This is a genomic window from Collimonas rhizosphaerae (assembly GCF_038896935.1).
Taxonomy (GTDB): domain Bacteria; phylum Pseudomonadota; class Gammaproteobacteria; order Burkholderiales; family Burkholderiaceae_D; genus Collimonas; species Collimonas rhizosphaerae.
Window position 1 is genome coordinate 56,693 of record NZ_JBANDC010000014.1, and the last position, 89,976, is coordinate 146,668.

Here is an 89,976-nt window from a genome sequence, read left to right on the forward strand (position 1 = left end):
GTGACGGCGGTGTCCGGCAGCGGCCCGGCGTATGTGTTTTATTTTATCGAAGCAATGCAGCAGGCGGCACAGGAACTCGGCCTGACTGCGCAACAGGGCATCGAACTGGCCAAGGCCACCTTCACCGGCGCAGCGCAGCTGGCGGCACAATCGTCGGAGCCGGTGTCCCTGCTGCGCGAGCGCGTGACCTCCAAGGGCGGCACCACGTATGCTGCGTTGAGCAGCATGGAGGCTGCGGATGTGAAGGGCGCGATCATCGCTGCCGTCAAATCAGCCGCGCTGCGCGGCCAGGAGCTGGGCGACGAATTCGGACGCGACTAGCGCCGGGACGGTATTGCATATAAAAAAAACAGCGGCATCGCATGGCGATTGCCGCTGTTTTTTTTAGAGCCGCAGTAGTATCGAGGCTCCGGCCGCACTTTATTTGTTGCGGCCAATCGCCAGCCCAGCCAGCAAACCGATGACGGCCGCCACGCTGACAGCTTTCCATGGATTGTCGCCGACATATTCATCGGTGACATGGGCCGCGTGCTTGGTGTGCGCCACGGCTTTCTTGGTGGCTTTCGGCAGTTCCGTCTTGGCCGTTTCCAGCGCTGCCTTCAGTTTCTCACGGGCCGAGTTGTATTTTTTTTCCGCATGGTCATGGGTATCGTCGAGCAGGGTTTCCGCTTCCTTGATCACGGATTTGAGTTCGCCAGCCAGATTGTCGCGCATCTCTTTTACGTTGTCGGTAGTAGCCATGTTTGCCTCTTCAATGTGGATTGCGGGGAAAGATGTTGCCTAATATATCACGATAATCATGCCGGGTTGCCGCCGGACATCTACCGGAGCGCATAGTCCAGGGCGATCCCGCCGAATACCGCCGCTCCCAGCCAGTTGTTGTGGCGAAAAGCGGCGAAGCAGCCGGCGCGTTCGCGGCTGCGGATCAAGCGGTAGTGGTAGACTGCACATCCGGCCGCCACCAGCATGCCGGCGCTGAACCAGGCGCGCAGGCCGAATTGCCAGCCTACTGTAAATACTAATCCTAAACTGAGCGCGTAACAAAGCATGATTGCCGTTACGTCGTAGCGGCCGAAGGTAATCGCCGAAGTCCGGATGCCGATTTTCAGGTCGTCGTCACGGTCGACCATGGCGTATTCGGTGTCGTAGGCGACGGCCCAGAATACATTCGCCAGCAACAGCAGCCAGGCGGCGGCCGGCACCGTTCCCTGGACCGCGGCGAAACCCATGGGAATGCCGAAGCCGAAGGCGATGCCGAGGTAGGCTTGCGGAATCGCGAAGAAGCGCTTGAAGTAGGGATAGCTGCCGGCCACGATCACGGCGATGACCGACAGCTCCTTGGTCAGCGTGTTCAGCGGCAGGATCAGCAGCAGCGACAGCAGTGTCAGCACGACGGCCACCATCACCGCTTCCCAGGCGGCGATCTTGCCGCTGGTCAGCGGCCGCTCGGCGGTGCGTTTGACATGTTTGTCGAAATCGCGGTCGGCGAAATCGTTGATCGCGCAGCCGGCCGAGCGCATCAGGGCGGTGCCGAGGCAGAAAATCGCGACCAGGGCCCAGGCCGGCTTGCCCTCGGCCGCCAGCCACAGGGCGGCCAGGGTTGGCCACAGCAGCAGCAGGATGCCGATGGGTTTGTCCATGCGGATCAGCCGGAAGTAGAGTTTGAGACGATTCATTGCGGTTTGGATGTTAGCGTAGCCGCCAGGCGGCAGCGGGAAAAGAACAGGGGATGGAAACATGCCGGCGGACGTAAACCAGGTCCTGTCCCGGCCAGCATGAATCGGCTTTTGGCTTAGCCTTCGACGGCAAGCGCGTCATGCAGCAAGGTAACGCCTTTCAGGCCGCAATCCAGCACCGCTTTTTGCACGGCTTCGATGGCGGCATGGCGCGTGAAGCTCTTGCGCCAGACAATCACCACCCGGCGCGACGGCTCCGGATCGGTGAACGGCACATAACGCAGCATGCCGTCCTTGGCGTCGATATCGGGCACCGAGGCCAGCGGCAGCACTGTGATGCCGATGCCGGAAGCCACCATGTGGCGTATGGTTTCCAGCGACGAACCTTCGAAAGTGCGGGCAATGCCGTCGCCGGCAGTCGAAAAGCGCGACATTTCGGGGCACACTTCCAGCACCTGGTCACGGAAACAATGGCCGTTGCCGAGCAACAGCATGGTTTCCGATTTGAGATCCTGGGCGCTGATGCTGGTGCGGTTGGCCCAGGCATGGTGCTTGGGCAGCGCCACCACGAACGGCTCGTCGTACAGCGGCTGCACCATCAGGCCGTGCTCGGGGAACGGCAGGGCGATGATGGCGGCGTCCAGTTCGCCTTGGCGCAGCAGCTCCAGCAGGCGCACGGTGAAATTTTCCTGCAGCACCAGCGGCATCTGCGGCACTTGCTCGATCATGGTTTTCACCAGCGGCGGCAACAGGTAGGGGCCGACCGTATAGATGATGCCCAAGCGCAGCGGGCCGGCCAGCGGATCCTTGTTCTGGTTGGCGATCTCGCGGATGGTGGCGGTCTGCTCCAGCACCCGTTCAGCCTGGGCCACGATCTGCGCACCCAGCGGCGTCACGGAAATTTCGGTGCCGCCGCGTTCGAAGATCACCACGCCCAGTTCGTCTTCCAGCTTCTTGATCGCCACGGAGAGCGTCGGCTGCGCCACGAAACAAGCTTCAGCGGCATGGCCAAAATGCTTTACGCGCGCTACCGCGACGATATATTTGAGTTCGGTCAGAGTCATGTTGTTATCTTCGCATATTTTTCGATGGAGATTGTGTCTCTCCATGTTTCAGCGCCGCTTTTGCAAAATAAGCATCATTCTTGCCCATGCCGCTCAAACCTTCAGGAAATCTTCGCGGCCGCCCAGCCAGCGCGTCAGATGGGCGCTGACGGTGGCCTGGCTGGCTGGCGCCGGATCCTGCAGCAGCGTTTGCGCCAGGTCGCGGGCGCGGTCGACCAGCCATTGGTCGGTAGCCAGGTCGGCAAAGCGCAGCATGGCCTGGCCTGACTGGCGCGCACCGAGGAATTCGCCGGGGCCGCGGATTTCCAGGTCGCGCCGTGCGATTTCGAAGCCGTCGGTGGTTTCGCGCATGGTCATCAGGCGTTGCTTGGCGACATAGCCGAGCGGGCTTTGGTATAACAACAAGCATACGCTGGCGGCAGAACCGCGTCCAACCCGCCCGCGCAGCTGGTGCAGCTGCGACAGCCCGAAGCGTTCCGCATGTTCGATCACCATCAGCGAGGCGTTGGGGACATCGACCCCGACTTCAATCACGGTAGTGGCGACCAGCACATGGCAGGCGCCGGCGCTGAAGGCGTCCATGACTTCCTGTTTTTCGGCTTGCTTGAGACGGCCGTGCACCAGGCCGATCCGCAGGTCCGGCAACGCTTCCGCCAGCATCGCGTAGGTTTCGGTGGCAGTCTGCAGCTGCAGGGCTTCCGATTCCTCGATCAGCGGACAGACCCAGTACGCCTGGCGCCCGTCCTGCACCGCTGCATGCACCCGTGCGATCACCTCGTCGCGCCGTGCCTGGTCGACTGCGCGGGTGACGATGGGGGTGCGGCCGGGAGGCAGTTCGTCGATCACCGAGATTTCCAGGTCGGCGTAATAAGTCATCGCCAGGGTGCGCGGAATCGGCGTGGCGCTCATCATCAATTGGTGCGGCACCACCGGCGCCGTGTTTTGGACGGCATCGCCGCCGCCGTTTTCAGACACGGTCTTGTTGCGCAGCGCCAGCCGCTGGCCGACGCCGAAACGATGCTGTTCGTCGACGATCACCAGGCCCAGCTTGGCGAACTGCACGCTGTCCTGGATCAGGGCATGGGTGCCGATCACCAGCTGCGCCTCGCCCGATTCGATCATGGCCTGGGCCGCCAGCTTTTCTTTCTTTTTCAGGCTGCCGGTGAGCCAGGCGACGCGCACGCCAAGCGGCTCCATCCAGGCTGCGATCTTGCGGAAATGCTGGTCCGCCAGGATTTCGGTGGGCGCCATCAGCACTGCCTGGTAGCCGCTGTCGATGGCCTGTGCCGCGGCCAGGGCGGCAACCACGGTCTTGCCGCTGCCGACATCGCCTTGCAGCAGGCGCTGCATGGGAAACGAGGCCTGCAGGTCGGCGCTGATTTCGGCCACCACCCGTTGCTGCGCCTTGGTCAGGGTGAACGGCAGCGTGGCGAGGAAGGCTGCGGACAACTGCCCGACCACCGGCAGCGCACGGGCATTCTTGGCGCGCCGTGCGACCTGGGCGCGCTTCAACGACAATTGCTGGGCCAGCAGCTCATCGAACTTCATGCGCACCCAGGCCGGATGGGAGCGGTCTTCCAGCGCATGCTCGTCGACGTCGGGTGGCGGGTTGTGCAGCAGGCGCACCGCGCTTTCGAACGGCATCAGCTGCTGCGCCGCCAGTTGCGCTGGCGACAAGGTGTCGTGCCAGGCAATGCTGTGCATGGCGTCGGCAATCGCCTTGCGCAGGAAAATCTGCGACAGGCCTTCGCCGGCCGGGTAAACCGGAGTCAGGACATCGGGCAAGGGCGCGCCTTCCAGCACCACCTTGTAACTGGGGTGGACCACCTCGGCGCCGAAAAAGCCATGGCGGATTTCGCCGCGTGCGCGCACCCGGGTGCCGACCGCCAGCTGCTTGGTCTGGCTGCCGTAGAAATTCAGGAAGCGCATCACCAGCTGGCCGCTATCGTCGGCGATGGTGACGATCAGCTGGCGCCGCGGCCGGTACTGGATATCGCAGGCAGTGACGACGCCTTCGACTTGCGCTACGCTGGTGCCCATCATGCCGGCTTGCTGGATGGCGACAATCTCGGTTTCATCTTCGTAACGCAGCGGCAGGTGCAAAACCAGGTCCATGTCCGTGCGCAGGCCCAGCTTTTCCAGTTTGCTGGCGCGGGTGTTCGCAGTCGGGGCAGGGGGGGCAGCAGCGGCAGGTTTTCGCTTCGGAGCAGGCATATCAGGCGGTTTGTAGGCCACAGGGCGTAAAATAGCGGGTTTGCTCATAAAAAAAGCATCGAGTTGCTGCATCCCTGTTGTGTACAGATTTCAGCGTTTGCCATTGTAAAGCCTATAGCTGTATTGGCAAGTTGAGCCTAATTTCATTATTTTTATCCGAGCATGCATTCTCTATCCGATTACGATTTCGAACTGCCTCCCGAGCTGATCGCGCAAACTCCGTTGCCGCAGCGCAGCGCCTCGCGCCTGCTGCATATCGACGGCGAACAGCTGGTGGACCGCCGTTTCGCCGACATTGTCGACCTCTTGAATCCCGGCGACCTGCTGGTGTTCAACGATACCCGCGTGCTTAAGGCGCGCTTCTTCGGCGTCAAGGAAACCGGCGGCAAGGTCGAGGTGCTGGTCGAACGCGTAGTTGACAACCGCACCGTGCACGCCCAGGTGCGCGCCTCGAAATCGCCGCCTGCCGGCGCCCGGATCTGCCTGGCCGAAGCGTTCGACGTTGTGGTGGGCGAGCGCGTCGGCGAGTTTTATACGCTGGTGTTCCCGGCCGATGTATTCGAACTGATCGAGGCCCACGGCCGCCTGCCTTTGCCGCCGTATATCGAGCACGATGCCGATGCTTTCGATGAAACCCGTTATCAAACCGTCTACGCCAAGCATGCGGGCGCGGTGGCGGCGCCTACTGCCGGCCTGCATTTCGACCAGGCCTTGCTGCAAAGCTTGCAGCAAAAGGGCATCGGCTTCGCCTATGTCACGCTGCACGTAGGGGCCGGCACGTTCCAGCCGGTGCGCAGCGAGAACCTGGCGGAACACAAGATGCACAGCGAGTGGTACACCATCGCCGAAGCCACCGTCGATGCCGTGCGTGCTGCCAAGGCCGCCGGCGGCAAGGTGGTGGCAGTCGGCACCACCAGCTTGCGGGCGCTGGAATCAGCCTCGCAGTCCGGCGTTTTACAGGCGGGCAGCGCCGACACCGCCTTGTTCATCACTCCCGGTTACGTCTTCAAGACCGTGGATCGCCTGATCACCAATTTCCATCTGCCGAAATCGACCTTGCTGATGCTGGTCTCGGCTTTTGCCGGCTACGACTGCATCCGCGCCGCTTACACCCATGCCATCGCGCAGCGTTATCGCTTCTTCAGCTATGGCGATGCGATGCTGCTTACCTATAACGTTTGATCCTGATTACTGACTGAAAATCCATGCTTGAATTCACGCTGCTGAAAACCGAAGGAAAGGCCCGCCGCGGCCGCCTGAAACTTAACCACGGTACGGTCGAAACGCCGATCTTCATGCCGGTCGGCACCTATGGTTCGGTGAAGGCGATGTCGCCGCTGGAGCTGGTGGAGATCGAAGCCCAGATCATCCTCGGCAACACCTTCCATCTTTGGCTGCGGCCTGGCACCGAGGTGCTCGATAAATTCGGCGGCCTGCACAAGTTCATGGCCTGGGACAAGCCGATCCTGACCGATTCCGGCGGCTTCCAGGTGTTTTCACTGGGCGCGATGCGCAAGATTACCGAAGAGGGCGTGAAATTTTCGTCGCCGATCAACGGCGACAAATTGTTCCTTTCGCCCGAGGTCTCGATGCAGATCCAGAAATCGCTCAATTCCGACATCGTGATGCAGTTCGACGAATGCACGCCGTATGAAATCGACGGCCGTCCCGCCACCAGCGAGGAAGCGGCGCAATCGATGCGGATGTCGCTGCGCTGGGCCAAGCGCTCCAAGAACGAATTCGACCAACTGGAAAATCCGAACGCGCTGTTCGGCATCGTCCAGGGCGGCATGTTTGAAAACCTGCGAGACGAATCGCTGGCCGGCCTTGAAGACGTCGGTTTCCACGGCATCGCCATCGGCGGCCTGTCGGTGGGAGAACCGAAGGAAGAAATGATGCGCGTGCTGGAGCACATCGGCCCGCGCCTGCCGGCCGGCAAGCCGCATTACCTGATGGGCGTCGGCACGCCGGAAGACCTGGTGGCAGGGGTTGAAAACGGGGTCGACATGTTCGATTGCGTGATGCCGACCCGCAACGCCCGCAATGGCTGGCTGTTTACCCGTTTCGGCGACCTGAAGATCAAGAATGCCCGTTACAAGGATGACGAAAAGCCATTGGACGAGACTTGCGGCTGCTACGCTTGCCGCAATTTCTCGCGCGCATACTTGCATCATTTGCATCGTACCGGTGAAATCCTTGGCGCGCGGCTCAATACGATTCACAATCTGCATTACTACCTGGACCTGATGAAGAATGTCCGGGCAGCGCTGGATGTCGGGCAGTTCAGCGTATTCGTGACCCGGTTCCACCTGGACCGGGCGCGCGGCGTATAGGATTTACCCTGGAAGGAGTATGCATTTTGCAACTATTTCCGGGCAAACCGGTCTATGAACACCGGCCTGGTCAGCCGACTCCCGCTATAAGGGCGGCGCATCGGGCCGATTTTCCCGGCAATAAATAGCGCCGGGGGGCGGCTGGACGGTTGTATGCCGTTACCCAATGCTAGAATGCTGGGCTATTTTCAAACTATTACCTGGAGCAACTCGTGTCAATTATTTCCAGCGCTTACGCGCAAACTGCACCTGCGGCTACTGCTGCTACCGGTCCACTGGGCCTGAGCGGCAACCTGACCAGCTTTTTGCCGATCATCCTGATGTTCGTCGTGTTGTACTTCCTGATGATCCGTCCGCAAATGAAGCGTCAGAAAGAACAGAAATCCATGATGGAAGCGCTCGCCAAGGGCGATGAAGTAGTGACGGCCGGCGGCATGCTGGGCAAGATCACCAAGGTTGCGGACGCCTACATCACCCTGGAAATCGCCAGCGGCACTGAAGTCGTGGTGCAAAAGGGTTCGGTCACCACATTGCTGCCAAAGGGCACGATCAAGACAGCCCTGTAACCAGGCGCCAGACTGATGGAACGAGAGCATCCAGGCGGGTGCTCTCTTCAAATGTAAAGTCCGGAATAAAAAAGAGCCTGGCGGCGCAGTGCTACAAGCGCAGCACGGCAAGACATTGCACGCAGGGCATCGGCTGCACCAACCATGCAAGCAAGAGACTCCCTCTGAGACTCACACAGAACGCTGAATCAATATGAATCGCTATCCTCTCTGGAAATATATTCTGATCGTCATCGCGCTGCTGTTCGGCGTGCTGTACACCATACCGAATTTCTTTGGCGAATCGCCTGCGGTACAGGTAAGCAGCGGCAAATCGACATTGAAGGTCGACAGCGCGCTGGCCGACCGGGTGTCGCAAGTGCTGCAGCAAGGCAACCTGCAGACTGACGGCGTGGCGTTTGAAAACACCGGCGCGCAAGGCACCGTGCGCGCGCGTTTCCACGATACCGACACCCAGTTCAAGGCCAAGGCCCTGCTGGAACAGAACCTGAATACAGATCCTACCGATCCAACCTATGTGGTGGCTTTCAACCTGGTGCCGAATACGCCGCACTGGCTGCAGGCGCTGCATGCCTTCCCGATGTACCTGGGCCTCGACTTGCGCGGCGGCGTGCATTTCCTGATGCAGGTCGATACCAAGGCGGTCATCAACAAGCGTCTGCAAGGCTTGCAAGCCAGCGCCCGCAGCGCTTTGCGCGACAAGGACATCCGTTACAGCGGCATCAACCGCAACGGCGACAGCATCGACATCAGTTTCCGCGACCAGGACACGCTCAACAAGGCGCGCGACCTGCTGGCGCCGCAATTGACGGAAATGCTGATCCAGGTTGCGCCTCCTGTCGCCGGCGGCGACCCGACGCTGACTGCGTCGCTCAAGCCGGAAGCATTGAAGCAGATCGTCGACAACGGCGTCACGCAAAACATCACGACCTTGTCGAAGCGGGTCAATGAGCTGGGCGTGGCCGAACCTATCATCCAGCGCCAGGGCGCTGACCGCATCGTGGTGCAGCTGCCTGGCGTGCAAGACGTCTCGCGCGCCAAGGACATCATCGGCCGCACCGCTACGCTGGAAGTGCGGATGGTGGACGAGTCGGTGACGCGCGGCACGGAAACCACCGCAGCCGTGCCTTTCGGGTCCGAACTGTTCAAGGTCGGCAAGAATGCCCCGGTCGTGCTGTACAAGGAGCCGGTCCTGACCGGCGACTATATTTCCAGCGCAGCCGTGAGCTTTGACCAGAACCAGCAGCCGGCAGTCAGCATCGACCTCAACGGCGATGGCGGCCGCAAGATGCGCGACGCTACCCGCGGCAAGGTCGGCAAGGCGATGGCGATCGTGCTGTTTGAAAAAGGCAAGGGCGAAGTCCTGACCGTGGCTACCATCCAGAGCGAACTGGGTTCGCGCTTCCAGATCACCGGCATGGGCTCTCCTGAAGCGGCCGCCGATCTGGCGCTACTGCTGCGCGCAGGTTCCCTGGCGGCGCCCATGACCATCATCGAAGAACGCACCATCGGCCCGCAGCTGGGCGCCGAGAATATCAAGAAGGGCTTCGATTCGACCATGTACGGTTTTGCCGTGATCGCCGTATTCATGATCATCTACTACATGCTGTTCGGTTTCTTCAGCGTGCTGGCGCTGTCGGTCAACCTGCTGCTGCTGATCGCCGTGCTGTCGACGCTGCAGGCGACGCTGACCCTGCCGGGCATTGCCGCGATCGCCTTGACGCTGGGTATTGCGATCGACGCCAACGTGCTGGTGAACGAGCGTATTCGTGAAGAGCTGCGCAACGGCAATTCGCCGCAAGCAGCGATCTCGATCGGTTTCGACCGCGCCTGGGCCACGATCCTGGACTCCAACGTGACGACGCTGATCGCCGGCCTGGCATTGCTGATTTTCGGTTCCGGCGCGATCCGCGGTTTTGCGGTGGTGCATTGCCTGGGCATCCTGACTTCGATTTTCTCGGCGGTGTTCGTCTCGCGCGGTTTTGCCAACCTGTGGTACGGCCGCAAGAAGAAGCTGACCAGCCTGTCGATCGGCCAGATCTGGAAGCCGAACGCTTGAGCCGCGGCCAAGCGCAAGCGCATATTGAATAACGTTGCGGCCGCCATTGTGCGGCTGCACAGGCAAGAACCAGTGGTGTGAACCAAAAGGAATGTGATGGAACTTTTCCGTATCAAAAAAGATATTCCGTTCATGCGCCATGCATTGATATTCAATGCGATCTCGGCGCTGACGTTTGTATTGGCCGTATTCTTCCTGTTCTCGAAAGGCTTGCATCTGTCGATCGAGTTTACCGGCGGTACGGTGATCGAAGTCGCCTACAGCAAGCCGGCTAACATCGAGAGCATACGCAAGACGGTCGAGGGGCTCGGTTATACCGATAACCAGGTCACCAATTTCGGTACCGCCCAGGATGTGATGATTCGCCTGCCCGCGAAAAAAGGTGAGAATTCCAATGCCCAAAGCGCTACCGTGCTGAAGGCGTTGCAGCAGCAGGATGCTGACGTGCAGCTCAAGCGCACCGAGTTTGTCGGCCCGCAGGTGGGCGACGAGCTGGCGCATGACGGCCTGATGGCGCTGCTGTTCGTGGTGATCGGCATCGTGATCTACTTGGCGATCCGCTTCGAGTGGAAATACGCGGTGGCGGCGATCATCGCCAACTTGCATGACGTGGTGATCATCCTCGGCTTCTTCGCTTTCTTCCAGTGGGAATTCTCGCTGACCGTGCTGGCGGCGATCCTGGCGGTGCTGGGCTATTCGGTGAATGAATCGGTAGTGGTGTTCGACCGTGTGCGCGAAACCTTCCGCGACCGCCGCTTCGGCAAACTGGCGGTGGCCGATGTCATGAACCACGCGATCACCAGCACGATTTCCCGCACCATCATCACCCACGGCAGTACCGAAATCATGGTGTTGTCGATGTTCGTGTTCGGCGGCCCGGCGTTGCACTACTTTGCGCTGGCGCTGACCATCGGTATCCTGTTCGGTATCTATTCTTCGGTGTTCGTGGCGGCGGCAGTGGCGATGTGGCTGGGCGTCAAGCGCGAAGACATGATCAAGCCGATCAAGGAAAAGGACGAGACTGACGGCGCGGTGGTATAAAGCGTCGCGGCAATAAAAAAACCAGCCTCCGGGCTGGTTTTTTTTGGTCTGGCGGAAAGCGGCGTTTCAGATTTTCCTGGCCAGCAATGCTGCATGTCCGATGTAGTTGGACGGTGTCATGGCCAGCAGATGGTCCTTGGCTTCCTGCGGGATTTCCAGCTTGAGGATGAACTCGCGCAATGCATCCTTGGAGATGCCTTTGCCGCGTGTCAGCTCTTTCAGCTGCTCGTAGGGATTTTCAATGCCATAGCGGCGCATCACGGTTTGCACCGGCTCGGCCAGCACTTCCCAGGTGGCGTCCAGGTCTTCCGCCAGGCGGCCGGGATTGACTTCCAGCTTGTTCAGGCCGCGCAGGCAGCTGTCGTAAGCCAGGATCGCGTAACCGAGGCCGACGCCGATGTTGCGCAGCACGGTGGAATCGGTCAGGTCGCGCTGCCAGCGCGACAGCGGCAGTTTTTCCGACATGTGCTTGAGCACTGCGTTGGCCATGCCCAGGTTGCCTTCCGAATTCTCGAAATCGATAGGGTTGACCTTGTGCGGCATGGTCGACGAGCCGATTTCGCCGGCCTTGGTGCGCTGCTTGAAAAAGCCCAGCGAGATGTAGCCCCAGATATCGCGGTTCAGGTCGAGCAGTATGGTGTTGCTGCGGCTGATCGCATCGAACAGTTCCGCCATGTAGTCATGCGGTTCGATCTGGATGGTGTAGGGATTGAACACCAGGCCCAGCCGTTGTTCGATCACGTTCTTCGAGAAGTTTTCCCAGTCGAAGTCAGGATAGGCCGACAGGTGCGCATTGTAGTTGCCGACCGCGCCGTTCATCTTGCCCAGGATTTCCACGGCGGCGATGCGTTTCACTGCGCGCTGCAGGCGCGCCACGACGTTGGCCATTTCCTTGCCGAGCGTGGTCGGGCTGGCCGGCTGGCCATGGGTGCGCGACATCATCGGCAAATCGGCATTGGCGTGCGCCAGCTCGGTCAGCTTGGCGATCACTTCCTGCAGGGCCGGCAGCAGCACGGTATCGCGCGCGGCTTTCAGCATCATGCCGTGCGAAGTGTTGTTGATGTCTTCCGAGGTGCAGGCGAAGTGGATGAATTCCGAGGCGGCGACCAGCTCCGGCACGTCCTTGACCTGTTCCTTGAGCCAGTATTCGACCGCCTTGACGTCGTGGTTGGTGACGGCTTCGATGGCCTTGATGCGTTCCGCGTCGGCTTCGCTGAAGTCGCTGGCCAGCTTGTCGAGCAGCGCGCTGGCGCTGGCGGAGAAGGGTTTGATCTCGGCGAAGTCCGCAGTCGACAGGGCTTGCAGCCAGGCAATTTCAACCTTGACCCGATGGTGCATGAAACCGGCTTCGGACAGGATCGGGCGCAGCTTGCCGGTTTTGGCGGCGTAGCGGCCATCCAGCGGGGACAGGGCGGAAAGCGTGGAAAGAGACATGATAATGGCGACTATAGAGGTGAATGAAGATAGGGCCGGTACGCCGGTTGTTTCAATTTTGCAAGTGCACAGTGCGCTTAAAAACGACGCCGATTTTGGCAACAACGTTTGTCAACAACGCAAGGCAATAACGGGCCAAACCGAATTTTACCATTTGCAACGTGGTAAATATGCCGCTTTGCGTCCGAGCCCGGCCAGTGATGGACAAAGTCGCTGGGGGCGAATGCTATAATCAGCCAACATTTTTTACCATAAGTGACATATGAAGCTGATCGGTTCCCTCGCTAGTCCTTTCGTCCGCAAGGTACGTGTTGTCATGGCGGAAAAGAAACTGGACTACGAATTCGTGCTGGAAGATGTCTGGGCCGCCGACACCAAGATTCATGCTTCGAATCCCTTGGGCAAGGTGCCTTGCCTGGTGATGGAAGACGGCGGCGCCATGTTCGATTCGCACGTGATCGTCGAATATCTCGATACCTTGACGCCGGTTGGTAAATTAATCCCGATTAACAGCCGCGAACGCTCCGAAGTGAAATGCTGGGAAGCGCTGGCTGACGGCGTGGTGGAAGCCGGCGTGCTGATCCGCCTGGAAGGCACGCAGCGCGCGGAAGGCGAACGCAGCCAGGCCTGGATCGACCGCCAGCAGCGCAAGATCGACGGCGGCCTGAAAGCGATGGCGTCCGGCCTGGCGGAAAAGCCATTCTGCTCCGGCATCCACTATTCGCTGGCCGACGTGGCCGTCGGTTGCGCCTTGGGCTGGCTCAGTTTCCGCTTCCCGGGAATTACCTGGCGCGAAGACTATCCGACGCTGGCCAAGCTGTACGAGAAACTGTCCGAACGCCAGTCGTTCAAGGACACCGCCCCGCAATAAGCCGTACTACCGAAGCAGGCTGTTCCGTCCGTGTTGCGTTACACGGACGACGCAACAGCGGCTCTCGGCTGCATCTGTTCCCCCGCAAACCTCTTCTCATGCATGACCTCGGCCCCGCCGCGCGCTAATTGCCTGCCTGGCCGGTTTTCTTTGGTGCGAAGAAGGTCGACGGCGATTGCCCGAAAGTTTTCCTGAACATGGCGGAAAATGCCGACTGGCTGGCGTACCCCAGTTCGGCAGCCACCAGCGACAGCGGCATGCCGCGCGCGATCATCGGCGCCGCGTGCGCCAGCCTGATCTGCTGCCGCCACTGGCCGAAGGTCATGCCCAGGTCGCGCTCGAACAGGCGCGCCAAAGTTCTTTCCGAGGCCCCGACCTGGTCTGCCCAGCCCGCCAGCGTCATGCTGGAATCGGGCGTTTCCATCAGGACCTGGCAGATGGCGTGCAAGCGCTTTTCGGTCGGCAGGGAAATGCGTATGCCCTGGGTTTGCGCCGCCGTCAGTTCCTCCAGTATCAATTGGCTGAGCAGGGTTTCCCTGCGGCTGCCGTCGTCGGTTTGCGACAGAGCCGCGATCAATTCGCGCAGCAAGGTCGAGACCTCCAGCACGATGCATTCCTGGCCGTCGAAAGGTGTCGCATCGGCATGGATGTACAAGGCGCGCAGCTGGGATTTTTCCATGGTGGCGATTTCATGCTCCACCAGCGGAGGAATCCAGATCGCCCTTAGCGGCGGCACGATCCAGGTGCTGTTGCCGACGCTCACGCGCAGCACGCCTTCCGCTGCATAGGTAACCTGGCCCCAGGGATGGGAGTGCGCGCTCAGCAGCTTGGCGGCGTCAAGGTCGCGCGCCCGCAGGCGTACCGGATGCAGTGCGTCCGGCACGACGTCAAGCAGGCCGATCGTGGTGTGGGTGAGTATTTGGGCAGGCATAGGGAGGAAATGGCAGAAATACGACAAATTATGTCTTTCTATCTTAAAACAGTCTCGGTTTTTTTGCTTACACTGATGGCTTGCGAATGAAGAAATCTTTTTCGATGCCTAAGCAGGCCGTTTCTTGTTTCATTTGCGCCTTTCATCGTACCTAATTCGCCACTATTCATTTCACCGCCATGCAAACCGCAGCCAAGCAGATTTCTCCCGCCATGGGATCGCACGATGCCGAGAAAACCGGTTTTCGGGTACTGGGCGCCATCAGTTTTGCCCACTTCCTGAATGACATGATCCAGTCGCTGATCTTGTCTATCTATCCGCTGCTGAAGGGAAATTTCAATCTCAGCTTCGCCCAGATCGGCCTGATTACCCTGACTTACCAGATCACCGCCTCCATCCTGCAGCCGCTGGTGGGGCTCTACACCGACAAGCATCCGAAGCCGTATTCGCTGGCGCTGGGCATGGGCTTCACGCTGGTGGGCCTGCTGATCCTGTCGGTCGCGCCCAGCTACGGCATCTTGCTGTTCGCGGCGGCCCTGGTCGGCACCGGCTCGTCGATTTTCCACCCGGAGTCGTCGCGGGTAGCGCGCATGGCTTCCGGCGGCCGCCATGGCCTGGCGCAGTCGATTTTCCAGGTGGGCGGCAATGCCGGCAGCTCCATGGGACCGCTGCTGGCGGCCTGGATCGTGATCCCGCATGGACAGACCAGCATCGCCTGGTTTTCGGCGGCGGCGCTGCTGGCGATCGTGGTGTTGTGGCAGATCGGCAACTGGTACAAGCGCAAGCGCCAGGAAGCGCAAAACAGGCCGGCCAAGGCAAAGCAGCATTACGTGGCGTTGCCGCGCAAGAAAGTGCTGTTTTCGGTAGGCATCTTGCTGATGCTGGTTTTCTCGAAATACTTTTACATGGCCAGCCTGAGCAGTTACTTCACGTTTTACCTGATCGACAAATTCCAGCTGTCAGTGCAGTCGGCGCAGCTGCATTTGTTCATATTCCTGTTTGCGGTGGCGGCCGGCACCGTGCTGGGCGGTCCGATCGGCGACAAGGTCGGCCGCAAGCTGGTGATCTGGGTCTCTATCCTCGGCGTGGCGCCGTTCACCCTGATGCTGCCGTACGCTAACCTGTTCTGGACCGGCGTGCTGACGGTGGTGATCGGCGTGATCCTGGCCTCCGCGTTCTCAGCCATCCTGGTATTCGCCCAGGAGCTGGTGCCGGGCAAGGTCGGCACCGTATCAGGCCTGTTTTTCGGTTTCGCCTTTGGCATGGGCGGCATCGGCGCTGCTGCCTTGGGCAAGCTGGCCGACATGACCAGCATCAGCTTCGTCTACCAGGTCTGTTCTTTCCTGCCGCTGATCGGCCTGCTGGCAGCGTTCCTGCCGAATCTTGAAGGGCATCGGCGCAAGGCTGCCGGCTGACGGATGAAGCCGTAAATCAAGCCGTAAAAAAAGCGCGCTGTCGTCAGTGAACTGACCCCAGCGCGCTTTTTTTCTATCTTCTGTCTATCGCCGTATCATTTCTTTTGCTTGGCGACCCATTGTTCCAATGCCTGCAGCGTGTTGCCGACATGCTTGTCCGGATCCATGCTGCTGTATTCATAGATGATGCTGCCGTTGGGAGCGATCACATACGATACGCGGTCCGCATAGCTGGTCTTGGAGAGCAGCACCGAATCATAGGATTTCATGATTTTCTGGTCCTGGTCGGAGGCAACCGCGAATTTGCTGCGGCATTCGCTGACCGAGAATTTGTTGAGGGTATCGATGTTGTCGGCGGATACGCCGATCACGGATGCGCCGAGCGCCTTGTACTTGTCGACCGCATCAGCAAACAGATGGGCTTCGATAGTGCAGCCCTTGGTAAACGCGGCCGGATAAAAGTAGAGCACCACCGGCCCTTTTTTCAGTTCATCGGCCAGCGAGTAGCTGAACACCTTGCCGCCGAGAGAAGCCTGGGTAGTAAACGGCGGCGCTTGCTCGCCGGCCTTGAGGGCGGCAAAAGCCGGTGCGGCAACAGCGCTGCAAACCAATAAAGCGGCAATCAGTCGTTTCATGAGGACTCCTGGATGAATGATAAGCAGCATCATGCGTCGAGATCGCAGCCTTGTCCAATCACTTGTGATGGCCAAGGCTGCGACGGGGTGTCCGGACACGGTGTTAATGGCCGCCGTGCCAGCCGCCGCCCCAACCGCGGCCGCCCCAGCCTCGTCCACCCCAGCCGCGCGAATAGCCAAAGCCGATGTCCACGCTAGGCCCCACATATACCGGCGCCGGCGCATAGTAGCCGCCGCCGTAATAACCGCCGTAGCCGCCATAGTACGGATCACCCGCATACGGATAGGCAACGCAGCCGCCCAGCAGCATGGTTGCGCCCAGCAGTGTTGCTCCGATTAATAGTCGCTTTTTCATGAGACCCTCCGTCCCTGGTACTGATGGAAATTGGATATAAGCCTAGCAGATTAGTTCAGGCTGGACAGGGCGATGTGTATCACGCCGGAATCGGCAATTGCGGGAGTATGTCTTGTTAATCGAGGAAGATACTGGGGAGATGAGGGATTTTTATTCCTATACTCCGGCCAGTACCAGTCCGGAGCACAGGATTTGATGTGCTACTTTTACAATCGGTAACCAAATTCACGCTGGAAGCGCTCATCGATTTCTGCGCGGCTCGGCGCGTGGTTCTGCGGCCCCAGATGCGCAATCTTGATGCTGCCCAGCAAACTGGAAAGGCGGCCGGTGGTGGCCCAGTCCATGCCGTTGCTCAAGCCATACAGCATGCCGGCGCGGAAGGCGTCGCCGCAGCCGGTCGGATCCAGCACCTGTTCAGCTTCGACGCAAGGAATGTCGATCTTGCCGCCGGCGGTGAATATCTCCGCGCCGAGTTCGCCGCGGGTGACGATCAGCGCCGATACCCGTTCGGCGATCTGCGCCAGCGACAAGCCGGTGCGCGAAGCCAGCATTTCGGCTTCGTAGTCGTTCATGGCGATATAGGTCGCCAGTTCGATGAACTGCTTCAGTTCGTCGCCGTTGAACATCGGCATGCCCTGGCCCGGATCGAAGATCAGCGGAATGCCCTGCGCCGCGCAGTCGGCGGCATGCTGCAGCATGCCGTCGCGGCCGTCGGGAGCGACAATCGCCAGCTTGACCGGACCGGCATCGGCCACCTTGTTCTCGTGCGAGAAAGTCATCGCACCGGGATGGAAGGCGTTGATCTGGTTATTGTCGGCGTCGGTGGTGACGAAGCATTGCGCGGTATAGATCGACTCGATGGTGCGCACGGTCTTGCGCGAAATGCCTTGGCGGTCGAGGCGCGCCAGGTAGTCGCCGCCGTCGTGGCCGATGGTCGCCATGATTTGCGGATCGCCGCCCAGCAGTTTCAAGTTATAGGCGATATTGCCGGCGCAGCCGCCGAAGTCGCGGCGCAAGGTCGGCACCAGGAAGGAAACGCTGATCTTGTGCAGCTGGTCGGCCAGCAGCGAATCCGAGAAGCGCCCCGGATATTGCATGATGACGTCGAAAGCCAGTGAACCGCAGATAAGAGAGGACATTTTATATTTGCGGGACAGAGTTTAAGAGCCACCGTAGCGTGGCGAATTACTCTGTCCTCAAGTGATTAGATAAAACGGTTAAATTGCAAAGGAAAATAATTGTACTGAGTTTAACACTACGGATAATACAGATACACCCGGTAACCGGACGCCTTCAGCTGCAATAACTCAAAGCCCAGTTTCACGGGCTGTTCCTGGTCGCTGGCGAAACCCTGGGCCGGATCGGCCGATGGGCTCAAATAGTCGCGCGGCGTAAATACCCGGCGCGCTATCGCCTTCTCGCTGCCGTCGTTCAAGGTCAGTTCGATATTGGGCCAGGCTTGCACCGTGTCGCTGCGGTTGCGCAGCAGCAGGTTCAGCGAAAACAGATTGCGGGCGGGATCGACCGCCTGCAGTTCATTGGCCTCGATCGAAATGCTGTCGATTTTCATGGGCAGGCCAACGCTGCAGCCGATTTTCGCGCAGGCGCCGACCAGCGCCGGCTTAAGCTGCGGCAGGCGCGCCGCCAGCTGGTCGCGGAAAAAATACGTCGATTGTCCGGCCAGCCCGACCAGCATCAGCGCAGCGGCGCCCCACATGGCCCAGCGCAGCGTGCCGCCGATACGTTGCTTGCGCCTTGCGCTCAGGACAAAATCGGGTTCGTCGGCAGCGGCCGGTTCGGGCTCGGCGGTTTTTTCGCGGTTCTTCTTTTTGCTGCTGTCGCCGCTGTCAGCCGCGTTCTGGGAATTTGCGACGGCAGGGGCCTTTTCAGCGCGCCACGGCTTGCGCTGCAATTCATCGATGATGCGATCCAGTTCATCGATATCATCGGCAGCAGGGCCCGATCCGGCTCTTGCCGCCAGCGTGTCGTCGTCCTGGCCGGCGACGTGCATCAAGGTCATGCGCGCCATCTGCTTGTCTTCCTCGTCGTCGACGTGGCGATGCCAGACATTGGGGGTTGGCGGATCGCTGGCTGCCTGGCCGGGATCGGTGGGCGCGGATGGCTTGATCAGGCCGAACGGGGTGTGGTGCACGTCGGCCGGCGCCGACTGGCTGGTTTCTTCAGCGATGCGCAAATCTTCTTCGAGGCCGTCAATCGCCGCTTCTACCCGGCCTGATGCCGTGGATCTTCCGGGTTCAGGCGTGACGACAGGCGCGATGATGACAGGCAGCGGGTGGTCTGTGGCAACGGCAACCGCCGGTTCGGGTTCCGGCGTCGGTTCCGGTCCCGGTTCCGGTTCCGGTGCGATGTAAGCTGGCGGCGGCGCGCTATGCTGCGGTTCTGCTACGGGGGTTTTGTCGGTAGCAAAGGCATGGGTCCGGGGCGCTGCGATGTCTGGTTCCGGCGCCGCTACCGGCGCCGCCACTTCGGGCCGCACCAGGTGCTCGATGCCGTTGAAGACTTCGCGGCAGCTGCCGCAGCGAACCAGGCCGCCGCGCAGCTTCAGCTGGTCGTTGGCGACCCGGAAGGTGGTCTGACAATGCGGACATTGGGTCGCGAGCGCCATGGCGTGCCGCTTACTTCAGGGTTCCGGACAGCGCGACCCAGCCGTCCTGCTCTGCCCAGACGCTCAGGGGTATCCACTGCGCATAGGCGGCGATGACGTCTTCCGCCTGCTCCGCCAGCACGCCGGACAATGTCAGGCTGCCGCCGGCAGCGATGCGACTGCACAGCATGGGCGCCATCAGCTTGAGCGGGCCGGACAGGATGTTGGCGACGACGATATCGAATACCTGCACTGCGCTCCGGGCGCTGAAATCTGCCGGCAGGTAGTAGGCCACGTCGCAATGGTTGCGTTCGCTGTTGTAGCGCGCTGCATCGATGGCGTGCGGGTCGATATCGACGCCGACCACGGTACAGTCGCTGCCCAGCTTCTTGGCCACCATGGCCAGGATGCCGGAGCCGCAACCGTAATCGAGCAGCGATTGCGGTTTCTGCTGCGGCACATGGATTTCCAGCCATTCCATGCAAAGGCGGGTAGTCGGATGGCTGCCGGTGCCGAAAGCCAGGCCGGGATCAAGTTCCAGGATCAGGCCGTTGGCGTCGGGCGCATCGTGCCAGCTAGGCACTACCCAGATGTTCTTGCCGATATGGATGGGTTCAAACTGGGATTGGGTCAGCCGCACCCAGTCCTGCGCCGCCACCGGCCGCAGCGAGTAGGGCGGGACCGCGACGCCGCATGCCTTGGCGGCGTTGCTGACGATCGCTGCATGGTCGGCGTCGACTTCGGCCAGGACCATCACCCGGCTGCGCTGCCAGGCGGCTTCCTTGGGCTCCATGCCGGGTTCGCCGAACAGGGGCTGTTCGGCGGCCGTTCCCAGGTCGGCATCTTCTACCGAGACCGACAAGGCGCCAGCGTCCATCAACGCATCAGACAGCGTTTCGGCGTCGCTCAGTGCAACTTCAATAACAATTTCGGTCCAGCTCATCAGATGCCTTACTGTGTAATGGAGATTCCCCGCAGGGAATCCTTATTTCTTCGCCGCTTTATCCGTTTCCTTGGCTACTACCGGCCGTTCGGCCAGTTTGTGTTCCAGGTAGTGGATGTTGGTCCCGCCTTCGATGAAACGGGCGTCGATCATCAGCTCGCGGTGCAGCTGGATGTTGGTCTGGATCCCTTCGACCACCATTTCCGACAGCGCAATCTGCATGCGCCGGATCGCCTGTTCGCGGGTCGAGCCGTAAGAGATCACCTTGCCCACCATCGAATCATAATGCGGCGGCACGAAATAGCCCGCATACGCATGCGAATCGACCCGGATGCCAGGGCCGCCGGGCGCATGCCATGACAGGATCTTGCCTGGCGACGGTGTGAACTTGAACGGGTCTTCGGCGTTGATGCGGCATTCGATAGCGTGGCCGGAGAGCTGGATATCGCGTTGGCGGAAGCGCAGCTTTTCACCGGCGGCAATGCGGATCTGTTCCTGCACGATGTCGATGCCGGTGATCATTTCGGTGATCGGATGTTCGACCTGGACCCGGGTGTTCATTTCGATGAAGTAGAACTCGCCGTTTTCATACAGGAATTCAAAAGTGCCGGCGCCGCGGTAATCCATCTTGCGGCAAGCTTCGGCGCAACGGTCGCCGATTTTTTCGATGATCTTGCGCGGGATGCCAGGCGCCGGCGCTTCTTCGATCACTTTCTGGTGGCGGCGCTGCATGGAGCAATCGCGCTCGCCCAGCCAGACCGCGTTCTTGAACTGGTCGGCCAGGATCTGGATTTCCACGTGGCGCGGATTCTCCAGGTACTTCTCCATATATACTTCCGGATTGCCGAACGCGGCGCCGGCTTCGGTCTTGGTCATGGTGACGGCATTGGCCAGCGCTGCTTCGGTATGCACTACGCGCATGCCGCGTCCGCCGCCGCCGCCGGCCGCCTTGATGATGACCGGATAGCCGATCTTGCGGGCAATCTTGACGATTTCCTTCGGATCGTCGGGCAACGCGCCTTCCGAACCTGGAACGCAAGGCACGCCGGCGCGGATCATGGCTTGTTTGGCCGATACTTTATCGCCCATCAGGCGGATGTTCGCCGGCCGCGGGCCGATGAAAACAAAGCCTGACTGTTCAACCCGCTCAGCGAAATCGGCGTTTTCGGACAAGAAGCCGTAGCCTGGATGGATAGCTTCGGCATCGGTCACTTCAGCAGCGCTGATGATGGCCGGCATGTTGAGATAACTCAGGCTGGACGGCGCCGGGCCGATACAGACCGATTCATCCGCCAGTTTCACATACTTGGCGTCACGGTCTGCCTCGGAATGGACCATCACGGTTTTGATGCCCATTTCACGGCAGGCGCGTTGGATGCGCAAGGCGATTTCGCCGCGGTTGGCGATAAGGATTTTTTCAAACATAGTAATTGGTATATGCGTCGCTAAGAGTTAAGCGTTATCAAGCATTGGGTTGCCAATACGGCCGTCGCTCAAAGGCGGGTGGCGCTGCACTGGAAACCGGAACGGCGGGACCCGGATAAGCGGATGCCGCCGTGCAGGCAACTCGGTAGTTCTCTCGGTACAGGTCTATTAACCAATGATGAACAGCGGTTGGCCGAATTCGACCGGCTGGCCGTTTTCCACCAGGATCTTCTTCACTACGCCAGAAGCGTCGGCTTCGATTTCATTGAGCAGTTTCATCGCTTCGATGATGCACAAGGTGCCGCCTTCCTTGATTTCCGAGCCGACTTCGACAAATGCCGGCGAACTGGGAGCCGAGGAGCGGTAGAAGGTGCCGACCATAGGCGACTTGACGACATGGCCTTCCGGCACGGCAGCCACTTCCACCGGCGCTGCGGCGGCAGCCACCGGCGCCGGCGCGGCAACCTGGTACTGGGCCGGGTGCTGGTGTTGCGGTTGCATCATGACAACCTGGTTTTGCTGGGATGCAGACGACTTGACGATACGGACCTTGCTTTCGCCTTCCGTCACTTCCAGCTCTTCGATGTCTGATTCAGCGACCAAGTCGATCAGCGTTTTGAGTTTTCTCAAATCCATATGCAATCCTTCAGAATATATAAATAATGAAATGCTATTTTTCGTTTTTTTGACAGGCATTCAGCGCCGTTGCAAGAAATCTGCAAAAACGCCGGAGTTACTGCAAATTATCAACTAGATACCAACTAGAGTTTCTTAATGGCAAAATCAACAGCTGCGCGATAGCCATCCACGCCTAAACCGCAAATGACTCCCACAGCGACATCCGATAAATAGGAATGATGTCGAAATGCTTCTCGCTGGTGGATATTCGAGATGTGGACCTCGATAAAACGGATCGCCACTCCAGCCAGTGCGTCGCGCAGGGCGACGCTGGTATGCGTGAGCCCGCCCGGGTTGATCACGATGGCATCGACGCCTTCTGCCTTGGCCGCATGGATGCGGTCTATCAGTGCGCCTTCGTAATTGCTTTGGAAATGCTCAAGCCGGACCCCAGCGGCGGTTGCCTGGGCCCGAGCTGCCTGTTCGACATCGCTCAGCGAGGTCGAACCGTAGACTTCCGGCTCTCTTGTACCCAGCAGATTCAGGTTGGGTCCGTTGAGTAGAAGTATATTTTTTGCCATGGAGATGGTGCTCCGTTTGACGACGATGGCCGCATTTTGCCGTCAAATGACGTTGACTGGCAAGGGGAAATTTGTTTCTGTGAAATTTCGGTCCGGCATTGTTAAATGTTTCTGCAGTAAGTTTTCAGCTTATAGCAATGCCAAGTCTTTTCGCAGTTCATCGAATTTGATGCTGCCCAGGTACATTTTCTTCACCTGGCCGTCGCTGCCGATCAATACCGTGAAAGGCAGGCCGCCACTCTGGTTGCCAAACTGCCGCAGCAATGCGGTGGCGCCGGTGCCCGCTACGTACAAGGGGTAGGAGATTTTGTATTTATCAGCAAATTTCGCGATATTGTCCGCAGAATCGATGCCGATGCCGACAACCTGTATATTTTTTGCGGCTATTTCAGTTTGCAGGGCATTCAGTTCCGGCATCTCTTCCACGCAGGGCGCGCACCAGGTCGCCCAGAAATTGACGACCAGGGGTTTGCCTTTCCACTGCGACAAGCTACTGGCCTTGCCGCTGGCGTCAGGCATCTCCTGGGCCAGCAGGCTGGCTACCGCGGCGCTTTCCGGTGAAGCCGGCGTATGACGCTGCATGCCAAAATAAACGCCGATCGCGCAAAATAAGATCGCGATCGGCACAAATATCAATATATTTCTTTTCATTAATTTTCTTCTTTGTCGATCAGGGCCAGTACGGTATTCAGGTCGGCCCGTTCAGCGCGTTTCCCGGATGCGGCCCTGATACTACCTCGCAAATCGTCAGTTTCATATAGGGTCAGATGCAGCCCCTCTTTTTTATACATAAAACTCACAGTTTCCACCGGGTCGTTATTACCGCCGGTTTTAAGCGGCGTACCGGTCGAGACCTCGAATTGTACATTTTTGTTAAAAAGGAAAATTTCCACGTCTTTGGGACTGTCGACAAATAAATGCAGATGGATATCCGAGTGCTCCCCGGCGGTGCCGTTGAGGACCGCGCCGGTAAGATAGGGCTTGAATTGCACCAGTTCAGCCATGATTTCCGCGGCGATCTGGCGTAAATGCAAGAGCCGTGCCGGTTGCGTGTCAGCAAAGAACAGTTCGTTATATATGCGTACTTCTTCTTCGATCTGGGCGTTATCGGGCAGGAAATCGCCGCGGATCTTGCCGCCGCCGCGCTTGCTGCCGACACACAGTTCCACCGCTTTGCGCTTCGCGGTGCCATAGTCGGCGCCGTCTTCGGCAATCATGCGGGCTGCCGCGGCGGCAATTTCCGCGCGCAGCTGTTCTAGTTCAGGTGAGAGATTGGATGCCATGAGCGGCATGATAAATCGATTTGCCTGCGCGCGTCCCCTTGCTCCCCGAATACCTGGCTTAAGGCAAATCCGAAACTGCGCCGATTTTTCCGTATTTCACTTTTTCCAAGCCCTGCTAACGGGTGCGGCAGCCGCTCAGGTAAAATCACGGTATTCCTCTTTTCAGCATAGTGAAATTCAAGAATGCATATTCATATCCTTGGCATCTGCGGCACCTTTATGGGCGGTTTGGCGGTGTTGGCCAAACAGGCCGGGCATAAAGTCACCGGCTGCGACGCCAATGTGTACCCGCCGATGAGCACCCAGCTGGAAGCGCAGGGCATCAGCCTGATCCAGGGTTTCGGCGTGGAACAGACCGCCTTGCAGCCGGATCTGTACGTGATCGGCAACGTTGTGGTGCGCGGCAACCCCTTGATGGAAGAAATCCTGAACCGCAGCCTGCCTTACGTCTCGGGGCCGCAATGGATAGGCGAGCACATCCTGCGCGACAAATGGGTGCTGGCGGTGGCCGGCACCCACGGCAAGACCACCACCTCCGCCATGCTGGCCTGGATCCTGGAAGACGCCGGCTACGATCCGGGTTTCCTGATCGGCGGCGTGCCGATGAATTTCGGCATTTCGGCGCGTTTGTCGGGCAAGGGCGGCGCGCCATCGTCGTTTTTCGTGATCGAAGCCGATGAGTACGACACGGCATTTTTCGACAAGCGCAGCAAATTCGTCCATTACCACGCCAGGACGGCGATCCTGAACAACCTGGAATACGACCACGCCGACATTTTCCCCGACCTGGCTGCGATCGAAACCCAGTTCCATCACCTGGTGCGCACCATCCCGGGCATCGGCCGGCTGGTCGTCAATGCCCGCGAACCGGCATTGCAGCGGGTGCTGGACCGCGGCTGCTGGAGCGAAAAGGAATTTTTCGGCGGCGACCGCCGCCAAGGCTGGACGCTGCGCACGCAGGACAACGGCCACTTTGAAGTGGCCCTCGATGGCCAGCCGCAGGGCACGGTGCAGTGGGAATTGAGCGGCGAACATAACCGCATGAACGCCTTGGCCGCGATTGCCGCCGCCCGCCATGTCGGCGTGCCGCCGGTCCAGGCCATCAGCGCGTTGTCGCGCTTTGAAAATGTGAAACGCCGCATGGAACTGCGCGGCACCGTGCGCCAGATTGCGGTGTATGACGATTTTGCCCACCATCCGACCGCAATCGCCACCACCGTCGCCGGCTTGCGCAAGAAAGCAGGGGCGGCGCGCATCCTGGCGGTGCTGGAGCCGCGCTCGAACACGATGAAGCTGGGCGCCATGAAAGAAGCGCTGCCGGGCAGCCTGGCCGAGGCCGACCTGGTGTTCGGCTACGGTGCCAAGGGCGCCGGCAAGGATGCGCTGGACTGGGACCTGGCCGCCGCACTGCAGCCGCTGGGCGACAAAGCGAGTACTTACCATGAGCTTGACCAGCTGGTGGCGGCGATCGCCAAGGCCGCCAGGCCGGGCGACCAGGTGCTGGTGATGAGCAACGGCGGTTTCGGCGGCGTGCATCAAAAGATTCTTGCCGCTTTGTCTTCACTCTCGCCTGGCGCGCAATGATCCTGTACCTGCACGGCTTCCGTTCTTCGCCGCAATCGTTCAAGGCGTGCCTGCTGGCTGAACGCATGCAGCAGCTGGGACGGGCGGCCGAATACCAGTGCCCGCAGCTGCCGGCCTCGCCGGCCGCCGCGATCGCCATGGCGCAAGACTGCATCAAGGATTGCGATCCTGCCGCACTGACCCTGGTCGGCTCCTCGCTCGGCGGTTATTACGCCACCTGGCTGGCCGAGCGGGCCGGCTGCCGCGCGGTGCTGCTGAATCCGGCGGTCAAGCCGCCGCGCGATCTGGAAAAATATGTCGGCGTCAGCACCCAATACCATTCCGATCAGCCATTTGAATTCAAGCGCGAGTACATCGCCGAGTTGCAGGCTTTGCAGATAACCCGCATCACCAGGCCGGAGCGTTATTTCTTGATCGCTGCTACCGGCGACGAAGTCCTGGACTGGCGCGAAATGGTTGGCCATTATCCGCAATCCAGGCAGCAGGTGATTCAAGGCAGCGACCACGGCATCAGCGAATTTGCCGACTATGCCGGTGCGGTGCTGGCATTTTGCGGAATCGCCGCCGCTGCTGGACCTGCACCGGCAGCGAGGACCTGATGCCGCGTTCCCGTACCTGCGCCCAATGGCATGACCATGCCAATGGCGTCCATCCCTCCGATAATTTGCGCGACTGGCTGACTGACCGCGTCTCGCTGACCTACAAGCTGATGGCCCATTGCCAGCAGTTCCGGGTCCAGCGCCTGCGCCAGCAGCGAGCGCTTTGCCTGGCCGACGAGTGGCAAAGGATCGCGTTGCCGCGCCGCCTGCAGGTGCAGGAGCGGGATGTCCTGCTGCGTTGCGACGACCGCCCGATGGTGCTGGGGCATACCGTGGTGGCGCTCGATGCAACCACTACCGAATGGCCGTTCTTCAGTACGCTGGGCGAGCGCTCGCTAGGGACCACGCTGTTCGGCGACCCGCTGGTGGCGCGCGGACAGCTGCAGTTCGCCCGGCTCTATCACGATCATCCGCTGGTGCGGCGCATGTGCGCCGCTACCGGCGTCGACGGTTTTACCTATCCGCTGTGGGCCAGGCGTTCCACCTTCCGCCGTAAGACCGGCGTGATGCTGGTGACAGAAGTATTTTTCCCCGAGATCGAACAATTGCGGAGGGTGCGGCCGGATCCGAAGGCGATGCCGTCCCCGGCTGCTCGCGGTCTTTCCTCGCAGATTGTTCCAACCTTTCAACAAACTTCATTTGACGCTGCAACAGAGCTGGCAGCGGTATCATCAGAAATCCACACGTAAAGCATGCAATGAATCTATTTTTTGAAGAGTCCGGCGACTTTAAAGCAGGTGTCGTACTGTCGCAGCAAGGCGAGGCCTACCAGGTCGAACTGCCGTCGGGCAAACGCAGCAAGGTCAAGTCCAAGGATGTGCTGCTGCAATTCACCGCGCCGACGCCGCAACAGCTGCTGGAAGAAGCGCAGCAGCTGGCGCAGGGGATAGAGCTCGATTTCCTGTGGGAAGTCGCGGGCCAGGAAGAATTCGGTTTTGCCGAACTGGGCGCGGAATATTTCGGCCATGCGCCATTGCCGGCCGAAGCTGCGGGTTTGCTGCTGGGCCTGCACACGGCGCCGATTTATTTTTATAAAAAGGGCAAGGGCCGCTACAAGGCGGCGCCGGAAGCCTCGCTGAAAGCGGCCCAGGCCGGCATCGAAAAGAAAAGGCAGCAAGCCTTGATCCAGGCCGAATACGTTGCCCAGCTGAAGGCTGGGCAACTGCCCGAGATGATGAAGCCGCTGGCGCTGCAGCTGCTGTTCAAGCCAGACAAGAACAGTATCGAATACAAGGCGCTGGAAGCCGCCTGCAACGAATTGCAGACATCGCCGCAGCGCTTGATGCTGACGGTGGGCGGCATCGCTTCGCCGAAGCAGCTGCATCTGTCCAGGTTCCTGCTGGAATTTTTCCCGAAAGGTTCCGGCTTTCCCAAGATCGCCATTCCTGCGGTGGCGGAGCTGCCGCTGGCGCCGGTGCAGGCTTTTTCCATTGACGATGTAACCACTACCGAAATCGACGACGCCTTGTCGGTGCAGACGCTGGCGGACGGCAAGGTGCGTGTCGGCATCCATATCGCCGCCCCGGGCCTGGGCATCAAGCGCGGCGATGCGCTGGATGCGATCGCGCGCCAGCGCATGTCGACCGTGTATATGCCCGGCGACAAGATCACCATGCTGCCGGACGAACTGGTGGAAGCCTTCACCTTGGCCGAAGGCAAGAACTGCCCTGCGCTGTCCTTGTACGCCACGCTCGACCCTGCCGACTGGAGCGTGGTCAGCACCGAGACCAAGGCCGAACTGGTGCCGATCTCAGCTAACCTGCGCCACAACACGCTGGACGAGCTGGTGACCGAGGAAAATCTCGCCAACGACGCCGGCGAGTATCCGCACAAGGCCGATATCGCCTTGTTGTGGAAATGGATACAGGTCCTGGAACAGGGCCGCATGGCCAAGCGCGAAAGTTTCGGTTTGCGGCCTGAGCAGAACAACCGTGTCGATTTCAATTTCTATGTGGAAGACGATGTGGTCACCATTGCGCGCCGCAAGCGCGGTGCGCCGCTCGACAAGATCGTGGCGGAACTGATGATCTTCGCCAACAGCAGCTGGGGCAAGCTGATGTCCGACCACGGCGTGCCCGGCATCTACCGCGCGCAGGGCGGCGGCAGCGGCGGCTGGGCCGCCAAGATGCAGGTGCGCATGGTCACCCACGCAGCGCCGCACCAAGGGCTGGGAGTCGACCAGTACGCCTGGAGCACCTCGCCGCTGCGCCGGTATACCGACCTGGTCAACCAGTGGCAGATCCTGGCTTGCGTCGAAGGCGGGGTTGCCGCGCCTCTGGTAGCGCCATTCAAGCCGCGTGATGCCGACCTGTTTGCGATCGTGTCCGGTTTCGACGCTGCTTATTCCGGTTATGGCGACTTCCAGTCGAACATGGAGCGATACTGGTGCTTGCGCTGGCTGGCCCAGGAACAGGCGCAGCATGGAACGCGCCAGGTCGACGCGGCGGTGCTGAAAGACGAAATCCTGCGCTTGGCGGAAATCCCGCTGATCATCAAATTGCCTGGCATGCAACAGCTGGCGCGCGGCACCCAGGTCAAGCTCGACATCATGCGCTGGGACGAGGTCGAGCTGACGGTCGAGGCGCGCTTGCTGGAAGTCTGTGCGGCGCCAAGCGCCGAGGCCCAGCAGCTGGAGCCGGAGGACGAAGAGGAAATTTCCGAAGAACTGGATGCGGCCATGGACATGCCGCATGAGATAGTTGATGTGCCGCCGGAGGATCCGGCCACCGAACCCGGAAGCGCCATCGAGGAGATCAAGCCACTCGCGGAATGAACCCAAGTGTAGTGTTTCGCACATAATGGCAAGCGAAGAAAGCCACCGTAAATTTCCCGTGGGCATCTCTCTTTGTCGTAGAATCCCTCTCTTTTATAGCGACTTTTAGCTCACGCGTGAAATCCTTTTTCCAAAATCGAATCCTGGTCGGCGCCATTGCGGCGTCGGTGTTGGCGCATGCGGGCTTGCTGGCGGTGCGCTTTGCCGCGCCGGAAGCGTTCAGGTTGAAACCTACCGACCCGTTGCTGGAAGTGATCCTGGTCAATGCCAAGCACAATACCAAGCCGGTCAAGGCGGAGGCGCTGGCGCAAGCCAACCTGGACGGCGGCGGCAACGCCGATGCCGGCCGCGCCAAGTCGCCGCTGCCCGATATGCGCAAGTCGGAAGACGGCGACAACGTGCAGGCCACCAAGCGCCGCATCGAGCAGCTGGAACAGCAGCAGCAACAGATGCTGGCCCAGATGCGCAAGGAAACGCCGCTGCGGATGCCGGCCATGGACGTCAACGACAAGGCCAGCGACAGCACGCCGCAGCCTAACGGCAACGACCTGGTCGAAAGCGCCAAGGCGATCGCCCGCAAGGAAGCGGAAATCGCCAAGAATATCGACGATTACAACAAGCGGCCGAAAAAGACGCAGATCACGCCAAGCACGCGCGCCGTCGGCTACGCCGCCTACTACAAGTCGTTCCAGGACAAGGTCGAAAAACTGGGCACGCTGAATTTCCCGAAAAAGAACGGCAGGAACCTGTACGGACGGCTGGTGGTGTACATCCCGATTTACCAGGACGGCTCGCTCTACACCAGGGAGGGCGGTCCCAGGATCGAGCGCAGCTCCGGCAATCCCGAGCTCGACCGCGCCACCCTGAAAATCATTGAACGCTCGGCTCCGTTCGGACGCTTCCCGGAGAACATGCGCAGCAGCGGCAAGGACGATGTGTGGGAAGTGATCTCCACCTTCGAATTCACCCGCGAAGGCTTGCTCGAAGCGCAATTGATGGGAGGGGCTAACCAATGACCGCTGCTTACGTGGTGATCGGCAATCCGGTCGCGCACAGCAAGTCGCCCGACATCCACGCACGCTTTGCCGCCGACACCGCCCAGGACATGCGTTATGGACGCTTGCTGGCGCCGCTCGATGGATTTGCGGCAGCGGTGCAGGAGTTCATCGCGCAAGGCGGCCGCGGCGCCAACGTCACCGTGCCGTTCAAGCTGGAAGCGTATGCGCTGGCCACGGCCCTGACCCCTCGGGCACAGGCTGCCGGCGCCGTGAATACCTTGAAATTCGACGACGGCGCAATACTCGGCGATAACACCGACGGCGTTGGCCTAGTCACCGATATCGTGCGCAATGCCGGCTTTGAACTGGCGCATAAAAAAATCCTGCTGCTGGGAGCCGGCGGCGCGGCGCGCGGCGTCTTGCTGCCGCTGCTGGAGCGCCAGCCGGCGCAGCTGACGATTGCCAACCGCACCGCGGCCAAGGCGCGGCAGCTGGTGCAGCAGTTCCAGCAACAGCGCGGCGGTTGCCTGTTGAACGCCTGCGGGTTTGCCGAAGCAACGCAGCAGTACGATCTCGTGATCAACGCCACCTCCGCCAGCCTGCAGGCAGAGCTGCCGCCGCTGGCCGCCAGTGTATTCGGGCCGGCCGCGCTGGCCTACGACATGATGTACGGCGCCCAGCCGACCATTTTCATGCAGTTCGCTGCCAGCCACGGCGCCCGGGTGCGCGACGGCCTGGGCATGCTGGTGGAGCAGGCGGCCGAATCGTTTTTTGTCTGGCGCGGGGTGCGGCCGCATACCGATGAATTATTTGCCGCCTTGCGCGCGCAGCTTTAAGCATTGTTCAGTTAATTATTTGCAGGGAACCGGGATGAAGTCAGTCGGCAAGCTTGTGTTGCGCTTATGTATGCTGCTGATCGCGGCTGTCCTGCTGCTGCAGCTGTATTTTTTCCTGCAGATCGGGTGGTGGGTCGATCACAATCCCAGTTCTACCAGCTTCATGCGGCATCGCTTGTCGGAGTTGCATGAAACCGTGCCGGACGCCCAGCTGCAATTCAAGTGGGTGCCATACTCGCGCATTTCGAATAACCTGAAGCGCGCCATCATCGCCTCGGAGGATGCCAATTTCTCGGAGCATGACGGCGTCGACTGGGATGCCCTGCAGCAGGCTTACGAAAAAAACACCAAGAAGGGCAAGGTCGTGCGCGGCGGCTCCACCATCACCCAGCAGCTGGCGAAAAACCTGTTCTTGTCCGGCGAGCGCAGTTACCTGCGCAAAGGACAGGAACTGGTCATCACCTACATGCTTGAGTTCTGGATGGACAAGGAACGCATATTCGAAATCTACCTGAATGTGGTGGAGTGGGGCAACGGCGTGTTCGGCGCCGAAGCCGCGGCCCAGCATTATTTCAAGACTTCTGCCAGCAACCTCGGCGCCAGCCAGGCCGCGCGGCTCGCGGTGATGCTGCCGAAGCCGCGCTTTTACGACAAGAATCGCGGCTCGGCATATCTGTCGCAACGCACCGGGCTGATTTTGCGGCGCATGGGCTCGGCTGAATTGCCTTAACTTAATATACGCGCTGCCAGAGGTTGTTTGATTCGCAGCGAACCGCCATTCCCGGGGCGCAGGAAATGGAAAAGCAACTTCCCTGAATACCAGTCGAGGTAAGCATGATCAATGTATTTGTTTTGCAGAACGGCCGCCTCAACCAGGTCAACATCGAGAGTCACAGCGACCTTGAGAAAGTACAGCCGGTATGGGTCGACCTGACCGAACCGAACGACCAGGAACGGGCCTGGGTCAAGAGTATCTACGGCGTGACCTTGCCGGGGGAAGACGAGGTCAAGGATATCGAGGCGTCAGCCCGTTATTACGAAGCCGAAAACGGCGACCTGCACCTGCGCACCGATTTTTTGTTTGAAGAGGACGACGGCCCGTCGTCCACCGTTACGGTCGCCTTTATCCTGGCGCGCAACATATTGTTTTCGCTGCACGGCGAGGATTTGCCGGTGTTCCGCCTGGTGCGCATGCGCGCACGCTCGCGGCCGGGGTCTATCGGCGATTACAAGGACGTATTGCTGGACCTGTACCAGACCGATGCCGAGTACTCCGCCGACGCCCTGGAGGGCGTATACAAGCAGCTGGATGAGGTCAGCCAGCGCGTGCTGCAAAAGAAACTGACGGACCAGGCCGCAGCCGAAGCCTTGAGCGCCATGGCGCATGAGGAAGACTTGAACGGCCGCATCCGGCGCAACATGATGGATACGCGCCGCGCGGTGAGTTTCCTGATGCGCGGCCGCTTGCTGAGCGTGGACCAGTTTGAAGATGCGCGGCAGATCCTGCGCGATATCGAATCGCTGGACGGCCACACCGCTTTCCTGTTCGACAAGATCAACTTCCTGATGGATGCGACGGTCGGTTTCATCAACATCAACCAGAACAAGATCATCAAGATTTTCTCGGTCGCCTCGGTGGCGTTCTTGCCGCCGACCCTGATCGCCAGCATCTATGGCATGAATTTTCATTTCATGCCGGAGTTCGACTGGGCGCTCGGTTATCCGTTTGCGCTGGTGCTGATGGTGTGCTCGGCGATCACGCCGTTCTGGTATTTCCGCCGGCGCGGCTGGCTGAACTGAAGATACATTGAAAAGCAGGGCGGGAAACCGCCCCGCGTGCAGCTTAAACCAGCTGCGCGAATGCGCCGCGCGCCGCGGCGATGGTGGCCTCGATCACCGCGTCGTCGTGCTGCGCCGATACGAAACCCGCCTCGAACGCCGACGGCGCCAGGTATACGCCGGCGTCCAGCATGGCATGGAAGAATTTGTTGAACAGGTCCTTGTTGGACGCCATCACTGTCGCATAACTATCCGGCACCGCCGCCGCGAAATACAAGCCGAACATGCCGCCGATCGCGTCGCCGCTGAAGGTGACGCCGGCTTCTTTCGCCGCCGCGCTCAAGCCGTTGACCAGCTTGCTGGTCTGCGTCCCCAGCCTGGTGTAGAAACCAGGCTCCTGGATCAGCTTGAGGGTGCTCATGCCGGCCGCCACCGCTACCGGATTGCCGGACAGCGTGCCGGCCTGGTACACCGGACCCAGCGGCGCCATCTGGCCCATCAGGTCGGCGCGGCCGCCGAAGGCCGCCACCGGCAGGCCGCCGCCTATCACCTTGCCCAGCGCGGTGATGTCGGGCTTGATGTCGTACAGCGCCTGGGCGCCGCCCAGCGCTACCCGGAAGCCGCACATGACTTCGTCGAAAATCAGCACGGTGCCGTACTGCGTGCACAGGCGGCGCATGGTCTGCAGGAATTCCGGCGTCGCGCGCACCAGGTTCATGTTGCCGGCCACCGGCTCGACGATCACGCAGGCGATCTGGTCGCCCATGTCCTTGAAGGCGTCTTCCAGCTGTTGGGCGTTGTTGTAGTCGAGCACCAGGGTGTGCTTGACGAAATCTTCCGGCACGCCGGCCGAAGTCGGATTACCGAAGGTCAGCAAGCCGCTGCCGGCCTTGACCAGCAGCGAATCGGCGTGGCCGTGGTAACAGCCTTCGAACTTGACGATCTTGTCGCGGCCGGTGGCGCCGCGCGCCAGGCGCAGCGCGCTCATGGTGGCTTCGGTGCCGCTCGATACCAGGCGTACCTGTTCGATCGACGGCACCAGCTTGCAGATCTCTTCGGCGATCTCGATTTCGCCCTGGGTCGGCGCGCCGAAACTCAGGCCGCGCGCAGCGGCCTCCTGCACTGCCTTGATCACGGCCGGATGGGCGTGGCCGACGATCGCCGGACCCCAGGAGCCGATGTAGTCGATATAGCGGCGGTCGTCGGCGTCCCAGAAATACGGGCCTTCGGCGCGTGTGATGAAGCGCGGCGTGCCGCCTACCGAACGGAAGGCGCGCACCGGCGAATTGACGCCGCCGGGAGTGGTCAGCTGGGCGCGGGCAAACAAAGTGTCGTTATTGGAAGTCATAATTTTAATAATTGCGGGACAGAGCTGCCCGGGTAGGGTTTAAGAGCCACCGCAGCGTGGCGAATTACCCTACCCGGGCAGCTCTGTCCTCAACTGATTAGGGAAAACGGTTAAATTGCAAAGAAAAATAATAGGATGCGGAATTCAAAAATAATACTTGAGGTTCTGGAGAGAAGATAATTGGTTATCAGGCGGTTTCGCCGCCATCCTCGTCATGCCGCTCCAGCCCCTCTTCGCGGGCCCAGAAATAACGGTCCGGGATCAGCTTGCCCATGCCCAGCCGTTGCGCGGCGGTGACGGCAGCCAGGGTGAATTCCTGCGCCTCGGACACCGCTTCCGGCACGTCAAGGCCGTTGGCCAGCATCGCTGCGATCGCTGCCGACAGGGTGGTGCCGGCGCCGCTGAAAGAGCCCGAAACGCGCGGCCAGCTGTCTTGCCGCACCACGCCCGACTCATTGAACAGCGTGTTGCCGATTTCGGCCGCCGGCGTAGGCGTGCCGGTCACGAACAGGTATTCGCAGCCGAGTTCGATGATGCGCATGGCATCGAGGCTCATCATGTCTTCGGACGAGGGTTCGCGCCAGGTCTCTGCCAGGCGCGACAGTTCCACCGCCGATACCAGCATCACCGTGGTCTGCGGAACCAGCAGCTCGCGGATGGCGGTCAGCAGGTCTTCGCTGTCTTGACCCTGATCTGGCATGGCCGATAAAAAAGGGTCTAGAATCAGCGGGATTTCAGGATAATCCGAGACGATCTCGGCGATCACCGAAACGCTTTCGATGCTGCCGACGGCGCCTACCTTGAAGGCCGACACCGGCATGTCTTCCAGCAGCACGCGCGCCTGGTCCGCCACCCAGTCAGCGTCGATCTGCTGGGTGTCTTCGATGCGGGCGGTGTCGCCGATCAGGATCGACGTGATGACGGACAGGCCGTGGCAGCCCATGGCCGAAAACGTGGCCAGGTCAGCCTGGATGCCGGCGGCGCCGACGGGGTCGGCAACGCCGAAGGTCAATATAAGTGGAGAAGTTTGGTTTTGCACGGCGGGTAGATTAAGATATCCGACTTTGCATTTTACTTGATTGAAGGATCACCGCTGTGAGCAATGACGAAACTACCAAAACTACCAAATCCACAGAGTTCAAAACCTGGATGTGCCTGATTTGCGGCTGGGTCTATGACGAAGAGGCCGGTTTGCCGGAGGAAGGCATTGCTCCCGGCACACTGTGGGACGATGTGCCGATGAACTGGACTTGCCCGGAATGCGGCGCGCGCAAGGAAGACTTTGAAATGGTTGCCATTTAAGCCAAATACCACATTTTCATTGCAGGAATATCAAGTTATTGTCTCAAGTTACAAAATAAATTGAACTTTATCGGCTGCCCTTCATAAACATTGTTCTAAGGAATGTCTTTCTTTGTTACAGTGACGCCGTAGATTTATTTGGATTGAATGAGACGATTTCATGACAACATCACTTGGCGGCGTCAACCTGAAGGTAATGGTCATTGACGATAGCAGCACTATCCGGCGGTCCGCGGAAATTTTCCTGAGCCAGGCTGGTTATCAGGTCGTACTTGCCGAAGATGGCTTCGATGCCTTGGCGAAAGTGAACGATCACAAGCCTGCGCTGATTTTCTGCGACATCCTGATGCCGCGCCTGGATGGTTACCAGACCTGCGCGCTGATCAAGAAGAGCGCTAAATTCCATGCTACGCCGGTGGTCATGCTGTCGTCGAAGGACGGCTTGTTTGACCGCGCACGCGGCGCCATGGTCGGTTCCGACGAATATCTCACCAAACCGTTTACCAAAGACAGTCTGCTGAAGGCGGTGCGCCAGCACACGCAGACAGCGGACGGTGCTATCCCGGTCATTGCATGAAGCAGGCTGACTGATTTACATAATTTGAAGTACGAAGCAAATAAAGGTTGAACATGGCCATACAGAAGATTCTCATCGTCGACGACTCGCCAACCGAGCGTTATTTCCTGACCGATATCCTGGCGAAGGCCGGCTATTCGGTGTCGACTTCCGAAAACGGCGAAGGCATCCTCGACAAGATCAAGGCCGACAAGCCGCAGCTGATCCTGATGGATGTGGTGATGCCGGGCCAGAACGGCTTCCAGGTGACGCGCTCGATCACGCGCGACGACGACACCAAGGACATCCCCATCATCATCTGCAGCAGCAAGGGCCTGGAAACCGACCGTATCTGGGGCCTGCGCCAAGGTGCGCGCGACTACCTGGTGAAACCTATCGATCCGAAAGAACTGCTGGCGAAAATCGCTGCGCTTGGTTAATCGGACGCCGGTTTCAAGGTTGCTGAATTTAAGCCGACGAATCTAGCCAAGTTTACGCGAAATGAGCGCCCAATCAATATGACCCAATCTAGCTCGCATCTGACGGCGGAAACATCGCCCTCGTCGCTACCCGTCAACAAGGTTGCCCTTGACGCCGACTCGCGCCGCAGCCGGCTGCGTGAATTCCAGTCGCACTTGCTGGAACGGATGCAGGCTGCGCGCAGCGGCACCGAAGCGCAGGAAAGCCAGCTCGGCTTGCTGATCGGGCAGACCCGCTGGCTGCTGAATTTGCAAGAGGCGGGCGAGATCGTCGCGGTCGACCAGATCTCGCGGGTGCCGTTGACCCACGACTGGTACCTGGGACTGAGCAATGTGCGCGGCACGCTGATCAGCGTGATCGATTTTGCGCGTTTCCAGGGCCATGGGGTGACGCAAATTGACAAAGAATGCCGGATTGTCGCTTTTGCACCATCGTTTTCGTTCAACAGCGGCTTGCTGGTTTCTCGCGTCCTGGGCTTGCGCAACGTCGCCCAGATGACCCTGCAAGCCCCGGAGCCGCTGGACCAGGCAGGCGCCAAGCGCTATCTCGACAGCGACTCGCAGCTCTGGACCGAGCTGAGCATGGCCCAGATCTTGCACGACCCTCGTTTTTTACAAGTAGGTTTATGAGTCCCAGGTGCCGTTGCAACTGCAGCGGTATCCGGTGGCAGCGAATTTGCAATTAGGAGATTCTGTAATGGCATTCAAACTACCGTCTTTATCCAAGGCGGCCAAGGAAGAGCAGGGCGAAGCGGGCGATCGTTTCGTGCAGGAAGCATTGATGCATGATCCGGAGCAGACCGTCATGGAAGAGCGTTTCATGCCTGAACCGCCGCCTGTGGCGCTGCTGGCGCCGTTGCCGAAGCCGGCCGCCGCGCCGCAAGCGGCCGCTGCCCCGGCGTTTGCCGCCGCTCCTCAGGAAGCTGCCAAGGAACCCGCCGCTGCACCGTCTTTCACCAGTGCCGCCGCCAGCCTCGCCAGTCCTGACTCCTCGCCATTGCCGCTGATCGGCAAACTGCCGCAGCAAAAGCAGATCCGCTTGCTGGTGACCGTGCTGGTCGGCGCGTTGCTGCTGACTATCCTGTTCCTGTGGCTGAGCGCCAAGAGTTCAGCGATGAGCTCGACCCAGACCCAGATCGCCGGCGATGCGCTGATGCACTCGCAGCGTATCGGTAAGGCGACGCCGAATGCGATTCAGGGTAACCCTGAAGCGTTCAAGCAGCTGGCCGACAGCCGCAAGGAATTCAACCAAGACCTGGGCATCCTGCGCAAGGGCGGCGACTACAAGGGGCACGATATCGGCACCCCTAGCGCCACCATGGGTTCCAAGCTGGCCGAAGTCGACAAGGTCTGGTCGAATACCGACAAGGCTGCGGAGACCATCCTCAAGCTGCAAAAGGAATTGACCAGCTTCGGTGTGACGCTGCAAAAACTGAACGGCATTTCGCCTAACCTGCTCGATTTGTCAGAACAGATCGCGACACTGAAAACCCAGACCGGCGCCACTCCGCGCGAAATCGCGGCTTCCTCGCAGCTGGTCATGCTGACCCAGCGTCTCGGCCGCAGCGCCAATGAATTCCTGACCTCCGAAGGCGTGAACCCGGAAACCGCGTTCTTGCTGGGCAAGGACACCAATACTTTCCGCGACATCGTCAGCGGCTTCCTGAACGGCAGCGATGTATTGCGCCTGCCGGCCAGCAAGAGCGAAGAAGAGCGCAGCAAGCTGACTGAACTGGAAAAGAGCTTTGCCGAGTACCAGGAATCGGTGGCATCGATCCTGGGCAACATGCAGAACTTCGTTTCGGCGAAACAATCGGAACAGCTGATCTTTACCGAGAACGAAAGCCTCAAGCAACGCCTGGGCGCATTGCAAGATACCTATCGCGACGCGCAGGACTCGCAAAGCATCTGGTTCTGGCTGATGCTGCTGGCTGCCTTGGTTACCCTGCTGGCAGCGGCCGGGATTGCCTGGGTCCAGGTGCAGGACGGACGTCACCGTACCCATGAAGCCGATGTGCGCCGGATGGAAGCGGAAGAACAGCGTCTGCAAGCGATCAAGCAGGAAGAAGATGCCAGTAACGCCAACGACCAGAACCAGGCCGCGATTTTGCGCCTGATGAATGAATTGCAGGAAGTGGCGGACGGTGACTTGACGGTGCAGGCGACGGTGTCGGAAGACATTACCGGCGCGATCGCCGACTCGGTGAACTATACGGTGGAAGAGTTGCGCGGGCTGGTAGGACGGGTTACCGCCACCGCCCAGCAGGTGACGATCGCATCGGACCAGGCGCAAAGCATTTCGATCGAACTGCTGGCGGCGTCGCAGCGGCAGTCGCGCGATATTCAGGAAACCACGCAAGCGGTCCTGGACATGGCGACCCAGATTACCGACGTTTCCAAATCGGCCAGCGAGTCGGCTGAAGTGGCGCGGCAATCGGTTAGTGCGGCTGAAGAAGGCTCCAAGGCGGTGGAAAACGCGATCTCAGGCATGAATGAAATCCGCGAGCACATCCAGGAAACTTCCAAGCGCATCAAGCGGCTGGGTGAATCGTCACAGGAAATTGGTGAAATCACCGAACTGATTTCCGACATTACCGAACAGACCAACGTGCTGGCGCTGAATGCGGCGATCCAGGCGGCTTCGGCAGGCGAAGCGGGCCGCGGCTTCTCGGTGGTGGCGGAAGAAGTTCAGCGCCTGGCGGAACGTTCCGGCGCGGCGACCAAGCAGATCGGTGCGCTGGTGCGCACCATTCAGACCGACACCCACGATGCGGTGGTGGCGATGGAGCGTTCGACGCAAGGGGTGGTCGAAGGAGCCAAGCTGTCAGATGCGGCCGGTGCGGCCTTGTCGGATATCCGGCGCGTTTCGAACCGCCTGGCGGAACTGATTCAAAGCATTTCTTCCACAACCGAGCAGCAGGCCAACTCGGCAAACGGCGTGGCTACCAACATTCAAAACATTCTTTCGGTGACTGAAAAAACACGGGAAGGTACACGACAGACGGCCTTGTCGATTCGTGAACTGTCCAAGCTGGCAGAAGATTTGAAGAGCTCGGTATCGCGTTTCCGCGTGACCAATTAATGTGTGGCACCGTGTTTGCTGCCCCGTTTGTTGTCATTGAACCGGGACCAGCAGGCACGGCATCCTTGCCCGGGGCTTGCGCTGTTGTCGCATGCCCGGGCAATGGATATGCATCGTGGTCGATTCCCTGGCCACTCCCTGAATCCATGAGGCAGTCATGACCACCGATTTTTCCAGCACCGCTGACTCTGCGCGGACGCACCTTGATACCGGACCGTTGTCATGGGTGATGAGCGAAATTCGCGAGGCGCTGAACCAGTCCGGCGCCGCCCTGACCCAAGCCGGCGACGTTGCCAGCGACGATTACCTGACAGCCGTCCGCCACGCCAAGACCTACCTGCACCAGGCGCACGGCGCTTTGCAGATGGTCGATATCGACGGCGTCACCATCATCACCGAAACGGTTGAAGACATACTTGAACGCGCCGAATCCGGCCATGCCGAACTGAGCGCGCAGCATGCGCAGGTTATCGGCAATGCCTACCAGGCGCTGATCGAATACCTGGACGAAGTGCTGGCCGGCGGCAGCCACCAGCCGGTCCGCCTGTTTCCGTATTACCAGGCGCTGCTGGAGATCCGCGGCGCTGAACGCATCCATCCGGCCGACCTGTTTTTCCCCGACCTGACGATTCGCCCCCATTTCCCTGCGGCAGAGCAGGCCGCGGCGGTCCAGGCGGACGTTTACCTGCCGTTGCGCAAGCGCTTCGAGCGCGCGCTGCTGCCGTTCCTGAAAAGCGCCGACAAGGCGATTGAACTGGAAAACGCCACCGCGATGCAAACGGTGGTGACCGAAGTCGAACAGATGCAGCGCAACCAGCAATCGCGCGCGTTCTGGTGGGTGATGCATGGCTTCGCCGAAGCGGTCGCCACTGACCAGGTATCGAACGAGCTCTACGTCAAGCAGCTGTTTGCCCGCATCAACCTGCAGCTGCGCCGCCTGAGCCAGGGTTCGTCGAGCATCTCGGAGCGGCTGTTGCGCGACGCCTTGTTCTTTATCGCCGGCATCGAGCAGACTTCCAAGCTGGCGACCCAGATCCGTGTCGCCTATCGCCTCAACGGCCTGGTGCCGGCCGACTACAGCACGCGCCACTACGGCCAGATCAGCCTGGATGCCTTGAGCACTGCCAAGGACCGCCTGGCGCAGGCCAAGAACATGTGGGACCGCCTGGCCAGCGGCGACGCCAGCCCGGCGTCTGCCTTCGAACAGGAAATGCATGGCTTGAGCGAAGCCGGCAGCCGGCTGAACGCGCCGTCGCTGTCGAAGCTGCTGCGCGAACTTAACGGCATTGCCCGCCATGCTGCGCATTCGCGGCCGGGCGATGCGATCTGCATGGAGATCGCCACCAGCCTGCTGTTTATCGAAAACACGCTGAACCACATCAGCCGCCTGCCGGAGAATTTTTCCGAGCGCGCGGATGCGATGACGGCGCGCCTGCTGTCGGTCGTGTCCGGCGAGACGCTGGGCAAGCCGGCGCAATGGATCGACGATATCTATCGCGAGGCGCAGCAGCGCCAGACGGTCAAGATGCTGGCTTCTGAAATGCTGTCCAGCCTGCGCCAGGTCGAAAAGATGCTGGACGAATTCTTCAACGATCCGGAGCGGCGCGAAGTGCTGGCCCAGATCGAACAGGTATTGCACCAGATCCAGGGCGCGCTGGCGATCCAGGAACAGAGCGACGCCATGCGCGTGGTCGAACATACGCGCAGCACCCTGCAGCGCTTTGCCGCCGAGGGCAGCGCGCCGGTGCCGCAAGTGCCGGAGCAGAAAGAATTCGAGCGGATTGCGCAAAACATCGGCGCGCTCAGCTTCTTTATCGAAACGCTGCAGCATCAGTCGGATACCCAGAACAACCATTTCACTTTTGACGAAGAAGCGGGCGTGTTCCGCATCAACCTGCTGGAACGGCGCGCCGTGGTCGCGGCTCCGCAGCCTGATCCGGTAGTGCCGTCGTCTGAATCCGACAATCAAACCCCGGCCGCCGCAGGCGACAGTTTGCCATCCTTGCCTGAGCTGGCGACGGTGGAAGACGAGCTGCTGCAGCACCAGCAGGAATCGGCGGAACTGGCGCTGTCCCTGACCGCGCAGCCGCATGATCCGGAATTGCAGGAACGGCTGAAAGAGTCGCTGGTGCAGATGCGGGTCGATGCCGCCTTGAGCGACAATCCCGAAGCTACCGACCGCGCCCAGGCAGCCATCGATATCCTCGATCATCCGGATTTTTCCGCATCCCAGCAGTCGCTGGCGGAAATCGTCACCACCATCGTGCCGCTGCACACGGCGGAAGCCGCAGCGCCGGTAGCGCCGGCAGCAGTAAGCGACGAGGAGGCTGACGCCGAACTGCGTGAGATTTTTTTGTCCGAGGCGGACGAGGTCCTGACGAACGCCAGGCAGACCCTGCCGCAACTGCAGCTGCACGACGCCCCGCATAAGCAAGAACCCCTGACAGTACTGCGCCGTGCATTCCATACCCTCAAGGGCAGCGGCCGCATGATCGGCTTGAACGCTTTCGGCGAAGCAGCCTGGAGCATTGAACAGGTATTGAACCTATGGCTGTCGGAATCGCGTGCGGTGAGCGCCGACCTGAACGCCTTGCTGGACCATGCCGTGACCCAGCTGGACGGCTGGGTAAAGGAAATCCAGCAGCATGGGCATTCGCAACAGACGCCTGACGCACTGGCCGAGATCGCCGCGCGGGTGCGTGACGGCGGACCATTTGCCGATCCCGCAGCCGTTGCGGTGGCTGAGCCGGAGGAGCTGCTGGAATTCAGCGATCTGCTTGAGTTGCCGGCGCAGGCCGAAGAAATCCAGCTGAGCGACGACGCCCTGGCCTTGTTTACCGCTGCTTCGCAGCCTGCGGCTGTGGAAGAAACCCGGTTGCCGGAAATCCAGTTTGAGGCGCAGGCGGAAGCGGAAGCCGTTGCGGAATCCGCGGCCATCGAAGCAGCGCCGGTGGCAGCGACCACCAGCGCAGAAGTGATCGCCTTTCCTGGCATGCAGGAAATCCGCCATGACGACAGCACCAAGCAGATCGGCGACCTGACCATCAGCCTGCCGCTCTACAATATCTATCTGGCCGAGACTGACCAGCTGGTGCGTCACCTGTCGCACGATTTCGCCGAATGGCGGCATGAGCCGGAACGGCCGGTCATGACGCAGTCGGTCCATGCCGCCCACTCGCTGGCAGGCAGTTCCGCCACGGTTGGTTTCAAGCCTTTGCAGGAAGTGGCGCATGCGCTGGAGATGGCATTGCAGCGGATGGCGCTGCAGCCGAGCAGCCTGCACGGAACCGACTACGACACGCTCCAGTTTGGCGTCGAGCGGATCAAATGGATGCTGCAGCAGTTCTCGCAAGGCGACATGCCGTATTACGAGCCGGCCTTGGTCAGCAGTTTGGATAGTTTGTGGCAGGGCCAGGAATCGCGCGGCGTGGAAACGTTGCCGGAAACCGTCGACGAGACGATAGCCGCTGTCGACGTCGCGCCGCCGCAAGCGGTTGCCGAGATTACGGAGCCGGTGGTCGAGAGCCATCTCCATGTGGTCCCTGCGATCATTGAAGAAACAAGCGCAAGCGTTCCGGCTGAGGCAAGCGATATGCAGCCGATGGCTGAGGCCCCGGCCGCAGCCGTGCAGCAGTTGTTTGAGCCGGCGAAGGAAGAGATCGATCCGTCGCTGGTGGTGCGGGATGAACTGGATCCTGACTTGCTGCCGATATTCCTGGAAGAGGGCAGCGACATGCTGCCGCAAATCGGCAGCGCCCTGCGCAGCTGGCAGCAAAACCCTGCCGACGTCAAGCCGTCGCAAGCGATCCTGCGCCATTTGCATACCATCAAGGGCAGCGCCCGCATGGCCGGCGCGATGGTGCTGGGCCAGCACATGCACGAGATGGAAAGCCATATCGAAGTGATCCTGCAAACGGGCAGCTCTTCGCGGCACACTATCGACGAATTGCTGGCGCATTATGACCGCGGCGTGCAGATGTTCGAGAACCTGCGCAATCCACAGGCGCAGCAGCCGGTCGTAGCCGCCGCGCCTGCGCCGGAAGCGCACGACCCTGTCAACCTGCCGAGCGTGATGCCGTCGCTGGCCGCTGGCGTGGCGCCGGTACCCGCGGTTACCAGCGCCACCGGCCTGGTGTCGCAGGTGCGCGTCAACGCCGAAGTGCTGGACCGGCTGGTTAACCAGGCCGGTGAAGTATCGATCACACGTTCGCGGCTGGAATCAGGCATCGGCACCTTGCAGATTTCCTTGTCGGAACTGACCGAAAACGTCGACCGCCTGCGCGGCCAGTTGCGGGAAATCGAAATCCAGGCGGAAGCGCAGATCAGCTCGCGCATGACGCTGGCCGGCGAACGCGAATTCGACCCGCTTGAATTCGACCGCTTTACCCGGTTGCAGGAACTGACCCGGATGATGGCCGAAAGCGTCAATGACGTCGCCTCGCTGCAAAAGAACCTGACCAATACGGTAGACGGCGCCAACGCCGACTTGCTGACCCAGCGCCGCCTGACGCGTGACCTGCAGCAGGACCTGATGCATGTGCGCATGGTGCAGTTTGCCAGCATCGCCGAGCGTTTGTACCGGCTCACGCGCCAGGTCGCCAAGGAACTGGACAAGCGGGTCAACCTCGATATCCGCGGCAGCAACGTGGAAATCGACCGCAGCGTGCTGGAAAAAATGATCGCCCCGTTCGAGCATTTGCTGCGTAACGCGATCGTGCACGGCATCGAATCGCGTGAAGCGCGGCGCGCTGCCGGCAAGAACGAAACCGGCGAATTGAAGATTGAAATCCGCCAGGACGGCAATGAAATCCTGATCCAGCTGTCGGATGACGGCCAGGGCTTGAACCTGCAGCGCATCCGCGACAAGGCGCGCACGATCGGCTTGCTGGAAAGCGACGAGCAGATATCCGACCTGGAAACCACCGACCTGATTTTCCGTCCCGGCTTTTCCACCGCTGCAGACGTCACCGAACTGGCCGGCCGCGGCGTCGGCATGGACGTGGTGCGCTCGGAAGCAGCATCGCTGGGCGGCCGTGTCTCGGTCAGCAGCGATCCTGGCCAGGGCACGCATTTCACGATCCACCTGCCGCTGACGCTGGCAGTGACCCAGGTGGTGCTGCTGACCACCGGCGGCAGCACGTATGCGGTGCCGTCGGCGCTGGTCGAGCAGGTGCAGCAATTGAAGGCGAAGGCGCTGGCCGCAGCCTACAACGATGGTTCGCTGATCTGGCAAGGCCATAAAGTGCCGCTGCAATATCTGTCGACCTTGCTGGGCGATACCGACATGGTGCCGGTGGCGCAGCAATATTCGCCTATCATCATCCTGCGCAGCGGCAACGACCGGGTAGCGATACACGTCGATGAAATCGTCGGCAACCGAGAAGTCGTGGTCAAGAACATCGGCCCGCAGCTGTCGCGGATGATCGGGATTGCCGGTGCAACCGTGCTGGGTTCGGGCGATATCGTGCTGATCTTGAATCCGGTGCCGCTGGCAATGCGGCAGTTATTCAATACGTCCCACGAATTGCGGGCGCCGAAGCAATCGCACCTGGCTACCCACGAGACGCTGGGCGCGGTAGCGGAGATGAGCGTCGGCGCCGAATCCGGCACACCGCACGCGGCCCAGGCAGTACAGGGCTTGCGCAGCCAGAGCGTGGTGATGGTGGTCGACGATTCGCTGACCGTGCGCCGGGTTACCCAGCGCCTGCTGTCGCGCGAAGGTTACCAGGTGGTGCTGGCGAAAGACGGCGTCGATGCGCTGGAGCAGCTGCAGGCGATTACGCCGGACGTGATGCTGGTGGATATTGAAATGCCGCGCATGGATGGTTTCGACCTGAGCCGCAACATCCGCAATGACGACCGCACACGCCATATTCCCATCATCATGATCACCTCGCGTACGGCGGCCAAGCACCGCAGCTATGCAATGGAGCTGGGCGTCAACGAGTACCTGGGCAAGCCGTACCAGGAAGATGAGCTGATCAGCACCATCAAGTCGTTCATCAACAAAGAAGTCAACACTCTGCAGTAACCTTTCATGCGCGCGTGCGGAAGATGCATTTTCCGCACACGCGCATGGATTTCTCTTACTCCGCATTCATTTTTTTTACGACCCCGTAGCGCAGCAAGGTTGCTTTACGTGCTTCGTCATGCTGCACCAGCGGCAGCGGGTAGTCCTGTCCGAGCTTGATTCCGGCCCGTTCCAGTTCCCGCGCGGGCGCTAGCCATGGCGCATGGATGTGTTTGCTGTCGAGCGCTGACAGTTGCGGCAGGTAGCGGCGGATGAACTTGCCATCGGCATCGACTTTCCCGGATTGGGTAAGCGGATTGAAAATGCGGAAATAGGGTTGCGCATCGCAACCCGACGACGCGGCCCATTGCCAGCCGCCGTTGTTGGCGGCGAGATCGAAATCGTTCAGGCGCTCGGCAAAATAACGTTCCCCCCAACGCCAGTCTATGCCGAGATCCTTGATCAGGAAGGACGCAGCCACCATGCGCAGGCGATTGTGCATATAGCCGCTCTGATTGAGTTGCAGCATGGCGGCATCCACCAGCGGATAACCGGTGTGGCCGTCGCACCAGGCTTGGAACAAACTGCGTGCGCGTTCACCGCTTTCCCATTGGATGGCGTCATAGCCTGGCTTGAAGGCGGCTAGTGCCACATGCGGATGATGATGCAGGATCATGAAATAAAAATCGCGCCAGATCAATTCCGACAGCCATACCGCAGCACCTCCTGCAGCAGCGCCCTGGTGCAAGGTCTGATACGCGGCGCGGGCCAGCGTGCGAATCGAGATGGTGCCAAAGCGCAGGTGTATTGAAAGATACGATGGTCCCTTGACGGCGGGAAAATCGCGGCTCTGGCCATACCGCCCGATACGCTCCATGAAATCTTCCAGCAGGGCGGCGGCGCCAGACATGCCTGGCGCGATCTCGAGTTCTCGCAGATTGGTTTTCTTGAATCCCAGCGCGGCCAGGCTGGGGATTGTTTCAGGAGGAGAGGAGGACGGCGAGGTCAGGCGTGCCGCATATTTTTCTACCTGGTAGGGTTTCAAGAAAGAAGAGCCATCGGCTGCCGCCAGCCTTTTCATCCAGGCGTTCTTGTAGGGCGTGAATACCGAGAACGGCTGGCCTGCCATGGTCAGTATTTCGTCGCGCTCAAAAATCACCTGGTCCTTGTAGCTGCGCCAGACTCGGCCATCGGCGGCCAGCAATGCGGCGACATCGGCATCGCGCTGCCGCGCCTGCGGTTCATAGTCGTGGTTGCTGAACACGGCGTTGACGCCGAGTTGCCTTGCCAGCGCAGGAATGACCTCTCCGGCGGCGCCGTGGCGCACCAGCAGTCCGCTGCCTAATTTGCGCAATTCTAGGTCGAGTTCGATCACGCTGCCGTGGATGAATTCAACCCGGCGGTCGGCGCTCAGGCCGGCATTCAGCAATGGCTGCAGGATATCGGTATCGAACACGAACACGCAGAACACCGCTGCGCTGGTTTTCAAGGCGTGGTACAGGGCAGCGTGATCGTACATGCGCAAATCGCGGCGAAACCAGACCAGGGATTTCTCAAATTTCAGCATGAGGGTGCGTTAGGTATGAAAAATGAATGATTGCGAGGCAACGCCGAGTCGGCTTGCGGGGACTTTACCCGACATGCGACACTATTCAAAGCGGCTTTAGCGTATTCAAAACTGATAAAATGCGGTCCATGGCCAAGCTAGATACAACTCCGGACGATTCTCCCGCGCGCAAGGGCGGTGCGAAGGCTGGCGCTGATTCCCCTCCTTTGAATCTGACAAATCATTTCCTTATTGCAATGCCTTCCATGTTGGACCCCGTTTTCGGCGGGACCGTGGTGTATTTGTGTGAACATAATGCCAACGGTGCGCTGGGCGTGGTGATCAACAAGCCGACCGACATGACCATGCAGGTATTGTTCGACCGCATCGATCTCAAGCTTGAAATCAGCCCTGGATTGGGTTTCGACGACCCGATCGCCGACCGGCCCGTCATGTTTGGCGGCCCGGTCCAGGTTGAGCGCGGTTTTGTGCTGCATGCGCCGATCAAGAATTATTCCTCAACCTTGAAAGTGACGGACCAGATCGCCATGACCACCTCCAAGGACGTGCTGGAAGAAGTGGCGCATGGCAGCGGCCCGCAGCGCATCCTGGTCAGCCTCGGCTGTTCCGGCTGGAGCGCCGGCCAGCTGGAAAGCGAGATTGTCCACAACGGCTGGCTGACTGTCGCCGCCGACCCCGCCATCATTTTTGAATTGCCGATTGCCGAGCGGTTTGCCGCCGCGGTGAATCTGCTGGGGATTTCGCCGTACATGCTGACCTCGGAATCCGGGCGTGCGTGAGTTGCCGAAAGATCTGTGCGGGAGCCTGGCATGGCTGGCGTGACGGATATCGCAGGCACCGTGCTGGGATTTGATTTCGGCCTGAAACGCATCGGCGTGGCGGTTGGCAACACCGTGCTGAAGCAGGCGCAGCCGTTGCAGGTCATCAGCGCAGCCACCAACGACGGCAAGTTTGCCGAAATCTCGGCCCTGGTCAAAGAGTGGCAGCCGGTGTTGTGCGTAGTGGGCCTGCCCTTGCATCCGGACGGCGCAACGCACGAGATGAGCGTCCGTTGCCAGCGTTTTGCCAACCAGCTGCATGGCCGTTACGATGTCGCCACGGTGCTGGTCGATGAGCGCTATTCGTCAGCGGTGATCAAGCAGCAGCGGGGAGATGTGATCGACGACCAGGCTGCCGCGATCATCCTGCAGCAGTATTTTGACGGTTTGCCTGACGATTTATCTGTATGACCTTGACTTAGCGGTGAAGATGCAATGACTACAACCACTCCCCAATTCGATGCCGAAGCGCTGTACCAGGTGCTTGAGGCAAAAGTAAAAGCAGCCCTGGCGCAAGCCGACAATGTCGCTGTCATCGGCATCTACTCTGGCGGCGCCTGGATCGCCGAGCGCCTGGTCACGGCCTTGCGCCTGAATCCGGCCGAGCGTCTCGGCTTTATCGATGTCTCGTTCTACCGCGACGACTTTTCCGAAAAGGGATTGCGCGCCGACATCAAGCCGACCCAGATTCCGTTCGACGTCGACGACGCCACCATCCTGCTGGTGGACGACGTGCTGTACACCGGCCGCACCACGCGTGCGGCGATCAACGAATTGTTCGACTACGGCCGTCCCAGGAAAATCATGCTGGCGGCGCTGATCGACCGCGGCGAGCGCGACTTGCCGGTAGCCGCCGATTTCATCGCCGATGCGGTGACGCTGCAGCCGGGCCAGTCCTTACAACTTCAACGCGCCGACGACGGCAGCTTCACTTTAATCATCCAATCCAATGCTTAATCCCCAACTCAATAAAAACGGCGAACTGCAACATCTGTTGACGATCGAGGGACTGCCGACTTCCGTCGTCACGCATATCCTGGACACAGCTTCTTCCTTTGTCGGCGTCAGCGACCGCGATGTCAAGAAAGTGCCGCTGATGCGCGGCAAAAGCGTGTTCAACCTGTTCTTTGAAAACTCCACGCGCACCCGCACCACTTTCGAAATCGCTTCCAAGCGCCTGTCGGCCGACGTCATCAACCTGAATATCTCGGCCTCCAGCGCCAGCAAGGGCGAGTCGCTGCTGGACACCATCGACAACCTGTCGGCCATGCACGCCGACATGTTCGTGGTGCGCCACGCGCAGTCCGGCGCGCCGTACCTGATCGCCAAGCACCTGACCGATACCCGGCAGCATCACGTCCACGTGGTGAACGCCGGCGACGGCCGCCATGCCCACCCGACCCAGGGTTTGCTGGACATGTACACGATCCGCCACTACAAGAAAGACTTCAGCAACCTGACAGTGGCGATCGTCGGCGACATCCTGCATAGCCGCGTGGCGCGTTCAGACATCCATGGGCTGACTACCCTGGGCGTGCCGGAAGTGCGCGCCATCGGCCCCCGCACTTTGTTGCCCAGCGGCCTGGAGCAGATGGGCGTGCGCGTCTTCACCGACATGAACGAAGGCTTGAAAGGCGTCGATGTGATCATCATGCTGCGCCTGCAGAACGAACGCATGAGCGGCGCCTTGCTGCCGTCGGCGCAGGAATTCTTCAAGAGCTACGGGCTGACGCCGGAACGCCTGGCGCTGGCCAAGCCGGATGCGATCGTGATGCATCCGGGGCCGATGAACCGCGGCGTGGAAATCGACTCGGCGGTTGCCGACGGCGCGCAGGCGGTGATCCTGCCGCAGGTGACGTTCGGCATTGCGGTGCGGATGGCGGTCATGAGTATTTTGGCGGGTAATTAGCGCTATCGTAGTTGTTTCTGTTTTGCACAGTATTACGTAGCTCCAAACTTCCAGTTTAGCCAGTTGGGGACAGGGTAATTCGTCGCGCTACGGCGACTCTTAAACTCTGTCCCGCAATATAGAATAATTTTACAGATGAAACTTCACATCAAAAACGGCCGCCTGATTGACCCTGCAAACAATATCGATGCCCGGCAGGACCTGTTCATTGCCGCCGGCAAGATCGTCGGCGTCGGCAGCGCGCCGGCCGATTTCACGGCCAACAAGACGATAGACGCCGACGGCCTGGTGGTGGCGCCGGGCCTGGTCGACCTGAGCGTGCGCCTGCGCGAGCCTGGCTACGAATACAAGGCAACGCTGGAATCGGAAATGCAGGCAGCCATGCAGGGCGGCGTCACCAGCCTGGTGTGCCCGCCGGATACCGATCCGGTGCTCGACGAGCCGGGCCTGGTGGAAATGCTGAAGCATCGCGCCAAGAGCCTGAACCAGGCGCATGTCTATCCGCTGGGCGCTTTGACTGTTGGCCTCAAAGGCAAGGAACTGACCGAGATGGCCGAGCTGACCGACGCCGGCTGCATCGGCTTCGCCCAGGCGGAAGAGCCGATCCTGGACACCACCGTCCTGCTGCGCGCCATGCAGTACGCGCGCACCTTCGGTTATACCGTCTGGCTGCGGCCGCAAGATCCTTACCTGGGGCATGGCGGCATCGCGCATAGCGGCGCAGTCGCTTCGCGGCTCGGCCTGTCGGGCGTGCCGACCATGGCGGAAACGATTCGCCTGCAGACCATTTTCGAACTGGTGCGCGAGACCGGCGCCCGCGTGCATTTGTGCCGCATTTCATCGGCGCCGGGACTGGAACTGATCCGCGCCGCCAAGAAAGAAGGCTTGCCGATCACCTGCGACGTCGGCGCCCATCACATCCACATGACCGACGTCGATATCGGCTTCTTCGATTCCAACGCCAGGATGACGCCGCCGTTCCGCTCGCAGCGCGACCGCGATGCGATCCGGCAGGCGCTGCTGGATGGCACCGTCGACGCTATCTGCTCGGACCACACGCCGGTCGACGACGATGAAAAACTGCTGCCGTTCGGCGAAGCAACACCCGGCGCCACCGGCCTCGAACTGCTGCTGTCGCTGGCCCTGAAGTGGGCCGAAGAATGTGTGGTCCCGGAGCAGCAAAGGGTCAGCCGCGCGCTGGCGAAAATCACCACCGACGCCGCCGGCGTGGCCGGCCTGGCTGCCGGCCGGATGACGGTCGGCAGCGTCGCCGATATCTGCCTGTTCGATCCCGCCGTGCGCTGGACAGTGGAAGCCAAGGAACTGGCCAGCCAGGGCAAACACACGCCATTCCTCGGGTATGAGCTGTGCGGACGCGTGAAAACCACGATTGTGGCTGGCCATATAGCATTTGAGCGCGCATGAAGCAGCTGCGGTTCGCCTTGCGCCTGGCACGGGTGCTGCTACACCTGCTCGTCGGCCTGTGGACTTGCGCCACGGTGTTTCCCTTGACCGACAGCGCAGGGCGGCAGCGGCGCATACGGCTGTGGTCGATCCAGCTGCTGGCGATCTGCCGGGTCCGGGTCACGCTGCGTAATCCGCAGGACAGTGTGGCCGCGGCGCGCGCCCTGATCGTCGCCAACCATGTTTCGTGGCTGGATATCTTCGTCATCAATTCGATCCAGACCTGCCAGTTCGTGGCCAAGTCGGATATCCGCGACTGGCCCTTGATCGGCTGGCTGTGTGAAAAGGGCGGCACGATTTTTATCGCGCGCGGCAAGCAGCGCGATGTACGGCGCATATTCCAGGGGCTGGTGACCAGTATTGAAGCAGGCGCGCGGGTTGCCTTCTTCCCTGAGGGGACCACGGCGGCGCAGGGTTCGCTCCTGCCTTTCCACGCCAACCTGTTCGAAGCCGCGCTCGACGCCAAGGTGCCGGTGCAGCCGTATGCCTTGCGCTACCTGGATGAACACGGAGCGCTGCATCCGGCTGCGGATTTTATCGGCGACATGACGTTTGCCGAAAGCATGCTGGCGATCCTGAAAGCGCCGTCGATGAGAGCTGAGCTGATCCAGCTGGCGCCTATCGATACGACCGGATCGCATCGCCGCGACCTGGCCGTCCTCGCGCGTACTTCGATTGCCGAGGCGTTGGAGATCACGGAAAAGGAAGGGGTCGCCTAGACGGGGTCGCCCAGACGGGGTCGCCTAGACGCGGTAGAAACCTGAGTTTTATCCCGGCCGCTGCGCTTGCGGGCAGCTGACCTGAAACAGCTGCCGGTCGGCCAGCCGTACCGCGGTAAGCTTGCCGCCCCACACGCAGCCGGTATCCAGTCCTATCAGGTTCGGCCTGAGCACCAGCCCCAGGGTCGACCAATGGCCGTACACCACCGTCACGTCCTGGGTCTGCCGTTGCGGCACATCGAACCAGGGCAGGTAGCCGGGCATGGAGATGCCGGTGCTTTCCTTGGCCGCCAGCTCCATGGTTCCGTCCTCAGTGCAAAACCGCAATCGCGTCAACGCGTTGACGATGCAGCGCAAGCGTTCGTTGCCTTGCAGCGCATCGTCCCAGCGCAAGGGCTGGTTGCCATACATTTCGCTCAAAAAGCCGACCCAATGCGGGCCGCGCAGCACAGCCTCGACTTCCTGCGCCAGCGCGACCGTCTTGGCGGCGGACCATTGCGGCAGCACGCCGGCATGCAAGAACAGATGGTCCTGTTCCTGTAGCGCCAGCGGCCGCTGCCTGAGCCAGTCAAGCAGTTCGTCGCGATCGGGCGCGTCCAGGATCTCTTGCAGCGTGTCGGCCTTGTGCAGTTTGCGGATGCCGTGCGCGGCCGCCAGCAGGTGCAGGTCGTGGTTGCCGAGCAGGGCCTGGGCGCGATCGCCGAGGGAGCGGATCAGCCTGAGCGTCGCCAGCGATTGCGGGCCGCGGTTGACCAGGTCGCCGACGAAAATCAGGCGTGCATCCGGGGTGGCTGCGTCGATGCGCTCCAGCAGGTTCAGCAGGCTTTGGTGGCAGCCTTGCAAATCGCCGACGGCATATAGGGTAGGACTGATGGATGTCATATTTTGCAGCGATGGCAGCAATGGAGTCCGCCATTGTAGATCGCTAGCCGGTTTTTCAGATACCTATTGTGGTTTGGCCGCAAGAGCAATACAGGATGGGCAATGTGGCACTTCCAAGGTTTGTTGTGGTCTGAAGCTTACTATTTAATGTCCAGTGTTGTTGAGTTGTTATTTCGCAACAATTTGTTACATTGCTTACCGCTCTGTACTTGGTCAAATGCGGGGAAATGATATTTAGGTAACTTATATTGCTTGCGAATAGTGGATAATTCAAGGTTACGCACGAATTTGGTGATTTCGAAGAAATGCGCGGTATCCGCTGATTGCGGCGCAAGGCTTCAGAACTCTATTTTTAGGATATATACATGATATTTATTACTGGCGGAGCGGGCTTTATCGGTTCCAATTTCGTACTCGACTGGCTGGCGCAAAATGACGAGCCGGTGATTAACTTCGATAAGCTGACTTACGCCGGAAATATCAACAACCTGGCGAGCGTTCGCCAGGATCCTCGCCATGTCTTTGTGCAGGGTGATATCGGCGATACAGCGCAGGTTGCCGCTCTCTTGGCGCAGCACAAGCCTCGCGCGATTGTCCATTTTGCGGCAGAAAGCCATGTCGACCGCTCGATCCACGGACCGGCGGCGTTCGTGGAAACCAACGTCAACGGCACGTTTGGCCTGCTGGAGGCTGCCCGTTCCTACTGGAGCGCCTTGCCCGATGCGGAAAAGGCGGGATTCCGCTTCCTGCATGTGTCGACCGACGAAGTCTATGGCACCCTCGGCCCCGACGATGCGCCGTTTACCGAAAACACACAGTACGCGCCCAACAGTCCGTACTCGGCATCGAAAGCGGCTTCCGATCACCTGGTCCGGTCTTATCACCACACCTACGGATTGCCGACGCTGACCACCAACTGCTCCAACAACTATGGTTCTTACCATTTCCCGGAAAAACTGATTCCGTTGATTATCACCAATGCCCGCGCCGGCAAGCCATTGCCGATATACGGCGACGGCCAGCAAGTGCGCGACTGGCTTTATGTAAGCGATCACTGCGCAGCAATACGCCGCGTGCTGGAAGCGGGTAAACCGGGCGAGGTATACAACATCGGCGGCTGGAATGAGAAAGCCAACCTGGACGTGGTCCATACCTTGTGCGACATCCTGGATGAACTCGATCCGAAGGCGGCCGGCAGCTACCGCGACCAGATCACCTACGTTACCGACCGTCCCGGCCACGATCGCCGCTATGCCATCGACGCGCGCAAGATCGAACGCGAACTGGGCTGGAAGCCGGTGGAAACCTTTGATACCGGCATCCGCAAGACGGTCCAGTGGTACCTGTCCAACCAGGACTGGGTAAAGGATGTCCAGTCTGGCGACTATCTGAAATGGGTTGAAAAGAATTACGAGCAACGCCGAGGTTCTGAAGGGACTGCCTGATGACAACGCCAATTTCTCAAAGCCGTAAAGGAATTATTCTTGCGGGAGGTTCCGGCACGCGCCTGTATCCGGTCACCATGTCGATCTCCAAGCAATTGTTGCCGGTGTACGACAAGCCGATGATCTACTACCCGCTGACTACGCTGATGTTGGCCGGCATAAGGGAGATCCTGATCATTTCGACGCCGCAGGACACGCCTCGCTTCAAAGAGCTGCTGGGCGACGGGCGGCAGTGGGGCATCGAGCTAAGCTATGCGGTGCAGCCGACGCCGGACGGCTTGGCGCAGGCATTCATCATCGGCCGGGATTTTGTCGGCGATGCATCCTCGGCCTTGATCCTGGGCGACAACATCTATTACGGCCACGATTTTGAAAGCCAGCTGAGCGAAGCTTCGGCGCGCACGGAAGGCTCCACCGTATTTGCCTATCATGTGCACGATCCCGAGCGCTATGGCGTGGTCGAATTCGATGACCAGCGCCGTGCCGTCAGCATTGAAGAAAAGCCCCTGAAGCCAAAATCGAATTACGCCGTGACCGGCCTGTATTTTTATGACCGCGAGGTATGCGACATCGCCGCAGGCATCAAGCCGTCGCCACGCGGAGAGCTGGAGATTACCGACGTCAATCGGGTCTACCTGGAGCGGCAACGCCTGAATGTCGAGCTGATGGGGCGCGGCATGGCATGGCTCGATACCGGGACCCATGAATCGTTGCTGGAAGCGGGGCAGTTCATCGCGACCATCGAGAATCGCCAGGGACTGAAAGTCGCCTGCCCGGAAGAAATCGCATACCGCAAAGGCTATATCAATGCCGAACAACTTGACGCGCTAGCGCAACCGCTGAAGAAAAACGGCTACGGCCAGTATCTGATGCGTTTATTGACAGATAAGGTGTATTAACGATGCAAATACAAGCCACGAGTATTCCCGACGTGCTGATTTTCGAGCCTAAGGTGTTTGGCGATGACCGGGGATTTTTCTACGAAAGCTTTAACGAACGCCGTTTCACCGAATTGAGCGGCGTCAGCAGCAGCTTTGTCCAGGACAATCACTCCAAGTCCGCCAGGAATGTGCTGCGCGGCTTGCATTACCAGATCCAGCAGCCGCAGGGAAAGCTGGTGCGCGTGGTCGCCGGAGAAGTGTTTGACGTTGCCGTCGATATCAGGAAAAACTCCGCCACTTTCGGCAAATGGGTGGGTGTTGTCTTGTCCGCGGAAAACAAGCGGCAATTGTGGGTGCCGCCCGGCTTTGCCCATGGTTTCGTGGTTACCAGCGAATCCGCCGAATTCCTTTATAAGACCACCGATTACTGGGCGCCGGAACATGAGCGCTGCATCCTCTGGAACGACCCTGCGATCGGCATCGACTGGCCGATGCAAGGGGAGCCTTTGTTGTCGGGCAAGGACCAGGTCGGTAAATTGCTTGCGGATGCCGAGGTTTTTGCATGAGGATACTGCTTACCGGGAAAACCGGTCAGGTCGGCCACGAGCTGGAACGCAGCCTGCGCGGCTTGGGTGAAATCATTGCACTGGACCGCAGCCAGATGGACCTGTCGGATCTCGACCAGGTGCGCGATGTCGTGCGCACCGTCAAGCCGGCGCTGATCATCAATCCGGCCGCCTACACGGCGGTGGACAAGGCTGAGAGCGAACCGGAACTGGCGATGCGCATCAACGGCGAAGCACCGGGCGTCATGGCGGAAGAAGCCGGGAAAATCGGCGCTGCGATGATTCACTATTCGACCGACTATGTCTTCGATGGCAGTAAAGACCGGCCATACCTGGAAACCGATCCTACCTGTCCGGTCAACGTCTATGGAAGCACCAAGCTGGCCGGCGAGCAGGCAATCCAGGCAGCAGGTATTCCACATCTGATTTTTCGCACCAGCTGGGTGTACGGCATGTACGGCAAGAATTTCTTGCTGACGATGATGCGCCTGGCGCAGGAGCGGGACGAATTGCGGATTGTGGCTGACCAGCACGGTTCGCCGACATGGAGCGGCACGATTGCCGACAGCACCGCAGCGGTCGTCGCCAAAAGCATCCAGGCGCCGGATGCTATTGACTGGCTGCGGCAGCACTCGGGAATCTATCACCTGACATGCCAGGGGCAAACCACATGGCATGGCTTCACGCAGGCGATCGTGGCAGCCACCATGACCGGCAAGACACCGGTCCTGACGCCGATTGCTACGCAAGACTATCCGTTGCCGGCCAAGCGTCCGGCGTACTCGGTGATGTCTGGAGAAAAATTTATCCGCAATTTTTCAGATTTGCCGAGTTGGGAAAATGCTTTGGCATCCTGCCTTCAAAAAAAGACAGGGTCGGATAATCTATGAACCCTCATGCAATCCAGCCAGCTTCCTTGCAGTCGCTTGCCAAGAGCGTTTGGCATAACCGCCAGCTTATTTTCCAGATGGCGCGGCGCGAGGTCGTGGGCCGCTACAAAGGGTCCGTACTGGGACTGGCGTGGTCTTTCTTCAATCCAGTCTTCATGCTGAGCGTATATACGTTCGTTTTTTCGGAAATATTCAAGTCTCGCTGGGCCGGCGCCGGCGAAAGCAAAACCCAGTTTGCCGTGCTGCTGTTTGTCGGCATGATTGTGCAGGGTTTGTTTTCCGAGGTGCTCAACCGTGCTCCAAGCCTGATTGTTTCCAATGTCAACTATGTAAAGAAGGTTGTATTTCCAATCGAAATACTGCCGATAGTCGCAATGGGGGCAGCGCTGTTTCACAGCCTGATCAGCCTGAGCGTGCTGCTGGTTGCTTTTGCGATTTTCAACGGTTACCTGCAATGGACGGCGGTGTTTGCGCCTCTTGTATTGTTGCCGCTGATTATCCTGATTGTCGGTTTTGCCTGGATGCTGGCGTCTTTGGGCGTATTCCTGCGCGATGTCGGCCAGACCATCACCATTATCACGACCGTGCTGATGTTCCTCTCCCCGGTCTTTTATCCGGTGAGCGCCGTGCCGGAACGATTCCGCGTATGGATCATGGCTAATCCTTTGACGTTCATCATCGAACAAGCTCGCGAAGTGCTCATCTGGGGACATTTCCCGGATTGGACCGGCCTGGGTATCTATACGCTTGCTGCTGTAGCCGTTGCATGGGCAGGGTATGCCTGGTTCCAGAAGACCAAGAAGGGTTTTGCCGATGTCCTCTAAAGAACTGAATATGCCGGTCGAGGCGGCGAGGGCATGCAGCGAGAGCGAGCATGGCGCGATCGCTATCCGCGTCAAGAATCTCAGCAAGTGCTACCAGATCTACGAAAATCCGCGCGACCGCCTCAAGCAGTTTGTCATGCCGCGCCTGCAGCGCCTCGGCGGCCGGTCGCAGCAGCAGTATTACCGGGAATTCTGGGCCCTGAAAGACGTCTCGTTCGAGATCAAGAAGGGCGACAGCATCGGTATCATCGGACGCAACGGATCGGGCAAATCCACACTACTGCAAATCGTCTGCGGCACGCTGCATCCTAGCAACGGCCAGATTGAAGTGAATGGCCGTGTTGCCGCGTTGCTGGAACTGGGATCCGGCTTCAATCCGGAGTTCACCGGCAGGGAAAATGTCTTCATGAATGCGAGCGTCCTGGGATTGACGCGTCAGCAGACAGAGGCCAGGTTTGCTGAAATAGAGGCATTCGCGGATATCGGCGATTTTATCGACCAGCCGGTCAAGACTTATTCCAGCGGGATGATGGTGCGTCTTGCCTTCGCGGTCATCGCTCACGTCGACGCCGATATTCTCGTCATCGATGAAGCGCTGGCAGTCGGCGATGCGTTTTTCACGCAAAAATGCATGCGGTTTTTACGCGCCTTCATGAAAACCGGAACGGTCCTCTTTGTCAGCCATGACACGAGCGCAGTCAAGAGTCTTTGCAACCATGCCATCTGGATAGAAAAAGGCAAGGCGCTGCAGGAAGGCAGTCCCAAGGATGTGTGCGAATCGTACCTGGAGGCATTTTACGAGGCGCAGCAAGGGAAGAGCAGCACCACCAAGCTCAAAGCCATCAAAACCCGCGACAGCGACCGTCCGCAAAAAGACCAGCGGCTGGCGTTCATCAACGCCAGCAACCTGCGCAATGATCTGCAGGTGTTCAAGTTTGATCCCGAGGCGGGGTCGTTCGGCAACGGCGGCGCGCAAATCACGGCTGTCGAATTCCTGGACAAAGATGATTCTCCGCTGTCCTGGGTGGTCGGCGGCGAGCTGGTTACGCTGGCCGTGCAGGCAACTGCGCACGAGCGGCTAAACGGCCCGATCATCGGTTTTTATATCAAGGATCGCCTGGGACAGTCTTTGTTTGGAGACAATACCTACCTGAGCCACGTGGATGAACAACTGGTCGGAGCGGCGGGAGACGAACTGCGGGCGGAATTCACCTTTTTGATGCCGGTGCTGCCGCCGGGGGATTACAGCGTGAATGTGGCCATTGCCAGCGGAACGCAAGAACAGCATATCCAGCATCACTGGATCACGGATGCGGTGATGTTCAAGTCGGAATCGAGCAGTTCATCCACCGGCCTGATTGGCATACCGATGCAGCAGATAAAACTTGATGTAGCAAGGAATTTGACGTGACGACAGAACTAGACGGTTTGGAATTTACGGGTGAACGCTTCGTGCCCGAAGAGCAGGGCAATATCGTGCTTGAACATCTGCACCGGTATTTGCAGGCGTGTGAAATTGCCGGCGGCAAGGTGGTGCTGGATATCGCCAGCGGCGAAGGCTATGGTTCCGCCATGCTCGCCAACAAGGCGCTGCAGGTAATCGGCGTCGATATATCGGAAGAGGCGGTCGAACACGCCAAGAATCGCTACCAGAAGAAAAACCTGGAATACCGGGTAGGCAGCTGCGCCAGCATCCCGCTGCCCGACGCAAGCGTCGACATGATCGTGAGCTTCGAGACCATCGAGCATCACGACCAGCACGAAGAGATGATGCAGGAATTCAAGCGGGTGTTGCGTCCGAACGGAGTGGTGCTGATTTCCAGTCCCGACAAATACCATTATTCGATTGAGCCTGGATACAGCAATCCCTATCACGTCAAGGAACTGCTCGAGCAAGAGTTCAAGCAGCTGCTTGGAAATTACTTTAAAAATACCAGCTACTTTGGGCAACGCATCGTATACGGATCGGGCATATTTTCGGAATCGATGGCCACGCGTTCATCGAGCTATTCGTACCAGGGCAAGATCGTAGGCCAGGTGCCTGGAATGAGCAAGCCGGTATATTGGGTCGCAATTGCGTCCGACGGCGAGCTGCCTGTGCTGGCGTCGGGAATGCTGGAACAGCCCATTAACGATTCGGAGCTGATTCGGGAATGGAGCCGGGTCGTGGCTGAAAGAGATGGGCAGATCCGTGAGTGGTCCAGGGTTGCAACGGAAAGAAACAGGCAGCTGGTTAATATGCAGCAAATAGTGAACCAGCTTGAGCGCCGGGTTTCTACCTTGAGTACTGAGACGGTGAAACGTGGCGAATGGGCTGTGGATCTGGATCTGCAGTTGCAGCAGGCGCAAGCCGAATTATCCAGCCTGACGTCAAGTCACTCCTGGAAAATCACAATGCCGTTGAGAGAAAGCCGGCGTTGGCTGACGCATCCGGTGGCACAAGCCAAGCGCTATGTCAAATTTGCAGCCCGTACCGGCAGAGCGCTCTATTTACGTCTGCCATTAAGTGAAGAAACAAGAGCAGGACACCGATCGGCGCTGGAAAAATATGCGCCCCGCTTGCTGCGGGCCAGCCTCGGACAAATTGTTCCTCCAGCTCCGCTTCAGGCGAGGGCTGTCGTTGGAACACCATACTCAGAGTTCGATCTCAGCAAAAACAAGATTGAACTGGCAACTTCGCTGACGCCGCTTGTTTCCGTCATCGTGCCTATTTATGGCAAGAGCAACTACACGCTGCGCTGCCTGGCGTCGATTGCTGCACATTCGCCTGCGCTGGCGTTCGAGATTATCGTGGTTGACGATTGCTCGCCGGATGACTCCGCCAATATTTTGCGAGGCATAAAAGGCATACGGCTGATCTCGAATCAGGAAAACCAAGGTTTCATCCGTTCCTGCAATCTCGGCGCCAAGGCAGCCAACGGCCAATATTTATGCTTCCTCAACAACGACACTGAAGTCACTTCCGGGTGGCTCGATGAGCTGCTCCGGACTTTCCGAGAGTTTCCCGGAACGGGATTGGTTGGCTCCAAGCTGGTATACCCGGACGGCAGTTTGCAGGAAGCCGGCGGCATTATCTGGCAAGACGGCAGCGCCTGGAATTTCGGCCGCAACCAGGACCAATTGCAGCCCATGTACAACTACGCCCGCGAGGTTGACTATTGTTCCGGCGCGTCCATCATGTTGACCAAGTCCCTGTTTGAGGAACTTGGCGGTTTTGACGAGCACTATCTTCCAGCATATTGCGAGGACTCCGATCTTGCACTCAAGATTCGCGACCGGGGATATCGCGTCATTTATCAGCCTCTCTCCGTCGTCGTCCACTATGAGGGCATTACTTCAGGCACGGATACCGGACAGGGCGCCAAGGCTTATCAGGTAGCAAATCTGCAAAAGCAGTTTCAGCGCTGGCAAAAGCGCCTGGCCAGCCACCAGGCGAACGGTGTCGATGTCGATGACGCGAAAGACCGCATGGCCAAGCGCCGCGTACTGGTGTTGGATCATTGCACGCCGACTCCCGACCAGGATGCCGGCTCGGTCATTACATTCAACTTGCTGCTTTTGTTGCGCGAGATGGATTTCCAGGTGACCTTCATTCCTGAAAATAATTTCTTGTACTTGCCCGACTACACGTCTGCGCTGCAGCGCGCCGGGATTGAAGTGCTTTACGCGCCGTATTGCAATTCGGTCAAGCAGCATGTGATCGAAGTCGGGGAGCGTTATGACCTGGTCTTCATGTTCCGGCCCATGGTTGTTGTGAATCATCTTGATGTGGTGCGCCGGTGGTGTCCGCAGGCCAAGGTGCTATTCCATACTGTCGATTTGCACTATCTGAGAATGTCCAGGGAAGCAGACATGCTTGGCGATGCAGTGAAGCAGGAAGAATCGGAGCAAATGAAGAAAGTGGAGTTCGACGGCATTCGTGGGGCTGACGCAAGCATTGTGGTCAGCGTGACCGAGCAAGAAATTCTGCGTCGAGAATTGCCTGATCAGAAAATTCATGTTTTCCCGTTGATCATGGATATTCGCGGCACGGATAAAACATTCAACGACCGGTGCGATATCGTATTCGTAGGCGGTTATCAGCATGTGCCGAATATCGACGCGGTGATCTACTTCGTGACTGAGATAATGCCGATCCTGCGCCAGAAATTGCCGGGAGTTCGGTTTTATGCGGTGGGCAGCAACGTGCCGGAGCAGATCGAAGCATTGGCCAGCGAGGATGTCATCATCACCGGATTTGTCGAAGACCTGTCGCCGCTGCTTGATCGCATGCGTGTGTCGGTAGCGCCACTGCGTTTTGGCGCCGGCATCAAAGGCAAGATCGGCACGTCGATGGCCGCTGGATTGCCGGCGGTTGCTACCACTCTTGCAGCTGAAGGCATGTCGTTGACGCCTGGTCAAAATATCTTGGTAGCTGACGGCGCGCAAGCGTTTGCCGACGCGGTGGTCCAACTCTATCAAGATGAGCCGCTCTGGACGCAACTTAGCGAGGCTGGAATTGCTTTCGCAGAAAGCGCCTGGGGAGCTGAAGCTGCCTGGAAGACTCTAGGGAACATTCTTCACGACCTGGATCTGGATGTTGAGCGTAATACGCGTCCGCTTGCGCTTTGGTGCAACAAGCTAGATGTAAAGCCAGCCGCTCAAGGAACTCTATGAAGCTGGGTCTCGGAACATGGCGTTTCTTTTTAGCTTTCCTGGTAGTCATTTCGCATCTGTGGTCAGGCATGCTAGATGGCCCCGCGGCTTATGCCGTCTGGGGATTTTTCATCCTGAGCGGTTTTTTGATGACGCACGTACTTACCCACAAGTACGGTGACAGCAGAGGCGGGTTGGCCGACTATGCTTACAACCGATTCTTACGAATCTATCCGGCTTATGTCGTCGCCGTACTGGCAGGCGTAGCCTGTCTCCTGATCTTGCCGAAATTCGGAGTGACACTTTCAAGCTTGAATCCGCAATTCAACTGGCCGCATAGTATTCGCGAGTGGGCGGCGAATCTGCTGTTGCTTGCAGTACCGGCTCCCGGTTTGTTTGTTCCGGTTTCGGGCGCACTTGCAGTAGAGGTCTGTGTTTACGTTCTGATGCCGCTATTGGCTTTCAGCCGGGCTGCAGCTTGGATATCATTGATTCTCAGCGTACTGTTGAACCTGAAGTATGGGCTCACCATAGAAACTTTTGGTGAGCGCTATTCGTCTTTCCTGACTTGTTTCATGGTCTTTTCCTGCGGCTGTTTATTGTCGCAATATCGGGAAAAGCTTAACATTTTCAGGGCGCCTCTAATCAGCGTTATTGTCTGGCTGCTGCATTGCCTGGTGTGGCTTAAGTACGATCAATGGCCATGGACATACGGTCTCTATGCCTCCATCATCCTTTCGGGATGGGTGGTCTTGTCCTTGTCTTCTCAAAAGACCGGCAAGCTGGATTCTGTGCTGGGTGACCTGTCTTATCCTCTGTATTTGTTTCACACGACAGTTGCCGTATGCTTGATCCCGCTCGGGATCAAGATGCGGTCGTTCGAGTTTTTTGCCATTTCCTTCGTTTTGACCATAATAGTTTCATGGGGAGTAGTGATGCTGATAGATAAACCATTGGCTGGCCTCAAAAAGAAGAAGAATGTGGGGGTCACCTGACCATGCAATTCACGGAAACCCAGGAGCGGACGTCCTTGTCTGTTACAAGCGCTGCCGAACAAGTGATCGCCGTTGTCATACCCAGTTATAAGGTGACGCGCCACATCATCGACGTGATAAGTTCGATTGGACCTGAAGTCGCGCGGATCTATGTGGTTGACGACAAATGCCCTGATAATTCTGGCGACTTTGTAGTGGCAAATTGCGTCGATCCTCGCGTGGTTGTATTGCGTCACGAAGAGAACCTTGGCGTTGGAGGCGCGGTCATGACTGGATATCAAGCAGCCATCAGCGATGGCGTAGATATCATCGTGAAGGTTGACGGCGACGGCCAGATGGATCCGAAACTGATCCCGCGTTTCGTGCAACCCATTCTGTATGGGCAGGCAGACTACACCAAAGGCAACCGTTTTTATGATCTGGAAGAGATCGGCGCCATGCCGCCATTGCGCCTTTTCGGGAATGCTGCTCTTTCCTTGATGGCGAAGTTTTCTACCGGCTACTGGAATTTATTTGACCCTACCAATGGCTATACTGCTATCCATGTCGATGTTGCGAAGCATTTGCCGTTCAAGAAAATAAGCCAGCGTTATTTTTTTGAGACCGACATGTTATTTCGTTTGAATATCATGCGGGCTGTTGCTGTGGACGTGCCAATGTCAGCAAAATATGCCGACGAAGTCAGTGGACTGAAGATATCAAAGATCGTTGGAGAGTTTTTGATAAAACACGTTCGTAATTTCGGCAAACGGATTTTCTACAACTATTATCTGCGGGATTTATCACTGGGTTCGATCGAACTTCCAATTGGGCTTGTGCTATTGGGATTTGGTCTTTGTTACGGAGCCTATCATTGGCTTGAGGCTGCTCGTTCTGTCATTCCTGCCCCCACTCCTGCCGGTACAGTAATGATGTCGGCCCTACCAATATTGACTGGCTTGCAGTTTGTGCTGGCGTTCATTGGGCAAGATATTGCGTCAGTACCCCGGCGTCCAAGGCATCTAGGGCGTTCGATCGGAGATAAATCAAAATGCGATGCACAATAATCGAATCGCCAATTTAGTCTATTAGCCAATGAAGTATTTTCAATTTCTGAAAGAAAAGGCCAAAGGCTATTCGTTAACCGAGTTATTCCGTCTCGAATTCGAATCATTGTTCTTTGGTATTTTCGGACTTGTACCGACCACCTTTGGAGTCATCCTGAGGGGGCTGATCTGCAAAGTTTTTTTCAGGTCGAGCAAAGGATTTATCTGGCTGCAACCTAACGTCGTTCTGGTGCATTCAGACCGAATTACCGTCGGGTCGAATTTTGCTGTCAATTCTGGCAGTTATATTAATGGTATTGGCGGCATAGAAATTGGTTCTTATGTGCTTATTGGAAGCAACGTGACCATTTCGTCCGGACAACATCCAATCGAAGGCCGATTTCCACCTGTTTTTGCAAGGAAAACTATTCCAAAGAAAATAGTCATCGGAGACGATGTCTGGATCGGCGCCGGCGCGGTAATCATGCCGGGCATCACCATTGCAAAGGGCACGGTCATTGGCGCCAACTCGATCGTCACTAAAGATACCCAAGAGTATGCTGTGATGGTCGGCGCGCCCGCCAGGAAAATTAGGAGTCGATCTGATATATGAGCACATTTGTTAGGTACATCATCATTGCGGCCATCGCTTATGTGATCGACATGGGGGGATATTATTGCCTGGTTAAGTTGGGATGGAATCCGATTGCATCGAATGTGCTTGTGAAAGTTGTAGCTGCCGTAAGCGGTTTCTTCATGCACCGGCGCTTCACCTATCAAATTACTGACTCTGCGGAAGTGACTGATCACGCCAAGAAATATTTTGGACTGGCGCTCCTGTATACGCCGGTGTCCTCCGCAGTACTATTTTTGCTCCTGTTCGTTATGCATAATCCTATTTATGCCAAGGCAACATCCGATATTTTGCTATTTATTGTTACCTATTGGATTACTACAAAATTCACTTTCACAAAGTCAGTGTCCGGTGATCAAAAATCTTGATTCGAAATGATCGATGGTGATCTGTCTTCGAAAAATTGCATTAGCGAGACATTATGGACATTGAAGTAAAAAATTATTCATTTCGGTTTCTCAATCGATTTCAATCCAGCCTCCGCAAGGCATATGAAGCCCCGCGTCATTTCATCGAGCCTGAGAAAGTAATTTAATGAAATTGCTGATTACGGGAGCCAATGGATATATCGGTGCAAAGTTACGGCACATTGCCAAAGATCGTGGCAATGAAGTGATTTCCTTGTCTCGCACAAGGGGGGGAGCGAATGCCGGGGAATGGTCGCATTACGATATTAGCGACAAAGCTCCGATCGAAATTCCGGCCGATGCAGGAGCTGTCATACATCTGGCTATCAGCGGTAAGCTCGCATCTGAAAGCGATTGTGTTGCAGAGATATCTTCCGCTTGCTTATTGTTGAAGGCAACCCTGCGTTCCGGCGCCAAATTCATTTTCGTATCCAGCCAAACTGCCCGTAAAGATGCGCCGACCATGTATGGACGCACGAAATGGGCAATTGAGCAGGAAGTGCTGAAAGCAGGCGGGTGGGTCGTTCGTCCCGGCCAAGTGTATGGCGGAGATGAAAAGGGATTGTTCGGCATATTGAGCGCGACGGTGCGAAGCCTGCCAGTATTGCCAGCATTCTTTCCTGCGCCACGTGTCCAGCCGGTGCATGTGGATGATCTCGCAAGCGCATTGCTGGCCGTGGCGGAACGTAACGATTTAACCCCGTGTATTTTTTGTGTCGCGGCGGTGCAGCCAGTTACATTCACGCGTTTTTTGGGTTTGATTGCTTCAGAGCGATTACGGGTTCGCCGGCTTTTCGTACCAGTGCCCACGTTTCTCGTACGAGCGGCGACATTGGTACTGGGAGAGCGGATAAGTATCAAACTTGGGATTGAGCGTCTTGCATCGTTGTTTGCATTGCCGCAAATGCATACAGCCGAGGATTTGCGCAGCCTGGCGCTGGATTTGCGTTCGCTGCAATCGGGTATGCGGCGCGCCACAATCATAGGCGAGAAGCAGAATAGACGATCACTTGCGCGTGAGGCTAAAGCCATGCTGACGTACGTGTTAAAACGAAAGCCTGGGCTTGCTGTGCAGGGGCGCTATGTTCGTGCGGTTGAGTTATTCCGTAGCGGGACCACGTTGGAATTACCGGCTTTTATGCTTCATGCGCCGTTGGCATTGGCGTTGCTGGACGACCGTGGCTTCACTTCATCAGCCGCAGGGAAAGAGTTTCTGTGGCGATTGAATACGGCAACGATTCTGGCCGAAGCGACGACAGTTGGCGCTTCACGGTTCATCGGTATCGGCGAGCATTCTGGCGCGGTCCGATATGGCATGTTGATTGCGTGGTCGGTGGTGATGGAGGCAGTATGGCGACTATCTAGTTTTTTTTGGTTGCCGATTTATTTACGTCGTTTGAACGTGGAATTTACGAAATGACGGCGGATTTCGATGTAATTATTGTCGGAAGCGGGCCTGCTGGCGTTTCCGCCGCATTTCCGCTTGTCGCTGCGGGGAAAAAGGTATTGATGGTTGACGGCGGGAACAGTCCAGCCGGTGAATTGCCACGGCAGCCGTTTCTTGCAGCGCGCGAATACGACCAGGAACAATGGAAGTGGATGATAGGCAGCGATTTGCATGCACTCGGCATGCACGATGCGATTTCTCCAAAAATGCGGGTTCCTGCGCACGCAAAAGTGTTCAGCGAATTCAATGCCGCCAATTATATTAATTCCGAGAATTTTGTCGCGATCGGCTCTCTTGCGCAAGGCGGCCTGTCCAATGCATGGGGCTGTGGCGTCGCACGATTTTCATCGGCAGAGCTGGAAGAGTTTCCATGCCTGCCCTCCGAACTGGAAAATGCCTATCGGTTGGTGGCGCAACGCATCGGCATCAGTGGACCGAAGGCCGATGATCTCTCGGACTATTTTGGGTTGGACTCATGGTCGCAACCGCCGATTGCAATGGATGCGCTACATGAGCACATGTACTCTCGTTACGAGAAACATCGCCAGTCATTGAACGGAACGGGGTTTCGTCTTGGGCGTTCCAGGATTGCCGTGCTCAGCCAAGATCTTGGGCGTCGGCAGGGTTGCAACAATCAAGGAAATTGCCTTTATGGCTGCGATCGCGGAGCGTTATATTCAGCCAGCACAGACTTGGCCGCCTTGAAACTGTTTCCCAATTTTTATCACCAAACGATGGTGGTCGATGCTTTAAGACAAGGCGACGGACATTGGTTGATTGAAGGTGCTGCTGGAAAGCAGGTCAAATCGATTTCTGGTTCCAGAATATTGCTGGCGGCGGGAACTCTGGCCACCACCCGTCTCGCTTTGAATGCACTGCAGTTGCAACAGTCGGTTCGACTCCTGTCGTGCCCTACCGCCGCTTTCGTTCTATGCCTGCCGTCGTCGTTTGGAGCTGCTCGTCATACCGGCTTCGGACTGGGACAATTGTCATTTGTATTGTCTTTGCGCGATGACATCCATGTGCTGGGTTCTACTTTTGCAACGTCGGGCTTGCCAATCTCCGAGTTTGTGAATTACTTGCCGTTGCGCCGGCGTTATGGCGTTGACCTATTAAAAGCATTGCTTAGCTCGTGCGTGGTCGGGAATCTGTTTTTGCCGGGTAATCTATCGGACAACCATGTATCTGTTGATGGCACCGGGGCGTTGCATATCAAAGGTGGCTTCAAAGAAGAGACCGGGGAGCTGCTGAAGACGGCGGGATCGCGGTTGCGCAAGGCATACGCGCAGCTCGGCGCCTACATGCTGCCAATGAGTTTTACCCCCGCCAAAGCCGGCGCAGATATACATTATGCGGGTACGTTGCCCATGCGGATCAATCCGGTGCCAGGCGAAACCGGATCTACGGGAGAGCTGTTCGGATTGGCCGGGGTGCATGTAGTTGACGGTGCCGCGTTACCGCTGCTTTCCGAAAAATCGCACACGCTTACCATCATGGCTAACGCAACCAGGATAGGGGAAAGGTTGGCAGTCGGTTATCATTGCGCCTAGGCATGGGCCGGCGTTTGCACACAATTAAAATTCGACTTGAGAGCAAGTGCAGTTGCACTTGGTATTGGACCTGGAATCATGGTAGCTGCAAATTACAACAACAAGGAATTTCTCACTATTGTCAAATTCGGCATTAGCGGAATTTTCGTGACGTTCGTTGCGTATTTGGCATATTTGATGTTTTTTTCAATGACGTCGAGTGATTTTAAATCGGTTTTATATTCATATATTTTGGCAATTCCGCTTTCTTATCATTTGAATTGCAAATTTGTTTTTAAGAAAATATATTCCTTGAGATCTTATTCCTGGTTTGTATTTATTCAGTTAATGGCCATGTTCCTGAATTATTTCATCTTGAGAAAATTGAATTTGTATTTTGAATATTATATTTCAGCGATGATTAGTTATGGCATTGTTCCAGTTGTAATTTTTTTATTAAATAAAATATTGGTTTTTAAAAATGACTAAAGCTAGGAATATATTCGGAGTTTTGCTTGCACTGGCTATAGTTTTTTTTCTTGCAGAATTGAATTATGCACGATTCATCCACATGGCTGGAGACTCCGCTGGCTATGTTGATTTGATCAAGAGGGTATCGTTATTTGGAGACATGCGTTCGCAAGTATTTGCTGCTGCCTATCCATTATTTGATCTCACAAAAACGGCCGAGGTATTTTGTTCCAATGCCTTGGTAAGTAAATATGAAAACAGCTCATTTTTCCAATGGCACTCCTATGCAATTGTATTTCCGATTGCATGGGTGGGAAAGATATTTACAAACAACTATGCGTATACTGCTGCAGTTGCGAATGCGTTAGCAGCTTTTTTTACTTTTTTCGGCACTTTTTTAATTGCAAGAAAAAACCAAATGGATTGGATGGAAATTGTTTTTTTCCTGCTGATCATGCTGACATTCAGCCCTTTGGTTGGCTCGATATCCGGTCAGTACTATTTTGATAGATTGTTTATCCCGGCCGCAATTTTTTATTTCTATTTCTATTTGCAAAGAGACTGTAAATTTTCATGGTTAATTTCCATTGGAATTATTATCTTTGCTGCACTTGTCAGTGAACGATCGGCATTGATGATTGGCGTTGTTGCAATCTATTTGGCAGTCTGGGATACAAAAAATAATCCGAAATTCAGATATGGCACTATTTTTTTTGGGTTTGCTGCAATTGCATACTATGTAATATGGGCAAAATTCATTCAAGATAGTTTTTATGCTGATACAACGTCATTATCAGTTATTGTTTCTAACGTGAAACAGATATTTGATTTCCAATCAAATATTTCGAAGTTGACAGTTGAATTACTCATAATACTGTTGCCATTGATAATTTTGATAGCTCCGGCGAAGAAATATATTATATTATTTGCCGTTCTTTTGGCTCCCAACATCCTGCTGAATGTTGGTGGGGCAGAGAAAACAGGCTATTTGACTCATTATCACTCTTATTATATTCCAGTGCTTATTGTTGGTGCCATGATGGGCTATGTGGAATACAAGAACAATGTGATGGCAAGTCGCTACCGATACCTGCTTCTATTTATTGTTCTTGTATTCAATGCAATGAATATTCATGGCCGCTTATTTGCAGTGGGTCCCACCTTGACACATAGTTTCTCGGGCGATGTCGGTTTGCTTGTAGAAAGCTCGAATATAAGAAAAGCTTCTGATGAACGTTCAATAAAATTCAATGAGCTCTTGTCCAATATCAAGGAAGATAACCCGACAATATCCACCAATGAATTTACAATGCCGATATTGGTATTAAAAGGATTTACGCATATCAGGATGTTTCCTATCGGATTGTATGATTCTGATTATTTATTGCTGGAATCTGCTGTAGGTGATGACCCGGCCAATATAATTCTCCCTGTATATGGAGCTGCAAAAGATCTAAAAGAAATATCGAATTGCATGTTTTTGAAACTCAAGGATAAATATAAAGAAGTTGGAGCCCAAGATATTGGTGCGATTAAATACAGGTTGATGAAGCGGATTATTTAAAATGAAAGATATCAATATATTGTGCCCGGTCTATAATGAATCGGAGAATATACGTTTATTTATTTCAGAATTCGATAAAATTATATCGGGATATGCTGATAAATATAAATTTACGTTTTACTTCGCTGATAATTGTTCGACGGATGATACTCTTTCAATATTGAAGGAAATTTCCCAGTCTCGAAATGATGTTCGAGTTATTAGCTACGCAAAAAACTATGGTGTAATGAAGTCGATTTATACCGGGATATTAAATAGCAAATGTGATGCACTGGCGGTTTTTGACTGCGATTTGCAGGATCCACCTGAATTGTTGGCAAAATATATTGCGCTATGGGAATCCGGCTATTCTTTTGTCTATGGAGTGCGGGTATCGCGACAGGAAGTGTATTTGCTGACCTGGTTTAGGAAAATGTATAAAAAAATCGAAAGATTTGTTAATCCTAATCCAGTGAATGTTGAAAGCGGTGCATGGTTTCTTGATAATGAAATTATCGAAGTGATGAGGAAAAATAATAATTTTGATAGCTATCTTCCCGGATTGCTGTCGAGAGTAGCCTATAACTCGGTTGGCGTACCTTACGATAGGGTGGATAGGAAATTCGGGACTTCAAAATTTAATTTCTTTGCCTATTTTTCGTATGCGCGAGATGGCTTGCTAAGCGGCACCATTACTCCGTTGCGCATTTCTGTTTTTGTCGGCCTGGGTTTATTTTTGCTGTCTATGTTGTCTTCATTTTATTTTATTTTGGCTAAATTCTATTTGGGAATTCAATTTTCAAATGGCATTGCGGCGTTATTGATTCTGACATTGACATTGTTCAGTTTTAATTTTCTTATCCTAGGCATCTTTGGCGAGTACCTCGGCAGGATTTATCTGGCGCGAAGCAATCAGGATCCCGCTGTCATATTGTTTGATAGTGATAAGCAAAAAAAAGAAATTTGACACGGTTTTTCTGCAACCCGATTGCGACCAACTATAAAAGTTGAATTGTCAGATTCTATTAATTAAATTTATCTTTAGCCGATATTGAAAAAATTATGAAAGCAGTCATTCTTGCCGGCGGCCTGGGAACGCGCATCTCAGAGGAAACCAGTTCCCGTCCGAAACCCATGGTTGAAATTGGTGGTAAGCCCATCCTCTGGCATATCATGAAAATCTATTCGTCCCACGGGGTCAACGATTTCATTATTTGTTGCGGCTACAAGGGTTATGTCATCAAGGAATATTTCGCAAATTACTTTTTGCACATGTCTGATGTGACCTTTGACATGGCAAATAACGAGATGCAAGTTCACCACCAATATGCCGAACCGTGGAAAGTCACGCTTGTTGATACAGGCGATCAAACCATGACAGGTGGGCGCTTGGCTCGCGTCAAGCAGTACATCAAGGATGAAGATGCATTTTGTTTCACCTACGGTGACGGGCTAAGCGATGTTGATATTTCAAAGCTGATCGAGTTTCATCGGGTACACGGAAAAAATGCGACGCTGACGGCGACCTTGCCTCCTGGGCGTTTTGGTGCATTGGATATCCAGGCCGATCACAGGGTTTCTTCGTTTAATGAGAAGCCAAAAGGCGACGGAGGGGTGATCAACGGCGGATTCTTCGTCTTGTCACCGAAGGTGCTTGCGCTTATTGAGGACGATATGACGACCTGGGAAAAAGGTCCTTTGGAAGAACTCGCTACGACTGGCGAATTACTGGCTTACCAGCATGAAGGTTTTTGGCAGCCAATGGACACCCTGAGAGACAAGAATTATCTCGAAGAGCTTTGGGCTTCTGGGCGCGCTCCTTGGAAAGTTTGGGACTAGGCTGAACAATGAATCCTCAATTTTGGAATGGCAGGCGAGTATTTGTTACCGGCCACACAGGCTTCAAAGGTAGTTGGCTGTCGCTATGGCTGCAAGAGATGGGAGCTGAGGTTACCGGTTACGCTTTACCACCCCCAACTTCGCCAAGTCTGTTTAATGTCGCATTGATCGCAAATGGCATGACGTCGGTCATCGGGGACGTAAGAGACCAGGATGCATTGCTGCAAGCCTTGCAGCAAGCTCAGCCGGAAATCGTGATCCATATGGCTGCGCAGCCGCTGGTGCGGTATTCCTATGATAATCCGGTCGAAACGTACTCGACCAATGTCATGGGCGTGATTTACCTGCTCGAGGCTGTGCGGCGAACTGGTTCGGTACGCGCGGTTGTCAATGTCACGACAGACAAATGCTATGAAAACAAGGAGTGGCTCTGGGCTTACAGGGAAAACGAAGCAATGGGCGGCTACGATCCATACAGCAATAGCAAGGGCTGTTCGGAATTGGTTACGGCGGCGTATCGCAGCTCCTACTTCAATACGGACAAGTACAGGGAGCATGGGGTAGCACTAGCCACGGCGCGGGCAGGGAATGTCATTGGCGGCGGCGATTGGGCAGCGGATCGTTTGATCCCGGATATCATGCAGGCGATTGCGGACGGCACTGCTGTCAATATTCGTAGTCCACATGCCGTGCGTCCCTGGCAGCATGTGCTTGAACCGCTTTCAGGTTATCTGACGCTGGCTGAAAAGCTTGTTGAGAAAGGACCGGATTTTGCGCAAGCCTGGAATTTTGGTCCGCGCCAGGAAGATGCGCGGCCTGTCCAATGGATTGTCGAATATCTCACCAAGCTGTGGGGTGACGGTGCTTCATGGACCTTGGACCAAAATCCGCAGCCGCACGAAGCTACGTATTTGAAGCTGGATATAGCCAAGGCAGCTTCATTGATGAATTGGACGCCACGGTGGGATTTGGCGCACACGCTAGAGTCAATCGTGGCTTGGCAAAAATCGTATCAATCCGGCCACGACATGCGCCAGCTAACGCTAGAGCAAATAGCCTCCTATCAAAACAGTGCACATTAAACTAAGCCAAGAAATAAATATCATGACTAAAGAAGAACTACGACAACAAATATTGACACTCGTCCGCCAATACGGTGAGTTGGACAGCAAGGCCAAGCCTTTTTTCCCGGGCGTCACGCCAATTCCGCCATCGGGCAAGGTTGTGGGCGCCGAAGAGATGGAATTGATGACGGAAGCCGCTCTCGATTGCTGGCTGACGACAGGGCGTTTCAACGAGCAGTTTGAAAAAAAGCTCGCCGATTTTATCGGCGTGAAACATCTCATAACAGTGAATTCCGGCTCGTCAGCGAATCTGGTGGCATTTTCCACATTGACCTCTCCCAAACTCGGGGATCGTGCGATCAAGAAAGGGGATGAAGTCATTGGCGTTGCAGCCGGATTTCCAACTACAGTCAATCCGATTCTACAATTTGGCGCAGTACCAGTTTTTGTCGATGTCGAAAAAGGGAATCACAATATCGACGCGTCCAAAATCGAGGCCGCGATCAGTCCGAAGACCAAGGCAATCATGCTGGCGCACTCCCTTGGGAATCCCTTCAATCTAGAGGTGGTAACCGCCATCTGTAAAAAATACAATCTGTGGCTGGTAGAGGATTGTTGCGATGCGCTGGGATCCACTTACAACGGACAGATGGTGGGTACTTTCGGCGACATTGCCACATTGAGCTTCTATCCTGCGCACCACATTACTATGGGTGAGGGCGGCGCGGTTTTTACCAATAATTATGAACTGAAACAAATCGCGGAATCCTTTAGGGATTGGGGCCGGGATTGCTACTGCCCTCCAGGAAAAGACAATACCTGCGGCAAGCGGTTCTGCTGGAAATTGGGTAATTTACCGGAAGGTTACGACCACAAATACACCTATTCACACCTGGGTTACAACCTGAAAATTACAGACATGCAGGCCGCATGCGGATTGGCCCAGTTAGAAAAAGCACCTGCGTTCATTCAGGCGCGGAAAGAAAATTTCGCTTTCCTGAAAGAGCGCCTGCAATCATGTGAAGAATTTTTGCATTTGCCTGAGCCCACGCCTAATTCGGACCCATCGTGGTTCGGTTTCCCGATTACGTTAAAAGACAACGCTCCTGTCACACGTCTCGATCTCCTGACTTATCTGGACCAAAATAAAGTTGGAACGCGCCTGCTGTTCGCTGGCAACCTGACTCGTCAACCATATATGGTCGACGCAAAATATAGGGTTAGCGGCGATTTGACAAATACCGATGACGTAATGAACAACACCTTCTGGATTGGTGTGCAGCCAGCATTAACCAGGGAAATGCTGGAATATGCTGCGACGAAAATCGAAACTTATCTGGGATTGAACTTTGACTAAAGGGAACACCCGTATCCTGGTTACTGGCGCGAGTGGTTTCCTGGGTTCGAATATCACTCGCGCTTTGCTTGGGGCGGGCCATTCAGTCCGGGCGCTGCGGCGTATTGATTCTTCTATGGCGCGAGTCGCTGACATCGTGGACGATGTCGAGTGGCTCACGATTGACGAGAGTAGAGAAGATGAATTTTCTGCTTTTTTCGAAGGTGTCGACTGCGTGATCCACACGGCGGCGAGCTACGGCCGCAAAGGGGAAAGCGTGGTCGATATTGCCAAGGCAAATACGATATTTGGTCTGGACGTACTCAACGCTGCGCTGGAACGAAAGGTGAAAACCTTTATTAATGCAGATAGCGCACTGCCTAAAAATACCAAGCCCTACACATTGTCAAAAGCGCATTTTGCGGAATGGGGCAGGTATTTTGCAGAAAATTCGCAGATTCGTTTTATTAATATCCGGCTCGAGCATATGTATGGGCCTGGTGACGACTCTGTAAAGTTCACGAACTATGTCATTGATGCTTGTCTGTCGAATGTTCCGATATTGAATCTTACAGAGGGCAAGCAAGAGCGCGATTTCATTTATATCGACGATGTGGTTTCAGCTTATATGCTGTTGCTTCAGCGACTGACGTCCATGGATTTGTCATATTGCGACATTTCCTTAGGTTCGGGAGAGACAGTGTCAATCAGAGCGCTGGTGGAGACCATTCACCGAATTGCGAACTCCAAGACAAGTCTGGCTTTCGGTGCGACGAAGCTGAGTGCAAACGATGTCATGCATTCATGCGCAGATATTTCGTACATGAAAAGCCTTGGATGGCAACCTGAAATGCCATTGCATCAAGGTCTCCTCACTACCATAGAGTATGCCCGGCAAGGGCAATGACGATCGGCTCCTTCAGTTTGCAGGAGATCATCGCGTGTAGAAAATGCGGAAAGCATGCCGGCTGAATCATGCCCGAAGCAGGAGTGCGGCGAAAGGTGCTGCGTGGCGCCTAAATGAATTGAAGTTCTTTGACAGAAGAACTCGCGGAAAACCAAATGAAAATGGATATTTATGTTTGTTGCGACTCGCGGTGACATTGAGCAACCAGCGTGGAAGGCTTGGTTCTTTCTGGCCTCTGCCGTGCTGTTATTGGCTTGCGCAATCTATGGCACAGCAGCGGCTGGATGGTGGGGCGGGAAGGTCTGGCCAATACAGGCAAATCGAGATGCTTTTGCCATTTTGGCTGTCGGGAGTTTCCTGCTTTATTTTGCATCGCTGTACTTTGGCTTGCCAATTTGTGCCCTGCTGATCCTTCCGGTGGCCCTGTACATCGGCGTGAGCGGCTTGGCCCCGCTGGTGGCGGTGATCTGGATCTGGGCCTGTTCGGTGCTGATAGGGGCCGGCGTCACGGCACTCCTAGGGGATAAAGACAGTGCTACATGGACTCTAAGGAACGCAGCTGTCGGATTTGCGGTGATAGGGACATTGGTCGCGATGTTGGCGCATCTTCCCGTGAACATTCCTAGCCTTTATTTTGTTTTATTTTCATTGCTTGCAATTGTTGCTGCTTGGCGTCTCAAGCGGGTGGGGCGGTTCACTCGCCTGGCATGGCCTTCTTTCACCAGAACGCAGCGCCCCCTTGCGGAAAACCTTCTTGCTGCCATCACGCTGGTGGGCTTCACGCTCGTAATGGCGGTAACGACATTTCCCGAGTTGGGATATGACGCTCTTGCGTTCCATTTGAACATTCCGGCCAAAATGCTGGAAACGGGCATGTGGCGTTTTGACGTGAAGCAATACGTCTGGTCGGTCATGCCGTTTGGAGCGGACTGGTTATTGGTGCCACCCTATTTTTTGGCAGGCGAACAAGGCGCCCGTCTTTTAAATTCTTCGTTTCTGTTAGCCATAGTTCTGTACGGCTATCGCATGCTCGTCCCGAAGATCGGGCCGGCATTAGCAATGGCTGTGCCAGCGCTTTTGCTAACCTGGCCGATTTCATTCCTGGAGATGGGCTCCACCTTCATCGAGGCGCCCCTGGCCTTTTTCTTCCTGGTTTCCTTAGGTGAACTACAGACGTCTGATCGTGCCGGTGTTGCGAAGGGGCGGTGGATGGTGCTGGGCGCGATGGCCGGTTTTGCGTGCTCAATCAAACTGCTGGGAGTTTTAATTATTCCCTTTTTGCTGGTCGGCGCTTTGCTGCGGTCACGCGTGGGAAAATTCCAGCAACTGACCCCCGCGGCTTTTATCCTCGGATTTGCGGTCTTTCTGGTATTCGCGCTGCCTCCTTATGTGGTGGCGTACCTAAAGACAGGAAATCCCGTTTTTCCTTTCTATAACAGTGTGTTTCGCTCGCCGGATTTCATTGTAGGCAGCATGTTTGGCGATGGCAGCGATTTCAGCAACCCTTTTTATAAAAAAGCTGTCGACCTAAAATTGTTTTGGGACATGAGTATCCACTCAACCGGATTCGGTGAATTCCAATCCCCCGGAGCATTAGGCGTCGTATTACTGGTGCTTTTCCCGCTGTCGCTTCTGGTTGCAGCCAGCACTCGACGCTGGTGGGTACTGGCGACTCTTCTCGTCGCAACCGCATATGTGGTCCTTGTGTTCCGTAATCAGGCTTATCTTCGCTATGCGTTTCCAGTTTTTCCGTGGCTGGTGATATTCGGCGTATGGGCGTTGTCCCGGCTGAGGCACTCGCTTTTCTGCGGAACAGTCATAGTTTTGATTTTGTGTTTAATTAACCTGCTGCGTTTCCCAGTAGGGTTTTGGCCCTTGCAGCAATTCGACCTGAATTTATTGTGGAAAAGAGATGCAAATGCCGCACTTCTGTTGAGAAGCAAGCCTGAAGCCGTGGCTGGCCAGATTATTTCCAAGATGGGGAACCTCAAAGGAAAGAAGATCCTGATTGTAGGGCTTGACCCGGTTTACAGCAGTTTCCCTGACGGTACGTTCGCAGATGCCTGGCACTCATGGACCTACTATGCACCGTCATTAAAAGACCGGAGCATGCGGACCTCGATTGCCAGGATAGGGGCCGAGATTGTGGTGCATACAGTCGGCCGCGGATATTCGCGCGAAGCGGAATTGCTCGATATTACGACCGAACTGTTTCGGATCGGTGATGTACGCGTGGGACTTGTGAAGCCGGACGCGATTTATACGCAAGAGCATATCGTCAATGTAGAACTCGCGAACGGTGCACAAAACTGGCAACTTAACGGAGCAACGATTGAGGCCAAAGGGATCGCCGCATCTGAAAGCACGCCAATTACGCAAACTATTGAATTTAAATCAATAGACCTTTCGGTGCTTCAGCCGGACTTGGCGCGTTTGATTCGTCTCATACTGCCCACCACTGTGAATGTTGATCCGTTATCCCTGGAAATACAGACGACTTGTCCTGCTGGGCATTCTTTCCGTTCCACGATACGTTGGATGGGGCCAAGCCATAATCTCATCTCTGAAGATGTTATGGCGTATCCTTGCGGACCGGATTTTGGCAAATCCCAGCATGCCATTTTGAAGCCTGGAGCTGCTAGCAGCGCAACCATTTCAATCGCATCAACAGATCAGCGCCCAGTCACTTTCAATAGAATTTCTTTGCGCTCTACCGAGTAAAATGGATGATTGTTGAAAATGCAATAGGAATTTGTTTGCTGTTGGCACGGTCAAACTAGTTGGTATTTTTTGCCATCAGGATTATCTGGAGAGCCCTAGAGTGGGTATCTGGATATGATTTGTATTTTAGTAAATTGCTTAATGGCAATTTATTGCCATGCTGGCAGCTGTGTTTTCAGTAGATAATACGGCTATTCGCCATTTCGATAACCGTATGGAAAATGATTTCTGATTATTTAAAATGACACTATGAAAAAAAACGCAATCATTACCGGCATTACCGGCCAAGACGGTGCGTACTTAGCGCAACTTCTGCTCGAGAAAAACTACACTGTTTACGGCACATACCGCCGTACCAGTTCAGTCAATTTCTGGCGCATGGATGAGTTGGGTGTCACAACCCATCCTAACCTGCATCTGGTGGAATATGACCTTACGGATCTGGGTTCCACACTTGCTTTGGTCCAGAAAGTGCAGCCCGACGAAATCTACAATCTCGCGGCCCAGAGTTTCGTCGGCGTCAGTTTCGACCAGCCGACCACCACCGCGCAAATTACCGGAATCGGGGCGCTGAACTTGCTGGAAGCAATTCGCCTGGTCAACCGGAAGATCAAGTTTTACCAGGCTTCGACGTCCGAAATGTTCGGCAAGGTTCAGGCTATCCCGCAAGTCGAAGACACGCCTTTCTATCCGCGCAGCCCATATGGCGTCGCCAAGCTCTATGCGCACTGGATGACAGTCAATTATCGCGAGAGTTACGACATCTTCGGTTCCAGCGGCATCCTGTTCAATCATGAAAGCCCGTTGCGCGGACGCGAGTTCGTTACGCGCAAGATCACCGATTCGGTCGCCAAGATCAAGCTGGGCCAGCTGGATTGCGTGGAGCTGGGCAACCTGGATGCGAAACGCGACTGGGGCTTTGCCAAAGAATACGTGGAAGGCATGTGGCGCATGCTGCAGGCGGACCAGCCGGATACGTTCGTGCTGGCCACCAATCGCACTGAAACCGTGCGTGACTTTGTGAGCATGGCCTTCAAGGGAGCCGGCATCGTTGTCGATTTCAAGGGTACTGCCGAAAACGAAACCGCGGTCGATGTTGCCACGGGCAAAACGGTAATGAAGATCAATCCCAAGTTTTACCGGCCGGCCGAAGTGGAGTTGCTGATAGGCGACCCGGCCAAGGCCAAGGCCAAGCTTGGCTGGCAGCCGAAGACTACGCTGGAAGAACTTTGCGCGATGATGGTAGAAGCCGACTTGCGCCGTAATCGAGAAGGGTTTTCGTTTTGAGATTATTGCTTACCGGAGCTGATGGATTTACCGGGCGCCATTTTGCCGATAGCTCTAGCGCTGCCGGGCACCAGGTGACTGCGATCAGCTCTGATTTAAAAGACCGTGACGGCTTGAAGCAGGAAGTCCTGAAGGCTGCGCCGGAGGCGGTGATACACCTGGCTGCCATCAGCTTTGTCGGGCATGCCGACGCCAGCGCTTTCTATGACGTCAATGTCATCGGCACCCTGAACCTGCTGGATGCCTTGGCCGCGTTGCCGCAGCCTCCCCAGAAGATCCTATTGGCCAGCAGCGCCAATGTTTACGGGAATTGCGAGCAATCGCCCATTTCTGAGCAGCAGGCGCCTGCCCCGGTAAACCACTATGCGATGAGCAAGCTGGCCATGGAATACATGGCGAGGAACTACCTGGACAGATTGCCGCTGTTTTTCGTGCGGCCATTTAACTATACGGGCGCAGGGCAATCGGAGTCGTTCCTGATCCCCAAGCTGGTGGCGCACTTTGCACGGGCCGCGGCATTCGTCGAGCTGGGCAACCTGGATGTCGAGCGCGAGTTCAACGACGTGCGATTCGTCTGCGACGCCTATTTGAAGCTGTTGGACAAGGCCGTCCCGGGTGAGGTCTACAATGTCTGTTCAGGCAACCCGGTAACGCTTAAATCGGTGATCGAGCTGTTACGCAAAATTTCCGGGCACGAGCTGGAAGTCAGGGTAAACCCGGCTTTTGTACGTGCTAATGAAGTCCATCGTTTATGCGGCGTGCCGGCCAAGCTGGAAAAATGTGTCGGCGCATCGGTTCATCCATCGCTGGAAGAGACGTTGCAGTGGATGCTGAAAAATCAAACTTAAAGTAAAAGTCATGCTTATACCTGTCATCTTATGCGGCGGCGCCGGTTCCCGCCTCTGGCCAGTCTCCCGGGAAATGCATCCCAAGCCGTTTATCCGCCTGGAAAATGGCCAAAGCCTGCTGCAGAACGCCTGGTTGCGCGGAGCGAGTTTTGCGGATGTGACCGATATTCTCACCGTGACCAACCACGAGCTTTATTTCAAGGTTGAAAGCGAATATCGCGAAGTCGCCGGCAAGGCGCACAAGGATCTCGTCAACAGCTTTATCCTGGAGCCCTTCGGCCGCAATACCGCACCGGCGGTAGCCGCGGCGGCGATGCAGATAGCCGCGGCCCATGGCGAGGATGCATTGATGCTGGTACTGGCCGCGGATCATCTGATCGCAGACCAGGCAGCTTTTGCCGAGGCAGTGTCGACCGCGATGCAGCTGGCGCGGCAAGGCAAGCTGGTCACTTTCGGCATTACCCCGGAAGCGCCTGAAACGGGATTCGGCTACATAGAGGCCAGCGGCAATACCGTGCTGCGCTTCGTTGAAAAACCGACCTTCGAAAAAGCGCAAGAGTACGTCGCGTCCGGCTCTTACCTGTGGAATTCCGGCATGTTCTGCTTTTCCGCGGGGACTTTGCTGAAAGAGATGGCGCTGCATTGCCCGGAGATTGTGGAAACTACGCGCGTTTGCCTGCAGCAGGCTAGCAGGGCCGAGAACAAGGGCGCCGCCAAGATTGAATTGTCCGCGGACGATTTCTCCCAGGTCCCGGATGATTCCATCGACTATGCTGTCATGGAGAAGTCGAAAAACGTTGCGGTTGTCCAATGCAGTATCGGATGGAGCGATATCGGATCGTGGCGCGCCCTTGGCGACCTGATCAGCCCGGATGACGAGGGTAACCGCATCGAAGGCAATGTCATGATCCACGATGTGAGCAACACGCATATCCAAAGCCATGAACGCATGACCGGCGTTGTCGGCGTGGACAACCTGATTATCGTTGATACGCCTGATGCGTTGCTGGTGGTCGATCGCAGCCGTGCGCAGGATGTAAAGCATCTCTATGCGCAGTTGAAATCGCAAGGCCATGACACGCATAAAGTCCATCGTACGGTGCATCGTCCGTGGGGGACGTATACGGTCCTGGAAGAAGGGCCGCGTTTCAAGATCAAGCGTATCGTGGTCAAGCCGGCGGGCCGCCTGAGTTTGCAGATGCATCATCACCGCAGCGAGCACTGGATTGTGGTGAGCGGCATGGCAAGGGTTGTCAACGGCGACAACGAATTGTTTGTCAATTCGAATGAATCTACCTATATCCCTGCAGGTAACAAGCACCGCCTTGAAAATCCTGGGGTTGTCGATCTGGTCATGATCGAGGTGCAAAGCGGCGATTATCTGGGCGAGGACGATATCGTTCGATTTGACGACGTATACGGCAGGAAATAGTTCTTTTAAGTCAATCGTCAGCCGTATTTTTGATGGGCCGGGATTTTGCCCGGCGCCAGCATATTCTTGATATTTTTCAGCCGAGACAGATAGTGACTCCATGCAATTAGTTGTTGCTGTGATGTTGTAAATCTGTAAATCTATCAATCTGACTTTTGTCCGTCGAGATCGTTAAGAACCGAACGGGGCCTGGAAAACTGAATTGGTCAACGCCTCGCGAAGAAAGCAGAGCCGCTTGATGGAAACATGGCACGGATTGAATGGAGGCATTGGCCCATTGAAGACTTTGATTGGTCAACCAACTGATGGTGGAATACGATGATGGCGCGTAAGGATGCACTTACATGCGGAATAGCGCTCTGTACTTTTAATGGCTTGTCTTATCTGGACGAGCAGTTGACTAGTCTTTTGGCGCAGGATCGGCAGCCCGACCGGGTTGTGATCTATGACGACGGTTCAAATGACGGTACATGGGAATTTATAACAGAATGGGCGCAACGAGCGCCTTTATCTGTTTCAGTCCACCAGCAGTCAGAGCGCGTAGGGTATGTGCGCAATTTTGAAGCGGCCGTACAAGCATTGGATACGGATCTGATTTTCTTGTGCGACCAGGATGATGTCTGGCTGCCGCACAAGATTGCCTTGATGGCGCAGGCATTTGAGGATCAGCCAGACCTGCTCTTGTTGCATACCAATGCCAAGCTGGTTGATGCCAATGCCGAAGACCTTGGGATTTCCTTGTTTGACGCGCTCGAATTGTCGGAACTCGAACATGCCGCTGTATTGACGGGAAATGCACTGCAAGTACTATGTCGACGCAATCTGGTCACCGGAGCCACGGCTGCTTTTCGTCGTCGCTTGCTGGATATTGCCCTGCCGTTCCCGGCAGCTTTGGTACACGATGAATGGCTCGGACTTGTTGCGGCCGCTTATGGCCGGATTAGCTTGCTTGATGCGGCGACGATTCTTTATCGGCAGCATGCAAATAATGCGCTTGGCATGCCGTTGGAAAAATCAAAGCCCGGAGGTTTGACCCCGAGGGGGGACTTTCATGCAAAATTTGCAGTGCGGGTCGCGGAGCTGGTGAGTCTGCTGTCAGAATTGACGCCGGCCGGCGCCGTTGAGCCTCCTCCAATACTGCAGGAAATGAAGACGCATATCGAATTTCGAGCAAATTTACCTGTTGAAAACGTGAAACGGGTGGCAAGCGTTTTGTCAGAGTGGAAAAGCGGCCGTTATGGCATTTTTTCCAATGGCTTCCGCAGCGTGTTGCGAGACATCGCGAATTATTGAGATTTAAACTACCGAGTCTTTGGCCGCAAGCGGCGATCCTGTCCGATGTCTCATCAGAGGTGGCGTAATGCCGGCCGCTTGGCGCTGAGCCGATCACAACCCTCGATTGATCAATGGCGATGGCGCTTTTGTGCCAATGCTTCTCTCGTGCTGCTAAATGCTTGTCAAATGGCGGCCCTGACAAGTAATCATCTTTTTTGGAAAACTGGATTGCCTGGAACTGGCTAATTGATTATTGACCGATTATGGCAAACGTTGTTTCTATCACCGTAGCGTATCAGCCGGATCCGGATTTGCTGGAGCAGCAGCTGCGCGCACTTGCATCACAAGTGAATATGATCGTGGTGGTGGATAACGGCAGCGATAATGTGTCCGACTGGCATTCGCGCATTGCGGCCGGCGCCCGCGTTTTGCGGCTTGCCGGCAACGTCGGCATAGCCGCAGCCCAGAATGCCGGCATCCGCTTTGCGCAGGAGGCCGGCGCCAGCCATGTGCTGTTGATGGATCACGACAGCATCCCGGAACCAGGCATGGTTGATGCTTTACTGGCTGCCGAATCGCGGTTTTTGTCAAAAGGTGTCAATGTTGCGGCGCTTGGCCCGGTGCGCATCGATCGCCGTACCGGATCGTTGTCCGGATTTGTCAGGCAGCAGGGCGCAAAAATCGGGTGGGTGACCTGTGCCGCTGCCGTGGATGGATTGGTCGAGGCAGATTTCTTGATCGCCTCCGGAAGCTTGATACCTGTTGCCGCATTGGACGTGGTTGGCTTGATGAATGAAGGCTATTTCATCGACCACGTGGATACGGAGTGGTGTTTGCGGGCGCGCGACAAGGGACTGGCGATTGTCGGCGTATGCGCCGCAAGGCTCAGCCACCGCCTTGGCGACAGCGTAGTGCGTGTCTGGGTAGGGTATTGGCGTGAAGTGCCTCTGAATTCGCCAGTGCGTAATTATTATATGTTTCGCAATACCGTGCTGATGATGCGGTTCGCGCCCATGCCTTGGGTATGGCGGCGAACCCATGTGTTTCGCTTGCTGCAGTATGTCGTCTTTTCCTCTATCGCCGTTGCGCCGCGCTGGAAGCGGATCGGCTTGATGGCGAAGGGTGTCTGGCACGGATTGAACGGGCGTACCGGTCCCTTGACCGTATTGATTGATCGAACAACAACCGATGGTGATGCAGTATGAAGCAGGGCGATGAAGATAAGCTGACATGCGGAGTGGCGTTATGTACCTATAACGGGCGCGCTTATCTGGCTGAGCAGTTGGCTAGTCTTCTGGCACAGGAACGCCGGCCGGATCAGGTTGTGATCTATGATGACGGCTCGGCAGACGGCAGTTGGGAGTTTGTGCAGGAATGGGCGCAGGAAGCGCCGTTGCCGGTTACGGTGCACCGGCATCCGGAACGCGTAGGTTATATCAAGAATTTTGAAGCTGCGGTGCAGCTGCTTGATACTGACCTGATTTTCCTGTGCGACCAGGATGATATCTGGCTGCCGAATAAAATTGCATTGATGGCAAATGAATTTGAAAAGCATCCGGACCTGTTTTTGTTGCACACCAACGCCAAGCTGGTCAACGCCGCTGCCCAGGATTTGGGCGTTTCCTTGTTCGAGGCGCTGCGGTTGTCGGAAAGTGAGCGCCAGGCCGTGCTGGCGGGAAACGCGCTTGAAATATTATGCCGGCGCAACCTGGTTACTGGCGCCACGGCAGCCTTTCGTCGCCGTTTGCTGGATATTGCCTTGCCGTTCCCGGCTTCCCTGGTGCACGATGAGTGGCTGGCCATCGTCGCCGCGGCACATGGGCGCATGAGCTTGCTCGATGCGCCTACGATTCTTTACCGCCAGCATGCGAATAACGCGCTTGGGATGCCGTTGTCGAAATGGCGGATATGGGCCTTGCTGAGTGCGCCGCCGGGCCAGTTTCATAAACGCTATGCGGCACGGCAAGGAGAATTGATGAAGCAGCTGACAAAATTGTCCGCGATGAATGCCGCCAAAGCGCCTTCATTTTTGCCTGAAATGAAAAAACATGTGGAATTCCGCTCGAATCTCCCCTCGGGTAATTTGAAACGAATTGCAAGCATTTTCTCGGAATGGAAGAGCGGCCGTTATCATGTGTTTTCAAATGGCATTCGCAGCGTGGCGCGGGATATTGTTAATCGCTAGGATGTATTCATGATAATTCCAATGGCAGGAAAGTTATAATTCCAAGACTGAGGGTGATATTCCCTCTTTTCGCTTATATATAACTATATTAAATAATTAATGATGACTCCCAGATTTTCAATTTCGATCGTTAGCCATGGTCATGGAAAATATATCGAGAGATTGATTGGAGATCTGGTGCGTTTGAACCGGCCAGACATCGAGGTAATCCTCACGTTGAATTTGCCGGAATCTTTCGCTTTCGATTTCTCCGCAATGCCATTTGATTTGAGGGTCATAAAAAATGACCGGATCAAGGGATTTGCCTCGAATCACAACGATGCTTTTTCCATCAGCAAGGGAGAGAATTTTGTTATCTTGAATCCCGATATCAAATTGGGTACAGATCCGTTTGATGTCATGCTGTCGGTAATCAAAGAGAATCCCAACTGTATTTGCGCGCCGCTGATTGTAAATAAAAATAACAAAATCGAAGACAGCGCCCGTAATTTTCCCAGTCCGGTTTTATTGGGGAAAAGGCTGTTGAGCCGAGTCTTTCATTTTTCCTTGCCGATGGAAGTGCTGGTTGTCAAAGGGGACGTCATCATGCCCGATTGGGTGGCCGGCATGTTCATGGTTATTCCGCGCGAGATTTATAAGCATCTGCATGGCCTGAGCGAGCGGTACCATATGTATTTCGAGGATGTCGACCTATGTGCGAGGGCGCGCCTGGCCGGCTACCAGGTGCTGGTGAACCAGCGCGTGAGCGTGATCCATGAGGCGCAACGCGATAGCCACCGCAAATTGCAGTACCTGTCCTGGCATGTCCAAAGTGCGATGAAGTTCTTTACCTCCAGCGCTTATCTGAAGATCAGCGCGAATCGCTTGCTGGCCAATATGTCCAGGAAATAAATCTGATGCCGGCCATGACGTGCGGGCGTTTCATACGGGTTCACATTATCTGGCGGGCATGCTTGCGCTGAATGCGAAAACAGCGCGCAAGTGTCGCCGGAACTGTGAAAAATTTCTGAATCATGTAGTTTGTGGAGTGCCATAATGGCCCTCGTTTGACATATCGGCGCTCTCTGGAATGACCTCTTTTCTCATCAGTTTCGTTATCTCATTTCTGGCAACGATGGTCGTATTGCGGTTGGCGCACCATGGCCATGTCCCGCTAGACCATGATCTCACCGGCGTCCAGAAATTCCATGCCCGGATCGTGCCGCGCATCGGCGGTTTGCCGCTGTTCATTGCCTCGATATCGGCCGGGGCCATTACGTATTATCGCGATGCGCCCATAGGAATCCTGATATTGCTTTTGATGGCTTCGTCTGCCGTGGCGTTTCTTGCCGGCCTGGTAGAAGACCTGACAGGCAAGGTGCGGGCGATGCATCGTTTGCTGCTGACCATGGTTTCGGCTGCTGTCGGTATTTACCTGTTGAACGCGGTTGTCGTGCGCGTCGATGTCTCCTGGCTGGACACGCTCATGAAATATCGCTGGGTGACTATTCCGCTGACCATCGTCCTGGTGGCCGGGATAGCCAATGCGGTCAACCTGATCGACGGCTTTAACGGACTGGCGAGCGTCGTCACCATGTTCATGCTGTTTTCGCTTGGCTACGTTGCGTGGCAGGTCAATGATGTCTTTGTGATGACTGCCGCACTTGTGATCGGGGGGGCCATTGCCGGTTTCCTGTTATGGAACTATCCTTTCGGCCTCATCTTTCTCGGCGACGGCGGCGCTTATTTCATCGGCTTCATGTTGGCAGAACTGGCGATATTGCTGGTGGCGCGCAACCCGCAGATATCCGCATGGTATCCGGCTTTGCTATTGGTCTATCCTGCGTTCGAGACAGTATTTTCCATTTATCGGCGGCTCCTGGTCCGGCGGACCTCGCCTGGCATGCCCGATGGGATACACCTGCACAGCCTGATTTTCCGTCGCGTCGTGCGTTGGGCGGTCGGCTATCGCGACGCTCGCATGATTACCCGCAGCAACTCACTGACCTCGCCCTATTTATGGGCCCTCTCGCTGATGGCAGTGGTGCCGGCAACGTTGTTCTGGCGCCATCCCTGGATGTTGCTGAGTTTTTTCCTGATATTCGTACTGTCGTATGTCTGGTTATACCTTCGCATTGTGCGTTTCAAGGTGCCAGGCTGGATGGCGATCAAGCGGCGCCACAAGAAGTAGAAGGTGAATGCCCTTCATCGCCTGCTCTCGCAAACATCGGGTTTTGTTTGTTTCGGGATTGACGGTAGAGGATGTATAGGAACCGCCATATTTTCAAAGTGGCGCCGGTAACGGCCACGACGCAGCTGCAGGTTCTGGCTCTTGAATATGGTTTTTAAAGAGATTGCCATGTTGCGATTTTTTATCTTCAACCTGTTGGGAAATATCATCCCGATGCCGATCGCATTGATCTGCGTCCCCGTGATCTCTCATCACGCCGGCGTCGACCGCCTGGGAGCCTTGGGCGTCGTATGGGCTTTGGTCGGCTACTTCAGTTTTCTCGATTTCGGCTTGAGCCGCGTGGTTACGCGTCGCATCGCCCATGCGATTGAGAACGGGCGCCTGTTCGACGAGTTGTCCGAGTTGCGCAGCTTCTTCCTGTGGTGGGCGATCCCGGTGATGCTGGTGATCGCCCTGATATTGCTGATTGCCGGCTCAACCATCGGCCATATCTGGTCTGAAGGCCAGATCGCCATGGAAATCGACAGCGTATGGAGCTGGATTGCCTGGTGCGTGCCGATTACCCTGGCGACCAACTGGTTTCGGGGCATGCTTGAAGGCATGCAGCAATTTGGCCGCTTGAATGTGCTGCGGGTTGTCTTCGGCAGCTGGAACTATGCGGCGCCGGCAATCATCGTGCTCTGGTATCCCAATCTGCAAGCAATGGTCATCAGCATTGTGCTGGGACGGATATTGGCGTTGGCCGCGCATGTACTCGCCTGTGTTGTTGTCGAACGCCAGATTGTCTTTGGCCCCACCCCTCGGAAAACCGGTTCGCTCAGGCTTTTTTTCCGTGAGGGAGGGTGGATGACCGTGTCGAACGTTATCAGCCCCTTGATGGTGTACTTCGACCGATTCCTGCTGGCCTCCATGGTGCCGGCGCGGGCAATTGCCTGGTACGTGGTTTCGCTTGAGCTGATGATGCGCACCAGCGTGATACCCGGAGCGCTCGCAAGCGTGCTGTTCCCGAAATTCTCGAAAGTGCATGGCGCCTCGGAAAGCGGCGCCGAGGCATATTTATACGAGCGCGGCATTCGTATCATCGCTTCCATCATGCTGCCGGTATGCGCCATCGCAGTGATCCTGTCGTATGAAGGCATGAAATTGTGGATGGGCGAATCATTTGCATTAAACAGCTATCGGATAATAGAGATTATTGCCGTTGGGATATTCGTCAATTCGGTGGCGCATTTCCCGTTTGCCTGGGTGCAGGGAACAGGACGTTCACATTTGACTGCACGCCTTCATCTGGCAGAACTGCCGCTGTATATGGCTGGCCTGTATTTTGCCGCCATCAATTGGGGAATCCTCGGCGCTGCATGGATGTGGACGATACGCGTATCCCTGGATTGCATTGCTCTTTTGTGGATGGGACCATCGGCAGCGCGGCGCAAGATTTTTCCTTTTGTCTGTTTGGGAGCGGGATTCCTGCTGTTTATTGGTTTCCTGGATGGAATAAACCTGTCGATGACGCAGCACGCAGTGCTGGGAACAATATGGATAATGATCGCTTGCGGCATTTCCTGGTTTGTATTTCTTCCTCAAAGCGATCGTAAGGTATTGGTTAAATTAAGCTGGTCAATTACAAAAATTTTCGGTTAATCGCAAACTTTATATACGCTGATCGATCTCATCTAATTGCAATGCAGAGCGCAGCGTTGCAATCAGCTCCAGACTGTATATCTTTCCACGTATGTCGTACAATTTTCAGAAATGTAAATTAATAAAGGAATTTTCATGAATTTATCCAGTATGTCGGTAGCCGAACTGCGTGCGTTGCAGGAACAGATAACGCAGGAAATTAAGGCTAAGGCCCAGGCAGAATTGGTAAAGGCACGCGAAGAAATCCTGGCAATTGCTCAAAATGCAGGTATTTCCTTGAAAGATTTATTGGATTCACAATCGAATGCAAAAAATCGCGCCCCGAAAACAAAAGTGGCGGTACGCTACCGCCATCCGGCAAACAGTTCGCTGCAATGGACCGGCCGGGGCCGTCAGCCAAAATGGGTCCAGGAATGGGTTGCCGCCGGAAAAACCCTGGATGACCTGCGGGTATAAACCTCTAAAGCTGTCATAAAACGCCATAGAAAAATATTCCGGGAGTTATTCATTCCCGGATAGGTTTTCGTTCGTCAAGCGTGAGGGATTGCCGGTATATGATTACCGGCAATTGAGGCGATGGTTACCGATGATCAAATCCAATTTGATTGGATTTGATCAAATTTGATTAGCCAGGAAATCCGCTTAGATATTCATGCTGGCATTCACATCTTACTTAGAAACCATGCTCCCAATCTCAAAATCGATATTCAAGGCCTACGACATCCGCGGCATCGTGGGTAAAACGCTGGACGCCGGCATCGCGCGCCAGATCGGCCAGGCTTTCGGCGCCGCCGCCATGGCCAAGGGTGAAAAAACCGTCATTATCGGCCGCGACGGCCGCTTGTCCGGCCCGGAACTCGCTGCCGCCCTGGCGATCGGCCTGCAAGATGCCGGCGTGGACGTGATCGACCTGGGCCTGGTCGCGACGCCTATGGTGTATTTTGCGACCCATGTGCTGGGCGCGCAGTCCGGCATCATGGTCACCGGTAGCCACAATCCTCCCGACTACAACGGCTTCAAGATGGTGCTGGCGGGCGAGGCGATATACGGCGACACGATCCAGCAGCTGTATCAGGCCATTGCAAACGGCGACACCAAGGCCACCGTTTCGGCGCCGACCGGCAGTTACCGCCAGCACGATATCAAGGATGCCTATCTGCAGCGCATCGTCAGCGACACCAGGCTGGCGCGGCCGATGAAGATCGTGGTCGATTGCGGCAACGGC

81 protein-coding genes (1 of these 81 running past the window's edge) are annotated in these 89,976 nt (G+C 56.7%); 61 read left to right on the top strand and 20 right to left on the bottom strand.

Annotated elements, in window-relative coordinates; all coding sequences use genetic code 11:
• On the top strand, positions 1–321 hold the end of the coding sequence (gene proC, locus V8G57_RS18650) for a pyrroline-5-carboxylate reductase (RefSeq protein WP_092396630.1). Its footprint begins 504 nt before the window's first position; 321 of the gene's 825 nt are visible here — the last part of the coding sequence; its start codon lies beyond the left edge, outside the window; its stop codon occupies positions 319–321.
• A 99-nt stretch (positions 322–420) separates the two neighbouring features.
• On the opposite strand, the gene V8G57_RS18655 is transcribed toward proC, so the two are convergent.
• The 4 genes from V8G57_RS18655 to recG form a co-directional block, all read right to left on the bottom strand.
• Complete coding sequence (locus V8G57_RS18655) at positions 421–741, bottom strand: ElaB/YgaM/YqjD family protein (RefSeq protein WP_092396632.1); 321 nt, start codon at positions 739–741, stop codon at positions 421–423.
• 80 nt (positions 742–821) lie between these two features.
• On the bottom strand, positions 822–1,676 hold the full coding sequence (gene ubiA, locus V8G57_RS18660) for a 4-hydroxybenzoate octaprenyltransferase (RefSeq protein ID WP_342830624.1): 855 nt from the start codon (positions 1,674–1,676) through the stop codon (positions 822–824).
• Between the two features lie 116 nt (positions 1,677–1,792).
• Positions 1,793–2,740 carry a LysR substrate-binding domain-containing protein gene (locus V8G57_RS18665; RefSeq protein ID WP_092396636.1) on the bottom strand — a complete coding sequence of 316 codons (948 nt, stop codon included), beginning with the start codon at positions 2,738–2,740 and terminating at the stop codon, positions 1,793–1,795.
• 93 nt (positions 2,741–2,833) lie between these two features.
• Positions 2,834–4,954, bottom strand: a complete 2,121-nt coding sequence (gene recG, locus V8G57_RS18670; RefSeq protein ID WP_342830625.1) for an ATP-dependent DNA helicase RecG — start codon at positions 4,952–4,954, stop codon at positions 2,834–2,836.
• 162 nt (positions 4,955–5,116) lie between these two features.
• Here recG and queA point away from each other — a divergent pair, with 162 nt between their 5' ends.
• The 5 genes from queA to secF all read left to right on the top strand — a co-directional run bounded on the left by queA (position 5,117) and on the right by secF (position 10,953).
• Positions 5,117–6,136 (top strand): tRNA preQ1(34) S-adenosylmethionine ribosyltransferase-isomerase QueA, encoded by a 1,020-nt coding sequence (queA, locus tag V8G57_RS18675; RefSeq protein ID WP_342830626.1) that lies wholly within the window; start codon positions 5,117–5,119, stop codon positions 6,134–6,136.
• 23 nt (positions 6,137–6,159) lie between these two features.
• Positions 6,160–7,287 (top strand): tRNA guanosine(34) transglycosylase Tgt, encoded by a 1,128-nt coding sequence (gene tgt, locus V8G57_RS18680; RefSeq protein ID WP_342830628.1) that lies wholly within the window; start codon positions 6,160–6,162, stop codon positions 7,285–7,287.
• Positions 7,288–7,499: 212 nt separating this feature from the next.
• Positions 7,500–7,853 (top strand): preprotein translocase subunit YajC, encoded by a 354-nt coding sequence (gene yajC / locus V8G57_RS18685; RefSeq protein WP_092396642.1) that lies wholly within the window; start codon positions 7,500–7,502, stop codon positions 7,851–7,853.
• A 193-nt stretch (positions 7,854–8,046) separates the two neighbouring features.
• Positions 8,047–9,912 (top strand): protein translocase subunit SecD, encoded by a 1,866-nt coding sequence (gene secD / locus V8G57_RS18690; protein WP_092396644.1) that lies wholly within the window; start codon positions 8,047–8,049, stop codon positions 9,910–9,912.
• A 96-nt stretch (positions 9,913–10,008) separates the two neighbouring features.
• Positions 10,009–10,953 carry a protein translocase subunit SecF gene (secF, locus tag V8G57_RS18695; protein WP_092396646.1) on the top strand — a complete coding sequence of 315 codons (945 nt, stop codon included), beginning with the start codon at positions 10,009–10,011 and terminating at the stop codon, positions 10,951–10,953.
• A 66-nt stretch (positions 10,954–11,019) separates the two neighbouring features.
• Here the strand turns inward: secF and purB are convergent, their stop codons facing one another.
• Positions 11,020–12,387, bottom strand: a complete 1,368-nt coding sequence (purB, locus tag V8G57_RS18700) for an adenylosuccinate lyase (protein WP_342830631.1) — start codon at positions 12,385–12,387, stop codon at positions 11,020–11,022.
• On the opposite strand from purB, the gene V8G57_RS18705 reads away from it, so the two are divergent.
• Positions 12,386–12,619, top strand: coding sequence for a hypothetical protein (locus tag V8G57_RS18705; RefSeq protein WP_342830632.1), 234 nt, complete (start codon positions 12,386–12,388; stop codon positions 12,617–12,619). The genes purB and V8G57_RS18705 overlap by 2 nt on opposite strands.
• Positions 12,620–12,649: 30 nt before the next feature.
• Positions 12,650–13,258, top strand: a complete 609-nt coding sequence (locus tag V8G57_RS18710) for a glutathione S-transferase N-terminal domain-containing protein (RefSeq protein WP_092396652.1) — start codon at positions 12,650–12,652, stop codon at positions 13,256–13,258.
• Positions 13,259–13,382: 124 nt separating this feature from the next.
• Here the strand turns inward: V8G57_RS18710 and V8G57_RS18715 are convergent, their stop codons facing one another.
• Positions 13,383–14,189, bottom strand: a complete 807-nt coding sequence (locus V8G57_RS18715) for an AraC family transcriptional regulator (RefSeq protein ID WP_254785035.1) — start codon at positions 14,187–14,189, stop codon at positions 13,383–13,385.
• A gap of 212 nt (positions 14,190–14,401) precedes the next feature.
• Here V8G57_RS18715 and V8G57_RS18720 point away from each other — a divergent pair, with 212 nt between their 5' ends.
• Positions 14,402–15,604 (top strand): MFS transporter, encoded by a 1,203-nt coding sequence (locus V8G57_RS18720; RefSeq protein ID WP_425458305.1) that lies wholly within the window; start codon positions 14,402–14,404, stop codon positions 15,602–15,604.
• A gap of 95 nt (positions 15,605–15,699) precedes the next feature.
• Here the strand turns inward: V8G57_RS18720 and V8G57_RS18725 are convergent, their stop codons facing one another.
• The 10 genes from V8G57_RS18725 to V8G57_RS18770 form a co-directional block, all read right to left on the bottom strand.
• Positions 15,700–16,239 carry a peroxiredoxin gene (locus V8G57_RS18725; RefSeq protein WP_342830634.1) on the bottom strand — a complete coding sequence of 180 codons (540 nt, stop codon included), beginning with the start codon at positions 16,237–16,239 and terminating at the stop codon, positions 15,700–15,702.
• 103 nt (positions 16,240–16,342) lie between these two features.
• Positions 16,343–16,594: a hypothetical protein gene (locus V8G57_RS18730; RefSeq protein ID WP_092396660.1), complete on the bottom strand. Its 252-nt coding sequence runs from the start codon at positions 16,592–16,594 to the stop codon at positions 16,343–16,345.
• Between the two features lie 206 nt (positions 16,595–16,800).
• Positions 16,801–17,733, bottom strand: coding sequence for a carbohydrate kinase family protein (locus tag V8G57_RS18735; RefSeq protein ID WP_342830635.1), 933 nt, complete (start codon positions 17,731–17,733; stop codon positions 16,801–16,803).
• A 116-nt stretch (positions 17,734–17,849) separates the two neighbouring features.
• Positions 17,850–19,220, bottom strand: a complete 1,371-nt coding sequence (locus tag V8G57_RS18740; RefSeq protein WP_342830637.1) for a DUF3426 domain-containing protein — start codon at positions 19,218–19,220, stop codon at positions 17,850–17,852.
• A 10-nt stretch (positions 19,221–19,230) separates the two neighbouring features.
• Positions 19,231–20,142: a 50S ribosomal protein L11 methyltransferase gene (gene prmA, locus V8G57_RS18745; RefSeq protein WP_342830638.1), complete on the bottom strand. Its 912-nt coding sequence runs from the start codon at positions 20,140–20,142 to the stop codon at positions 19,231–19,233.
• Between the two features lie 42 nt (positions 20,143–20,184).
• A complete protein-coding gene (gene accC / locus V8G57_RS18750) occupies positions 20,185–21,567 on the bottom strand; it encodes an acetyl-CoA carboxylase biotin carboxylase subunit (protein WP_092396668.1) in 1,383 nt (460 codons plus the stop codon).
• Positions 21,568–21,735: 168 nt separating this feature from the next.
• A complete protein-coding gene (accB, locus tag V8G57_RS18755) occupies positions 21,736–22,203 on the bottom strand; it encodes an acetyl-CoA carboxylase biotin carboxyl carrier protein (RefSeq protein WP_342830639.1) in 468 nt (155 codons plus the stop codon).
• Between the two features lie 125 nt (positions 22,204–22,328).
• Positions 22,329–22,766 (bottom strand): type II 3-dehydroquinate dehydratase, encoded by a 438-nt coding sequence (aroQ, locus tag V8G57_RS18760; protein WP_342830640.1) that lies wholly within the window; start codon positions 22,764–22,766, stop codon positions 22,329–22,331.
• A 129-nt stretch (positions 22,767–22,895) separates the two neighbouring features.
• Positions 22,896–23,417 (bottom strand): TlpA family protein disulfide reductase, encoded by a 522-nt coding sequence (locus tag V8G57_RS18765; RefSeq protein ID WP_342830641.1) that lies wholly within the window; start codon positions 23,415–23,417, stop codon positions 22,896–22,898.
• Entirely contained in the window at positions 23,417–24,058 is a 642-nt protein-coding gene (locus V8G57_RS18770) for a hypothetical protein (protein WP_092396674.1), read from the bottom strand. The genes V8G57_RS18765 and V8G57_RS18770 overlap by 1 nt, the downstream gene beginning before the upstream one ends.
• Before the next feature lie 174 nt (positions 24,059–24,232).
• On the opposite strand from V8G57_RS18770, the gene mpl reads away from it, so the two are divergent.
• From mpl to corA, 8 genes are all read left to right on the top strand, one after another.
• Entirely contained in the window at positions 24,233–25,633 is a 1,401-nt protein-coding gene (gene mpl / locus V8G57_RS18775) for a UDP-N-acetylmuramate:L-alanyl-gamma-D-glutamyl-meso-diaminopimelate ligase (protein ID WP_342830642.1), read from the top strand.
• Positions 25,630–26,232 (top strand): YqiA/YcfP family alpha/beta fold hydrolase, encoded by a 603-nt coding sequence (locus V8G57_RS18780; RefSeq protein ID WP_342830643.1) that lies wholly within the window; start codon positions 25,630–25,632, stop codon positions 26,230–26,232. The genes mpl and V8G57_RS18780 overlap by 4 nt, the downstream gene beginning before the upstream one ends.
• Positions 26,232–26,921, top strand: a complete 690-nt coding sequence (locus tag V8G57_RS18785; protein ID WP_342830644.1) for a chorismate--pyruvate lyase family protein — start codon at positions 26,232–26,234, stop codon at positions 26,919–26,921. The genes V8G57_RS18780 and V8G57_RS18785 overlap by 1 nt, the downstream gene beginning before the upstream one ends.
• Before the next feature lie 8 nt (positions 26,922–26,929).
• Positions 26,930–29,005, top strand: a complete 2,076-nt coding sequence (locus V8G57_RS18790; RefSeq protein WP_342830645.1) for a ribonuclease catalytic domain-containing protein — start codon at positions 26,930–26,932, stop codon at positions 29,003–29,005.
• 116 nt (positions 29,006–29,121) lie between these two features.
• Positions 29,122–30,021, top strand: a complete 900-nt coding sequence (locus V8G57_RS18795) for a TonB C-terminal domain-containing protein (RefSeq protein ID WP_342830646.1) — start codon at positions 29,122–29,124, stop codon at positions 30,019–30,021.
• Positions 30,018–30,839 carry a shikimate dehydrogenase gene (gene aroE / locus V8G57_RS18800; protein WP_342830647.1) on the top strand — a complete coding sequence of 274 codons (822 nt, stop codon included), beginning with the start codon at positions 30,018–30,020 and terminating at the stop codon, positions 30,837–30,839. Before V8G57_RS18795 ends, aroE begins: the two co-directional genes overlap by 4 nt.
• 34 nt (positions 30,840–30,873) lie before the next feature.
• Positions 30,874–31,569 carry a monofunctional biosynthetic peptidoglycan transglycosylase gene (gene mtgA, locus V8G57_RS18805; RefSeq protein ID WP_092396688.1) on the top strand — a complete coding sequence of 232 codons (696 nt, stop codon included), beginning with the start codon at positions 30,874–30,876 and terminating at the stop codon, positions 31,567–31,569.
• Positions 31,570–31,673: 104 nt separating this feature from the next.
• Positions 31,674–32,639: a magnesium/cobalt transporter CorA gene (gene corA / locus V8G57_RS18810; RefSeq protein WP_092396690.1), complete on the top strand. Its 966-nt coding sequence runs from the start codon at positions 31,674–31,676 to the stop codon at positions 32,637–32,639.
• A gap of 43 nt (positions 32,640–32,682) precedes the next feature.
• On the opposite strand, the gene hemL is transcribed toward corA, so the two are convergent.
• Both hemL and thiD read right to left on the bottom strand, forming a co-directional pair.
• Positions 32,683–33,966 (bottom strand): glutamate-1-semialdehyde 2,1-aminomutase, encoded by a 1,284-nt coding sequence (gene hemL / locus V8G57_RS18815; RefSeq protein ID WP_342830648.1) that lies wholly within the window; start codon positions 33,964–33,966, stop codon positions 32,683–32,685.
• A gap of 187 nt (positions 33,967–34,153) precedes the next feature.
• Positions 34,154–35,005, bottom strand: a complete 852-nt coding sequence (gene thiD / locus V8G57_RS18820; protein ID WP_342830649.1) for a bifunctional hydroxymethylpyrimidine kinase/phosphomethylpyrimidine kinase — start codon at positions 35,003–35,005, stop codon at positions 34,154–34,156.
• A 110-nt stretch (positions 35,006–35,115) separates the two neighbouring features.
• On the opposite strand from thiD, the gene V8G57_RS18825 reads away from it, so the two are divergent.
• From V8G57_RS18825 to V8G57_RS18850, 6 genes are all read left to right on the top strand, one after another.
• Positions 35,116–35,268: a rubredoxin gene (locus tag V8G57_RS18825; protein ID WP_038495022.1), complete on the top strand. Its 153-nt coding sequence runs from the start codon at positions 35,116–35,118 to the stop codon at positions 35,266–35,268.
• 160 nt (positions 35,269–35,428) lie between these two features.
• Entirely contained in the window at positions 35,429–35,845 is a 417-nt protein-coding gene (locus tag V8G57_RS18830; RefSeq protein WP_092396696.1) for a response regulator, read from the top strand.
• Positions 35,846–35,898: 53 nt separating this feature from the next.
• Positions 35,899–36,264, top strand: coding sequence for a response regulator (locus V8G57_RS18835; protein ID WP_038485766.1), 366 nt, complete (start codon positions 35,899–35,901; stop codon positions 36,262–36,264).
• A gap of 78 nt (positions 36,265–36,342) precedes the next feature.
• Positions 36,343–36,933 (top strand): chemotaxis protein CheW, encoded by a 591-nt coding sequence (locus V8G57_RS18840; protein WP_092396698.1) that lies wholly within the window; start codon positions 36,343–36,345, stop codon positions 36,931–36,933.
• Between the two features lie 67 nt (positions 36,934–37,000).
• Positions 37,001–39,385: a methyl-accepting chemotaxis protein gene (locus tag V8G57_RS18845; RefSeq protein ID WP_254785036.1), complete on the top strand. Its 2,385-nt coding sequence runs from the start codon at positions 37,001–37,003 to the stop codon at positions 39,383–39,385.
• Positions 39,386–39,542: 157 nt separating this feature from the next.
• Positions 39,543–45,416 carry a hybrid sensor histidine kinase/response regulator gene (locus V8G57_RS18850; protein ID WP_342830651.1) on the top strand — a complete coding sequence of 1,958 codons (5,874 nt, stop codon included), beginning with the start codon at positions 39,543–39,545 and terminating at the stop codon, positions 45,414–45,416.
• 55 nt (positions 45,417–45,471) lie between these two features.
• Here V8G57_RS18850 and V8G57_RS18855 read toward each other — a convergent pair whose 3' ends face one another.
• Complete coding sequence (locus V8G57_RS18855) at positions 45,472–46,962, bottom strand: cryptochrome/photolyase family protein (protein ID WP_342830652.1); 1,491 nt, start codon at positions 46,960–46,962, stop codon at positions 45,472–45,474.
• Positions 46,963–47,081: 119 nt separating this feature from the next.
• Here V8G57_RS18855 and V8G57_RS18860 point away from each other — a divergent pair, with 119 nt between their 5' ends.
• From V8G57_RS18860 to V8G57_RS18885, 6 genes are all read left to right on the top strand, one after another.
• The gene (locus V8G57_RS18860) at positions 47,082–47,741 is read left to right on the top strand and encodes a YqgE/AlgH family protein (RefSeq protein ID WP_371326576.1); all 660 of its coding nucleotides are present in this window, start codon (positions 47,082–47,084) and stop codon (positions 47,739–47,741) included.
• A 30-nt stretch (positions 47,742–47,771) separates the two neighbouring features.
• Positions 47,772–48,191, top strand: a complete 420-nt coding sequence (ruvX, locus tag V8G57_RS18865; protein ID WP_092396704.1) for a Holliday junction resolvase RuvX — start codon at positions 47,772–47,774, stop codon at positions 48,189–48,191.
• Between the two features lie 24 nt (positions 48,192–48,215).
• A complete protein-coding gene (gene pyrR, locus V8G57_RS18870; RefSeq protein WP_342830653.1) occupies positions 48,216–48,737 on the top strand; it encodes a bifunctional pyr operon transcriptional regulator/uracil phosphoribosyltransferase PyrR in 522 nt (173 codons plus the stop codon).
• Positions 48,730–49,689, top strand: a complete 960-nt coding sequence (locus V8G57_RS18875) for an aspartate carbamoyltransferase catalytic subunit (protein ID WP_014004791.1) — start codon at positions 48,730–48,732, stop codon at positions 49,687–49,689. The genes pyrR and V8G57_RS18875 overlap by 8 nt, the downstream gene beginning before the upstream one ends.
• 135 nt (positions 49,690–49,824) lie before the next feature.
• Positions 49,825–51,114 carry a dihydroorotase gene (locus V8G57_RS18880; protein ID WP_342830654.1) on the top strand — a complete coding sequence of 430 codons (1,290 nt, stop codon included), beginning with the start codon at positions 49,825–49,827 and terminating at the stop codon, positions 51,112–51,114.
• Positions 51,111–51,872 (top strand): lysophospholipid acyltransferase family protein, encoded by a 762-nt coding sequence (locus tag V8G57_RS18885; protein ID WP_342830655.1) that lies wholly within the window; start codon positions 51,111–51,113, stop codon positions 51,870–51,872. The genes V8G57_RS18880 and V8G57_RS18885 overlap by 4 nt, the downstream gene beginning before the upstream one ends.
• Before the next feature lie 48 nt (positions 51,873–51,920).
• Here the strand turns inward: V8G57_RS18885 and V8G57_RS18890 are convergent, their stop codons facing one another.
• Positions 51,921–52,754: a symmetrical bis(5'-nucleosyl)-tetraphosphatase gene (locus tag V8G57_RS18890; protein WP_342830656.1), complete on the bottom strand. Its 834-nt coding sequence runs from the start codon at positions 52,752–52,754 to the stop codon at positions 51,921–51,923.
• A gap of 365 nt (positions 52,755–53,119) precedes the next feature.
• Here V8G57_RS18890 and rfbB point away from each other — a divergent pair, with 365 nt between their 5' ends.
• The 32 genes from rfbB to V8G57_RS19045 all read left to right on the top strand — a co-directional run.
• Complete coding sequence (rfbB, locus tag V8G57_RS18895) at positions 53,120–54,199, top strand: dTDP-glucose 4,6-dehydratase (RefSeq protein WP_342830657.1); 1,080 nt, start codon at positions 53,120–53,122, stop codon at positions 54,197–54,199.
• Positions 54,199–55,098: a glucose-1-phosphate thymidylyltransferase RfbA gene (rfbA, locus tag V8G57_RS18900; RefSeq protein WP_342830658.1), complete on the top strand. Its 900-nt coding sequence runs from the start codon at positions 54,199–54,201 to the stop codon at positions 55,096–55,098. The genes rfbB and rfbA overlap by 1 nt, the downstream gene beginning before the upstream one ends.
• A 2-nt stretch (positions 55,099–55,100) precedes the next feature.
• Positions 55,101–55,646, top strand: coding sequence for a dTDP-4-dehydrorhamnose 3,5-epimerase (gene rfbC, locus V8G57_RS18905; protein WP_342830659.1), 546 nt, complete (start codon positions 55,101–55,103; stop codon positions 55,644–55,646).
• The gene (gene rfbD, locus V8G57_RS18910) at positions 55,643–56,536 is read left to right on the top strand and encodes a dTDP-4-dehydrorhamnose reductase (protein ID WP_342830660.1); all 894 of its coding nucleotides are present in this window, start codon (positions 55,643–55,645) and stop codon (positions 56,534–56,536) included. The genes rfbC and rfbD overlap by 4 nt, the downstream gene beginning before the upstream one ends.
• A complete protein-coding gene (locus tag V8G57_RS18915) occupies positions 56,533–57,360 on the top strand; it encodes an ABC transporter permease (RefSeq protein ID WP_342830661.1) in 828 nt (275 codons plus the stop codon). The genes rfbD and V8G57_RS18915 overlap by 4 nt, the downstream gene beginning before the upstream one ends.
• Before the next feature lie 10 nt (positions 57,361–57,370).
• A complete protein-coding gene (locus tag V8G57_RS18920) occupies positions 57,371–58,771 on the top strand; it encodes an ABC transporter ATP-binding protein (RefSeq protein ID WP_342830692.1) in 1,401 nt (466 codons plus the stop codon).
• The gene (locus V8G57_RS18925) at positions 58,768–62,016 is read left to right on the top strand and encodes a glycosyltransferase (RefSeq protein WP_342830662.1); all 3,249 of its coding nucleotides are present in this window, start codon (positions 58,768–58,770) and stop codon (positions 62,014–62,016) included. The genes V8G57_RS18920 and V8G57_RS18925 overlap by 4 nt, the downstream gene beginning before the upstream one ends.
• Positions 62,013–62,990 carry an acyltransferase family protein gene (locus V8G57_RS18930; protein ID WP_342830663.1) on the top strand — a complete coding sequence of 326 codons (978 nt, stop codon included), beginning with the start codon at positions 62,013–62,015 and terminating at the stop codon, positions 62,988–62,990. Before V8G57_RS18925 ends, V8G57_RS18930 begins: the two co-directional genes overlap by 4 nt.
• A 2-nt stretch (positions 62,991–62,992) precedes the next feature.
• Positions 62,993–64,036: a glycosyltransferase gene (locus V8G57_RS18935; RefSeq protein WP_425458304.1), complete on the top strand. Its 1,044-nt coding sequence runs from the start codon at positions 62,993–62,995 to the stop codon at positions 64,034–64,036.
• 28 nt (positions 64,037–64,064) lie between these two features.
• Positions 64,065–64,628: an acyltransferase gene (locus V8G57_RS18940; protein WP_342830665.1), complete on the top strand. Its 564-nt coding sequence runs from the start codon at positions 64,065–64,067 to the stop codon at positions 64,626–64,628.
• Entirely contained in the window at positions 64,625–65,017 is a 393-nt protein-coding gene (locus tag V8G57_RS18945; protein ID WP_342830666.1) for a GtrA family protein, read from the top strand. Before V8G57_RS18940 ends, V8G57_RS18945 begins: the two co-directional genes overlap by 4 nt.
• A 166-nt stretch (positions 65,018–65,183) precedes the next feature.
• A complete protein-coding gene (locus V8G57_RS18950; protein WP_342830667.1) occupies positions 65,184–66,476 on the top strand; it encodes an NAD-dependent epimerase/dehydratase family protein in 1,293 nt (430 codons plus the stop codon).
• Positions 66,473–68,053, top strand: coding sequence for an FAD-dependent oxidoreductase (locus tag V8G57_RS18955; protein WP_342830668.1), 1,581 nt, complete (start codon positions 66,473–66,475; stop codon positions 68,051–68,053). Before V8G57_RS18950 ends, V8G57_RS18955 begins: the two co-directional genes overlap by 4 nt.
• Before the next feature lie 78 nt (positions 68,054–68,131).
• Entirely contained in the window at positions 68,132–68,521 is a 390-nt protein-coding gene (locus V8G57_RS26295) for a GtrA family protein (protein WP_425458306.1), read from the top strand.
• Positions 68,514–70,067 (top strand): hypothetical protein, encoded by a 1,554-nt coding sequence (locus V8G57_RS18960; RefSeq protein ID WP_342830669.1) that lies wholly within the window; start codon positions 68,514–68,516, stop codon positions 70,065–70,067. The genes V8G57_RS26295 and V8G57_RS18960 overlap by 8 nt, the downstream gene beginning before the upstream one ends.
• A gap of 1 nt (position 70,068) precedes the next feature.
• A complete protein-coding gene (locus tag V8G57_RS18965; RefSeq protein WP_342830670.1) occupies positions 70,069–71,013 on the top strand; it encodes a glycosyltransferase in 945 nt (314 codons plus the stop codon).
• Positions 71,014–71,108: 95 nt separating this feature from the next.
• Positions 71,109–71,885 carry a glucose-1-phosphate cytidylyltransferase gene (gene rfbF, locus V8G57_RS18970; protein ID WP_342830671.1) on the top strand — a complete coding sequence of 259 codons (777 nt, stop codon included), beginning with the start codon at positions 71,109–71,111 and terminating at the stop codon, positions 71,883–71,885.
• Positions 71,886–71,893: 8 nt separating this feature from the next.
• Positions 71,894–72,967 carry a CDP-glucose 4,6-dehydratase gene (rfbG, locus tag V8G57_RS18975; RefSeq protein ID WP_342830672.1) on the top strand — a complete coding sequence of 358 codons (1,074 nt, stop codon included), beginning with the start codon at positions 71,894–71,896 and terminating at the stop codon, positions 72,965–72,967.
• Between the two features lie 22 nt (positions 72,968–72,989).
• Complete coding sequence (gene rfbH, locus V8G57_RS18980; protein WP_342830673.1) at positions 72,990–74,306, top strand: lipopolysaccharide biosynthesis protein RfbH; 1,317 nt, start codon at positions 72,990–72,992, stop codon at positions 74,304–74,306.
• Positions 74,299–75,192 carry an NAD-dependent epimerase/dehydratase family protein gene (locus V8G57_RS18985; RefSeq protein WP_342830674.1) on the top strand — a complete coding sequence of 298 codons (894 nt, stop codon included), beginning with the start codon at positions 74,299–74,301 and terminating at the stop codon, positions 75,190–75,192. The genes rfbH and V8G57_RS18985 overlap by 8 nt, the downstream gene beginning before the upstream one ends.
• 171 nt (positions 75,193–75,363) lie before the next feature.
• The gene (locus tag V8G57_RS18990) at positions 75,364–77,913 is read left to right on the top strand and encodes an ArnT family glycosyltransferase (RefSeq protein ID WP_342830676.1); all 2,550 of its coding nucleotides are present in this window, start codon (positions 75,364–75,366) and stop codon (positions 77,911–77,913) included.
• Between the two features lie 249 nt (positions 77,914–78,162).
• Positions 78,163–79,200: a GDP-mannose 4,6-dehydratase gene (gmd, locus tag V8G57_RS18995; RefSeq protein ID WP_342830677.1), complete on the top strand. Its 1,038-nt coding sequence runs from the start codon at positions 78,163–78,165 to the stop codon at positions 79,198–79,200.
• The gene (locus V8G57_RS19000) at positions 79,197–80,048 is read left to right on the top strand and encodes a GDP-mannose 4,6-dehydratase (protein ID WP_342830678.1); all 852 of its coding nucleotides are present in this window, start codon (positions 79,197–79,199) and stop codon (positions 80,046–80,048) included. Before gmd ends, V8G57_RS19000 begins: the two co-directional genes overlap by 4 nt.
• A 10-nt stretch (positions 80,049–80,058) precedes the next feature.
• Positions 80,059–81,480, top strand: coding sequence for a mannose-1-phosphate guanylyltransferase/mannose-6-phosphate isomerase (locus V8G57_RS19005; protein ID WP_342830679.1), 1,422 nt, complete (start codon positions 80,059–80,061; stop codon positions 81,478–81,480).
• 318 nt (positions 81,481–81,798) lie between these two features.
• Complete coding sequence (locus V8G57_RS19010; protein WP_342830680.1) at positions 81,799–82,773, top strand: glycosyltransferase family 2 protein; 975 nt, start codon at positions 81,799–81,801, stop codon at positions 82,771–82,773.
• Between the two features lie 245 nt (positions 82,774–83,018).
• Positions 83,019–83,960, top strand: a complete 942-nt coding sequence (locus V8G57_RS19015; protein WP_342830681.1) for a glycosyltransferase family 2 protein — start codon at positions 83,019–83,021, stop codon at positions 83,958–83,960.
• Positions 83,957–84,940: a glycosyltransferase family 2 protein gene (locus tag V8G57_RS19020; protein ID WP_342830683.1), complete on the top strand. Its 984-nt coding sequence runs from the start codon at positions 83,957–83,959 to the stop codon at positions 84,938–84,940. The genes V8G57_RS19015 and V8G57_RS19020 overlap by 4 nt, the downstream gene beginning before the upstream one ends.
• Positions 84,941–85,039: 99 nt before the next feature.
• Positions 85,040–85,831 carry a glycosyltransferase gene (locus V8G57_RS19025; protein ID WP_342830684.1) on the top strand — a complete coding sequence of 264 codons (792 nt, stop codon included), beginning with the start codon at positions 85,040–85,042 and terminating at the stop codon, positions 85,829–85,831.
• A 178-nt stretch (positions 85,832–86,009) separates the two neighbouring features.
• Entirely contained in the window at positions 86,010–87,110 is a 1,101-nt protein-coding gene (locus V8G57_RS19030) for an MraY family glycosyltransferase (RefSeq protein ID WP_092396742.1), read from the top strand.
• A 168-nt stretch (positions 87,111–87,278) separates the two neighbouring features.
• Positions 87,279–88,751 (top strand): flippase, encoded by a 1,473-nt coding sequence (locus V8G57_RS19035; protein WP_342830685.1) that lies wholly within the window; start codon positions 87,279–87,281, stop codon positions 88,749–88,751.
• A 135-nt stretch (positions 88,752–88,886) separates the two neighbouring features.
• Positions 88,887–89,207 carry an H-NS histone family protein gene (locus tag V8G57_RS19040; protein ID WP_092396746.1) on the top strand — a complete coding sequence of 107 codons (321 nt, stop codon included), beginning with the start codon at positions 88,887–88,889 and terminating at the stop codon, positions 89,205–89,207.
• 226 nt (positions 89,208–89,433) lie between these two features.
• The coding region (locus V8G57_RS19045; protein ID WP_484038981.1) for a phosphohexomutase domain-containing protein at positions 89,434–89,976 on the top strand (543 nt) is incomplete at its 3' end.

What these genes read in the sequence shown, in the direction of transcription:
- V8G57_RS19035 (WP_342830685.1), top strand. Translation starts at nt 87,279, where the DNA reads ATGTTGCGATTTTTTATCTTCAACCTGTTGGGAAATATCATCCCGATG.
- V8G57_RS18840 (WP_092396698.1), top strand. Translation starts at nt 36,343, where the DNA reads ATGACCCAATCTAGCTCGCATCTGACGGCGGAAACATCGCCCTCGTCG.
- prmA (WP_342830638.1), bottom strand. Translation starts at nt 20,142, where the DNA reads ATGAGCTGGACCGAAATTGTTATTGAAGTTGCACTGAGCGACGCCGAA.
- rfbG (WP_342830672.1), top strand. Translation starts at nt 71,894, where the DNA reads ATGAATCCTCAATTTTGGAATGGCAGGCGAGTATTTGTTACCGGCCAC.
- V8G57_RS18890 (WP_342830656.1), bottom strand. Translation starts at nt 52,754, where the DNA reads ATGACATCCATCAGTCCTACCCTATATGCCGTCGGCGATTTGCAAGGC.
- gmd (WP_342830677.1), top strand. Translation starts at nt 78,163, where the DNA reads ATGAAAAAAAACGCAATCATTACCGGCATTACCGGCCAAGACGGTGCG.
- V8G57_RS18725 (WP_342830634.1), bottom strand. Translation starts at nt 16,239, where the DNA reads ATGAAACGACTGATTGCCGCTTTATTGGTTTGCAGCGCTGTTGCCGCA.
- mpl (WP_342830642.1), top strand. Translation starts at nt 24,233, where the DNA reads ATGCATATTCATATCCTTGGCATCTGCGGCACCTTTATGGGCGGTTTG.
- V8G57_RS19040 (WP_092396746.1), top strand. Translation starts at nt 88,887, where the DNA reads ATGAATTTATCCAGTATGTCGGTAGCCGAACTGCGTGCGTTGCAGGAA.
- V8G57_RS18860 (WP_371326576.1), top strand. Translation starts at nt 47,082, where the DNA reads ATGCGGTCCATGGCCAAGCTAGATACAACTCCGGACGATTCTCCCGCG.
- V8G57_RS18710 (WP_092396652.1), top strand. Translation starts at nt 12,650, where the DNA reads ATGAAGCTGATCGGTTCCCTCGCTAGTCCTTTCGTCCGCAAGGTACGT.
- corA (WP_092396690.1), top strand. Translation starts at nt 31,674, where the DNA reads ATGATCAATGTATTTGTTTTGCAGAACGGCCGCCTCAACCAGGTCAAC.
- V8G57_RS18770 (WP_092396674.1), bottom strand. Translation starts at nt 24,058, where the DNA reads ATGCCGCTCATGGCATCCAATCTCTCACCTGAACTAGAACAGCTGCGC.
- V8G57_RS18990 (WP_342830676.1), top strand. Translation starts at nt 75,364, where the DNA reads ATGTTTGTTGCGACTCGCGGTGACATTGAGCAACCAGCGTGGAAGGCT.
- V8G57_RS18655 (WP_092396632.1), bottom strand. Translation starts at nt 741, where the DNA reads ATGGCTACTACCGACAACGTAAAAGAGATGCGCGACAATCTGGCTGGC.
- V8G57_RS18920 (WP_342830692.1), top strand. Translation starts at nt 57,371, where the DNA reads ATGCCGGTCGAGGCGGCGAGGGCATGCAGCGAGAGCGAGCATGGCGCG.
- V8G57_RS19030 (WP_092396742.1), top strand. Translation starts at nt 86,010, where the DNA reads ATGACCTCTTTTCTCATCAGTTTCGTTATCTCATTTCTGGCAACGATG.
- V8G57_RS18940 (WP_342830665.1), top strand. Translation starts at nt 64,065, where the DNA reads ATGAAGTATTTTCAATTTCTGAAAGAAAAGGCCAAAGGCTATTCGTTA.
- secF (WP_092396646.1), top strand. Translation starts at nt 10,009, where the DNA reads ATGGAACTTTTCCGTATCAAAAAAGATATTCCGTTCATGCGCCATGCA.
- V8G57_RS18780 (WP_342830643.1), top strand. Translation starts at nt 25,630, where the DNA reads ATGATCCTGTACCTGCACGGCTTCCGTTCTTCGCCGCAATCGTTCAAG.
- V8G57_RS18730 (WP_092396660.1), bottom strand. Translation starts at nt 16,594, where the DNA reads ATGAAAAAGCGACTATTAATCGGAGCAACACTGCTGGGCGCAACCATG.
- ubiA (WP_342830624.1), bottom strand. Translation starts at nt 1,676, where the DNA reads ATGAATCGTCTCAAACTCTACTTCCGGCTGATCCGCATGGACAAACCC.
- V8G57_RS18945 (WP_342830666.1), top strand. Translation starts at nt 64,625, where the DNA reads ATGAGCACATTTGTTAGGTACATCATCATTGCGGCCATCGCTTATGTG.
- tgt (WP_342830628.1), top strand. Translation starts at nt 6,160, where the DNA reads ATGCTTGAATTCACGCTGCTGAAAACCGAAGGAAAGGCCCGCCGCGGC.
- accC (WP_092396668.1), bottom strand. Translation starts at nt 21,567, where the DNA reads ATGTTTGAAAAAATCCTTATCGCCAACCGCGGCGAAATCGCCTTGCGC.
- V8G57_RS18955 (WP_342830668.1), top strand. Translation starts at nt 66,473, where the DNA reads ATGACGGCGGATTTCGATGTAATTATTGTCGGAAGCGGGCCTGCTGGC.
- rfbH (WP_342830673.1), top strand. Translation starts at nt 72,990, where the DNA reads ATGACTAAAGAAGAACTACGACAACAAATATTGACACTCGTCCGCCAA.
- mtgA (WP_092396688.1), top strand. Translation starts at nt 30,874, where the DNA reads ATGAAGTCAGTCGGCAAGCTTGTGTTGCGCTTATGTATGCTGCTGATC.
- V8G57_RS18935 (WP_425458304.1), top strand. Translation starts at nt 62,993, where the DNA reads ATGCAATTCACGGAAACCCAGGAGCGGACGTCCTTGTCTGTTACAAGC.
- V8G57_RS18720 (WP_425458305.1), top strand. Translation starts at nt 14,402, where the DNA reads ATGGGATCGCACGATGCCGAGAAAACCGGTTTTCGGGTACTGGGCGCC.
- V8G57_RS18915 (WP_342830661.1), top strand. Translation starts at nt 56,533, where the DNA reads ATGAACCCTCATGCAATCCAGCCAGCTTCCTTGCAGTCGCTTGCCAAG.
- aroE (WP_342830647.1), top strand. Translation starts at nt 30,018, where the DNA reads ATGACCGCTGCTTACGTGGTGATCGGCAATCCGGTCGCGCACAGCAAG.
- ruvX (WP_092396704.1), top strand. Translation starts at nt 47,772, where the DNA reads ATGGCTGGCGTGACGGATATCGCAGGCACCGTGCTGGGATTTGATTTC.
- aroQ (WP_342830640.1), bottom strand. Translation starts at nt 22,766, where the DNA reads ATGGCAAAAAATATACTTCTACTCAACGGACCCAACCTGAATCTGCTG.
- rfbD (WP_342830660.1), top strand. Translation starts at nt 55,643, where the DNA reads ATGAGGATACTGCTTACCGGGAAAACCGGTCAGGTCGGCCACGAGCTG.
- V8G57_RS26295 (WP_425458306.1), top strand. Translation starts at nt 68,132, where the DNA reads ATGGTAGCTGCAAATTACAACAACAAGGAATTTCTCACTATTGTCAAA.
- accB (WP_342830639.1), bottom strand. Translation starts at nt 22,203, where the DNA reads ATGGATTTGAGAAAACTCAAAACGCTGATCGACTTGGTCGCTGAATCA.
- V8G57_RS19005 (WP_342830679.1), top strand. Translation starts at nt 80,059, where the DNA reads ATGCTTATACCTGTCATCTTATGCGGCGGCGCCGGTTCCCGCCTCTGG.
- V8G57_RS18830 (WP_092396696.1), top strand. Translation starts at nt 35,429, where the DNA reads ATGACAACATCACTTGGCGGCGTCAACCTGAAGGTAATGGTCATTGAC.
- V8G57_RS19015 (WP_342830681.1), top strand. Translation starts at nt 83,019, where the DNA reads ATGGCAAACGTTGTTTCTATCACCGTAGCGTATCAGCCGGATCCGGAT.
- hemL (WP_342830648.1), bottom strand. Translation starts at nt 33,966, where the DNA reads ATGACTTCCAATAACGACACTTTGTTTGCCCGCGCCCAGCTGACCACT.
- queA (WP_342830626.1), top strand. Translation starts at nt 5,117, where the DNA reads ATGCATTCTCTATCCGATTACGATTTCGAACTGCCTCCCGAGCTGATC.
- V8G57_RS18735 (WP_342830635.1), bottom strand. Translation starts at nt 17,733, where the DNA reads ATGTCCTCTCTTATCTGCGGTTCACTGGCTTTCGACGTCATCATGCAA.
- recG (WP_342830625.1), bottom strand. Translation starts at nt 4,954, where the DNA reads ATGCCTGCTCCGAAGCGAAAACCTGCCGCTGCTGCCCCCCCTGCCCCG.
- V8G57_RS18950 (WP_342830667.1), top strand. Translation starts at nt 65,184, where the DNA reads ATGAAATTGCTGATTACGGGAGCCAATGGATATATCGGTGCAAAGTTA.
- V8G57_RS18825 (WP_038495022.1), top strand. Translation starts at nt 35,116, where the DNA reads ATGTGCCTGATTTGCGGCTGGGTCTATGACGAAGAGGCCGGTTTGCCG.
- pyrR (WP_342830653.1), top strand. Translation starts at nt 48,216, where the DNA reads ATGACTACAACCACTCCCCAATTCGATGCCGAAGCGCTGTACCAGGTG.
- V8G57_RS19025 (WP_342830684.1), top strand. Translation starts at nt 85,040, where the DNA reads ATGATGACTCCCAGATTTTCAATTTCGATCGTTAGCCATGGTCATGGA.
- V8G57_RS18880 (WP_342830654.1), top strand. Translation starts at nt 49,825, where the DNA reads ATGAAACTTCACATCAAAAACGGCCGCCTGATTGACCCTGCAAACAAT.
- V8G57_RS18875 (WP_014004791.1), top strand. Translation starts at nt 48,730, where the DNA reads ATGCTTAATCCCCAACTCAATAAAAACGGCGAACTGCAACATCTGTTG.
- V8G57_RS18885 (WP_342830655.1), top strand. Translation starts at nt 51,111, where the DNA reads ATGAAGCAGCTGCGGTTCGCCTTGCGCCTGGCACGGGTGCTGCTACAC.
- V8G57_RS18765 (WP_342830641.1), bottom strand. Translation starts at nt 23,417, where the DNA reads ATGAAAAGAAATATATTGATATTTGTGCCGATCGCGATCTTATTTTGC.
- purB (WP_342830631.1), bottom strand. Translation starts at nt 12,387, where the DNA reads ATGTCTCTTTCCACGCTTTCCGCCCTGTCCCCGCTGGATGGCCGCTAC.
- V8G57_RS19010 (WP_342830680.1), top strand. Translation starts at nt 81,799, where the DNA reads ATGATGGCGCGTAAGGATGCACTTACATGCGGAATAGCGCTCTGTACT.
- rfbA (WP_342830658.1), top strand. Translation starts at nt 54,199, where the DNA reads ATGACAACGCCAATTTCTCAAAGCCGTAAAGGAATTATTCTTGCGGGA.
- V8G57_RS18790 (WP_342830645.1), top strand. Translation starts at nt 26,930, where the DNA reads ATGAATCTATTTTTTGAAGAGTCCGGCGACTTTAAAGCAGGTGTCGTA.
- V8G57_RS18665 (WP_092396636.1), bottom strand. Translation starts at nt 2,740, where the DNA reads ATGACTCTGACCGAACTCAAATATATCGTCGCGGTAGCGCGCGTAAAG.
- V8G57_RS18835 (WP_038485766.1), top strand. Translation starts at nt 35,899, where the DNA reads ATGGCCATACAGAAGATTCTCATCGTCGACGACTCGCCAACCGAGCGT.
- V8G57_RS18845 (WP_254785036.1), top strand. Translation starts at nt 37,001, where the DNA reads ATGGCATTCAAACTACCGTCTTTATCCAAGGCGGCCAAGGAAGAGCAG.
- V8G57_RS18740 (WP_342830637.1), bottom strand. Translation starts at nt 19,220, where the DNA reads ATGGCGCTCGCGACCCAATGTCCGCATTGTCAGACCACCTTCCGGGTC.
- rfbC (WP_342830659.1), top strand. Translation starts at nt 55,101, where the DNA reads ATGCAAATACAAGCCACGAGTATTCCCGACGTGCTGATTTTCGAGCCT.
- V8G57_RS18705 (WP_342830632.1), top strand. Translation starts at nt 12,386, where the DNA reads ATGATAATGGCGACTATAGAGGTGAATGAAGATAGGGCCGGTACGCCG.
- V8G57_RS18850 (WP_342830651.1), top strand. Translation starts at nt 39,543, where the DNA reads ATGACCACCGATTTTTCCAGCACCGCTGACTCTGCGCGGACGCACCTT.
- V8G57_RS18715 (WP_254785035.1), bottom strand. Translation starts at nt 14,189, where the DNA reads ATGCCTGCCCAAATACTCACCCACACCACGATCGGCCTGCTTGACGTC.
- rfbB (WP_342830657.1), top strand. Translation starts at nt 53,120, where the DNA reads ATGATATTTATTACTGGCGGAGCGGGCTTTATCGGTTCCAATTTCGTA.
- rfbF (WP_342830671.1), top strand. Translation starts at nt 71,109, where the DNA reads ATGAAAGCAGTCATTCTTGCCGGCGGCCTGGGAACGCGCATCTCAGAG.
- V8G57_RS18930 (WP_342830663.1), top strand. Translation starts at nt 62,013, where the DNA reads ATGAAGCTGGGTCTCGGAACATGGCGTTTCTTTTTAGCTTTCCTGGTA.
- V8G57_RS18785 (WP_342830644.1), top strand. Translation starts at nt 26,232, where the DNA reads ATGCCGCGTTCCCGTACCTGCGCCCAATGGCATGACCATGCCAATGGC.
- V8G57_RS19020 (WP_342830683.1), top strand. Translation starts at nt 83,957, where the DNA reads ATGAAGCAGGGCGATGAAGATAAGCTGACATGCGGAGTGGCGTTATGT.
- secD (WP_092396644.1), top strand. Translation starts at nt 8,047, where the DNA reads ATGAATCGCTATCCTCTCTGGAAATATATTCTGATCGTCATCGCGCTG.
- V8G57_RS18855 (WP_342830652.1), bottom strand. Translation starts at nt 46,962, where the DNA reads ATGCTGAAATTTGAGAAATCCCTGGTCTGGTTTCGCCGCGATTTGCGC.
- V8G57_RS18965 (WP_342830670.1), top strand. Translation starts at nt 70,069, where the DNA reads ATGAAAGATATCAATATATTGTGCCCGGTCTATAATGAATCGGAGAAT.
- V8G57_RS18960 (WP_342830669.1), top strand. Translation starts at nt 68,514, where the DNA reads ATGACTAAAGCTAGGAATATATTCGGAGTTTTGCTTGCACTGGCTATA.